Genomic DNA, 115,343 nt, shown 5'->3' with positions numbered 1-115,343 from the left:
GAGCGGTCGAGATGCACACAGCGCGCCGTCTCGCAAAAGACCATCGCGCTCACGCCGGCGGCCTTCATCAGGGCGAGATGCCCTTGCATGGCCTCGATTTCTTCGTTGACGTCACGCTCCAACAGATTCGACGAATACCAGCCCGAGGCCAGCACCAGATCTTCATCGGCGAGCAGCGGGCCGAGGTCGTCGAACGTCGTCGGGAATTTGCGCCCCATCTCCACGCCTTCGTAGCCGGCCCGTTTCGCCTCGGCCAGACACTGGGTGAGCGGCGTCTCGTCGCCGAGCAGCGGCAGGTCGTCGTTAGTCCAGAGCAGCGGGTTCACACCCAGTCGAACGGTCATCATTGCATCTCCTTTGCGCGACGGCTCAGCGCTGACGCTGCTTGTTGTTGTCGTAGCCCGCGCGGCGCTCGGTGACAGCCTCGCGGCTGGATACCTCGGCCACCGGCACGTCCCACCAGGTGCCGCCCTCGGCGGTCGCCTTGTCGGCATCGGTCTTGAGCGCGATCAGATAAGTCTTGTCGGCGGCCTTGGCGCGATCCAGCGCGGCTTCGAGCCCGCCGATGCCGTCGACCCACTCTGCTTCGCAACCAAGCGCTTTTGCATGGGCCGCGAAATCAATCTCCGGCGCGCCGTCGGGCGCGGTATTGCAGCCCTCGAACAGATTGTTGAATTCCACCCCCACGGTCGCGCCCTGCAAGCGATGGATACAGCCGTAGCCGCGATTGTCGAGCAGCACCACGATCAGCTTGTGGCCGAGCATCACCGACGTCGCCAGTTCGGAGTTGAGCATCAGATAACTACCGTCGCCGACCGTGACGTAGACGTCGCGCTCCGGCGCGGCCATCTTCACGCCCATGCCGCCAGCGATTTCATAGCCCATGCAGGAAAAGCCGTATTCGACGTGATAGCTGCCCGGCCCGGTGGTCTGATAGAGCTTGTGCAGCTCGCCCGGCAGGCCACCGGCGGCACAGACGACCGTGCCGTTCTCGCCGGCCGCGCGATTGACCGCGCCCAGCACCTGGCTGTCGGCCGGGCACGCCGCGCCGTCGTCCGCGGTCACGCGTTCGACGATGGCGAGCCAGTCGCGTCGTTCGTCGGCCAGTTTGTCCTGCCACCCGGCATCCGCCTGCCAATCGGCCAGCCCCGCTTCCAGTGCTTCGAGCGCCACGCCCGCGTCGCCCACCAGCGATTGCCCGCCGTGTTTGGCGGCATCGAACCGCGCCACGTTGATGCCGAGCAGTGTCGGCCCATGGTCCATGTAGAGAGCGCGTGAGCCGGTGGTGAAATCCTGTAGCCGCGTGCCCAGCGCGATGACGACGTCGGCTTGTTCGGCCAGCGCGTTGGCGGCCGTGGAACCGGTCACGCCGATCGCGCCGACGTTGTTCGGGTGATCCGCCCGCAGGCTACCCTTGCCCGCCTGGGTTTCGGCCACCGGAATGCCGTGGCGCTCGGCGAACGCCGCGAGCCGGTCACAGGCGTCCGCGGAATAGAGCACGCCGCCGCCGGCGATAAGCAACGGCCGCTCGGCGCGCTTGAGGGTATCCAGCGCGGCGGCCAGCTCGGCTTCATCCAGCCCGGGGCGACGAATGCGATGCACGCGCTCGTCAAAAAACGCGGCCGGAAAATCATAGGCCTCGGCCTGCACATCCTGGGGCAGCGCCAGCGTCGCCGGGCCACAATCGACCGGATCGAGCAGCGTATCGATCGCCGCCGGCAGGCTGCTCAGCAATTGTTCCGGCCGCGTGATGCGGTCGAAGTAACGCGAGACCGGCACGAACGCATCGTTGACCGTGGTCGACGGCGCGCCGTAATGCTCGACTTGTTGCAGTACCGGGTCCGGCTTGCGGGTGGCGAAGGTATCGCCCGGCAGCAGCAGCACCGGCAGGCGATTGGCATGCGCCAGCCCGGCGGCCGTCACCATATTGAGCGCCCCGGGGCCGATGGACGTAGTACAAGCCATCATGCGCCGGCGCCGATGCTGTTTGGCGAAGGCAATGGCGGCATGGGTCATGCCCTGCTCGTTATGAGCCCGATAGGTCGGAAACGCCTCGCGTTCGGCGTAAAGCGCTTCGCCCATGCCCGCGACGTTGCCGTGGCCGAAGATGGCAAAGCAGCCCTCGAACAAGCGCTCGCGGCGGCCGTCGATCTCGATGCGCTGCGCCGCGAGATAGCGGACGAGCGCCTGCGCCATGGTCAGGCGAATGGTATGCGGTCGGCTCATGCCATAGCTCCTGCGGAACGCGGGTTATCCGTTTCGCCGACGGCATCGCGCCAGGTGGTGATCAGCTCGGCGTAGTTGTCCGAGACGGCGGCGACGAACGCGTCGTCGCCCAGCTCGCCGGCCAGCCACTCGCGGGCCGGCCCCGCGAACAGCGTCCGCCCGATCGTGAAGCCGCGACAGATTTCGGAAGCACTCGCATCGCGGAAGCCGGCTTTTACATCGCCCATCGGCGCATCGAGGCCGAGCAGCACGACGCCGCGACAATGATCGTCGTGACGCTCGATCACGCCGCGCACGGCCCGCCAGGCAGCGGCGCTCATCGGCGGCAATTTCCACCAGTCGGGCCGGATGCCGAGGTGATAGAAGCGCTGCAGGCTGCGCGCGACGGTGGCGTCGTCGGCGGCCCTATCCTTGGGCGGAATCACCTCGATAAGCAGTTCGTGGCCGGTGATGCGCCGTGCCTCGTCGAGCTGGCGAAGTTTGTCTTCCTGATCCAGGCGCAGGCCGATCTCGTCGTCCGGGTGATAAAACACCAGACACTTGATGATGTGCTCGGCCGGCCAGCTGATGAGCTGGCTGCCGATATCGTCGCCGTGCTGGAAGCGCAGCGGGCGCGAGCCCGGTTCTTCCACGGGCCGGCCGATCCACCAGCCACGGCCGGTCATCGCGTTGAGCGCGTCCTGGCCGATCACGTCGTCGCAGAGCACGGCCGGCGTGCCGGGAACGCCCGCTTTGTCCAGGCCTTTCTCGGCCGCGGCGACCAGCAGCTCCTTGAGCGGCGAGAGGCGGGCGGCGTCCACGCCCAGCTCGCCGACCATATCGAACAGCTGCAGCCGATGATCGAAAGCCAAGCCATAGATCGGGCCCCATTCGGCCGGATGGCGGGTGGTCTTGGCGTGCAGATCATTGAGGCGGTCGTCGCGGTCGGGGCGCGGGACGTCATCGCGGCGAGCCAGATAATCGAACAGTTCGGCCTCGGTCGGCATCGCCGGCGCGCAGCCATGACGAGACACGACGAGGGCGCCACAGGCGTTGGCATAGGTCGCGCACGTCTCCCACGACTCGCCGCGCAGATAACCGCGCAGGAAACCGGAGATGAAGGCATCACCCGCGCCCAGCACGTTGAGCACCTCGACCTTCACGCCCTCGACCAGCACGCCGTCGTGCACGGTGTCGCCCACCGGACCCTCGAAGATCGTGCAGCCCAGCGCGCCGAGCTTGCAGACGAGTACCGCGTCGGACAGTTCGCGCACTTTCTTGAGCGCGGCGATAGTGTCGGTCGTGCCGCCGGCGATATGGAATTCTTCCTCGGTGCCGACGATGAGATCGAAATCGCCGATCCAGCGCTGCAGATGGGCCGTGGTCTCGGCGTCATCGACATAACGCGTCTCGCCGTCGCCGAGCTCGGCCAGGCCCCAGAGCACCGGGCGATAGTCGATATCGAGGATGCGTTTCAGTCCGTGTTGTTTCGCGGCATCCAGTGCGGCGCGGCAGGCGCCCTGCGTGGTCTCGGTCGACAGATGCGTACCGGTGATCGCCAGCGCTCGCGCGGTGCCGATCCAGTCGGGGTCGACATCTTCGGCGGCGATCGCCATGTCCGCGCAATCCTTGCGATAGAACAGCAGCGGGAAGGTATCGCGATCCTTGATCGCCAGAATCGCCAGTGCGGTGAAGCGCTCCTTGTCGACCGGCATATGCGAGGTATCGACGCCGGCGCGCTGGAATTCCTCGACCACGAAATTGCCGAACTGCTCGTTGCCGACGCGGGTGAGCATCGCCGATTTCAGCCCGAGCCGCGCGCTGCCGTAGGCACAGTTGCCGGAACTGCCGCCCAGGTACTTGGCAAAGCTGGACACATCCTCCAGCCGGCTGCCGATCTGCTGGGCATAGAGATCGACCGCCGCGCGCCCCAGGCAGATCAGGTCGAGTGCGTTGTCAGACATGGGCTTCTCCGCTTCGGTCTTGGAACAGCGGTTCGATTCAGTCCGCCGATAACTTATTTATTCTAAATTTTCCAACAAAGGAATTTCTGTTACAAGCGTTCTGCGACTAAAGTTGCGTCGGCTATCGACCACCGCTCGCCCGCCGCAGAACGCCGCGGCGTCAGCCATAGAACGTCGGCTTTTTGCCCAGCGCTATCGTGACCGTCGTGCCTTCGAGTTGCGCCTCGACGCCGGCCTCGCAGCAGGCGGCCGCGGCATAGCCGTCCCAGGCGCTCGGGCCGTTCGGTGGCAAACCGTCGCGCAGACGGTTCACCCAGCCCTGCAATTCGGTATCGAAGGCGGCCGCGAAACGCTGCTCGAAGCCGGGCGTGACCTCGCCGCCCCAGTGGCCCGCCGAGCGGACATAAGCGCCCTCGTCGTTGCCGATATCGACAATCCCGCGCTCGAATACCGCCTCGGTATGCACCTGGTAGCCGAACAGCGCGTTGACGAAGATCTCGACATCCACCAGCACGCCGGATTCGGTGCGCATCAGCACCTGCTGCGGGTCGGACAGCTTGCCGTGGGCGCCGGCCGTCGCCCGGCCCTTGCGTACCGAGATCTCGGTGATTTCCTCGCCGGTGAAATACCGCACGCCGTCGATCTCGTGGACCACCGAGTCGTAGATCATCAGTGCATCGGTGAAGTTCGGCGGCGGATCGGGATTGCGATGCCGGCAGTGCAGCATCAACGGCGCGCCGAGCGAGCCTTCGGTGAAATAGCGCCGCAGGCGTTGATAACCGGCGTCGTAACGACGCATGAAGCCGACCTGGATCAGGCGCGCGTCGAGCCCGGCTTCGGCGTCCACGATCTCGCGGGCCGTGGCCGCGTCGGCGGTCAACGGCTTTTCGCAGAACACCGGCAGGCCCTTGTCGAGTGCGTCCATGAGCACGTCGTAATGCAGCATGCCGGGCGTGGTCAGTACGAAGGCGTCATACTGACCGCTGGACAGGGCGGCGTGCGGGTCGTCCCAGACTTTCGCGTGGCCGCCGGCCAGCGCCGCGGCGGCCTTGGCGCGCCCGGCATCGATATCGACCACGCCGGTGACGTCGGCGCCGGCGATGCGATGGGTCAGCCGCTTGATGTGGTCGGTGCCCATACGGCCGGTGCCAATGACGGCGATGCGCAGATTATTGGCCATGGCGGCCTCCCTTGAGTCGTTGAAACGAACGGCTTCAGCCGATTTCGTCGAGACGCACGCTGCGATTCTCGGCTAGCGACTGCGTGGCCGCCGCGGCCAGACGCAGCGACTGATAGCCATCTTCGTGGGTCGCCTTCGGGGCGCTGCCGGTACTCCAGGCGTCGTACAGATCGCCCAGCTCGCGGCCGTAGGCGATGCCATAGCGTTCCAGGAAGAAATGCTTGGGCGGCTCGTCGAGCTGGCCGGCCTCGCCGGTATAGCGCAGCCGGGTTTCGGTTTCGTTGACCGCCTGCAACATGCCCGCGCTGCCGAAGGCCTCGATGCGCTGGTCGTAGCCGTAGGCCGTGCGCCGTGAGTTCTGGATATGACACAGCCGGCCGGATTCGGTGGTCAGCACCACCATCGCGGTATCGATATCGCCGGCCTCGCCGATCGCGGGGTCCACCATCACCCCGCCACTGGCGAATACCGAGGCTATCGGCTCGTCGAGCAGCCAGCGCGCGACGTCGAAGTCGTGGATCATCATGTCGAAGAACAGCCCGCCGGAGCCCTTGATGTAATCGATGGGCGGCGGCGCCGGATCGCGGCTGATGATGGTCAACGTTTCCAGCTGCCCGATCCGCCCGGCCTCGATCGCAGCCTTGAGCGCGGCGAACTGCGGATCGTGGCGGCGATTGAAACCGAGCGCGCAGGCGACCGGGTGGGCGTTGACCACATCCACGGCGGCTTTCGTGCGCTCGATGTCCAGCGCGATCGGTTTTTCGCAGAGCACCGCCTTGCCCGTCGTCGCGGCCCGTTCCAGGAACTCGGCATGGGTCGCCGTGGACGAGGCGATCAACACGGCGTCGATGGCATCGTCGGCGAAGATCGTATCGACATCCACGCTGGCCGCGCCGTGCATGCTCGCCAGTGCTTCGGCGGCCTCGGCCCGGATGTCCGAGACATATTTCAGCGCGATGCGCGGATCGCGGGCGGCCGCGGCGGCATGTACATGGGCGATGCGCCCGGCGCCGATGATGGCCAGGTTCATGATGGGCTCGGACATTAGGGTTTCTCCAATGAAACGATGCGCGACGTGGTCAACGATTCGATACAGGCATCCAGTACCCGCATGTTCGCGAGTACGTCGTGCGGCGAGTAATCGGGCGTGCGCCCGGTTAGAACGCAGTCGGCGAAATGCGCGACCCCGTTCGGGTATTGATGGGACGTAACGCGCTCAACGGTCGTGTTGCCGTCGGCGTCCACGATGTCGATGGGACCATCGCCGTCCGGCTGCGGCACGAAGGCCTTGGGCACTCGGAGCGTGCCTGCGGTGCCGTAGACCTCGTAGGCATGCCGGGGCGTGGCATCCATGCCGCAATCGAAGCCGGCCTTGGCGCCGTTGTCGTAGCCGAGCACGACGGCGGCCGACATCTCCGCCGCCTGCGGGCCGGCGAAGCGCGCGACCGTGGCGACCCGGTCGGGCTCGCCCAGCAGGCTGCGGATCACGTGGATGCAGTAGCAGCCCAGGTCGTAAAGGCTGCCGCCGCCGGTTTCGAGGCCGCCGTGGCGGAAATCCGCCAGGCTCTTTTCCAGGTTGAAGGTCAGATTCACGTGGACGCCGCGCACCTCGCCGATCGCGCCGGCGGCAATCAGTTCGCGCACGCGGGCGTGTTGGGCATGGAATTGATACATCATGGCTTCCATAAACAGCACGCCGGCCGATTCACAGGCGGCGATTGCCTCGCGGGTCTGGCCGGCCGTCAACGCCGCCGGTTTTTCGCAAAGCACGTGCTTGCCGGCACGCGCCGCCTTGATCGTCCACTCGGCATGGCGATCGTTGGGCAGCGGCAGATACACGGCATCGACCGCTGGATCGGCCAGCAGCGCCTCGTAATCGTCGTAGCCGGTGGCAAAACCGAAACGCTCGACCAGTTCGGACGGCACGCCGCGGCGGCTGGCCAGCGCATAGGGCTGGCTGTTGTCGGCGGCCAGGATGGCCGGGATCGTGTGTTCGCGTGCGATCTCGGCCGCCCCCAATACCCCCCAGTTGATCGAGGATCGACTCATGACCGACTCCTTTGGAAACGATGAAGCTCGACCGGATCGATCGAGCGCGTCTGAATAGAATTTATTTTCTATTTTTATTTTTTACAAACCTATCATTTTATACTTTAGTCGAGCCACCGGCCCGACCGATGCGCCCGCCCATGTTTCGCGGCGCGCACGCGGGCAACTCGCGGTCATCATGGCCTTGGCACTACATCGATTAGCGCGGGCGAATCCATCCTGCCCGCGTTTTTAGCGGGCCTTGCGCGGCGCTGGCGCGTCGTGACGCCGGATATTGCCGTGGGTTGCGCTCTTGCGATGCTGGAATTTTCATTCTAATTTCGACGCAACAACCACGCCGTTATTCAAAAGCACAGAGGAGATGCGTGATGAAGATAGGGATGGTGACCGACAGCGTCGCCCATATGGATACCGACGCCATGCTCGACTACTGCGCCGAGCTCGGCATCGACGCGATCGAGTTCTGCGTCGGCAACTGGGGCGCCGCGGCCCACATAGGTGATGTGAAGATGCTTCTCGAGGACTCGGCGCGCCAGCGTGAGCTGGCCGCCAAGATCCGCGATCGCGGCCTGGAAATCTCGGCATTCACCGCCAACGGCAATCAGCTGCATCCGACCGATGGCGAGCGTCAGTCCACGGTCGTGCATAACGCCATCCGGCTGGCCGAGATCTTCGAAGTGCCCCGCATCGTGCTCATGTCCGGCCTGCCCGCCGGCGCGCCCGGCGATTCGATGCCGAACTGGGTTACCACCGCGTGGCCGCCGGAGACCCACGACATCCTGCGCTATCAATGGGAGGACGTGGCTATTCCCTACTGGCGCAAACTGGTCGACTACGCCGAAGGCCGAGGCGTCAACCAACTGTGCATCGAAGCGCACGGCGCGCAACTCGTCCACAACATGCCCAGCTTCATGCGACTTCGGGATGCCGTCGGCCCCACCGTGGGCCTGAACTTCGACCCGAGCCATTTCATCTGGATGGGCGGTGATCCGATCGAGATGATCCGGCGCTATGCGGACTGCATCTACCACGTGCACGCCAAGGACACGTACATCGATCAACACAACCTGGCCGAGGCGACGCGGCTCGACACCCGGCCGATGGATCGGGTGCTAGACCGCAGCTGGTCGTACGTCACGTTGGGCTATGGCCAGCCCGAGGACTGGTGGCGTGAGTTCTGCTGGCAGCTCCAGGCCCGCGGCTACTCGGAGGGTGTGCTGTCGATCGAACACGAAGACCAGAACCTGTCGTGCAACGAAGGCGTACGCCGCTCGGTCGACCTGCTGCGGCGCGTCATGCCGCAGGAACAACCGGACTACCAGCTGCCCGACTGATTCGCCGCGGCGCAGCACTCAGACACACGGCTGTCTCTTTCCTCTTGCGCCCTCCACTGCTCGGCGCTGCGCTGCGCTCAAGGGGACCCGAATACAGCCCGGTTCGCGAGGTTTGCGCGTTCGAGCCAGGAAAACTCGCGAGTTTGACGTTACTTGGGGTTTCGCGCTGATGCGCGACTCCCTTTCGTTTGCTTGTCCAAACGAAAGGAAGCAAAGGAAAAGACACCCTACCTTGCGCCGATGCTGCGCATCGGTGCCCTGCGCGGCTCCGGCCGCAAGAGGGACAGCCGCGAAACTCGCGCTGCTGCGCAGCACTCAGACACACGGCTGCCTTTGTCCTCTTGCAGCCTCCACTGCTCGGCGCTGCGCTCAAGGGAACCCGAATACAGACACCGCCCGCGACACTGCGGAACCCTCGTGATGCTTGGGAGAGGGGTTTGTATTACGCCCCGTCTGAGGCGACGGAGACGCGCAGCGGCGACGGGTGTCCGGCGCACTGCGCCGGGGCGGCCAGCCTGTTTGAGCGTCGCCAAAGCGACGCGAGTTCTGGCCGCATCCCGTCGACGCGAGCATCGCAGTGCACCGGCGTAGCCGGCGCCGATGCGGGTGCTCTTTTCTTGGTTCCTTCTTTTGAGCAAGCAAAAGAAGGGACTCGCACTGCAGTGCGAAACCAAAGTTCAAATGACCTGGCGGCTCAAGGTATTGGCCGCCAAAATCAACTATTGGAGCCAGGAAAACTCGCGAGTTTGACGTTACTTGGGGCTTCGCGCTGATGCGCGACTCCCTTTCGTTTGCTTGTCCAAACGAAAGGGAGCAAAGGAAACGACACCCTATCTACGCGTCGATGCTGCGCATCGATCCCCTGCGCTGCTCGCCGAGCCGGGCGCAGCCGGAACTCGCTGACGCTCAAACAGCCGGCTGCTTCATCCCGTCTCGGCTGTGCTGCTCGGCGCTCCGCAAGGGAACCCAATACAGCGCGGGCCCGCGACAGGTCGGTGTACGCGCAATGCCTGGGAGATGGGTTTGTATTACGTCCCGTCTGAGGCGACGGAGACGCGCAGCGGCGACGGGTGTCCGGCGCACGGCGCCGGGGCGGCAAGCTGTTTGAAGGCCGCCAAAGCGGCCTGAGTTTTTGCCGCATCCCGTCGCCGCGAGCATCGCAGTATCGCCCCGAGAAGCGGAGCAGGGCCTTCCCGCAGCGAAGCTGTGGGATGCGACCTTCGGCGGGTCGAACCGGACGAGTCGTGGCGTGGGGCTCGTGCCGAACGCCGGCGGTCGCATCCCGGCTACGCCGGGAAAACCCTGCTCCTCGCCTCGTACGGCACGGCGTAGCCGGCGCCGATGCGGGTGCTCTTTTCTTGGTTCCTTCTTTTGAGCAAGCAAAAGAAGGGACTCGCACTGCAGTGCGAAACCAGAGTCCAACTCGCCCCGCGGTTCAAAACCAGTAGCAGCCCAAACCGGCCACCTACGCCTGCACAAATCACGTCGCGGAGATTCTGTGAGCGTCTAACGCCCCGGACGAACGCTGACTCGTAAAAGGCCGCTCACGCCCTATCAATACCACTCGCAAAAGCCCGGAACCATGGGCATACGAAGCGCGGTTCTTGCCCACCAATCCGCCAAGCACAAAAAAAGCCGGCTGGGCCCAGCCGGCTTGGAACACCGTCGAAGCAACGCGCGTGGACCGGTTTCGGGTCCATCCAGGCGCTGGTTCGCGGCGACAATACGGCCTATCGGCCGTAAGGCACGATTCAATGAATGCGTTGTTCCTCGTCCGTGGTCGGCACGATATAGCCGGCCGCGTGCGTTCCACAGAAGGTTCCGACCCGTTCCATGAACGCGCCGATACGCGCCCAGAACGGGTGCTCACTCGTCCACTGACGGTCGAGTTCGGCATCGCGGTCTTGCGGGAAGACGTTATCGATACTCATGTCACTCATATCCGCTCCTGTGTTCAGCGGGTTCGCCCCGCCACGGTACGACCGGTTATTTCACCAGCCACGCGAAGTCCGGATCGGTGGTGAATTTCCATTCACGCTTCGGCCCGGCCATGACATTAAGGTAATAAAGGTCACAGCCATAAGGCGCACCGACCGGGTGGTACCCGCGTGGCACCAATACACAACTACCGTCGCCGAATGCCATCGCCTCGTCTATTGAACGATCGTCGGTATAGATCCGCTGCAGTCCGAAGCCACGCGACGGATTGAGGCGGTGGTAGTAGCTTTCCTCGAGAAACGATTCCTGCGGCAGGTTGTCTTCGTCGTGCTTGTGCGGCGGATAGCTCGACCAGTTGCCGGCCGGCGTATACACCTCGACCACCAGCAGGCTGTCTGCGGGCTCGGTCTCCGGCAGGATGTCGTGCACGTGGCGCACGTTGGCGCCTTCGCCACGCGTGCTCTGCTTGATGTCGCCGGGCTCGATCAGCCGCGGCGCGTGATGGCCGTGCCCCGGCGCCCCGCAGATGCCGAGCTCGACGTCCGTGATCGCTTCCACACTGTAGTCGGTATCGTTCGGCAGATAGACCGCATAGGGCGGCGTCTGCTCGAACACGCTCATGCGCTGGCCGATCGCCTCGAACGTCTCGTCGCCGCAACGAATGGTGGCCTTGCCGCTGAGCAGCACGAGGCACAACTCCAGATCGCCGCTGTTATCGGTGAACGTTTCGCCTTGCGCGAGGTTGCGCTGACGAAAACGCACGTATTCCAGCGGCTCGGCAGCGCGGGCCGTATCCAGCGTTTCGGCGGCATCGCGGGTCGGGTTAAGGAGAAGATCCATGGCGACTCGGGGTCTGAATGAATGATGTGTCGTTACTGGATATAGAACATATTTTTTATTTTTTACGATGGCAAACAATTTGTTTCATACTTTAGTCGAGATGGCCCGCGGCATTGGCCTCAACGTTCAAGTATCACGATCTCGGACCGCGCCGATCGGCATGTCGGTACAGCCGCAATTGTCGCGAAGGCGCGGCTGAAATTGGCCTGTTGTCGACCGGAGGGTCGTTGATCGTTCTGGATGGACAGACCGGATGGACAGGCCCTTCAGGCGTGTCCTGCCACGATGCGCTTACGACTTGAGCCGATAGCCCGTCTTGAAGATCCAGGCCACCACGCCGATGCATACGCTCAGAAAGAGGCAGACCATCAGCAGGCTCAAACCAACGCTGACATCGGCCGTGTTGTAGAAGCTCCAGCGGAAACCGGACACCAGATAGACGACAGGGTTGATCAGCGTCACTTTCTGCCAGAACGGCGGGAGCATATCGAGCGAATAGAAGGTGCCACCCAGAAACGTCAGCGGCGTGACGATCAGCAGCGGGATCACCGTCAGTTTTTCGAAGTTGTCGGCCCAGATGCCGATGATGAAGCCGAACAGCGCGAAGGTGATGGACGTGAGCACGAGAAACACCACCATCCAGACCGGATGAGCGATATGAATGCTCACGAACAGCGTCGACGTGGCCAGAATGATCAGGCCGAGCATGGCCGATTTGGTCGCGGCCGCGCCGACATAGCTGGTCACGATCTCCACGAACGACACCGGTGCCGACAGCAGCTCGTACACGGTGCCAATGAATTTCGGGAAATAGATCGCGAACGAGGCGTTCGAGATGCCCTGGGTCATGAGCGACAACATGATCAGCCCGGGCACGATGAAGGCGCCGTAGGAGACGCCCTGCACTTCGCTGATGCGAGAGCCGATCGCGGAACCGAAGACCACGAAGTACAGACAGGTCGAGATGACCGGCGAAATTACACTCTGGCCAAGCGTGCGGCCGGTGCGAGCCATCTCCGAAATATAAAGCGTCTGAATTGCACGCCAGTTCATCGATCGGCCCCCACGAGGTTGACGAAGATCTCTTCCAGCGAACTCTGCTCGGTATCGACGTCGACAAACGCCACGCCGGCCGCATCGAGATCGTGGAACAGTTGCTTCACGCCAGTGGTACCGGTCGCGGCGTTATAGGTATAGACGAGCCGCCGCCCCTCTTCGGCCAGCCGCAGATCATAGTCGGCGAGCGCATCCGGCACGCGCTCGAGCGGCTCGGCCAGCACCACCGCCAGGCGTTTCTCACCGAGCTGCGTCATCAGCGCGGCGGTTTCGTCCACCAGCCGGATTTCGCCGTTCTGAATCACGCCGATGCGATCGGCCATCTGCTCGGCCTCTTCCAGGTAATGCGTGGTCAACACGATGGTCACGCCGTGCTCGCGCAGACCACGCACCACGTTCCACATGCTGCGGCGCAACTCGACATCCACCCCGGCGGTCGGCTCATCCAGAAACAGAATCTCGGGTTCGTGCGACAACGCCTTGGCGATCATCACGCGACGCTTCATCCCGCCCGACAGTTCGCGCGTGGCGTTTTTGCGCTTGTCCCAGAGCGACAGATCCTTGAGCACGCGTTCGATATGGGCATTGTTCTTGGGCTTGCCGAACAATCCGCGCGAGAACGCCACCGTCGACCAGACCTTGGTGAATGGCTCGACCGTCAGCTCCTGGGGCACGAGGCCAATCTTCTCGCGCGCGGCCCGAAACTCGCGAATGACGTCGAATCCTCCGGCCCGGGCGCTGCCGCCTGTCGGATTGACGATGCCGCACAGGATATTGATGAGCGTGGTCTTGCCGGCGCCGTTCGGGCCGAGCAAGGCAAAGATCTCGCCGCGCTTGATATCGAGGTCGACGTTCTCCAGCGCCTTGAAGCCCGATTCGTATGTCTTGCTCAGGCCACGGATTTCGATCACGGGCTCGGCCAATGGCTCATCCTTTGCCGCGTTCGCGGCCGCTCGTCGAATCGAACCAGTATGCCACCGTCACGCGGGCGCTGAATCGCGCTATCTTCGAATCGGGCAGTCCCATCGAGAGGTGCAGATGAGCGACCGAATCATTCCCTTCGACCCCGACCGGCGCGCCCGGCGGACGCGCGATCCGGACACGCCGGCCTCGCGTCAGCGCCCGCCCGTGCCACGCGTGCCGGATTTCGCACGCGCCGACGCCACCTGGCTACAGGCGCGGGACATCGCGTTTCTGCTGGAAATCGACGGCCATGATCCGGACGACGCCAGTCTGATCACCGAGGGCATCCCGCCGGCGCTGGAAGCGCTGCTGGAACGGGAAGGCGTCGCCGCTCGAGTGGCCGGCGAAACCGGCGGCTGGCTCAATATCTCGCCGCATCTGTATTTTCACGTCATGCTGCGCCGGTTGCTACCGGCGCCCGGTAATTACCTGCAGCGGCGCGTCATCCGCTATCTGGCGAATCTGCTGAGTCTGTTTGTGCGCACCGATCGCCTGTATCGCGTACAGCCCGGCGAGGACGAATCGTTCGAATATCTGGTGGATCTGCTGGCCGAAGCCGCCGAAAGCGAGCCGGAACGTCAGTTCCTGGTCCATGCCCATCTCGGCAACTATGCCCTGTATCTGGCCGGGATCGGCCGCGGCTGGGTGGAATATCGGCGTCGATACGGGCGCAGTGCGCTCGGGCTCGACTACTACCAGGACATGGGCCGCCGTGCCTATCGCCAGGCGGCCGAGCATCGCCTGGCTCGCGAGCTGGAACTGCAACCGGTGTTTAATTATCTGTCGCAGCAGTTCGACCGCTATGCCGATGCGCTGCTCCGTCTCGGCACCGCACGTGCCCCAAGCGGCAACTAGCTATCGACGATCGAGCACCAGCAACGGATCGATCCGCACGTTATACCAGGTCATGCCCCAGTGCAGATGCGGCCCCGTGGCGCGCCCGGTGGCGCCGACGCGGCCGATGACCTCGCCCTGCTCGACGTGATCGCCAACATGCACGTTGAGCTTCGACAGATGCAGGAAGTTGGAACCGATACCGTAGCCGTGGTCGATCAGGATGGTGCCGCCGGTCAGATAGAGATGCGGATCGGCGAATACCACGCGCCCGGCGGCCGGCGCCTTGACCGGCGTGCCGGTGGCCGCGGCGATATCCATTCCGGAATGCGCTGATCCCGGTGTGCCGTTGTAAATGCGTTGGTTGCCAAAGCGGCCGCTGATGCGACCGCGCACCGGCCAGATAAAATGCTGGGCGAAACCGAGGCCATCGTCGCTGGTTTTCCGCGCCCGGGACACTCGCGCCTGCTCGCGGCGAATACGGGCCGCGATGGCCGGCGGTGGCGACACGGTCTTCGGCGGCACACCATCGACCCGTTGTATCGGCCAGTCGCGCGGCTCGACGGCTACCCGCACGACGCGCGTCTTGCCGCCGGGCGTCGTGACCCGAAGCCGTGCCCCGTTGGTCGCGTCGCGCCCAATGCCGAATACAACGGTGCCGTAATCGGTCACCCGCAGGATACGCCCGGCATAGTGCACGGTGCTGCCGGGCGGTACCCGCCCGATCACCATCGCGCCCTGCTGGACATGGTCCGGAAACGCGAACGCTTCTTCGGCGAGCGCTGGCGGCGCGATCAGCACGATCACAAGCCAAACGACGGCGCCCACGATCGAGGATCGGGCTCGCGATTCGAGCGCGTGCCCGCCAACACGCAAAAAAGCCGCCGATAAGCTGCTGCCACGCCCGACGTAAACACGGCTCATGTCTGTACGCTCCGTGAAAAGTGGCCGGCGGCGCGCTGCATGGCACAGTGCGGAATGCCGTCCTCCAGATAAACGTCGGAGGCCACCGTGAATCCCAGCCCCTCGTAGAAAGCACGCAGATGAGCCTGGGCGCTGATCCGCACCGCGACATCGCCATACAGCCGCTGCGTCTCACGCAGGCCGGCCTGCATCAGATCGGTGCCAAGCCCGCGCCCCCGGAACGCGGGGGCGATCAGCACGCGGCCGATCGCGGGGATGTCGCCGGGCACGATGCGCAGATAGCCCGCCAGCGCGTCATCGATACGCAGACTCACATGGCGCGCGACGAGATCCTGCGCATCGGTTTCCTGATAGACACAGGCCTGCTCGACCACGAACACGGCCTCGCGCAATGACACGATCTCGTGGAACGCGATCGCCGACAGATCGCGCAGCCAGTGGCTACGAAAGCACAGCTCGCTCATGATTTGATCATCGATGCTTCTGAAACGCGCATTATGCCTGCCGGGCGCCGCGCCTCCGCCTAATCACGGATAGTGGCGCCCGTATGGGTTGGTTAGCGTCGGGGCCACATTCATCGAGCTGAGAGACCTCATGCTTCGAATCGCTCCATTCAAATCCGATGCCGAACACGTCGTCCCGCTGGAAGTCGACGGCGAAATCGGCGCCCAGGATTTCTCCAATATCGTGTCGACCATCGAGAAACGCCTCGAACAGCACGACACGCTGCGGCTGTACGTCGAGATCAAGTCGCTGGGCGGCATGTCCGCGTCCACGGTGTTCAGCGAGCTGAAGGACTCGATCAAGCACTGGGACCGGTTCGACAAACTGGCCGTGGTCACCGACGTGGAAGGCGTGCGCACCGCCACCACCGTCATCGACAAGCTGGCGCCCAAGCTGGAATGCAAGACCTATCGTTTCGACGAGCGCGAATCCGCGCGGCAGTGGGTCACGGCCTGATCTAGGAACATTGGCCCAGCCGCGCGGCTGGGCCAATATTTTCGCTATAAAAAAGGCCGCTCGAACGAGCGGCCAAGACCGATAGCCCTTCGGATGCGTCGAAAGTACGCAGTCAGGCCGTGGCGGCGTGGCGCCGAACCTCCGCGATCGGGTTATCGAGCCGGCCCACGAACTGCAGGTTGCCGGTCGGATCAGCCAGATCGAGCATCTGGCGGTTATTGGCCAGTTGCAGCCGATTGAGACAGGAGCGCGAGAAATCCGGGGCGAACAGGTCGTCGCGCGCGAACTTGTCGGCATATTCAGGATGGGCTGCCTGATAGCGCGTAATGCAGTCCGCCACGCGTGCCCAGAAACGGCTCTGAGAGTAATCGCGCTCGACCGCGAGCGTGGCCGCAATGTAGCGGAAGATCAGATCGAACAGATCGGTGAAGATCGACAACGTGCGGATCTCGTCCGGCACCGTCACGGCGATGCGTTGTACGTCGTCCGGCAGATCGGCTGCCGGGTTCATCACGGCGATTTCCTCGGCGATGTCCTTCATGATCACGCGGTCCACCGTATGCTCGCGCAGCACCAGAATCAGGTTCTCGCCGTGCGGCATGAACACCAGATCGTGCGCATAGAAGCAGTGCAGCAGCGGTGCCATATAGGCGTCCAGATAGGCCGTCAGCCAATCGTCGATCGACAGGCCCGAGGCATCGATCAGGGCACCGATCAGCGAATTCCCGTCGTAGTCGCGATGCAGCAAGGCCGCCATTGTCATCAGGCGCTCGCCCTCGCCGAGCCGCTCGACGGGTGATTCGCGCCAGAGCGCCGAGAGCATCTTGTTGGCGCCATCGGTCTTGGGCACCGCGGCTTCGAAATGCGGGTGCCGATAGCCCACCGCGGCCACTTCCCGCAGGATCGAAAAGCCGGTGGAGCGCAGATACGCATCGCCATCGATCAGATCGGCGAGCCAGTCGCAGATGGCCGGCGTGCCCGCCATGTAGTACGGCGACAATCCGCGCGGGAAGCCCATGTTGAGGATCGACAGGCTCGTCTTGACGTAGCAGCGGGTCGGCACGTCGTGATTGAACAGCGTCCGAATCGATTGCTGGGCCTGGTAGGCATTCGGCGCGAACCCGAGATGCACGAGATGTCGCGTGGCGATCTCGTCGGCAAAGGCAAACACCAGCTTGTTCTGCCATTGCCAGGGATGAACCGGCATAAAGTGATAATCGGCCGGGTCGAGCCCGAGTTCGACGAGCTGATCGGCGAATCGCTGCCGCGTGGTCGAGTCCAGCTCGCCAGCGAGATGCGACTCGACGCTGCGATCGCCGGCGGTCGCGAAATGCGCCCGGCTGACATGCGCCGCCACCCAGATCAGCCGGATCGGATGGGCGGCCTCCGGCGCATAGGCGGCGAAGTCATCGCCGGAAAACCCAACGCGGCCGTTGTTGGCCACGAAGGCCGGGTGCCCTTCCGTCATCGCCGCCTCGATGGTCTGAAAGTCGGCGAGTGCCAGTTCAGCCGCGGAATGGCGCGCCGTGGCGCGTTTGTAGGCCGCGCTATAGCGTGTGCTGGCGATCTCTTCGAGATACAGCGCCAGCATGTCGTCATTGAGCCCGAGCGTGGCCCGGCATTCGATGAACAGCGCGCCGGCATCCAGCGGCTGAGCAACGCCGTCGATCTCGCGCGTGATCGAGGCCGGCTCGACATCCCAGTGGTTGAGCCGGAAACGCCGCGCCGCGAAACGATAACGCACGCCGGGATCGTCGCCGGCGATTTCATAGCAGGCGGTGGCGGTTTCATCAGCGGGCGGGCCTTCGAGCGCGACCGGCTCGAACAGCCCTTCGTGGGCGAATTCGCCGATGATCTTCGCCACCAGCGCGGCATTCACCTCGGCCCAGCGGGCCGGCGACAGATGCGCCACGCTGCGCAGCGTGGCCGTCAGACACTGACAACTCATGCCGTGGTCTCCTTTCGGGCGCAGACCGTACGCTGCGCCGCTGTGAGTTGAGTCATGGCCGCGTCGCGATCGCGCGCGGTACAGGTCGCCAACCAGGCGGTCTTGTCGTCCAGCTCGAGCTGGCGGTGATAGACGAAGCCGGCACGCCGGTTGAGTACATGAATGCCGTTGTTGTCGACATCCGGCTCGACCACCAGCCGTTCGATGCCGGGCTGATCGAACAACGCATCCACGGTCAGCGCGAACACGGCCCAGGTGAACAGATGAATCGGCTGGCGTGGCGGAGCGATCAGCAGATGCATGCCGGCATCGCCGGGAGCAACCGGGTAATGCCGGCCCACCGGCTCGGCCGCGGGGTCGTAGACTTCCACCAGGAACGCCGGGTCTCCGGCGTGCAAGCCGATCAGCGCGGCATGGGTCGACGACGCCTCGATGGCCGCGAAATAATCGACTGTATCGGCCGCAGTATGGCCCGTCATGCCCCAGAATCGCGCGTGGTCGCTGGTCAGCCAGCGATGCGCGCAGGCCGCATGACGGCCGATATCGAACGGTGCGAGCGTCAGCATGCCCATGCCGGGTACGCAACGGGAATAGTCGGTGAATACATGCATCACGGCGTTTCCCGATCGCTCTGGAATCGAGGCCTCTCCGCTTCGGCCGAGGAAAGCCGGCGCGCATCGAAGCTCTGGAAGGCGATCCGACGCTCGATTCCGTAGACTTCGCGCCCGAGCAGCTGGCGGAGGATCACGGCATTGCGATAACAGGCCATGCCCAGATCCGACGCCGTGAATCCGTGGGTATGCAGCTCCGCGTTCTGTACGAACACGCGATCGCCCGCAGTATCGATGGCGTAGTCGCGGCTCACCCGGAAACGCCCTTGTCCGTCCCAGCGAATGCGGTGCGCCACCGCGTCGAGATAGCCCGGTACGCGATGCTGGAATCCGGTGGCCAGAATCAGCGCCTGGGTGCGATGCCGGAAGCGCACGCCCTGCTCGGCCTGCAGGAAATCGAGCACGTATTCGTCGCGATCAGCATCCCGCGTGACCGAAAGCAGAGTGGCGTTCGCCTGCATGCCGACGTTGGCGGTGCCGTGCACGTCTTTTTCGTACAGCCGATCGTAGATGGCGTCGGCCAGATCACGATCGATGCCCTTGTACAACGGCTTCTGAGACTGGCCGAGGCGGTGTCGGGTATGCTCGGGCAGCGCATGGAAATAGTCGATGTATTCCGGCGACGTGAGCTCCAGCGTGAGCTTGTCGTAGGCCATCGCAAAGAAGCGCGGCGAGCGGGTGAACCAGTCGAGACGCTGGCCCGGACCGGCCGCATCCAGGCGTTCGCGAAAGATCTCGGCGGCGCTCTGGCCGGAGCCGATGAGGGTCACGCTGGTCTTGTCGGCCAGCGTGTCGCGATGGGCCAGATAATCCGCGGCATGGCAGATTGGCCCGTCGAGTTCGTCGCACGCGGCCGGCCAGTAGCGCGCCGGCCCGGTACCGAGCACCAGGCGGTGGGCACGCCGGAGAGTGCGCTTGCCGGTTGCCGGGCGGATAGTCGTGACCTCATAGCAATCCGCGGCGGCGTCGTACTCGATGTGCTCGACGCGTTGTTCGAATACGAGATTCGACAGCCGATCGGCGACCCAGCGGCAATACTGATTGTATTCCGCGCGCAGCATGAAAAAGCTCTCGCGGATATAGAACGCATAGATGCGGCCGGTGGCTTTCAGGTAGTTGAGAAAGCTGTACGGACTGGTCGGATCGGCCAGCGTGACCAGATCGGCCAGAAACGGCGTCTGCAGCGTGGCGCCGTCGAGCAGCAGGCCGGGATGCCAGTCGAAGCATTCGTTCTCGTCCAGAAACACCGCATCCAACTCAGTGATTGGCGCGGCGAGCGCGGCCAGGCCGAGGTTGAACGGGCCGATGCCGACGCCGATGACGTCATGAATATGAGCGCTCGATTGGGTATCAGCCATGACGCCGCACCTGCCATGGTTCGTCGATGGCCGCCCCGGCACTCGACGCTGCGGGGCATCCGGCGCGATGTGCCTGTGCCAGCCGCTGCCCCGTGGTCACGATCAGCCCGAGCAATTCCGCCATGTCCGCGATCGTGGTCTGGGCGTTCATCAGGGTGAACTTGAGATAACGGCGCCCGCCGACGCGCGTGGCGGCAATCATGGCATCGCCGCTGGCGGCAAGCTCCGCCCGGATTGCATCGTTGAGCCCGTCAAGCTCGTCCGCCGCCATCGCCAGGCTCGGCCGGAACCGGAACACCAGCGCGCCGAGCTCGGGATCGTTGAGCAGTTCAAAACGCGGCTCGGCCAGCATGAGTCGATACGTGGCCCGCGCCAGATCGATGCCGGCATCGAACAGCCGTCCGATCGCATCCGGTCCGACCGTACGCAGGCTCACCCAGAGCTTGAGCGCATCGAAGCGCCGAGTGGTCTGCAGGCTCTTGTTGACCTGATCCGGCGTACCGGACGCCGCGGCCTCTTTTGGATTCAGATAGTCGGCGTGATGGGTCACATGAGCCAGCGTCGCGCCGTCGGCGACGAGCAACGCGCTGCAGGCCACCGGTTGGAAGAACGATTTGTGGTAATCGACCGTGATCGAATCAGCCGCCGCAAGTGCGGCGCAGCGATTCGCGCGCGTCGGCGAGACCATCAGACCACAGCCGTAGGCCGCGTCGACATGCAGCCAGAGGCCGTGCTCGCGGGCGATCCGGCCGGCGGATTCGACATCGTCCACGCTGCCGAAATCGGTGGTGCCGAAAGTGGCGACGATGGCGAGCGGGATCTCGCCACGCGCCCGGGCATCGGCGATTGCCGCGGCCAGCGCGTCCGGATTCATGCGCCAGGCTTCATCGACCGGCACGCCCACGATCGCCTCGTGACCGAGCCCCAGCAAGGCCGCGGCCTTGGCCAGTGAGAAATGACTGATGTCGGAAACGAAGATCCGCCAGCGCGCGGCCTCGGCCGGCAGCCCGTAGCGCTGAACATGGCCGGCACCGTAAACGCGCGCGGCGTATTGCTCGCGTGCCAGCAGCAATGCCATCAGATTGGACTGCGTGCCGCCACTGGTGAAGATACCGTCGGCCGTGCCGGGCAAATGCGCACGCGAAGCCGTCCAGCCAATGAGTTTCTGCTCGATCAGCGTGGCGCCGGCGCTCTGATCCCAGGTATCCAGCGAGGAATTGATCCCGGCCGCGATGATTTCGGCCGCGGCCGCGCTGCTCAATACCGGGCAGTTCAGATGCGCGACGTAGCGCGGGTGATGGAAATACACCGCGTGCCGAAAATACAGCGACTGCAGCTCGGTCAGCGCGGCGGTGAAGCCTGCCGGCGCCTCGCGATCCAGGTCGATCGCATCGATCGCACCGCGAATGTCGGCCGGTCCGACGCCGTCGAATACCCGATGCGCGTCTTCCAGCGCGCCAGCGACCGCGGCGACGGCCTGTTCTGCCTGCTGACGAAACACGGCCAGGCCGGCACGGCCGATGAGCGCGGCTGCCGGATCGGCGCCGGCTGTCGACGCCTTTACCCGGCCGTCCAGTTGCATGGACATAGGTCCTTCCTTGTCGATGATTCGATACCGCGATCGCCGCGGCCACGCCCCTCGTGGCAACACGCCCTAGAACCGGTAATCCACCGTGGCCGTCACGTTGCGCTCTTCGCCGTAGTAGCAGCTCTGGGCGCCAAAGCACGAGGCCACGTATTTCTTGTCGAACAGGTTGTTCGCGTTCACACGCAGGCTCACGCCCTCCAGCGTCGAGCTCCACGCGCCGAGGTCGGCCTTGACCATGGCATCGGCCACGGCGTAGTCCGGCACTTTCAGCCGATTCCGACCATCGGCGTAGCTCTTGCCGACGTAGTGCCCGCCCAGGCCGGCGCTGATGCGTTTCGGGAAGTCGTAAGTCACCCAAAGCGAGGCCAGCTGGTTGGGCGTGCGGGCCGGGGTATCGCCCTTGTGGGCGGTAACCGAACCGGACGCGACATCGTTCTGGTATTCGACGTCCTGATAGCTGTAACCAGCGATGACGTGCAGGTCGTCGGTGATATCGCCCTTGGCCGTGAACTCGACCCCGCGGGACTGGATATCGCCCACGCTGGCAAACGTGATCGGCGTTACCGCCGTGCGCTGCTGTACGTTCTTCTGGGTGAGGTCGTAGAGCGAGATCGTAAGCAGCGCGTTGACGCCCCGCGGCGCGTACTTCACGCCGATTTCGTACTGATTGCTCTTGGTCGGCTCGGCAATCTGGCCGTTGGCCGCGCTGTAGGCGGTCGGGTTGAACGCTTCGCTGTAGGAGAAATACGGCGAGATCCCGTATTGCGACTCGTACAGCACGGCCACGCGGCCGGTGAACGCATCGTCGCTGCGCTTCGCGGTGGCGCCGTCGGCGGTGCTCAGATCCTGGTATTCGCGTCGCAGATAGTCCTCGCGGCCCGACAACAGCACATGCAGGCGCTTGTAGGTCATCTGATCCTGCAGATAGCCGCCGAACTGCTTGAGCTTACGGTTGGCGTTGCCGGTCTCGACGATCGAGCGCACCAGCGGATCGTCGTCATAGTTCGGATCGAACGGGTCCAGCGGCTTGACGCCCGTCGGCACGCTCGACGAGGCGTCGTAGGGGATGCCGTAGTCGTGGACGCGGTTGAAGCGCTGCTGATAATCGACACCGGCCAGCATCTCGTGCTGGATCGCGCCCGTGGCGAATTCGAACTGGATGTTGTTATCGGTGGAGAACGCCTTGAGGTGTTCCCGGGCCCCCGTGTAGTAGCGCGTCAGATCTGCGCCGTTGCCGGTAAAACCGTATTGATAGACCTGCGCCAGATCGGTTTCCAGATCGGAATAGCGCGCGGTCGAGCGCAGCCGGACGTGATCGTTGACGTGATGCGTGAGCGCATAAGTGAACATGCGCTGCTGGCGATCGAACTTCTCGTGACCGGCATCCGTATCGACCCAGGACGGCGACACGGTGCCGCCGTAGGCATCGCCATTGACGCTAAGGTCGTACGGCACCGAGCCGTGAAAACCGGCGGCCGGATCGTGCTGAATATAAGCCTGCAACAGCAGATCGGTGTCGTCGGAGAGATTGAGATCGACCTCGGGCATGATCGCGTAGCGCTCGCTCTTGACCACGTCGTATTGCGTGTCCGACGTCTCAGCGTGACCGACGATGCGATAGTTGCCCCAGGATTTTTTCGGCAAGGCGCCGGTGAAGTCGAAGCCGCCGCCATAGGTATCGAAGCTGCCGCCGTAGAACTGCAGATGACGCTCGGTCTCGGCCTGGGGCCGCTTGGTCACGTAATTGACCAGCCCACCTGGCTGCGCCCGGCCGTAGAGCACGGAACTCGGGCCCTTGACCACATCGATGCGCTCGAGCATGAACGGGTCGATCTGGAAGTTGGAGTAGGCCCCCGGGTCGCTCATCAGGCGCATGCCGTCGAGGAAAGCGTTGTTCACGTCACCGCCGGAAAAACCTCGCAGCTGGATCGCGTCCTGTCGGGTCGAGGCCCCGGCAATGCCGGTAAAGACACCCGGGGTGTATCGCAGCGCATCGTTGACGTTCTTCGAGCCCTGATCGGAGATCTGCTGACGGGTAATCACGTCGACCGTTTGCGGCGTTTCCATCAACGGCGTATCCGTTTTCGTGGCGCCGGTGCTGGTATAGGCGGTATAGCCGTGGGTGGGGGCATCCTCGCCTGGATACTGTCCCGTCACATTGACCGTGCCGAGCTGAGTGGAGCCGCCTTCTACCGCCGTCGCCCCGGCCGCTTGTGACTGCTTCGCTGGCGTGGGTGCCGGTACTGGCGTTTCGGCGTCACGATTCCGGATCTGGTCGCTGGATGCAGCCGCGACCGGCAACCCGCCAAGCGCACCGGTCAGTACCAACACGCAGGTCGCCTGCCCACCGATCGTCTTCATCCCCCACCGTTGTCTGGTCTCCATGTCCCTTGTGCTCTCCCTGAGTCGTCGTGTTGTCGTCATTGGCCACACGGCCGAGTCATGGACCGGCCGACCTGATCAATTGTATTTGCGACTCATTCGCATTTGCAACACCAAATGCATCCAATCCGCTCACGTGGGCAACTCGCGATACAAATGGGAGAGCGAGACCCGGAACGCGCACATGGCATCCAGGCCCGGTTCGCATCAACCGGGCTGACAGCGGATACCTGCGCTGATGGATCGTGGCCGGCGGGCAAACCGAGCCGGCCGTATTACGCGACCGCCAGAGGAACGGCGGCGTCAGGCGTGGATGTCCGGCCGCTGCGGCGCGCGTACTGGCATATCAGTAACGCTCGAGCCCCCGGGACGGAGAAATCGAGCGAGCACAGACGGGCTTGTTTTCACGCCGCATGCTTGCCGGTTGTCGGCATCGACAGGCCAGCGCCTCGCCCACACGCTTTGTCGATCGCGCGGCCCGGCCGTTTAAGTCGGGCCGACCGCGCGTTACGGCATCGAGGTGCGGCCGCTCGAGGCGGCCCCACCGATGCGCGACTCAGGCAAAGACGGCGACCGATTGCCGCCCGACCAGCACCGGCTCGCGCTGACTGTTCCAGATCGTCATGTGCTGGGCCGAGTAACCGTCGGCGATCTGTTCGGCGGATGAGCGACACAGCCACCAACCGTCATCCGTGGCTGGCCGGTCATGCAACAGATCGAACTGCCAGGTAACGCTGCTGACCGGAGCGGGCGCCGTCATGCGCGCCATGGCCGCGGGCGGCAAGGCATCGGCCAGCGCAACCAGGCCGAGCAGCGAATCGCGCATGGCGACGTCCCGATGACGCATCCAGACGCAGAATTCCGGTGTGCCCGCGCCGCTGATCGGTGTAGCGCCGGCCGCCCACGCACTATCGAAGTGCCGAGCGAAGTTCGGCCCGAGATTGCGGCCCTCGCGGTCCTCGAAGAAGCGCCCGCCCTCGGCCGGGTCGGCGACATCCGGCGCGCTCACATGCTCGTATGCGAGCGCGGACTCACGCGCTGCGCCGAAGCCGAAGGTGGCCCGAACGGCGGGCTTGTCGCTGCTGGTCATGTCGGCGGCGACAAACGCCATCGACTTGCCCTGGCGAAGAATGCTGGGGCGAACGCATACCCCGGGGCCGGCGGGGCCGACAAACGCGATCTGCGCCGAACGCAGCGGCGCCAGATCGTCGACCGCCGCCGTCACCGCGGCCAGACAGACCGCGGCGGACAAGCCACCGTAGATGGCCCGCCCCTGCAGCCAGTCTTCGGGAATATCAATTTCCCAGGCATCGCCACTAGGCTGCAGTTGCGACAACAGAACGGATAACGGCGTGCGATCCAGGGTTTCGGTCATGGCGGCAATGGGTTCGAAAAGGCCGCGTTAGGTTATCGCAATACGCCGCCGTATTGTTGCCGCGACATGCCGGCCGCGGCGTTGGCTAAAAGGTAACTTGCAATACCTGCCGGCGAATCGAAGACATGGTCGGGTGCGGCTTCAGCCAGCTCCTGGGACGAGCCATAGCCATAGCTCACGGCGGCGGCCGGTACCCCGTTGTGGCGCGCGCCCTGCACGTCGAAACGGCGATCGCCAATCATGAGCGTTTCGTCGGGTCGCAGACTTTCTTCACGCAGGATATGGGCGATCAATACCGATTTTTCAGTACGCTTGCCGTCCAGCTCGCTGCCATAGACCTTGCCGAAATAGTCGTCGAGACCGAAATGCGCGACGATCTGGCGCGCATAGAACCACGGCTTGGAGGTCGCTACGAACAGTTGGCGGCCGCTCGCGCGCAGCTGCGTCAGCAGTTCGACGATGCCGTCGTAGAGCGTGTTTTCGTACAGGCCGACATCGCCGAAGCGTACGCGATAATCGGCGACCGCCTGTTCGGCCTCGGCGTCCGACATGCCATAGCGCTCGCGGAATGACGCCTTGAGCGGCGGGCCGATGAAGCCGGCCAGATGACGCCGGTCCGCGACTTCGATGCCCTGGCACGACAGCGCATACGCAACGCAACGCGTGATGCCTTCGTACGGGTCGGTCAAGGTGCCGTCGAGATCGAACAGCAGAGTCTTGTAGCGCATGGCTGATCCGTCCCACCGTCCGCGGAGATCGACGTCTCCGACACCGGTATCGCTATCGTGGTCTTTTACCGGGTGCAAGCAAGAATCCAGCCGTTTCGGCGCGCCGGTATAACGCAACCGACCCGCCGACAGTCGACGCCCCGATGTCACATCCGATGAGCGTAGCGGAGACGCGGCCACGAACGACGAACGCGCCCTGCCCGCTCACAATTGGCCCGCCGCGTGCCGGCCGGCACGGCGCCCTGAAAACAGGCAGCCGCCGAGGAATGTGCCTTCAAGCGCGTTGTAACCGTGGTATCCGCCGCCGCCGAATCCGGCTGCCTCGCCTACGCCGTATAAGCCCGGGATGGCCTCACCGCGCCCGTCGAGCACACGGCCGTCGATATCGGTATGCAGGCCGCCCAGGGTCTTGCGCGTGAGAATATGCAGGCGCACGGCAATCAGCGGCCCGTGCACGGGATCGAGCAATCGATGCGGCTTGGCGACGCGAAACAGGCGGTCGCCGCGATAACGGCGGGCACCGTGAATGGCGGTGATCTGAGCATCCTTGGCAAAGCCGTTAACCACCTGACGATCGCGCGCCGTGATCGTCGCCTCGAGCTCCCGAGCGTCGATCAACCTCTCGCCAGTCAGGCGGTTCATGCCGGCGGCCAATTGCGCCACATCGTCGGCCACGACGAAATCCGCGCCCTTGGCCTTGAAGGCCTCGACCGGCGGCGGCGCGCCGCTCGACAGGCGCGACCGCAGCACCGCGCGCCACGATTGCGACGTCATGTCCGGATTCTGCTCGGAGCCCGACAAAGCGAACTCTTTTTCGATGATCGATTGATCGAGCACGAACCAGGAATAATCGTGACCCGTGGCCAGAATCTCGCGCAGCGTGGTGAGCGTATCGAAGCCCGGCAGACACGGCGCGGGTAACCGGCGGCCGGTAGCGTCGAGCCATAGCGATGACGGCCCTGGGATGATACGAATACCGTGCGCCGGCCAGATCGGGCTCCAGTTGGCCACGCCTTCGGTGTAATGCCACATGCGATCCGCGTTGATGATCGCGGCCCGGGCATCATCGGCGGCGATATCGATCATGCGGCCATCTACATGATGCGGCACACCCGACAGCATGCGAGCCGGGGGCGCCCCAAGCCGTTCGACCGGCCAGTGCGCGCGCACTTTGTCGTGGTCGCCACCGATACCGCCAGAGGCCACGACGACCACCTCGGCGCCGTATTCGAACACATCGATCTCGTCGCGCGACGAGCGTTGCCCGCGCTCGACGTTACTCGGTGCCAGCACGGCGCCCGTCGCGCCGGCGACCCGGCCCTGAGTCGTCGTCAACCCGTCGACCCGATGCCGGCAGTTGATTACGACGCGTCCGTGTTTGACGTGTTTTTTGATGCGTCGGAGGAACGGCGCGAGCACGCCCGGGCCGGTGCCCCAGGTGATATGGAAACGCGGTACCGAATTGCCGTGGCCATCGGCCATGGCCCCGCCGCGTTCGGCCCAACCGACCACCGGAAACCAGCGCATGCCGAGGCCATGCAGCCAGTCGCGCATACCACCGGCGGCAAACTCGACGAACGCTTCGGCCGTACGACGCGGCCAGTGATCCTCGACTCGATCGAAACCGGCCGATCCGAGCCAGTCTTGCCACGCGAGTTCCGCGGAGTCGACGATGCCCATGCGGCGCTGCTCGGGCGTATCGACAAGAAACAGCCCGCCCAGCGACCAGTGCGCCTGGCCACCGACCGAATTGTCGCCTTCCTGCTCGAGAATACGGACCGAACGTCCGGCCTCGGCCAGTTCGACCGCCGCCACGAGCCCGGCCAGCCCGGCTCCGATTACCAGAGCATCGGTACGCTGTGCCATTGCCTGCTCCAACGCTTCCGGGCTCTATCACCCGGCGCGTGCGTGGTTATCGCTATGCCCCGAACATAGCGATAAACGCGCGCCACGTCATGGCTCGGCGTCGAGCGCGATCAGCCAGTCGGCCAGACGCGACCAGCTACGGCGAGCCATCAGCGCCCCGCACGCCGGATGCTGCGGGTCACCGTGCGTCCACTCGCGTTCAACGCGTTGGCTGCCCACCACCGCAGCGAGACGATCGCCGCAGACGGGCGAACACGCCGGATGATCGGCATCGGCAATGAAAAGAATGGGCACCTTGACGTCGGCCAGCCGCGCACCGGCGTTGGCCGCGGGCAATCGGCCCGCAGCCAGTGCGTTGTCGGTCCACAGATGATCGATGACATCGGCCACGACGCCGCCGGGATAAGCCCGGGAACGAAGCGCGTCATCATCCGGCGGCTGGGTCGAGCCCAGAACGGCGTGACGCGCAATCGACTGCAGCCAGCTCGGCATGTGCAGCGCGCTCACCGGCAACTGGCTGGCGCGCAGCCCCGCCAGGCGTCGCCAGCGCCCTGCTTGCCGGCGCAGCCGGTCGCGCGGCCGGTCCGGTGCCGGTTCGACGGCATAGTCGATACACGTGTCGAGCAACACCAGCCCGGCCACATCATCGGCCGGGCTGACGGCGGCATAGCACAGGGCGAGCAGCCCACCCAGGCGCCAGCCGTGCAGGCTCAGACGACGCCGCCCGCTATGGAAACGCACGCGATTGAGCATTTCCGGCAGCAGCGCCGCGAAATAATCGCTGAGATGCCGACGATCGTCGGCCCGCGTCGGCCACCCCCAGTCGATCAGATAGAGATCGAAACCGCGGGCCGACAGATAAGCCACCAGGCTATGTTGGTTGCGCCGGTCGTAGATCTGGATGTCGGCCGCCAGCGGCGGCACCAGCACCAGCGGCGTGCGCGGTTGCGGCCGGCTGTCGGGCGCGCCGGCCGGCGCATAATAGCGCACCGACACCCCGGCCCGCCGATGGATGACCTCGAACTCGGCCGCTCCCGGGCTGGGCAAAGCCCGCCCGCCGAACAAGCGTCGTGCCAGATCATTTTTCACGGCGGCGGCACCCGGAATCGCTGCAGATCAGCGCGGACGCCCGGCCACGGGCACGCAGGCATGACGGCAGCTCGATGAGATGAATTCAGGTTGCCCATGATAGCCGACAAGCGCTTTGGCTTGAGCGTCACCGATGAATGTTGAACTTCGACCTCAGGTATGTTCATCCTTTGGGCCTGTAAATCACAAACGGAGCGATAAATGGAATATCGCCAGCTCGGCAACTCCGGTCTCAAGGTGTCCAAACTGACCCTGGGCACCATGACGTTCGGGGGCCAGGGCAACATGGCCAAGGTCGGCAACACGGATGTCTCTGGCGCCCGTACGATGGTCGACAAGGCACTGGATGCCGGCATCAACACCTTCGATACCGCCAATATGTATTCGGGCGGCGCATCGGAGGAGATACTCGGCCAGGCGCTAGGCGACAAGCTCAACGATGTGCTCATCGCCACGAAGGTGCGTTTTCCCATGGGCGACGGCGTCAACGATCGTGGCCTGTCGCGCTTTCATATTCGCGAGCAACTCGAGGCCAGTCTCAAGCGGCTCGGCCGGGACCACATTGATCTGTATCAAATGCACCAGTGGGACGGTATTACACCGCTCGAGGAAACGCTGGAAACCTTCGATACGCTCGTCCGCCACGGCAAGATCCGCTACTACGGCATCTCCAACTTCTCGGCCTGGCACGCCATGAAGGTACAGGCGATCTGCGAACGCGAGGGCTTCATCAAGCCGATCAGCCAGCAGATCCACTACACCGCACAAGCGCGCGAGGCCGAATACGAGCTCATGCCGGCCGCGGTGGATTCGGGCCTGGGCACCATGATCTGGAGCCCGCTGGCCGGTGGGTTGTTGTCCGGCAAGTATCGCCGCGACGCCGACAAGCCCGAAGGCACGCGGTTTTCGGAAGGCTGGCAAGAACCGCCGATTTCTGACGAGACCCGACTGTTCGACATCATCGAAACCCTGGTGGAGGTCGGGGATGCGCACGGCGTCTCGGCGGCACAGGTCGCACTCGCCTGGATCCTGACTCGCCCCGGCGTGACGACCGCCGTGATCGGCGCGCGCAAGGAACACCAGCTCGACGACAATCTGGCAGCCGCCAATCTCGAGCTGACCGACGACGAAATCGCCGCGATCGAACAGGTCAGCCGCCCGGTGCTGCTCTATCCCTATTGGCATCAGCGTCAGACCGCCAGCGACCGCCTCGGCCCGGCCGATCAGGTGCTGCACGCGAACTTCGCCAAAGACTGATCCGCCTCTCCGGGTGAAGTTAAAAGGCCGTCGCATGCGACGGCCTTTTTTTATCCGGCTGTGCTCGCTTCGCTTCCGGGGCCGGGACGCATTGCAAAAGACTTACAGTACCGGGCCCAGCATCGCCAGCGCGTTGCGCCAGGCCTGCCGCGGCGCCGAAACGCGCTTCAGATCAACCAGCGTGACCGGATGCGAATCGTCGATGAAGCGTGCCTGACGAGCCCGTATAGCCGCGGTGACATCACGCGATTGCAGCAAGACATTGTTCTCGTAGTTGAGATCGAAACTGCGCCGATCGAGATTGGTCGACCCAATCAGCGTCAGCTCGTCGTCGACGGTCAAGGTCTTGGCATGCAGCAGCCCCGGCTCGTATTCGAAGATATGCACGCCGGCGGCCAGCAACTCCTGGTAGTAGCTCCGGCTGGCCGCGGCGACAATGCGAGAGTCGTTGCGCGCCGGAAAGACCATGCATACATCGATACCGCGATACGCCGCCGAGCACAGCGCCAGCAACAAGGCATCATCCGGCACGAAATACGGCGTCGTAATCGTGAGCTGGCTGCGCGCCGCGTAGACCAGCGCACAGAGCAGCTCCGGCGCGGCGGAATACCGCCCGGTCGGCCCGGTGCCGATGGCCTGGGCCACGATATCGCCGCGCGCAGCCGGCGCCGGCTCGTCCAGGCAATGCCGACAATCCTCGCCGGCATACGTCATCCAGTCGGCCACGAACAGGTACTGATTCTGGCGTGCGATCGGCCCGGCCAGACGGATGACCGCATCCACCCAGGGCGCGTATTTCTTCTTGATCGCGAATGCCGCATCGGCACAGTTCTGGCTACCGGCGTATGTGATTTCGTTGTCGATCACCACGATCTTGCGATGGTTGCGCAGATCCACACGGCCCACGAAGACATGCAGCGCGGGGTTTCCTACCGGAAGCGCCACGGCGGTCGAGGCACCGGCGTCCTGCATGGCGCGCCAGTATTTCGATTTGATCAACCCGCGCGAACCGACCGCGTCCACCATCACGCGGCAAGTGACGCCTCGCGCCGCGGCACGCTCGATCGCGGCCACCACGCGCAGGCCGTTGCGGTCGGTCAGCCAGATATAGAACAACAGATGGACGTGGCGCCTGGCCGCATCGATATCCGCGACCAAGGCATCGATCGTCGCATCGGCGCCGTCCGGGAACTCGAAGTGGTTGCCGGCACACGGCATGAAGCCGTTGATCGAGGTCACCATCTCGAATAGATGCTGAACCCGAGCATCGGGCGTATGCACTGTCGTAACCGAAGCGGGCGCCGGCAACTGTTCGAGCACCGTGCGCATTCGCTGCGTGTAGCGACGCCCGATGCTGGTTTCGCCCAATAGCAGATAGACGATAATTCCGGCCACCGGCAATGCGATCAGCACGACCAACCAGGCGACGCGCGCCGCCGGATCGCGATAAGGCTTGAGAAGAACACGCGCGATCAATGCCAGCTCGACGGCCAAGTGAATCGCCAATGCCCACAAGGGCAGGATGCCAAGATTGATCATGCAGCGTGCTCCATCGGCCGCTATGCTGTGGGTTCGGCGCACCACGATAGCGCGCCCGAGTACGGCGCGTGTCCATGATCGATCTGCACACCCATTCCACCGCTTCCGATGGCCATCTTTCACCCGCTGCTCTCGTAGCGCGAGCGAAATCACGAGGTGTGCAGCGCCTGGCCCTGACCGATCACGACACGATCGCCGGAATTCCCGAAGCGCGCCGCGCCGCCGCGACGCACGATATCGACTTGATCCCGGGCGCCGAGATATCGGTGACCTGGCAACGCCGGACGCTTCACGTCGTTGGCCTCGGGCTCGACATTGACCACCCGGTCCTGATGGACGGCCTGGCGCGGCATCAGGACGAACGCGAGACTCGCGCCGCCGACATCGGCGAGCGGCTGGCGCGTATTGGATTACACGACGGACTCGCGCGCGCCCGTGCCCATGCCGATGGCGGCCAGATCACCCGCTCGCATTACGCCGATCTGCTGGTCGCCGACGGCCTGGCACGCAATCGTCAGGACGCCTTCAAACGCTACCTGCGACCGGGGCGGCCCGGGTATCGACGCACCGTATGGGCCGAACTCGCCGAGGTGATCGCGTGGATACATGCCGCCAGCGGCACGGCCGTACTCGCGCACCCCTTCGGTTACGGATGTTCGGGCGCGTGGCGCCGTCGGATGGTCGCAGCATTCGCTGAAGCCGGCGGCGACGCACTCGAAATCTGTACCGGTGTGAGTTCGCTCGAACAGGAGAGTCAGTCAGCCCGCGATGCCCGAGAGCATGCTCTGGCCGGCTCGGTCGGATCGGATTTCCATTCGCCCGAGCAGATCTGGCTGGATATCGGGCGTGTGCGCCCGTTACCGTCAAGCGTTATACCCACGAGCTATGTGACCGAAACCCCGGCCCTCTAAGCGCGAGTGGATAAAATCGTCACGCCGTGTATCACTGCCCTGGTGCCGGCCATGGGGGCGCCAAGGGATCTATCGTTCAACGGAAGACAGTCCGTGCTCATGTGCTCCCTCGCCCCGAAATTGATCGGCAACTCGCGCTGGTCGGTTCCTTCTCATCAGGGGCGGCACAAAAAAGAGCCGCCATCCGAAGATGGCGGCCCGTTAGAACAAGCGACTCGCTGCTTAGAACGAATAACTCAATCGCCCGTATACCGTTCGTCCGACACCGCTGGCATAGCGCGCATCGTAGCCCGCGTTACCGGCGTAAGTCTGATCAGAATAGACAGGATCGACATCGAACACGTTATTCGATCCAACCGTCAGCTGTAGCCCGTTATCGAAGGCGTACGAGCCATAGGTATCCCAGGTGACGTAGTCGTGGACCTTATAGTGCCCCGGATATTGGTAAGCATCCTGATAACCACTGGAATAATGGTTGACGACACCGAGGGACATCGGCCCTTTGTGCCAACCCAAGGTGATGTTTTGCTTCCAGCGGAACACCACAGTATTGCTCTGCAGGCTGTACACACCCACGTTGTTGTAATAAGGGCCGTCCTTTACGTTCTGGAAGTCGTACTTGTTGGTGTACGTCCCCTGCAGCGAGAACGTAAACGTTCCATAGTCCGACGGCAGGTGCGCGTCGAGTTGAACATCTTCGCCATTGGTCTCCAGCTTACCGAGGTTTTCGTTGCGATTAACGAAGTAATCCAGCGACCCGTCGTCGTTACGGTGGTAAATGGACGAATCGGTCGGCGTATTTGCAAAGATATAAGCGCCGCTGGGTACACCGATCTGTTGTGACAACTCCACGGCCCAGAAGTCGGCGGTTAGCGTTACATACTTGATCGGCTGCAATACAAAACCAGCACTCCAGCTCTTCGATTTTTCGGGCTTGAGATTCTGGTTTCCGCCCTCGGCCTCCTGAAACTGCGTGTTGCAGTCGCGAACCTGTGAACCGCCGGCTGCGACTTTACCGCCCGGACAGAGAACCGGGTCATTCAAGCCCCCTTCGGAGTAAGTGTTCGACAATGGCTCGTATAAATCGAACAGCGTTGGCGCATGAAAGCCCTCCGCATAGGAGGCTCGCAGCGTCAGCTGTTTGAGAGGCTGGTAGCGAAGCGAGACCTTCGGGTTGATGGTATCGCCCACATCGCTGTAATTGTCGTAACGCGCCTGCGCATCGAGCTCGAGATTGTCCAGGATCGGCACATTCAGTTCACCGAATACGCCTTCAACATCTCGGCTTTCCGAGATCTTGTTGCCCGAAAGACCGGAACTCGGCGAACGGGCCGCAAGATAGGGATCGATGTGCACATCCAGCGTCTCGTGACGATATTGCGCCCCCAAGGCCAAGGCGGATTGCCCCGCACCGAACCAGTTGCCGATCTCGTGATCGATCTTGCCGTCCCAGACATAGGCACGCGTCTTGCCAGCCTCGATCTGGCCGGTTGTCTGAGCGTTCAGCAAAATCTGGCGCTCGGCGTCCGAGAGATTGGTATCGAACGGATTATAGTTGCCGTCGTTGATCTGGGCCTGCAGCGAGTTCGGCCCCTCGGTCTGGTTGATTTCGCCGCGAACCTCGTCGTAGTCGGACGAACTCTGATTGTAAGAAAACGCCGTGTCGTAATGGAATCCGTTCAGGAACCGCCCGGTAAAGTCGAGAACCACGCGGTGGTTCTCATTAACCCCCTTGTTGACGCGCGGGCCAGCGGGCACGGTCCGATAGTAAAGCGACACGGGCTTCGTCGGATCGAAACTACCATCCGGGTCCTGGACCGCCGTCGGCGCGGGTGTGATGCCGTTACCCGGGTAATATTTTGTCCCGGGCTGCACCTCGATCGAACCGGAAGTCGGAGCCGGGGCTGAGATCGAATAAGTGGTTTTCCGCGAATAAAGATAGCTCGCCGATACTTTGTTTTTGTCGTTAATCTTGTATGACGCTTGGCCGAAGAACGATGGCTCTTCGTACTTCTGCTGCACTTCGGCGCCAAGCGCCGTGTAATTCTCGTAACAGGCGCCAGAAGTCGGATCACCAAAATAGGAGTCTGGGATTTCGCCCTTGGCGTTGCAGCCCGGCTGCGCATTGGCGAAGATCGAGCCTTGGTTGTAATTGCTGGAGAAGGTGTTCGACGACACCGCCTGAATATTCGGGTTCAACGGCGTGATGAAGTCCCGACTATTCGTATTGATTTCGCCCGAACGCTGGTAGCTGATGGTACCCATCACGTTCCAGCCGTCCTTATCGAAGTCGCCCTTGCCAAACGTGGCGCTCAATGTCGAAGAATTACCGCCACCACTGCGTGTGGGCATGGTGTATTGCAGATCAACGTTGCCGCCGTTCAGATTCTTCTTGGTGATGAAGTTGATCACACCACCGATAGCATCGGTGCCATAAAGTGCCGATGCACCGTCGCGTAGCACTTCGACATGATCGATCGCTGCAAACGGAATCGTGTTCAGATCGGTTGCCGCACCATTACCTTCCAGCGAATTGGTCGCCAGCCGACGGCCGTTCAAAAGAATGAGCGTCTTGTTGGCGCCCAGGCCTCTCAGATCCGCGAAAGACGCGCCGCCGGTAATTTGCGAGCCAGTATTCAGACCCGGCCCGGAGCTCGTGTCATTACCCGCAATCTGCTGAAGCAGCTGTGGCGTGGACGTGATGCCCTGCTGGCGCAGTTCTTTGGCGCTGTATACCGTCACCGGGAGTGCCGTAGCCGCATCCGGACGAGCAATTGCCGTGCCCGTAACGGCCACGTTATTCAGGTTGGTGGTCGGCGCGGAAGCCGCACTTGCCGATGCTGCAGCGGCGGCCGGCGCAGCGGCGGCAGCAGGCGCGGCGGCTGCCGGAGCAGCGGCGGCAGGTGCCGCGGCATCGGAACTGGTATCGCTGGCCGGCGCCGCGGGCGCCACGTAGCCGTCATCGCTGGCATCGTCGCTGGTTTGAGCAAGTGCGCCGGTCAGCGGCGCAAAAGCGAGCAGGAAAGCGCATATCGAGGCTTTCGAGGCCCGCGTCCAGTCGAACGTGCCATCCACACGCTCTCTTTCGCACTTCCCGCTGGAAGTCGATCCATACATCATGACGATTATCCCCAATTAAATTCGTTGCTTTAGATCGAGCCGGTACTGCCGACATTCGCCCGCAGGTGTTTGGTCCCACCGGTCTCGATCCGCTCCCAAAGAAGCCCGACGCACAGAGCGTCTGCGACTCACCCGGGATGCCTGAGCACAGAACATGCCAAGCTGGACGCACGCGCCGGGTGATGGCACGAGCAAGCGACGAAGAAAAAGTGATAAAGGATGATCGGCACCGTGTTGCCACGCATCGGATCATCTGGCCAGCGGCGCAGGTTTTCGAATACCGGGGGTCCTTAGGGCGTGTTGAGGTTTCGTGCGAGCGCCGCGTTGGCGTCCGCAAATCGTGACCGGCAAGGCGCGAGTCGCCGCGTCGTGGCGTGCCACGGCCCAGACTCGCAACCCCGCCGGGCGCCCCTAGTTAGTTTTTTATGGGCGGCCCAACCCGAAGGGACAAGCGCCCTTAAATTAACGACACGACGGCAATACAGCGTTATAGCTCTCTCGTAGAACCACTACGCCACGTTCGCTACGCCTCGTCTTGCCGCAAACAGCGCTTGGCGCGGACTCGCACGAAACCTCAACACGCCCTAGAACGACGGTCGAAGTCACGCCCTGGGCCGGCGGCGTTGAGTAGCAGCCAAGGCGAACGTTGCTATCGAGTCGTTATTCCGCACGCAAAGGGCGGACGCGCATAGAACCGTGTACAGCCGCCTATTCCCGATCGGCAAACGAACACATCGAGTGGGGGGTTAAGCTTTGCTTCGAATCCGCAGGCTGGATGGCACGGTGTCAACCATGGCGAACTCAACATGCAAGGAGCCGGGAACTCCTTGAGGCAAACATAAAAAAGACGGCCCTTACGGGCCGTCCGTCAACGTGGCACGGCGCAATGGGCGCCCCGGCGCGGATCCGACAGATTTTCAGGGGTTCGACAACACCGCAATTTTTTGAATGCCGGAAGATTGCAAGGCCGCCATTGCCTTGCCCACCGCCCCGTAGGGCACGCTCTTGTCGGCCTGCAACTGGGCCGCCTTGTTGGGCGTCTTTTGATGGATCTGGACCAGGCGCTGCTTGAGTTCATCAAGCGAGACCTTGTCCTTGTCGATGAAGTAATTGCCGTTCTTGTCCACACTGAGCACGATCGGCTGCTTGGCATCCGGCGGGGCCACGCTGTCGGTCTTGGGCAAATTGACATGCACCGCCGTGGTCACCGCGGACGCCGTGACGATGAACATCACCAGCAGCACGAGCATCACGTCGACCAGCGGCGTGACGTTCATTTCGCTGAGGACTTCGTCGTCGTCTCCACCACCTGACATTGCCATGATTGCTACTCCGTCATTCTGAATAGGATGAACAGGACTCGACGCCTAGGCTGTGGCGTGCGTCTTCTGTCCGACCGTCGCGTTGTCCTTGAGATCGCTCTGGCGCATGACCGGCGCGTCGCCCGACTGGAACCCGCTCTGCTGGCACAGCGCATAGAAGTCGTGGGCAAAATCGTTCATCGAGTGGACGCCGGCTTTCAAGCGACGAACGAGGAAGTTGTAGATCAGAACCGCCGGCACGGCCACCGCGATGCCCATCCCGGTGGCGATCAGCGCGTGACCGACCGGGCCAGCCACGGCCTGCAAGCCGGTGGAGCCGGTTTCGCCGATACTCACCAACGCACCCATGATGCCCCAGACCGTACCGAACAACCCGATGAAAGGCGCGGTACTGCCAAAACTGGCGAGAACCGCCAGACCGCCTTCCAGCGAACGGCGCTCGCGCTCGATCTGTTGGCGCAGGGCGCGCTCGAGGCGCTCGCCGCGATCGATCTGGTGCGCGAGATTCTTGTTGCCCGGCGCAATATCGCGCCCGGTAATGACGGCGAAACCGGCTTTGGCGATATCGGCCATCGGACCCGACGAATTATCCGTAATCGATTCGCCCTGCTCGATGCTGTCTGCGGTCCAGAAACTCTTTTGGAACCGTTTATCCAGCGCCCGGGCCCGGCCGAATTGAACGAGCTTGATGACCAGCAGCGCCCAGGTGATGACCGACAGGATAATCAGGCACCACAGAACGGCCGGCACCACGTATGGCGTAAGGTTGCTGCTCAGCATAGTAAGTCTCTCTCCTGGAAAACTTGTGCAACCGCCCGATCAGTCCGGGAGATTGAATGTAAAAGGCTGTATCGCATAGCCGCGGATCGGTGTATCGCCTCGCTTGGCCGGCACGTAATGCCATCGCTTGGCCGCCTGCACGGCAGCATTGTCGAGGTCACTGTAGCCACTCGATTTCACGACCGTCACCTGCCCCGCCGTCCCATCGGGCTCGACAAGAATTTTCACCACCACTCTGCCCTCCTCGTGACGACGCAGCGCCCGCGGCGGGTAGCTCGCCCCGTGGTTGCCGGCGATGCCAACGCCCGATTTCGCCGGCGTGATCTTGTTCGAGTTCGACTTCGGACTCGGCTTGGGACTCGGCTTCGGCGCTGGATTGGGGGCCGGTTTCGGCTCGGGCTTCGGTTCCGGTTTCGGCTTGGGTTTAGGTTTCGGTTTCGGCTTGGGTTTCGGCTTTGGCTTAGGTTTAGGCTTCGGCTTCGGCTTCGGTTTGGGCTTCGGCTTTTTCTTTTTCGGCGGCATCACCGCGTGCGTGTCGATGGTGGGCACCTTTTCGACCGGCTGCGGCTTGGTCAGCGTCACCTCGATGGGTGGCGGACTCTGCTGCATCTTCATCGGCTTGGGGTGCTGAATCGGCGAATGCTGATAAAGCCACCACAGGCCGAAATGCACCAACGCAGACAGCATGACGATGCCGCCGATCTCGAACTTGGTCAGATACCGCCGGCCGGGTTTGATCGGCTTGCTGGCCTGCTTGTCGGAACCATCCGTCATCACGTGGTCGTCGTCTCTTGATCAATTACAACGGCACCGAACCTATGGACGATGCACGAATATGGCTTAGGCCGGTTAGCAACATGTGTGCCAGCCCATTGGATCACAAGGATTTCGGCCTGAACTGAACTCTTCGAAACCCGATGTCGCCACAAAATAGTGCATCGTGCACTTATGTTGCCAGGTTCTGTCGATGTTCCGTCCGATCCCGCGCCGAGCGCTCGTCATACGCTGAAGCATGATTAATGCAACGGTATGACGAACCCGCACGAAAGCACATGCAAGCCCGATCGGTTAGTACGAGATGCCCAAAGTGACAGCTGCCAAGCCAGGTACATGCAGGGCCGCCCGTGTTCGCTCGGGCCTATCGACGCGTCGTACACCGCCCGCGCCAAACGTTGCGCGTCGTCACAAATACGAATCGGGCGTGCCGTGCGCTTGTCCGGCCTCACCGGCCATACTTCATGGAGTGCGATCGTCTGGCGAGTCGTCAAGCGACTGTGCCCATCGGTGGCGCTGCGGATCAAAGAGGTACAGCGCCAGACAGCGCTTGCGGGTCCGGGCCTTTCACGCCTACCAACCCCAGAGCCGGAGCTTCGGAATATAGACCGGCACTCGCACGGCACCCGCAAACCGCGTCAGATAGAGGCTTTCGACGAGGGGGACGATAAATGGTCGGGACAGCAGGATTCGAACCTGCGACCTTCTGCTCCCAAAGCAGACGCGCTACCAGGCTGCGCTATGCCCCGAATTTCCGCCGTAGTGTAACGGCTAATCGACTGCGTGGGGGCACAATCGCGTCTGCTCTGCGAGCAGTCTGTCACTAGGCTCGCTCACGCTCTCCAAGTGACCCCGCCTCGCAACCTCCGTTGCCTCGGCATCGATGCCGTGCATCGATCCCAAAGCAGACGCGCTACCAGGCTGCGCTATGCCCCGAATTTTCCACCGTAGTGTAACGGCTAACCGACCGCGTGGGGGCGCCACGCGTCTGCTCTGCGAGCAGTCTGTCACTAGGTTCGCTCACGCTCTCCAAGTGACCCCGCCTCGCAACCTCCGTTGCTTCGGCATCGATGCCGTGCATCAATCCCAAAGCAGACGCGCTACCAGGCTGCGCTATGCCCCGAATTTCACGCCGTAGTGTAACGGCTAATCGACTGCGTGGGGGCACTATCGCGTCTGCTCTGCGAGCAGTCTGTCACTAGGCTCGCTCACGCTCTCCAAGTGACCCCGCCTCGCAACCTCCGTTGCTTCGGCATCGATGCCTTGCATCGATCCCAAAGCAGTCACGCTACCAGGCTGCGCTATGCCCCGATGGACCGGTGCCGAGTTTAAACCCTTGGCGCCGATTCCGCACATCAATTCGTACGGATCGATCGACGATGGCGCGGTCGTCGCGCCGCGAGCGCTGTGTTGAGGCTTTGGCTATATCCATTGAGGACCATCCCCATTCGGGGTAAGCGGTGACGTGCTGGCGCTCTCGCGGCACGCTGTAGCCGACTGTCCGAATTGTCCGGGGGTGCGGGGCGTGCGAAAATCCGCCGATCATTTGGCCCTGTGATAGTGCCCGTCTATGTCGGCTCGTTTGATCGATGGCAAAAAGATTGCGGCAGCGTACCGCGCCGACGTCGGGCGGGCTGTAGCCGCCCGTCTCGAAGCCGGTCAGCGTGCGCCGGGGCTGGCTGTCATTCTGGTCGGTGACGATGCGGCATCGCAGGTGTACGTCGGCAAGAAGATCAAAGCCTGCGAAAAAGCCGGCCTGGTCTCCCGCGCTGTCTACCCCAGCGCCGACATCAGTGAAGCCGAGCTGCTCGCGCTGATCGACGATTTCAATGCCGACGACACCATTGACGGGATTCTGGTCCAACTGCCACTGCCGGCGCATATCAACGCCAGCTCGGTGATCGAGCGTATCCGGCCGGATAAGGATGTAGACGGGTTCCATCCGTATAACGTCGGTCGTCTGGCCCAGCGCGTACCGCTGCTTCGCGCCTGCACACCTCTGGGCATCATCCGCCTGCTCGAGTCCATCGACGAGCCGTTCCGCGGACGCCAGGCCGTGGTGGTCGGGGCGTCCAACATCGTCGGCCGGCCGATGGCCCTGGAGTTTCTACTCAAGGGGGCAACCACGACGGTCTGCCATCGCTTCACGCGCGATCTGGCCTACGAAGTGAACCAGGCCGAAATTCTCGTGGTCGGTGTCGGCAAGCCCGGGCTGGTTCGAGGCGAATGGATTCGAGAAGGCGCGACCGTGATCGACGTCGGCATGAACCGTCTGGACTCGGGCAAGCTCGTTGGCGACGTGGCGTTCGATACCGCGGCCGAACGCGCGGCCTGGATCACCCCGGTCCCGGGCGGCGTCGGGCCGATGACGGTCGCCATGCTGATCAGCAATACCCTGCGTGCCGCCGAGATGCGCGAGGCCGCCGAGGCGGATCAGGCCTGATGGGCTTCCCGGGGCCTTTCGGCCTCTTATCCAGTCCCGGACACATCCTCCTCGGGCCGCGGGTTAGATAACATCTAACCCCGACGCCACTTCGTCCCCTCGGCCGAGTCTTCCAGCACCACGCCGGCAGCCGTGAGTTCGTCGCGAATCCGATCCGCGGTGGCAAAATCGCGTGCCGCACGGGCCTCACGCCGCTGTGCCAGCATCCCTTCGATCGTTTCGGCAGTCAGACCGTCGTCCGTGACGCCCCCGGCCTGAAGATACGCGTCGGCATCCTGTTGCAATAGCCCGATCATCGCGCCGAATTCACGCAGACCTGCCGCCAGGTCCGCTCGTCGAGTGCTTTCGTCCGCCCCCGCCCGGTTGGCTTCGCGCGCCATATCGAACAACACGGCGATCGCGGCCGGCGTGTTCAGATCGTCGTCCATCGCCTCCAGAAAACGCGAGCGATAGGCCGCGTTCACGTCCGCGTGGGCATCGCCGCCGGCCGGCGCGTCGCGCAGCGTCGTATAGAGGCGCGCCAGGGCCGAGGCCGCGCTGTCCATGGCTTCGGCGTTGTAGGCCAACGGACTGCGATAGTGCGTCGCGAGTACGAAATAGCGCACCGATTCGGCGTCGTACTGCGCCAGTACATCGCGCAGCGTCAGGAAATTGCCGAGCGATTTCGACATTTTCTCGTCGTCGACGGTCACGAACCCGTTGTGCATCCAGAGGCCGACGTAACGTTTACCGGTCGCGGCTTCGCTCTGGGCGATTTCGTTCTCGTGATGCGGGAACTGCAGATCAAGCCCGCCGCCATGAATATCGAACGAGTCGCCCAGGCAATGGGTGGACATGGCCGAGCATTCGATATGCCAGCCCGGCCGGCCGGCGCCCCACGGCGATTCCCACGACGGCTCGCCCGGCTTGGCAGCCTTCCAAAGCACGAAATCCAGCGGGTCGTCCTTGGCTTCGTTGACTGCGATACGCGCGCCCGAGCGCATCTCGTCGAGCCGCCGGCCAGACAGCGCGCCGTAACGCTCGAAGGTGGACACGTCGTAGTAGACGTCGCCGTTATCGCCCACATAGGCCGCGCCGCGTTCGATCAGGCGCTCGATCATGGCGATGATCTGGCCCACATGCGCGGTCGCGCGCGGCTCCATATCCGGCGCGATCAGCCCGAGCGCCGCCTCGTCCTCGGCCAGCGCGTCCGCGAATCGTTCGGCCACCGCTTCCGGGGTACTCCCACTTTCCGCCGCACGCCGGATGATCTTGTCGTCGATATCGGTAATATTGCGGACATAGCGCACCTGCCAGCCCTGGGCCCGCAGATAGCGCACGAACATGTCGAACACGACCAGAAAGCGTGCATGGCCGAGATGGCAATAATCGTAGACCGTGATCCCGCAGACGTAGAGCCGCACCTGGCCGGGCTCGAGAGTCTTCAGCGGCTCGCGCTGGCGCGTCAGGCTGTTGAACAGTTGCAGCATGAGACAGACGGTTGGAGTACGGTCGGCGCACAGTCTACCGCGTCGCCGGCCATGCGTAATCGCTTGCAGCCATGAAATGGACGGTCGCCGTCGTGCTGGCGGTCCTCATCGCCGGTAGCGCCGCCGCGCTTGCCGTCAAACCGGATGTGGATGCGATCTGTCTGCTGCAGACCGCGCACGATCGCCTGCGACATCAGCATTCGGGTTGGAACTGCCTGCACTATGCCGCGAGCCGGGGCGACACAGCCACGATCAATGCCATGCTCCGCGCCGGCGCCGACGTCGATACGCCGACCGGCAACGGCACGACGCCACTGACACTCGCGGCCGCGCACGGCCAGCTCATCGCCGTAAAGGACCTGCTGGCGCACGGCGCGGCGGTCAACGGCATGAACCAGAACGGCGCCGATACGCCACTTTACCGGGCTGCCGCTAATGGTCACCCGGCCGTGGTGCGGGCATTGATCGCGGCCGGCGCCGATATCGACGCGCGCAACCGGCAGGGACGTACTCCGCTATGGATCAACGCCGCGCGTTCGCCGCGTGACGACACCCAGATTGCCCATAGCCTGATCAACGCCGGTGCTGCAGTCGACAGCGCCGATACCGTCGGCGACACGCCATTGATCGCAGCCGCCAGTGCGGGCAACGCCGACCTCGTGGGTTATCTGATTGCCGAGCATGCCGAGACCGATCATCGCGATCATCAAGGCCAAACCGCCCTTTTTGCGGCCGTCGTCAATGGTCACGCTGATGTCGTGCGCCAACTGCTGGCTCGCGGCGCGAATCCGCAAGCGCGCGTCGACGGCGTGAGCCCGCTCGAGGCCGCCCGCCGACGCGGCGAGGACGACATCGCCCGGCTGCTGCGCGCCAACGGAGCATCGGGCTAACATTTGCAGTTTTAAGTCCGCGAATGAATGCCAATAGCGCAAATAGCGGATGGAGCCCGGGATGCTTGGGATTTCGGGGCGCCGCCTGGCCGATCGGCTTTCGTCCTTTAAGGCATTTATCCGCAGATCAACGCAGATTCACGCAGATGGCGGTTCATCGTTGGAGGCACGGGTTCGATCGTGGCGCGAACGCCCCTTGCCACTTCGTTCCAAGAACCGTCTTCGAGTTTGGCGTTCCAGCCGACTCCGTAGCGGGTTCGGGCCCAGCATTCGCTACGTCGCGCAAGCAAAACCGCATCTGCGTCATCTGCGGATCACTTGCTTCCGCGAACGTGGGGCAAAAAATACGACGGCTCCGCCGCGTCAGGCCGGTCGAAACACCGGTTCGCCATTCGCGCCATTCGCGGACTGGATTCACGACCTCCGTGGTTTCGGGGCAGCGCCTGACTGATCGACTTCGTTCCTTAAGGCATGTATCCACAGATCAACGCAGATTTGCACAGATGGCGGTTCATCGTTGGAGGCACGGGTTCGATCGTGGCGCGAACGACCTTTGCCACTTCGTTCCAAAAAGCGTATTAGAGTTTAGCGTTCCGACGATCTCGGCCGCTGGTTCGCGCACCGCATCCGCTACACCACATCTGCGCTGATCCGCGGACCGTCGTCTTCGACGAGCAAAGCTCGAAAATACGACGGCGTCCCGCGTGACCCAGGTCGCAACACCGGTCCGCCATTGGCGTAATTCGCGTTCATTAGCGGACCGGATTCAAGACCTTGCCGGTTTCGGGAGCAGAAACGTTCGTTTATCAATGACCGTCGAAATGATCCCAGCCGGCGCGGGCCAGCCACTGGGGATCGAGCGTATCGCCGTGGGCGTCGGTCAATCGCAGTCCAGGTTGTGATTCGATGCGTCCGATGACCGTGAATGGGCAGTCCAGCGCCGCGCGCGCCGAATCTAACGCATCCTCGGGCAACGTGACGCAAAGCTCATAATCGTCGCCGCCGGTGGCCTGGAGCCGCCGGCGCTCGTCGACAGAGGCCGCGTATCGAGCCAGTGCCGGGGACGCCGGTAGCGCATCGGCATCGATCGTGGCGCCCACCCCACTCAACGACAGCATGTGCCCCACGTCTGCGAGCAAGCCGTCCGATACGTCGATCGCGGCATGGACGCGCCCGCGCAACCGTCTGCCGTGGCGCGCCGTGGGCCGGGTCAGGCGCGATATCAGCGCACGCTCGTCAGCGCTTGCACCGTCACGATGCGGCCAACACGTCAGACCGGCGGCGGCATCGCCGAGGGAACCGGTCACCGCAACGAGATCGCCCACGCGCGCGCCGTCGCGCCGCAAGGCGGCACCCGCGGGCACGAGCCCCAAGGCGGTGACCGAGATGGTGAGCGTGTCGCTTTTCGTGGTATCGCCGCCGACCACGTCGACGCCGGTATCGGATAGCGCCTCGAGGATGCCGTCGATGAAGCGATCGCACCAGCCGGCCGACAACGCCGGCGCCGCCAGCGCGATGGTCAACCAGGCCGGGTCGGCGCCCATGGCCGCCAGATCGCTGAGATTGACCGCGATGCTCTTGAAGCCAATATCTTCGGGCGGCGTATCGTCAGGAAAATGGCGCCCGGCGATGAGGGTATCGGTGGTGATGACCACCTCATGGCCGGGTGGCGGCGCAAGAATCGCCGCGTCGTCGCCGATGCCGAGCCGTGTGTCGGCGCGTGTGGCCGCCAGCCGCCGACGCAGCGAGTCGATCAGCTCGAACTCGCGCATGACTTGCGATCCTCGTGCGTTATCGCCGCCGGCCTTTCGCGACCTCGACCGGACGCAGGTCACGCGCCGTGGCATCGAGCACGCCGTTGACGAAACGATGACCGTCGGTGGCGCCGAAGATCTTGGCCAGGTTCGTTGCTTCGTTGATCACCGCGGCGAACGGGATCTCCGGACACTCGCGCAGCTCGTAAGTCGCCAGCAGCAGAATCGCGTACTCGACAGGATCGAGCTGCACGGCCGGACGGCTGAGATGAGTATCGAAGGCTTGTTCAAGCCCCGAGACGTCATAGACGACGCCGCGCAGCACCATCTCGAAGTATTCGCGGTCCAGATCGGCCAGCCGCCCGGCATGAGCGAATTGCTGGATCAGCGCCGCGATTTCGGTGCCCGACATCCGCCACTGATAGATCGCCTGAACGGCGGCCATGCGCGCACGAATCCGCCCGCCGCCGGGCATTTTCGGCGGCAGCTCCGGCAACTGGTCGTCGTCGGTTTCGGGTTCGTTGTCGGCGCCGGCTGCTTCGCCCAGCGACTGATCGCGAATCGGCATGTTCTGTTACTCGTCCTCGACTTCGATCTGGCGCAATACGTTAACCATTTCGATCACCGCGCTCGCGGCTTCCGCGCCCTTGTTGTTGTCCTCGTCGGGCTGCGCGCGGGCATCCGCCTGTTCGGCGTTATCGGCAGTGATCACGCCGAAGCCGACCGGCAGACCGTACTCGAGCGCGGTGGCAGACAAGCCCTTGGCGCATTCGCCCGCGACGTAATCGAAATGCGGCGTATCACCGCGGATTACAGCGCCAAGCGCGATAATGCCGTCGTATTTTCCGGATTCCGCCAGACGGTCAACGGCCAGCGGCAGCTCGAATGCGCCCGGCACCTTGACCACGATGACGTCGTCGTCGTCCACGCCACAATCGGTGAGCACGTCGATCGCGCCTTCGACCAGGCGGTCGACGATATCGTCGTTCCAGCGGGTCGAGACGATGGCGATCTTGATGTTCTCGCCGTCGAATTCTCCTTGGATGGTCTGCATGCTCGCTACTCTTACGTTGGCCGCGCGGCATTATGGCACGAGCGCCGACTGCGGGCGCGCGCCGGGGGTTATTCGTGACCGGCGATACGCGCCAGATAACGCGCGATGATATCGATCTCGATATTGACCCGATCACCGATGCGCGTCGCGCCCAGCGATGTGTTGTTCATCGTATGCGGAATGATGTTCACGCCGAAACGGCGCCCGACCACTTCGTTGACTGTCAGGCTGATGCCGTCGACCGCGACCGAGCCCTTGGGCGCGACGTAATGCGCCAGCGCCTTGGGCACGGAGAACGTCAGCCGCCAGGAGCGGGCGTCGGCCACCATTTCCTCGAGCACGCCGATGCCGTCCACATGCCCGGCCACCATATGACCGCCCAGCGGATCGCCAGCGCGCAGCGGGGCTTCGAGGTTCACGGTCGAGCCCACCGAGCGCTCGCCGAGCGTGGTCAGCGACAGCGTTTCCTTGGAGACGTCCGCGGCAAAGCGCGAGCCCTTGATTTCGGTGGCCGTCAGGCAGACGCCGGACACGGCAATGCTGTCACCGATGGCGATCGCGCCGAGATCGGTGTCGCCGATATCGATGGTCAGGCGGGTATCGCCGTCCTGGACCTGCTGGTCGACGATCGTGCCCAGCCCTCTGACTATGCCTGTAAACATACGGTTATTCCGATTCGGACAGAGCCGGGCGCGCCGTGATCTTCAGATCGGCGCCGACTGGCTCGATATTGTCGAAGACGAGTGCCTGGGCATCGTCGAGGCCCACGGCACCGGACAACGCCATCAGCGCGCGCCCGTTGTCGCCGATGAGCATAGGCGCGACATAGATCACGAACTCGTCGACCAGCCCGGCGCGAGTGAGCGCCCCGGCCAGCGTCGGCCCGGCCTCGACCAGCACGTCGTTGATCTCGCGTTCGGCGAGTGCGGCCAGCACCTGCGCCAGATCGAGGCCGCCGTCCTGGCGCGCCACGGTGAGGATTTCCGCGCCCGCGGACTCGAGCGCGCGACGGCGCGCGGCGTCATCGCTGGCGGTTGCCACCAGTGTGTCTCCGGTCACCCCCAACATACGCGCCTCGGCCGGCATCGTCAGATCGCTGTCGAGCACCACGCGCAACGGCGGCATCCAGTCGCCGGGCAGACGCACATTGAGCGACGGGTCGTCGGCCGCGAGCGTGCCTCGGCCGATCAGCACCGCGCCCGACTCCGCCCGCAAACGGTGTACGTCGTCGCGCGCCACGTCGCCGGTGATCCACTGGCTACTGCCGTCGGCCGCGGCCGTGCGGCCGTCCAGACTCATCGCGAGTTTCACGCGCACGCGCGGACGCCCATGTGTCATCCGGCGATTGAATCCGGCATTCAGGGCCGCGCAGGTCTCGGCCATGATCCCGGTCACGACCTCGATACCGGCGGCGCGCAACGCCTCGATTCCCTGTCCGTTCACCGACGGATTCGGATCCTGGGCGCCGATGACGACACGGGCGACCCCGGCCTCGATCAACGCCTGGGTGCAAGGCGGCGTGCGTCCGCTGTGGCTACAGGGCTCGAGCGTGACATACACCGTCGCCCCCTTGGGATCGTTGCCGCGAGCGCGTGCGTCGTCCAGCGCGCGAACCTCGGCGTGCCCTTCCCCGGCGCGTTCGTGCCAGCCTTCGCCACGCACGACGTTGCCCTGGGTGATGACACAACCCACGCGCGGGTTGGGCCGGGTCGTGTACCAGCCGCGACGCGCCAGTTCCACGGCGCGCTGCATGAAAAACGCATGCACCGCACGGCGCGGTTCGATTGCACTCATGACGGGCTCTTTCCGATATCGATCAACGACAGCTGGCCGCTGTCACGCCCGGGCGTGGACTCCAGCCGCTCGATTTCCTCGCGGAAAGCCTGCACATCCTCGAAGCGCCGATACACCGATGCGAATCGCACATACGCGACCTGGTCGAGCTCGCGCAACTCGTCCATGACCCACTCGCCCAGCTTGCGCGAGGCGACGTCCCGCTCGGGATCGGCGCGCAGGCGCTGCTGGATATGGCTGACGGCGGTATCGACCGCTTCCGGGCCCACCGGGCGCTTGTACAGCGCCCGGGTGATGCCACGACGCAGCTTGTCGACGTCGAACGGCTCGGGTGTACCGTCGTTCTTGACGATACGCGGCATCAGCAGCTCGGCCGTCTCGAACGTCGTGAAGCGCGTGTGACAGTTCGGACACTCGCGCCGACGCCGCACTTGGCTGCCTTCGGCCGCCAGGCGGGAATCGACCACGCGGGTCGCGCGTTCGTCACAGAACGGGCACTGCACGGATGGGCCCTCGCTCTCGTTTGCGCCGTATCAGGCGGCGCCGCGGGCGGCCGTCCGATAGACCGGATGACGCGAGCACAGCTCGGAGACCGCCGATCGCACGCGCGACACCTGGGCATCCACGTCACCGCCTTCGGCATGCGTATCCAGAATATCGCAAATCCAGGTGGCCACCTGACGCATGTCGTCGGTACCGAAGCCGCGAGTCGTGGCGGCCGGCGTCCCGATACGCAGGCCGGAGGTCACGAACGGCGAGCGCGGATCGCCCGGCACGGCGTTCTTGTTGGCCGTGATATGGGCCTGACCGAGCAGCGCCTCGGCATCCTTGCCGGTAATGTCCTGCTTGATCAGGCTCACCAGCATCAGATGGTTGTCGGTGCCGCCGGATACGACATCGTAGCCACGCTCGACGAACACATCGGCCATGGCTTTCGCATTGTCGACGATGCGCTGGGTATAGCTCTGGAAATCGACGTCCAGCGCTTCCTTGAAGGCCACGGCCTTGGCCGCGATCACGTGCATGAGCGGACCGCCCTGCGTACCCGGGAACACGGCCGAGTTGAGCTTCTTGTAGAGCTTCTCGTCGCCGGCGGCCGACAGGATCAGGCCGCCACGAGGACCGCGCAGCGTCTTGTGCGTCGTGGTAGTCACGACATGCGCATGCGGCAGCGGGCTCGGATAGACGCCGGTAGCGACCAGCCCGGCCACATGGGCCATATCGACCAGCAGATAGGCATCCACCGCGTCGGCGATCTGACGCATGCGCGCCCAGTCGATCGTCCGCGAATAGGCCGAGAAGCCGCCGATGATCATTTTCGGCTTGTGTTCCTGGGCCAGACGCTCGATCTCGTCGTAATCCAGGCGGCCGGTGGCTTCATCGAGGCCATACTGCACGGCGTTGTAGTTCTTGCCCGAGAAGTTCGGCGCGGCACCGTGGGTCAGATGGCCGCCGGCGTCCAGGCTCATGCCGAGCACGGTGTCGCCGGGCTTGACCAGGGCCAGGAACACCGCGGCATTGGCCTGCGCGCCGGAATGCGGCTGCACGTTGGCGAAATCGCAGTGGAACAACTGACAGGCCCGATCGATGGCGAGCTGTTCGGCCAAGTCGACATATTCGCAGCCGCCATAGAAACGCTTGCCCGGATAGCCTTCCGCGTACTTGTTGGTCAACTGCGAGCCCTGGGCTTCCATGACCCGTGGGCTGGTGTAGTTCTCGGAGGCGATCAGCTCGATATGGTCTTCCTGGCGCTGATCCTCGTCGGCGATGGCGGCCGCCAGTTCGGGATCGAAATCGGCGATTCGCTGGTCGTTTTGAAACATGTTGAAGCTCCGCTTGAGCGAAAAACGAAAGAGATCACACGAACGCGCCGCTACCGCGAGCGCGCGACCGGCTCGAAAGCTGTCTGTAACCGTGCCAGTCTAGCTCAGCCGGTCGCTGTTCTTCAGGCGCCGTCATTTGTGCCGCCTGCGCCAGCCGCACCCTCGCCCGACGAGTCGGCGGTCGGTTTGGCCCGCAGACGGATGCCGAGCTCGCGTAGCTGCGCCGCATCGGCTTCGCCCGGCGCGCCGGTGAGCAGGTCCGTCGCCGTCTGTGTCTTGGGAAAGGCAATGACTTCGCGGATGGAATCCGCACCGGCCATGAGCATCACCAGCCGATCCAGCCCGAAGGCGATGCCGGCATGCGGCGGCGCGCCGAATTTGAGCGCCTCCAGCAGGAAGCCGAACTTCTCTTCGGCCTCTTCGCGGGAAATACCCAGCACGTCAAACGCAGCCTGCTGCATTTCCGGCGAGTGAATACGCACCGACCCGCCGCCGATTTCGGAACCGTTGAGCACCATGTCGTAGGCCTTGGCCATGGCTTCGTGCGGCGCGGCCTTGAGCGCTTCCGGATCATCCACCGCGGGCGCGGTGAACGGATGATGCGCGGCATACCAGCGCTTGGTGGCTTCGTCGTATTCGAACATCGGCCAGTCGACCACCCACAGCGGGGCCCAGTCGCCGGAGACGCGGCCGAGATCGTGGCCCAGCTTGACCCGCAGCGCGCCCAGCGCATCGTTGACCACGCTGGTCGAATCGGCGCCGAAGAACAACAGATCGCCGTCGGCCGCGCCGGTACGCTCGACGATGCCGGCGATGGCATCGTCGGACAGGAACTTGAGAATCGGCGAGGCCATGCCGTCGCGCCCCTTGGCCACATCGCTGATCTTGACGTAGGCCAGACCCTTGGCGCCGTAGCGGCCGACGAAATCGGTGTAGTCGTCGATCTGCTTGCGGGTCAAGCTGGAACCGCCCGGCACGCGCAGCACGGCGACGCGGCCGGTGTCGCTGTTGGCCGGGCCGGAGAAGACCTTGAACTCAGCGTCCGCCACCAGATCGGCGATATCGACCAGTTCGAGATCGATGCGCAGGTCCGGCTTGTCGGACCCGAAACGCCGCATGGCCTCGGCATACGGCATGCGCGGGAACGGATCGGGCAGCTTGACGCCAAGCACGTCGTCGAACAGCTGACGGATCATCTGTTCGTTGATGCCCATGATGTCGTCGGCGTCGACGAACGAGGCCTCGATATCGATCTGGGTGAACTCGGGCTGGCGATCGGCGCGCAGATCCTCGTCACGGAAGCAGCGCGCGATCTGATAGTAGCGGTCCATGCCGGCGACCATCAGCAGCTGCTTGAACAGCTGCGGCGACTGCGGCAGGGCAAAGAAATGCCCCGGCTGGGTCCGGCTCGGCACCAGATAGTCGCGCGCGCCTTCGGGCGTGGCACGCGTGAGAATCGGGGTTTCGATGTCGAGGAAACCGAGATCGTCGAGCGCATGGCGCACGGCCCGGGTGACCTGGGCACGCAGCTGCATGTGGCGCTGCATGCGAGGCTTGCGCAGCTCCACGTAGCGATAGCGCAGACGCGCGGCATCGCCGACCGTCTCGGTCTCGTCGAGTTGCAGCGGCGGCGTCTCGGAGGCGTTGAGCACTTCCAGCGCGGTGGTGTAGACCTCGATCTCGCCCGAGGCCAGATTCCGGTTGACCGTGCCTTCCGGGCGCGCCCGCACGCGGCCGGTGACCTTGATCACATATTCGCTGCGCAAACGCTCGGCAGCGGCGAAGGTTTCGGCCTCGTCCGGATCGAACACGACCTGGATCAGACCGCTGCGATCGCGCAGATCCACGAAGATGACGCCACCATGATCACGACGCCGGTGTACCCAGCCGCAAACAGTGATGGTGGTGTCGATGGCGGCGGCAGTGACTTCGCCGCTGTAGTGGGATCGCATCATGGCGCGCGCCTCAAGCCTCGCAAAAGAGCGCGAGTCTACCAAGAGCCCGGGCCCGGCCGGTAGCCCGGCCCGGGGAATTGTGGGCGGACCGTGCCCGGATTCCCGCCGCGGCCCGCGTCAATACGAGGGTTTCGTAATGTCGACGGCGTCAGTCGCTGCTCGCGCTCGACGATTTCTGCGCCGGCTTCGCGCTCTTCGACTCGCCGCTCGGCTTGCTGGCCGTGTCCGACGACTTCGACTCGCTGCCGGACGATCCGCCGCCCGAAGCATCGCCATTCGAAGAGGCGGCTTTGGGCGCGTTGCCATCGCCGGTGAGGTTACGCCGGTTGTCGGACTTGAAGTCCGTCTCATACCAACCACCGCCGGCCAGACGAAAGCCGGCCGCCGAGACCTTGCGCTTGAGTGTCGCCTGGCCGCAGGCCGGGCATTCGGTCAGCGGCGCATCCGAGAGCTTCTGCAACTTCTCGAGCGGCTCGCCGCAGTTCGTGCACACATATTCATAAATGGGCATTCTTTGACTCCCAACGCCAATCCTGGATCGGAATGCGCGATATTTTAGCCCACTGTGCGCTGCGCGCCAGTGGCCGCGGAGCGCCCGATGCCGTAATACGAGAAGCCAGCTGCCGCGACGTAGGACGGTTTGTAGATATTCCGTCCGTCAACAAGCACGGGCTGTTTCATGAGGCGCGCCAGCTCGTGGAAATCCGGCGTCCGGAAAATATGCCATTCGGTAACCAGCACGAGCGCATCCGCATCGGTGGCGGCTTCCTCAGCGTCGTGACAAAGCACCAGATCGTCGCGCTCGCCATAAATGCGGCGGGTTTCATCCATCGCTTCCGGGTCGAACGCACGCACCGTGGCGCCCGCGTCCCAGAGCGCTTCCATGAGCGTGCAAGCCGGCGCCTCGCGCATATCGTCGGTGTTTGGCTTGAACGCCAAGCCCCACAGGGCGACGGTCTTGCCCGCCAGATCGCCGTCAAAATGCGCCTGGAGTTTGTCGAACAGGACCGTCTTCTGGCGATTGTTCACGCGCTCGACGGCGTTAATGATCTCGGTCTCATAGCCGATTTTCGACGCGGTATGCGCCAGCGCGCGCACGTCTTTCGGGAAGCACGAGCCGCCGAAACCGCAGCCGGGATAGATGAAGTGGTAACCGATGCGATGATCGGCGCCGATGGCCTTGCGCACCTGCTCGATATCGGCATCGAGCCGATCGGCCACCTGCGACAGCTCGTTCATCAGGCTGATCTTGGTCGCCAGCATGATGTTCGCGGCGTACTTGGTCAGCTCCGCCGAACGGATGTCCATGACCATGGTGCGGTCGTGCTGGCGGTTGAACGGCGCATACAGCGCGCGCAGGTGATCCGCGGCGCGCTCGTTGTCCACGCCCACGACGACCCGATCCGGCTTCATGAAGTCGTCGATCGCCGCGCCCTCTTTCAGGAATTCCGGATTCGAGGCGACGTCGAACTCCACCGACGCGCCGCGCGCCGAAATCGCCTGGGCCAATTGTTCGCGCACCTTGTCCGACGTGCCAACCGGCACGGTCGACTTGGTGATCACCAGCCGATAATCGGTCATGTGCGCGCCGATGGTCTCGGCCACTTTCAGCACATACTTCAGATCGGCACTGCCATCCTCGTCCGGCGGCGTGCCGACGGCGATGAACTGCAGCATGCCGTGATCGATCGCGGCCGCGGCGTCCGTGGTAAAGCGCAGGCGCCCGGCTTCGACATTGTCGTGCACCAACGTTTCCAGGCCGGGCTCGTAGATCGGGATCTCGCCGCGCGTCAGCCGCGCGATTTTGTCCTCGTCGATATCCACGCACACCACGTGGTTGCCGCTATGCGCAAGGCAGGCGCCGGTAACCAGGCCGACATAACCGGTGCCGAAGATGGTGACGCGCATGAGAACCCCTGTTACTTGGAAGGCCGAGACCGAAAAGACGGGTAGCGAACCCGCGTTTTATCGACAAAAAGACGAATACGCAATGAACGCCATAAAAAAAGGCCGCAAACCTTGCGGCTTGCGGCCTTTAAGCCATCGTGTAATGGCGTCCCCAAGGGGATTCGAACCCCTGTCGCTGCCGTGAAAGGGCAGTGTCCTAGGCCTCTAGACGATGGGGACTGACTTTGGTGGAGCCAGGCGGGATCGAACCGCCGACCTCAACACTGCCAGTGTTGCGCTCTCCCAGCTGAGCTATGGCCCCGATGACCTTGTGAGCGGCGCATTATAGACACGAGATTCGCCATTGCCAACCCTCCGCGTCATTATTTTTTTACAGCTGCGATGAGCGCTTCGATGACACGGTCCTGATCGGCGGGATCGAGGTACGGATGCATGGGAATACTGAGCACACGTTCCGCGGCGGCTTCCGATTCCGGGATCGGTACATCCGAATACAACGGCGGCTGGCGATTCAACGGCACGGGGTAATAAACCGCGCTCGGGATACCGGCCGCATCCAGGGCGCTGCGCACGGCCTCGCGATTGTCGACTTGAATCGTGTATTGCGCATAGACGCTGGTTGCGCGCTCGTCGAGCGCCGGAGTCGTGACATGCTCCGACAAGGCGCTGCTATAACGCGTCGCCACTTGCTCGCGTCGGGCCACCTCATCGTCAAACACATCGAGTTTGGCCAACAGCACCGCCGCCTGCATGGTATCCAATCGCCCGTTGATGCCGAGCATCGAATGCTGATACGGCGCTGTCTGCCCGTGATTACGCAATTGCCGCATACGCTCGGCGAGCGCCCCGTCCGTGGTAAAGGCCGCCCCGCCATCGCCGTAACAACCCAGCGGCTTGGCCGGGAAGAACGACGTCGCCGCCAGCAGCGACGCACCACAGGAACGCTGACCAGCGAAGGTGGCACCAAAACTCTGCGCCGCATCCTCGATGACCGGGATGCCGTGGTGCTCACCGATGGCATTGATGGCCGGCATATCGGCCATCTGGCCGAACAAACTCACCGGCATGATCGCCTTGGTGCGCTCAGTGATGGCTGCCTCGATACGAGCGGCGTCGATGTTGTAGGTTGCCGGGTCGATGTCGACGAACACCGGTGTGGCACCCAGCAGCCCGATCATCTCGCCCGTCGCGATGAACGTGAATGGCGTGGTGATGACTTCGTCGCCGCGACCGATACCCAACGCCATCAGCGTTACCAGCAAGGCATCGGTGCCGCTGGACAACGCCACGCAATGCGACACGCCGGCGTATTCGGCTAGACGCGCCTCCAACGTCTCGATTTCGGGGCCGTTCACATAACGACCGTGCTCGAGCACGGCGTGAATACCGGCATCCACCTCCGACTTGATGCGCCGATACTGTGTCTGGAGATCGATCAACTGCATGGCGGCCACCCCGACTCCCGTAAACGGAACGTAATCGAAGCGGAGTCTAGGGCCTGTTGCCGTTTCGTGCGAGTCCGCGCCAAACGGCAACAGGCCCTGGCATCGCCGAGGCTGAACACTGGCGATACACGTTGACCCCTGCGAAGTGCGCGGATAAACTTCGCATTCCTCGGGCGGTTAGCTCAGTGGTAGAGCACTGTCTTCACACGGCAGGGGTCACTAGTTCGAATCTAGTACCGCCCACCAGATCAACGATTTACGGCGCCTTTTCAGGCGCCGTTTTTCGTTTAGACAAGCCAGCCCGGGCCTCTAACCCGCCGCGGCGTCAGTTTTAGTCGGCTTGCTGTCGCGATAACCGTTCGGATTGTCGCGCTGCCAACGCCATGCATCCCGCATGATTGCGCCCAAGCCACGCTCGGCCCGCCATCCGAGATCCCGCTCAGCGCGAGAAGCGTCTGCCCAGCATTCGGCCACATCCCCTGGACGGCGAGAGGTGATGCGATAAGCCACATCACGGCCTGCTGCCTGCTCGAACGCGCGGATCATTTCCAGCACGGAATAACCACGCCCGGTGCCGAGGTTCCAGGTCCGCAGGCCCGTCTCGCCGGCGATCGCATCCAACGCCGCCCGGTGGCCCTCAGCCAGATCCATGACATGGATGTAATCGCGCACGCCGGTGCCGTCCGGCGTCGGATAGTCGTCGCCGTAGACCGCGAGTTCCGGCAAGCGGCCGACCGCGACCTGGCTGATGAACGGCAGCAGGTTGTTCGGCTTACCTTGCGGGTCTTCGCCGATGCGCCCGCTCTCGTGGGCGCCTACCGGATTGAAGTAGCGCAATAGCGCGATCGACCATCGGGGATCGGCGGCCTGAAGATCGCGCAGCAGCCATTCGATCATCAGCTTCGAACTGCCGTAGGGATTGGTGGGGCGGCCGGTGGGCGCGTCTTCCGACAACGGCATGTCACGTGATTCGCTATACACCGTGGCCGACGAGCTGAACACCAAGGCACGAAGGCCCGCCCGATCCATGGCCTGGCAAAGCGTGAGCGTGCCGGCCACGTTGTTCTCGTAGTACGCCAAGGGCTGTTCCGTGCTTTCGCCCACGGCCTTGAGGCCCGCGAAGTGAATCACGGCGTCGATATTTCGATCCGCGAACACGCGATCGAGATGCGCCGCGTCACGAATATCACCCTCGATGAAATCGATCGGCTTGCCCGTCAGATCCTCGACCCGGCGCAGCGACTCACGCGATGCATTCGACAGATTGTCGTAGACGATCACATCGTGGCCGGCCTCGATGAGCACGAGCGCCGTATGGGAGCCGATAAAACCGGCGCCGCCGGTAAGAAAGACTTTCATAACAATATCTTCGATTGATTCGTGCAGACTTTGGAGCCGCGGCTTACCACAACGCGGCCAGTAGCAGCAGGCCGAGCAGCCATATTCCCAGCAAACCCGTAAACAACCACTTGGCGGGCATGGTAACGCGGCGCCATACATAATCCGCGACCAGCATGCCGAACCCGCTGTAGGCCATGACCGTAAACAGCGGCCAGCCCAGGTGGCCGTTTATGAAAAACCAATCCGGCATTCAGCACGCGACCTCGCTCACTTCCAGCAGGGCCGTTTCCCCGGCACGCACGCGCTCGCCCACCGCTACACGGCAGGCCAGTGATGCGTCCGCCTCGAGCACGACGGTGCTGCCCAGCCGAATACGCCCCATGCGCTGCCCTCGTTCCACCGGTTGGCCGGGCACGACCCACGTCTCGATCCGGCGGGCGGCGACGCTGGTAATCTGGCGCACCGCAACCCTGCCGGCGTTGCATTCGAACAAGGTGCGGGCCTGCACCGGACAATATTTGTCGCGGAGAAAAGCGAAGTCGCGCCCCTCCCCGTCCGTATATGTCGCGCCCAATCGCTCGACGGATACGACCCGCCCGGTCGCCGGACTGCGCTGGACGTGCATGTCCCAGAACGACAATGCGATCACGATATAGCGAATACCGTCACGACAGTCGACACTGGTTACCAAACCATCCGCTGGTGCCAGCAAAGCCGGACCCGATGGCACGATGCGCTCGGGATCGCGATCGAAGAACGCCAGATAACCCGGGTGGAAACGCTTGGTTCGGAGCCAACCGCGGATCTGGGCTTCGGGCCAGCGCCGCTGCGGCGGCAAGAAAGGACGAATCAAAGGCGACGGATACGGCCAGTGCCGCCGGAGCAGCATCAGGGCGACCACCAGCACGCCGAGCACGACGAGCTGAGCGGCCAGGATCATGCGAGATCGGCCGGATCTTCGGCGTGCGCGTCGAGCCAGCCCTGGAGCTCGGCGCAGGCTTCGCGCACCGGCTCGGGCAACATCGAGTCGCTGAAACGCTGGCGCTTGGTCCGGATTCGCGGCGCCTGTTTGTTCCGACGCGCGCCCACGCCGACGATTTCGAATATGCCGTCCAGAGTCGCGCCGGGCGCCGCAATCAAGGCACGCTCTGAAATCAGATGCGCGGCGCCACGCTTGCCGAGGCGCTGGCGCCGGTAAGCATCGTGAATGACGTACCAAGCTAAAGCCCAAATCGTGGGCACATCGGTTTCTTGACTGTTGGCGAACAAGGCAAGCGGAGCCGGCAACGCATCGTCATCGCGATCGCTACGCGCGGCCAGAAGCCGACGTGTCGTTGTCTCATCCAACGCCCGAGGCGCGCGTTCGACAAAGCGCGTCAGCGGCTCGTAGAACCACAAGACGCGCGCCGGAGAAAACCGCTCGATCAGGGTGGCCATCGAATCCGACTCGCCACCGGCCACAAAAATTACGGCCGGCGCCCGCGACTTGCGAATCAGCTGACGCAGATCGTCGTCCGGACGGAGCCGCTGATCCTCGAATACACGCGGGTCGCCGGCCCGATACAGATCGGTATCGAAATTTGCCTCGAGCGCACTGATGATGTGGCCGTTGGCGATATCCGGCGTACCGGCGAGAAAGACGACAACCGGCGTTTCGTTAGCGGCACGGCCGCCCCAGAGCCGCTGGTAGAATCGCTTACGAAGCAGCAACCGTCGTCGACGTTTGCCGGCGGCAGTATCCGGCGTCGGCAAGTCGCTGTCCGTCATCCATGTGCTCCGTAATACCTTTTCGACTGTGGCATTGTAATCGCTAATCGCTTCACTCGCGTGCAAATGTCCGAAACCACATGTCTACCGGGCTCGCGCGCTTTGTATGCTCCACGGGTAGAATGCATTTTTGTACGAATAAAAGGTCTCCAGTGCAGCGCCATCGACTCCACCCACGCGAACTTCGCTATACCTACGCCGCAAATCGCATGGCTGAGCATGTCATGGCGACGCTGAACACAAAGGAACTGCTCGCGATTCGCGATGAAGAGGTGGCCAGAAGCGACCGTCGCTTGGTGGACTTCAAGTATTTCAATATCCGACCATGGATCGTCGAGAACATTAAGCGGGCTCTACGGCTGGGGCTGGATGATTGTCGCGGCCGCCGGATCCTCGATATCGGAACCGGCTTCGGCTATTTCCCTTATATTTGCGAGTTCATGGAACACCACGCAGCGGCACTGGATATACCCGGTCACCGACTCTACGATCGCGTGATCGAGACCCTGAAGGTCGATCGTGCCCACCACTTCATCAATCCGTTCGAGCCGCTGCCGGCGTCTTCCGGCCCCCACGACTACGTCACTGCCTACCAAGTCGCCTTCAACCGGCCGGGAACGGACGAACGCTGGCGCGCGGCCGAATGGGCGTTCTTTCTCGAGGACGTAATCGGCCATCATCTCGCTGCGAGCGGCCGGCTGCACATGGAACTTAACTGGTCCTTCCCGATTGGCGACTGGTATGACAGCGAAACGCGAAAACTGTTCGATAGCTACGGCGCCGTGCGAGTCGGTAACGAAGTGGACATCGTCAAACGGTGATCGCCGGGCCGCCGTCAGCCCTTCCCTTGAGTGACGGTTCGGTCGATGGCGGGCAGATCAATCGAACGCGGCGGACGCTTTGCGGGCAGCGGCGCGTTGTTCCGATAGACCGTGATGGTCTTCTCCGGCGCATTGAAGTTCGCATGCATGCGGTAATGTGCCACCGGCGTGAACTGGGGTGAATGCAACACCCACTGAAGCCGTCGCATTTCGGTAAGATCCGTCCAGAAATCGTCCTGCGCCACTACATAAGCCGCTTTCTGACGTGTCAGCTCCTGCCCAATCTGCGCCCGCGTGAGATGTTTCTCCCTGACCCCAGTCGAGCGCCGAATCGCAATGCTAAGCAGCATTTTGTCTGCCCGAATGGTATCCACATCGGGACGATGGCCGATGGCCCGCATCGCGAAGATGAAGGCGCCATCGCGATAACCCGAGAACACGACGTTCGAATTTTCGGGTGCCAGCCGGGCGACATCCTTCACGATGTGGGCATAACCCGATACGTAGAGCGGCGGTCGATAGACCAGTGTCGTAATCAGAGTCGCGGCGCCGATAGCCGCGAGCAGCAGGCCAGCCCAGCGGGCCCGGGCACCGAATAGCCAGCAAACACCCCATACGCCGATCAGAACGAACGGCGGCAGCAAAGGAATCGTGAACCGCGGATCCTTCAGATCAATGGTGGAGAAAAACAAATAGCCTACGACTACCCACGCCGCGAGCAGCCCCCAGTGCGCCGGCAGATGCCGGGAACGGACGACTCGAACAACGCCTGCTACGGCGCCGAGAGCGACCGCGGCGGTGACGGGCCACCCCAATTGCAGCGGCAGACTGCGCGCGTACCAGAGCCAGTTCGAGAGAGAGGAACGCGGCGTGGCGCCATCTGCAACGCCGGTCACGGATTGCACGTTGGTCTGACCGAAATGAATGGTTAGCCAGAGCAGCGGTAGCATCAGCAGGACAACGCCGCAGCCCATGACCAGATTCCGCGGCCGACGCCATACGGCCCAGCCGTCGATTTGGACGAGCCCGAGAGCCAGCACCGGCAACAGGAAGCACACTGTTATCTTGAGCCAGACCGCGACCACCGCGATCGCCGCGCCAAGCCACAGCACTCGCCGATCGTGCGATACCGCATAGGCCAACAACAGCTCCATGGCCCAGACCGCGGCTGCCGTCGCCGGGACATCGGTCATAATCTGCCGACCCCAGAACGCCATTTCCGGCGCTGCTCCAATAAGAAACGCGACGAAAAACGCCGGAATGCGGTCCACGTATCGACACGCCAGCCGGTAGCTGCCGATCAGGAGGGCCGTGTAGAAAAGCGCATTGACAACGACGGCGCTGGCCTGCGAAACACCCAAAATGGCATAGGCCACGGCCAGAACCGCCGGGTAGAGAGGCGGATAGAACAGGATCGTGAGCGCCGGGTACTGCGCGTAGTAGTTATACGCCCACTGAACCGGATCATGGATCGGAAAGGCCTTCACCAGGTCGAGAATGAAGGCGCCGTTTAGCGCGTGGCGTGGCGCGTCGGAATAATAGAATGCGTAATTCGTTGGCGCCCATACGAACAGGATGAGAACCAGTACGACAAGTGCAGCGCATGCGACCCATGGTCGGTAACGCGGTGCCGAAATATACGGCTTCATATCGGTCTCAGACACCACTCTTGCGGAAACGTCCAAGCCGGGCAGCGAATACGCCGTGCAGTTCGAGCCAGACTGGGTGCTGCACCAGCCAGCCACCCAGCAGCGAGCCAGCCGTCACGACGGCCGAGACAGCCAGCATCGGCCCCCAGAGCGCTTCGGGCGACGCGGGATAGAACCAACGGACGACCCCGCCCGGAACCAGAGCGAACAGCGCTACCGCGAAACTCGGCAGCAGCGCCTTCAGGAAAGCCGAGAAAGTGATTTCGGTCGCGCGAGTAATACCGATCATCACGCATAGCGTTGCCAAAGCGGTAACCGGGATCAGCGCAGCCGATAGTACGATCAGCCCAAACGCCGCGGTGGCCAAGAGGCTGATGATGATCAGGGTCTGCCATACGGTGACCCAGATCGTGGCCAACCCAACCCGGCCCGTGCCGGTAAACAATTCCTGGAAATGTAGGACGATCAAGGCGAACATGCCCTGCACCGCCAGCAGCCTCAGGATCGGCACTGCCGCGTCCCACTGATCCCCGAAGACGATTCGCATTACCGGGAAGGCAGTCAGAGCCGCGCAGCCCAGAAACGGCCAGCCAATTCCCGTGATGTAGGTGATCGAGCGCAGGTAAAGCGCTCCCGCGCCCGACCCGTCGCGGTGTCGCTGCGAAAATTCGGAAAACACGACCGCCCCGACCGCACCGCTGATGTTGCCTTGGAACATCCGGACGAGGCCGTAGCCGCGGCTGAAGATACCCACCTGGGTGAAACCGAGCAGGCGCCCGATGATAAAGTCCGGGGCGCTGTCGCCCAGGCGGATCATGATCGAGCCGGCGGTTTTGTTCATCCCGAAATTTAGTACCGGGCGCCAGTATTCGAGACTGAAGCCGCCCCGTATCCGATAATGGCCGGCCCAGTAGAAGCATCCCGCCACGGATGTCGCCATGCCTGCTACAGCGCCCCAGGCCGGGCTGAAATAACCGAACCCATGCCAGGCAAGTACGATCGTCACCACGTTCTGCACCAGACTCTGCGCGGTATTGATGCGATAACGCAACCCGAACTCCATCTCGCGAATCAGCATCGCGTTGACGGTCGAGCCAATCGGGAGCATGAGATAGGTCAGGCAAAGAATGCGCAGCACGGCGCCCAGTCCTTCCTCGCGAAAGAACAGGCCGATCCACGGGCTGGCCACGAACAGAAGACCTGCTAGCGACCACGCCAGTATCAAGGTAATCGTGAAAGCCGAACGCGCCACGTTCCCAGCCAGCGACGTGGATTGCACGATATATTCGCTGGTGCCGAAATCACGCAGCATGTGGACCACGTTCACGAACGAGATCGCAACCGAATAGACCCCGATCTCAGCAGGCGTAAGCAGCCGGCTCATAATCATCATCGACGGTATGGTGATTAACAGCTCGGTGTACTGCTGGGCCGTCGACATGGCTAGCGACAACCTCAGCGAGCGGCGCTTGTTCGGCTGGTACTGTTCCATGGCCGGGCTAGCCGGATCATTGCTAGGCATTAGATCGGATCGTTTTACGATGAGTCGCGGCGGTATGCGGCCGAACTGAAGACCGAACCATTCCTGAAAGTGGCGCTAATGGGTGGGCACGACAGCAAACTGCGGCGCGTGAGTATAGTCCGGACGTACCGGGCGCTGCACGAACCAAGACCAAGCATCGCGAGCGCCCGGTCGATCCGAGCTGGCCGCCGACGCCATTCCGATCTGATAATTGGCCACGAAACCGGTATCCGAAGCCGGATAACCTACCATCGTGCCTCTCGGATACGGAAAGCCGTCGAAGCTCGGGTCTTTCTGCAAGGCTCGCTGGAAGGCAGCGGAACCGCAACTCAAGCTAGCCAGACCCGGGAAGGTCTTACGGTATACGGTATCGAAATCCTGATAGAGAGGGGCCTGCTCCTGATCGCGAACCTGCAATGTATAGGCGCTGGCCATGAGAGGACAGAACCCCGGGCTGTTCAGGCTACCGATCTGGAAGCGCGAAAAGTAGTCGCGCAAGCGATCCGCCCCCGCAAATCCCTGATCCGCCAGATTGCCCACCGCCCAGTTGAAAAACGACATTTGCCATGTCGCTATCGCGGTATGGCGATTCGAGCCGGACAACGGATAAGTGATCGCATCGCCGCGCGTCAGAATCCCGAGCGGGTTGGCATCACCACCGTTCACGTCGTGGCTGGTGTACCAGCGGATGTTGTTCGCCACCGCTGAATTGAAGAACGCCTTGTGGGGCGAATCGTCCGGCAAAAGGTAAGCCGCATCGCCGATCGTTCGGAGCGACCAGGCCTGCCCCCGGATCTGTTGCCGCTGAACGAGACCGTGCTGGTAATCGCGATATTCCGGGTTCTGGAAGAACTCGACCCAGTCGGCCCAGAACGTCAGCTCCTGCTCGTAGTACCAGTCGCCGGTGACCAGATAGGCAACATAGGCCGGCGCACCGTGATGTGCCGACTCGGCCTCCAGCGGCGTATCGCAGTTCACGCATCGCGGGAATCGGTCATCCCCATGCGGCGCAGCCTGGCACTGAGACTGCTCGGCGGGCCCGATCAGGGTGGCACAGGGGTGGCGGTCCAGCGACAGCGGGTTGCCGGTATCCCGTTCACGAAAGTGAATACTGTAGGCGCCCAGCGCGTCGCTATCGGCGAGCATCCAGCGGTACGTTCGGTAGTCGTGCGGATTCACGACATAGGCGCTGCTCCATTGCGGAAGCGGCCCGATCTGGGCCTGGGCGCCGGTCGCTTCCATATGATCCATGACATCGCAATGATCCATGGGCGCACATGACTGTCTGACCTGCGACAGCATCTGCGAATCCAACTGGACATCCTCGTAGCGTGGTACCGCCGGGGTAGCCTGGAGATAGGGGCCACTCAGGGCGGCAAACCACGGCTCGGCCGAGTGATCGCCGTACCATGCCACCTGATGCCAGCGCGCGTGCGCATAGTGCCCCAAATGGCCGATTTGGACAGGCGAACGCCCCGGTATTTGCAGGGTCGCGCTGTAGTCGATGTTCTGCGGTGCATCGGCATAGGCCCAGTCGTTCTCGACCACCGTATCGACACGAGCCGAGCGAACCGCCCCCTGCCCGTAGGCCCGAATCGCGAAGAACACCATCAACTGCGGCTGTACCTGACCGGATGCGCCCACCGGCGGCGCGCCGACGATCCATTCGTTCGCCACGGGTCCCGCCAGCCAGCGCCGGCAGTAGACCGTGGTCGCATGGCAACCGCCGTCGCGTACCACGCGCTGAAGGAGATCGTGCGCCGACAGCGCCCACTGTCGACCCTGCTGCGATAACTCGATCCGGGCGTCGAATCCGGACGAGGCCAGATCCTCCAGACTCAGCGAACCGGAAGTGGACTGGCTGGAGGCGCTCGCGGTGACGATCGTGAGTCGGTCATTGCGGTCGATATCGCAAGGCACATTCAGCGATATAACAGCATGCCGCACGGAGCCATCGGCGTTACGTGCCTTCACGTCCACCTGCGTCGGAATCGGCTTGCCGTCACCGAACACCTGGACTGTGGTCCCCGCCGGCACATCGCCTGGCCGGAATGGCTGACCGAAAGTGACCGGCGCATCTCGCCGGCAGTCATGGGTTAGATGCGCCAGCCGAAGATCCGTGACCGACCGGCCCTCAGCTCCGCCCTGAGCCAAAGCCGTACCAGCGAATACGACAACGAGCATCAGGCTCAGTAGCATCGTTGTGAACAGATTCAGAACACCGGGAAACAAGACGCTGGATCCGGTATCCGGCAACGGCATGGCCCGGGCGGCACGCGGGCGCCTAGGAATGATAATGGCCATGGATCGGGTGCTCGAAAACAGGCTGCGGTAACCGTAGCGAGATATGACGACGATAACGATAACTGAGCGGGTGAAGAATGCTTCCGAGCAGGAAGGTCCATGGCACGGGATAGGTCGACGGACGGCCGTCGACCAGATCGCCCGGCTTTTCCTTAGGCAGCCGGGCCGGCGACTCCGCCAGCAAGGGTGCCAGTGCATCCATTCGCAAATTGAGTTCACGCCACCAGGCCGACGTGATCGGGGTGCCGGGCTTAAAATAGAAGGCGCTGTTCGCGATAAGCCGGCGATAACGGCGTCGATACCACCGCTTCTCGAGCTCAAGCCTAGTATGGCGAAAACGCGAAATCGGGAGGCGTGCCGGGAAATGCTCGATGTTGGACACCGTGTACGGGCTGACCTCGGCGTATCCACCTGCCCAGAGGCTCGATTGTTCCTCGATCTCGGCCACGGCGGGCAGCCAGGATTGGCCGACCCACTTGATATCGGTATAGCCGCCGCCGATAAAGTGCATGAAGTAACAGCGAAGATAATCGGCCTGATGCGCGAGGTTCAGATAACGAAAGGCCGGATGCAGACTGCCTGGAGCGATGTGCTCGGCCAGGTTAGCGCGCGTGATGAAAACAACCTCTAGGCCGGCGTTGCGTAAGGACTCCCACGCCGATCGCCGAGCCTCCGACATCTCGTTGTCACCGAGCCAGAACGCAAAGAGAGGCCTCAACGAGAGCGCCGAAGCTTGCGTGTTCAACGTGCCTTCGCCTGTGTCGGACAACCGATTCATCTCCCTCGCCGATGGACAAACAATCTAACACGGCCACCCGGCGCAGCAGCCGGCCTCTTCACATTGTGCGCTACACTAAAAAAACGTTTTATTCCAGAGTTCGAGATAGCAGTGACCGGACGTCAACCCCCTGTGGACAGCGGCTCTCAAACACAACCGATCGCCGATCGCTGCGACGCCTCGAATACTCACTCGACCCGTCATCCAACAATCAGCGTTATTGTCGCAGCGTACAACATCGCCGGCTTCATCGACGCCTGTCTAGCGTCGATTCTCGCCAGCCGATCCCTGGCTTTCGAAGTGATCGTCGTCGACGACGGTTCCACCGACGACACGAACGAAAAGGCTAACGCCTTCACCGCGGACCCGCGACTGCGTATCGTCCAGCGACCCAATGGCGGCCTGGGCGCGGCACGCAATTCGGGGATCGAAGCCGCCCATGGCCGCTACATCATGTTCGTCGACGGCGACGACTGGCTGGAACCGGATGCTGTAGACAGCTGTCTCGGTGCAATCGAGAACAGCCCGCAAGCCGATCTGCTGGTGTTTGACTATATCGATGTCCGCCCCCATAGCACACGACGTAGAATCTGCCGGCCCGATTTCTGGGGCACCAAGAACGCCGCCTGGAACAAAGTCTATGCCCGGGCGCTCATCGGTGAGCATCGGTTCGATACCGACATAATCTACGAGGATCTGGCCGCGGTCCGGCCTTGGGTTGCCCGGGCGCGCCACCCGATACATATCGATAAAGCCCTGTACCACTATCGGAACACGCGCTCCGGTTCGATCATGAACTCGCGGGATATCTCACGCTTTTTCGAACTCTTCACCGCGGCCGAACGCTGCGTTGAACGCATCGAGGCGGATGGCTCGAATACTGCCCTGGGTTCGGACTGGAAACGCCGGTTCTATACCAGCGACGTATTCGTACCGGGTGTAATCTATTGGTCGATCGAAATCGACGATCGCGCCACCCGGCACGATTACATCGCTCGTTTCATGGACACCCTGCCGCCGCTGGATCTGCCCAGCACGCGCCTCCTCACGCGCGACTTCGGCCCGAAGATCGCGCTGATTGGCGAATGCTACAAACGCCGCGCCTACCGGCTGGCGGACTTCTTGCTGTCAGACCTCGGCCATTACAAGCGCCGCGTGGCCCATCGGCTGGGCATCGACTCCTCGCCGCGCGGAAAAGCGTGATATGAGCGGTACGCCCCCGCGCCTCCGTTATTCGATCATCGTCGCCGCCTACAACGTCGCCGACGAAATCGATACCTGTCTAGCCTCGCTCACCGCCCCGAGCATCGCCGATTGCGAAATCCTGGTGGTCGACGACGGCTCCACCGACGACACGCGCGCCCGAATCGCGGCTTACGAACCGGATCCGAGAATCCGGGTCATCGACAAAGCCAACGGCGGGCTGAGCGACGCCCGCAATGCTGGCATCAATGCGGCCCGCGGCGAATACCTGATGTTCGTCGACGGCGACGACTGGGTCGAACCGGACTTGACCGTACAGTTCGATGCGGCACTCACATCACACCCCGAGGCGGACCTCCTGATATTCAGCTTCTATGAGGTCCGGGATACTCAACGTACCGTGGCGTGCTGTAGCGCCGACTTCTGGCGCATGACCAATTCGGCGTGCAACAAACTGTTCGCACGGCAGCTTTTCGACGACGTCCGCTTCGATATCGGCATCTGGTACGAGGATCTCGCGATCGTGCCGTTTCTGTTCGCGCGCGCCCGTAATCCACTCACTGTCGACGCCGTTCTCTACAACTACCGTCGCGATCGTGCCGCTTCGATCACCAACAGCGTCAACGTCGACCGGCTCTACGAACTTTCGGATTCAGCCAGCCGCTGTATCGAGCGCATCCTCCGGGACGAATCCAATGGCCGCATCCCTTCTGCGGAAGCACGTCTGGGGCCCGACTGGCGGGCTCGGTTCGAGACCGTGCAGATCTTCATTCCGGGTATTCTGCATAGAAGCCGAATGATCGAAGACCGACAGACGCGCCAGCGCTATATTGCCGGAATGCTCCGCCGCCTGCCGAACCGCCAGCGGGTAAGACTGGGCCACATCCGGCGCCAATACGGCCTGAAAATGGCAGGTGGCAGCCTACTCTATATTCTCGGCCTGGAACGCGCCGGCCATTTCCTGCTTCATGATACTGGCCAGCTGAAAGCCAGGCTGGCGAGTCGGCTAAAGGGCGTCGCCGTTCGCTGATTCGGCATCTTCCGCAAAGGCGCGCCCCAGCAGACTGTGCTGGTCCACGAGGCCCCGCCGAACGAGCAGATCTGCGAGATGGCGATCATAGCCGGTCAGCTTGACCACGCGCGGCGGCTTGCCGTGGAACGTCCGACCCAGCAGATCGCGGACCAGAACATGCGGATCCCAGCTGCCGCTGACCTGAAAGGCAAAGGCCTCGTCCTCGGCTCGTTCGAGCCATAGCTTGTAATTGTCCAGTCTTTTCAGCGCTTTCTGGAGCGCGATGTGCGAGACGAGATACTCATCCAAAAGCATCTCCTGCTTCAATTCATCATAATCCGGCAGCGCCTTGAGCCAGGCAGAGAAATTCTCCTCGCCACCTGCACGCAGGACTTCAAGCTCCTTGCGCCAAGCTTTAATGATCACTGATCCGGGCGGCGCAGCCAGAAACCAATTCTCTATGATCGGCGGATCATAGTGGCTCGAGAACTTGTCGATATAGAAGGCAAACAGATCCGAATCGCTTTTCGGGTCCTCGATTTTCCCGCAAAAGAGCGCGCAAAGAGGCGCGAAACACAACAACGAGGCATCGATCCAGACACCGCCGTAGGCTTCAAGCAGGTCCAGCCGGAGTACGTCGGTGAAATGCTGTATCGAGATAAGTTCCGACGGGTAGTTGAACTCCGGCAGCCATTCAACAATGGTGTGACGGTTCAGCAACCGGACCTCGTAATCCGGATTCAGCGCTTCGATCCGACGCTTTGCAAACTGGACGATCTCGGGCGGGTCCAGCTCGTTCCAGTACATCCAGACGATACGCGGTACCGCACGGCCGCCGGCTCGCTGCGCAGGCCGGCCCTTCACGACCGACAACGGCGCATGACGGCGAAAGGAGATGTTCACCGGGCGATTTCTGAATCGAAGCCGGCCTAGGCTAAACCGACCGAGGATCGCCAGGGCGCTGCCATAATATTTGATCGCCCGCACCGTCTGTCGCTGGCTAATGTTGACCATCGGATTCGAGAGTATCCCGCTAGTCTTGTTCAAGGAAAAATCAGTCGCAGTTTGTGCCGCCCTGCTTCGACGGCTCTCGTTTTCTGCAGCCCCGCCAGGAAGCTCGCGGACTGTGCGGCCGTCCGACGATCCCTCGTGGCCATGGCACGCCGGAACGCCCAGTAGGCGCCGCGCATGAAGGCACGCGTGAGTGAAGCCTGGCCGTGTTTTTCGAGCAGCCGAACCAGCGTCCGCGCCGTGCGCAACGGCGCATCGAAAACCCACGGTTCCGGATCACAGGCACGGGAAAGCACCGTATCGCGCCACACTGGATCCAGACCGGAGAACCCGGGATGCGCGAATGCCTGAGCGAAATCGGCGAACGCCCGCTCCAGCAGTCCCTGGCGCATCATGATGCAACCGCGCTGCAACAACGCCGCCGGCACCTCGCAATCAGCATCGCGATCGCCCACTTGACCAACATGGCGGACGTAGGTGGGCAAGGCCAGCCTCGTATAAACAGCCTCGAATATTCGCCGGCGGTAGGCCATCATCACCGCTACCCGATCCTGCCCCGCGTGCTGCTTTCCCAAGGCGCCACGAATACCGTCATGGTCGCGGTAGACATACGTAGGCTCGGCCAGCGCGCCACCGCGATATGCCGCAGCCAAGCGCAACAGCATGTCAAGATCCTCGCAGCGGTCAAGCGTTGTATCGAACAAGCCGATGTCGACCAAAGCGTTGCGAGGAATGAGCATGCCTTGCATCAGGCTGTACATCGCCATCATGGTTTCGACGAGCAGCGCTTCAGGCGCGACCTGTGGCACCGGATTCACACGCCAGCCGGCACGATCCCAGATCGGACGCCTTCCCGGCGCATGGAAGGCACCGCTATGGGTGAAATCGATATCCGGATGGCTATCGAGGAAATCTATGTGCCGGGCCAATGCATCGGGCAACGCCACGTCGTCGTCGTCGAAAAGCCAGACATAATCGCCTGCAGCCTGAGGGATCACCTCGTTCAGCCCAGCAGGCTTGCCTCGGTTCTCGGCATGGCGGATGACCTGAAGCGAAGCACCGTAGCACGCCAGTACGTCGGGCGTTCGATCAGTCGATGCATCGTCGATGATGATAAGCTCATCCGGCACCCGCGTTTGCGCGAGCAGACTGTCGATCGCCTCGGCGAGGAAACCGGCACGGTTGTATGTGGATATGATCGCCGTAACGCGCACGCGATCCGCTTGATCCGGTGCGCTCACGAATCGACCGTCTTCACGCCGGCCACCGCATCGAACAACGCGGCAAGCTCGGCCGTCTGGCGCCGCCTGGAATACTGCGACAACCGTTCGGCGTCAGGCTGCCAGATCGGCTCACCCCCGGACTGGCGCTCCAGCCCGGATACGAAATCCAGCAGTGCCCGCTCTACTGCGTCCACATCGTCCGGGTCGGCCTGGATTCCGGCGCCGAGCTCGGTCAGCAGCCCCGCCGTGTCGCCTCCGGGCGAAACCAGAGCCAACGTGGGCCGTCCGGCTCGTAGATATTCGAACACCTTGGCTGGCACCTGGGCATTAAATGCCCGGCCTTGAAGCAACAGCAACCCGTCTGCCTGTCGCTGCTCGGCGAGCGCCTCGGCATGCGGCACCCGAGCAGCGAGCTGGACGATATCCCCGACGCCGAGCTGCTCGATCTCTGGCCGCACCTGATCGTCCTGCTGAGTATTCCGGAACACGACCCGCAACCGTCGCCGGTCGATCCGACCGGCCGACTTGAGCCGGGCAATCGCTTCTAGCAACGATCTCGGGTTCCGGCCGACCGGATACAGATGTCCGCTGTGCAGAAGGACTACCGGACGCCCTTTCAGCGGCGGCGGCGCGCCCCGATCGACCTCGAGCGCTTCGTCGTACCCGTTGGCCAGAACATAACTGCGAGATGCTGCCTCCGGGAAACGCTTGAGGGCGTGGCGTCGCGCACCCGGCGTCACGAATACATTGCGCGTGGCCGCGCGCATCGCACGCGCCTCGATCGCTTGCTGGGCCATGCGCTGGATTCGGCCGCCGTTCGCACACACTGGATCACGGAATTCGGCGACCCATGGCCGTTTCGAGGTCGCCGCCAGGACGTCGGCGATCAGATGGCTGGTCGCGATGGGATAGGTGGACCAGATGGCCTCGATGGGAAACTCCCGTAACAGCCGCCGGCCGGTAGCGATCGCCGATGGCGCCCAGCTGATCCAGCGGTCCGGCACGGCCGCCAGCGCCGGGTAGCGTCCCTGCCAACCCAAATGTCGGCGTGCATCGAAAGCCCAGCAACGGCGAATATCACCGATGTCTTCGTCGGTAACCGTTTCGGTCTCGGGATACGCGCTCTGTTTGGGCACCAACACGTGGGCGTGCCAGCCGTGCTCTGCCAGATAGCGCACGAACGCACGAGTGCGCAGCGCCCCCGCCGATGCTGCTATCGGCGGATAGTGGAAAGCCACCATGAGCACATGGCGCATAGCATATCCCCCTTCATCTACCAATGTGGCAGATCCTGTGTATTGCGCACGCCATCACCGCCGTGTCGCTGTTTCGGTGTCCGGGGACGGCGTGGTCGGGGTGGACGCCGACCGGGAGTACTCTCGGGCTGTGCCAACACCTCAGATACGCCGACCTTTTCGGTCAGCAACTGCATAACCGCGATTAGCGCAAACAATTGATACAACAGATCGATATAAGGCATCGGCAATAGCGCGCCTGCTGCTATATAAGCGATCAGACTCACCTGCATCATGCTTGCAAGATCAGCAAGCCACCAAGCCTCGGTCGGGCCGGCGCGCGCGCGGCGCCGAACCCGACCGAGGCCGAGATAGCCGGCAAGCAGTGACGCCAGAAATAGTCCAAGGCCAACGAAACCCTGCTCGCCCAGCACTTCGAAGAAGATACTGTGGATCGCGCGCCCCGGGACGGCGCCCTCCGGCCCATAGCGTCGCCACATATCATGGCTGGACCATACCTCCATACCACCGCCGACTAGCGGATGTGCCAACGCCACATGTGTGGCGAACTTCCAGGATTCGATTCGCCCTTGTGCCGATGCATCCTGGTGATATTTATCGATCGTATGCATACGATGGAAGTACTGCGGCGGCATGAACGACGCCAGCGCGAGCGCGGCCACCGGGGCCACCAGAATCAGCATGGCCCGGCGCCGGCTCTTCCAGATCAGCATGGTGGCGGTCACCGCGAGCGCCAGCAAACCGCCACGCGAGTAGGTGCCGACTATGCTCACCGCAGTCAACCCCATCAGCAGCCACAGCCCGAGCCGCAGCCAGCGATGCTGTACCTGTAACTGGACATAGCGCATGAGCGGCAGCGTCATGCACATGATCAACGCGAAGATGTTGTTGTCGGTAAAAAAGCTGCTCTCCGGCCCCATCACATGGTAGTTGCCGCCTGTCAGTAGCGTGAACAGCCCGCCCTTGAACCCCCAGAAACCGAACGAGGCAACAATGGTCCAGATCACCCAGTCGAGACGCTGGCGGTCTATGACCAGCATCAGAGTGACGTAGGCCATCGTCATCATCTTCAAGAATTGTTCGTAACGCGTGAACGCAGCGTCGGGCACCGTGGCCTGGAATGTGGATAGCGTGATCCAACCCAGAAACAACGTCATGAGAACCACGATGGGCTTCATCGGCGGCGCCTGGCGTTCACCCGGATGGGCCAGGAGAGCCACGAGAGTCGCACCCGCGGTGATGAAAACCCAGGGGAAATCCACGGCGAAGCCCCAGGTCAGCCGATGTGGATTGAGATAACTGAACATCATCCACAGCAGCAGTCCGATGATCGGGCGCACGAACGCCATCGGCAACGTGCCGGCCACGAACAGAAGCAACGCCAGGGAACGCATGCTTAGCGCGCCTCAAGCGACAGCATGAGCGCGTCCATGAAGAACTTAGCCGCCCAATTCGGATAACGATGGGTCATGTAGCCCCCATGGCCAGGATACGAACCGGCAACCCCGCCCCGCCGATTCAGATCCATTGTGGCAAGGTCTTGCGTGGACTGCACGAATTCGATCGAACGCCGGGCGTGGCCGCCCCAGTCCACGCTGTCGTCGAACCGCGCCAGTTGCAGCCAGGCATAGGCGATCTGTACGTCACCGGTGAGGCAGCTCCAGGGCGCGGCCGCCCGCCAGCGATCGTCGAGCCGGCCCGGCAGGCTGCCATCTCGACGCTGACAGTGGACAATACGTCCGAGGCCGAGCCGGGCCGCGTCGACGAATCGCGTATCGCCGAGCCGCATACCCGCTTCCAGCATGCCTTGCAATGCATAGCCAAGCGTGTGGGTCAACGGGCGCCGATTATCTTCGAGGTCGTTGTTGTCCAGCCAGCCGTTGGGGCGCATCTGGGTCAGCGCCCAGTTCAAATTGGCCCGGGCCGCATCGCTGTAGCTCGGCTCGTCGAGCGCCCGGGCGGCATCAAGCAGGCCAAGCGCGGTCCGCGTGTTGTAGGTGTTAAGCGGATGCGTCGCGAACGGGGAACCGTGTCGGCGCCAGGCCCCGTCGTCGTCCTGTACCGACACCAGCCAGTCCGCTGCTCGTCTCAGCGAATCGGCGAAACGCGGCTCGCGCGTGCGCTCGAAAGCGGCCGCCCAGCCGAACAGGACCTGGCCGGTATTGAATACCGTGGGCACCATGCGCGGTGCGGCGAGCGTACCGGCGCAGACGGCACCGTTGTCTAACTGGACGTCGGACTCCCAGTGCGCCATGCGCGTCGCGCGATCGAAATAGCTCGCGTCTCCGGACCGATCGGCGTAAGCATAGAACGTCGGAATGATGTAGCCGGTGGTCTCCGGATAAGACGCCTCCCAGCGTTCGCGCTGCACGTCGTAGAACGCGGGCACGCCGCCATACTTGCCGACGTCATGTGCATGCGCGAGCCACTGCGCGGCGGCGCGAAGATGGATTTCGGGGTCACCGACCGAATGGCGGCCACGCCGCGCCCATCGCCGCCATTCGTGTCCGAGCCAGCGCGGGTGCGCGCGTTGCAGAATCGTCGTCATCATGAGGCGCGTGTCGCAAGACGCCGGAACCGCCTTCGAGCCCGGCAATACAGGCCCAAGAGGCCCGGCGCGGGATCGTCCCATCGCCATAGCGCGTCGATCACCTGGGCATCGTGTGAGGCCGGAACGGCGATCTCGGGATATTCGGCGGCCGCGTTCGCATCGGCCATGGGATCTTTCCAGATCCGCGCCGGCGTCACAGGGGTCGCGCGCGGCGCCTCGACGCCGACGGCCTGGCAATACGCCGCCCAAGGCAGATTGATACCGTTCAGGGTGGCGATTTCTTCCTGATGGTCAGTCCGCCCGATGGTCGGTTCGATCATCACGTATTCCTGTGTCGCGGCGCGCCATTTGTATTCCATGCCGGCCAGCCCGATCACGCCCTCACCTTGAAAAAAACGAGTTGTGATCGGCACCAAGGCATCGGCCGCCTCGGGCGCGGCCACACAGCGTGCCGTGCCGCCGGTCTGGCGCGGCCAGGCGCGTAGTTTGCGGCCGACGAACGACACCGGCTCGCCGCCGTCTTGGGGCAGACACTGGAGACAGAAATAGATCGTCGAATCATCTCCATCGATCCATTCCTGCACGACGATATCATCCGATACGGTCAGCATCTGCTCGAGCTGCTCGCGGGCGGCGTCGACCGATTCGACACGCAGGGCACGCGGGAAGTGCGCTAGAAAAGCCGATTGTCGCCCGGCCGGTTTGATCACCAGCGGCGGCACGAGTGTCGTCAGACCACCCAGATCCTGGGACGAACGAATGCGCCGGCTGCGCGGCACGCAATAACCACCGGCCTCGGCCGCAGCACGGAACCCATCCTTGTGCAACAGCCGTGTGACGGAGGCCTCGGGCGGCAATTGCAGCACGAAATCCTGAGTCAGACGTTCGCGCTGCGTCGAAACTGCGGCCACCTTTTCTTCCTCGGTCAGAATCAAGGGGCGCCGGCTCGTGGCTGGAAATCGAGCCGCCCAGTCGATCAACGCCGGCACGATACGATCGGCTGTCGTGTCGTCGTAACAATGCACACGGGCATAGCGACTACGGGCCGCCGGCATGGCGTGCGACCCGGCCAACAGATGCACGTCGACACGGGCTGCGGCCAGACTGCGCACCACGCCAAGCGCGTTGAGCCCGCCGCCGACCACCACAGCTGCCGGTCGCTGCCCCGCTGCGCCCGAACGGCGCTGCCGATATCTCAGCCGGTCGCCGATCATCCGCCGCCTCGTATCCCACTCGGTCGACCTTCGGCGAGCTGGTCCGCGATTTCGGCGACGTGGCGCGCATTGGCGGCCCAGCTGAGATCACGCGCCACAAGCGTAGCGCGCGCGTTGGACGCCAAGCGCGCCCTATTGTCGTCATCCTCGATCAGACGGCGCATGGTCGCTTTGAACGCATCGCGTGAGCCCGGTTCGAACAACACCGCGTCGTGGTCGTGGGTCAAAATTTCGCGCAGGTTGGCCTGATTCGGCGCCAAGATTGCCTTGCTGCAGGCCATGTACTCGAACAGCTTCAACGGTGACGCATAGGCCACCACGTTCGGTAGCATCGCCACATCGAATGCTTTGACGTAACGCTGCACATCGTCGCGCTCGACGACGCCCGTGACGGTGAGCCGATCGGCGACACCGGCTCGCGCCGCCTGTTGTTTCAATTGCGCCGTGGCCGGCCCGTCGCCGACCAACAGAAAATGCAGCGGACGCGCGTCGCCATATTCCGCCAGCAGCTCGATCACCGCATCGAGCCCATGCCATTCGCGGGCGAAGCCCACGAAACCAATCACCATAGCCTGCGGATCGAGGCCGAGCGACTTCTTGGCCGACTCACTGTCTATGGCCGGCGCGAATCGCTGGTGGTTGATTCCGTTTGGCGTGACCGTGATTCGTGATCGCTCCACGCCGGCATCGACGATCTGACCCGCCAGTACCTCGGTGACCGCAAACACATGATCGGCCGCTCGCCACGCACGCCGTTCGGTCCAACGGGCCAGACCCGCCAGCTTGAGGCCGCCATATGCAGAGCGCTCGGCGAAAAGCGGCGCGTTGACCTCGAGCAATAACGGAATACCCAGCCGGCGGCGCGCCATGACGCCCGACAATAACGACAGGTTGTAGCGCTCGTAGATCACATCGGGGCGGAATTCGCGAATCGCGCGTGCCAAGCGCGCATAGTCCAGCGCGTTGTACCCGACCTCCAGCAATTCGTAGATCGAGCCCGGAATCCCGGCCTTGAGCCGCGATACCAGCCCCGACTCGCCCCCGAACTCACGCTGATCGAACCCCTCGGGCCCCACCACGCGAACCTCGTGCCCGTCGGCTCGGAACGCATCGACCATCTCCTCGATATGGACGTACTGTCCGTCCTTCGACCCGATACGGTGGTGATACAGGATTTTCATGAGCGTTCCGCGCTGGCCGATGCACTCGATGAGTCATCGAGCTCGATCGCTGTGAGTCGAGAGAAGATGGCGAGCTGTCCCCGAGTGGTCGGCTCCCAGCCGAATTGCTCGGCATAACGCCGACGTGCCCGACGGCCGGCCTCGTTCAACAGATCAGACGACTCGAGCTGGCGCCAGCACGCGAGCATGGCGGCGGCCTCCCGCGCAACCATCAGATGCCCGGCCGGCGGCCCATCCATGATCTCCGGAATTCCGCCTACCGGCGTCGCGATCACGGCACAACCACAGGCCAGCGCTTCCAGCACGACGTTGGGCATGCCTTCCGATCCGGCGGCATGCATCAGCACGTCCGCCGCCGAAAAATAATCCGGCAAGTCATCGTGTGCGATCGCGCCTTCGAAACGCACACGATCGCCGATGCCCAGACGGGCGGCCTGAGCCCGCAAGGCCTGTTCTTCGGGCCCGTCGCCGACCAGGACCAACGTGACGTCCGTCGTCTCGGCCAGTGCTTCGAGCGCGATATGCATACCTTTGCGTTCGATCAGATGGCCCACACACAGCCAGATACGTCCGGCCAGGCCCAGCCGAGCACGCGCGCTTTCGCGATCACGCGGCGCGAAGCGACTGAGGTCGACGCCGTTACGTAGCGTATGAATCCGATCGCCGGGCAGTCCGAGCCGATGCATGCCATCCGCCAGCGCCTGCGACACGGCAATCAGGCCGCCGGCGCCGCTCGCTGCCTGCCGGATCTGTCGTTGGGGAATACGCAGATTCGCGATCTGATTGATGTCGGCGCCCCGGGCCGTGATCGTGAGTGGTCGATCGAACCGGGCCGCGAGCCGGGCGGCCGCGACCCCGTCCGGGTAAACGTAATGGGCATCGATGAGGTCGAAATCGAAGCCCGTATCGCGCAACCGTTGCAGATACGGTGCGACCGCGCGCGCCATCAGCGTCGGTACCCAGGTCATGCCGACTTTGGGCACGACGATGTAGCGTGGATGCTCGATTTGAATGCCGTATCGCGTCTCGCGGGCCGGAACCGCGGCCATCTGGGCGTAACGCCCGAAACGCGGATGGGTCGAAAAAAACCAGGGCACCGGCGCGATGACCCGAGCCTCGACGCGGCCGGTATCGACCAACCCGCGCAGGCGTTCCTCGACGAAGATGCCATGCCGCGGCTGAGCCTCGTTCGGATACAGACTCGTGACAACCGCGATACGCAGAGGCCGTCGACTCACAAATCACCTCTGGCACAGCCACCCATCAATACGACGCCATCACGCATAAGAAGCCACCGGCTGCACGCCGGCTTCCCGCTCAAGAAAACGAGACAACATGAGCAGCGACCAGATCACGGTGCCGTAATCGCTCCGGCCGTTCTGGTGATCGGCCCATATACGCTGCAATCGCTCCGGCTCGAAGATGCCGGATTCCGCCAGCGGCCCCGACTGCAGCGCGGCCGCCCCGACATCGCGCAACGGCCCGCGGAACCAATCAGCAAGCGGCACGGAGAAGCCTTTTTTCTGGCGATAGAGAATGTCGTTTGGCAGATGGCCTTCGAAACTTTTCTTGAGCAGATACTTGCCCTCACCGCGGCGTAGCTTGTAATCGCGCGGCAACCCCGCGGCCCAGCCGACGAATTCGTGGTCCAGCAACGGCACGCGCACTTCGAGGCTATGCGCCATGCTCGCGCGATCCACCTTGGTCAGAATGTCGCCCGGCAGCCAGGTTTTGTAATCCAGATACTGAGCAATGGAGACCGGATCCTCGCTGCCTGCCTGCGGCGCCAGCTCGGTGAACAGATCGCGCACCCGATAGCCGTTGAGCTCTTGCTTGAAGGCCAGGCTGTAGAGGCTGTCGCGAATATCCTCGGACACCATCGACACACTGTGGCAATAAGCTTCGGCCGTATCCATGGCAAGGGCCTGGAACGTAGTCTTCGCACGCAGAAACTGCGGTGCACGATCGAGCTTCGGGTACAAACGCCCCAGCGCGCCGAACACCGGCTTGCGGATCGCGCGCGGGATGCGGCTGCGAGCGCGCGACTCGGCCGCGTGCAGTCGGTAGCGGCGATAGCCGGCAAAATCCTCGTCGCCGCCATCGCCGGATAGCGCCACCGTAACCTGTTGACGGGCCAGTTCGCAGACGCGATACGTCGGCAGCGCCGAACTATCGGCAAAGGGCTCGTCATAGACATCGACCAGCGTATCGATCAGGCCAAAATCGTCGCCCGATATCCGATGCTCGCGATGATCGGTGTGGTATTGGTCAGCGATACGACGGGCATAATCGGATTCATCGAACGTCGCCTCCTCAAACCCGATGGCACAGGTCTTGACCGGGTCGTCCGACGCATCGGCCATCAGTGAAACCACCGCGCTCGAATCCACGCCACCCGACAAAAACGCGCCGAGCGGCACATCGGCCACCAGCCGCATGCGCACGGCGTCGTCCAGGCGCGCGTGGAGTTCGTCGGCAGCGGCTGCCTCGTTGGGCGCGGCACGCGTGGCGAAATCGACATCCCAGTACGCCTCGGCCCGTGGCTCGCCGTCGCCCGCCGACCACGACAGGCGGTGCCCGGCCGAAAGCTTGTAGGCGTCGGCAAAGATCGACAGCGGTTCCGGCACGTAGCCCAGCGCGAGATAGCCCTCGATCGCTCGGGGCTCCAGCCGGCGCGAGAGATCGGGGTGCGCCATCAATGTCTTGAGTTCCGAGCCGAACACCAGGTCACCGCGTGCCGTCGTCGCGTAATACAACGGCTTGATGCCCAGACGATCCCGGACCAAATGAATACGACCGTTCTTCGCGTCCCAGACCGCGAAGGCAAACATGCCCCGCAGGCGATGCACGCATTCGGCGCCCCAATGCTGCCACGCACGCAACAGGGTTTCAGTATCGCAATGCCCCTCGAACCGATAGCCCGCGGTCTCAAGTTCGCGGTTGATCTCGCGGTAGTTATAGATTTCGCCGTTATAGACCAACGTAAAACGGCCATCCTCGGTCGCCATCGGCTGCTCGCCGCTGGTGGGATCAAGGATCGTCAACCGGCGATGTGCCAAACCACAACCGGGCAACAGAATCTGGTCGTGCTGGTCCGGCCCGCGGTGCGCCTGGACGGTATTCATGGCATCGAGTACGGCAGCGTCGGGGCGCCGCCCACCGCCGGTGACGATTCCTGTCAGACCACACATGCGGCGTTCTCCTGGTCAGCGCGCGAGCAGCGCATCGTAAAGCGTGCCGTAGCCATCGACCATCGACCCCACACTGAAATGCGCCTGCACCCGGCGACGCCCGGCCTCCCCCATTGTCCGGGCCCGCTCGGGATCTGCCACGACGCGGGCCAGCGCATCCGCGAGCGCCTCCGGTCGCCGCGCCGGCACCAGCAACCCGGTCTCGCCGTCAGCGACCAACTCGGGATTGCCGCCAACCGCGGTCGCCACCACCGGCAGCGCGCTTGCCATGGCTTCCAGCACAGTGAGCGCAATTCCCTCGGCAATCGACGAGCATACGTATACATCGAAATGTTTGAACCAAGCATCGGCATCGTCGCGCTGGCCCGTGAGCGTGACATAGGGGGTCAAGCCCAGTTCGTCCACCCGCCGTGCCAACCGCGAGTATTCCGGTCCGCCGCCGATGATCACCAGATGCAGCGGTGGCAACTGCTTTCGTGCCACCAGACTCGCCATCGCCTCGAGCAGATGATCGAACCCCTTGACCGGGTCCAACCGTCCGACGGTGCCGATCACGCGGGTTCCTTCGGCGCACGTGGGCAGCCCCGGCACGGCTACCGCGGGCCCGGGCGCGAAGCGCTCGGTATCGATGCCGTTGCGGATGAGCGCGATCTTCGCTCGCGGGATGCGAACCTCCTGCTCAAGCCAACGAGCCAGATCGGCCGACACCGGCACGAAGCGACTGATCGCCGGCGCCATCAGCCGGCGTAGCCAACGATACTTGCGGTTCGAACCGTTTGGATCCGCCGCATCGCGGCCGTGTTCGGCATGCACGACACGCCGACAGCCGGCCAGTCGTGCCGGCACCGCCGCATCCAGAGCGCCAATGTTGTAGCTGTGCACGATATCGGGCGCGAGTGCTCGAAGCCGATGGTACAAGCGCATATAAGCGGCCGGATCCTTCCCCGGCTGTTTACCGATCGATTCGACCGGAATACCGAGCGTTTCCGCCCGGGCTGCCAGCTCGCCGCGCTCGCGCAAACCGATAATCACGTGCTCGTATCGATCGCGCGTGGCGGCAATGACGGCCAGTGCCACCGACTCCATGCCGCCGACGTTCAAGCGATCGATAATGTGAACCACGCGAGGGCGCGCATGAGCACGAGTCGAGGCGGTCATCGCTCCGGCCTTTGCAAGGCAGCGGCCGCATCGGCGGCCATTCGAGCAAGCTCATCGGGGCGTGGATCGCCCGCTTCCGACACGACCAGAATGCCGGCCGGCGCCGGTTGGCCGAACAGCCGATCAAGCGATTGCCACATCTTGAAATGCAGCGGCGAAGACAGCCAGCGCTCACCGATACGATAGCTATAAAGCAGAACTCGCGTCCCATCGCCGTGTGCCGCCTTGAGCGTAAGCGTCTGGAAGCCTGGGCCGCCCGTAGACGGCGTCACCACCTTGGGCATGCCAACCACGTGCCATGCCGCCGCGTCGTAGAGCCCTTGCCTGATATCGAGAATATCCGGCCCGTCGCTGCCGGCATCGACGCCGAGATAATCCACCTGTACCGGGCGCGCGATATCGCCATAACGGCGGGCCAGATGAACATCCAGACCGTGTGTCGGCGGTGCCGGGTGACCATTCCCGTCATCGCTCAAGGCCGGCTGATCGGCCAAACGGCTGGGTAGCGTGGACGGCCCTGGCCGATCGTCGCAGGCAGCCAGCAAGCCGGTAACCGCGTACCAGGTGGCGGGTAGCACGATCAGTGCGAGGGCCGCCGGCACCATCCAGCGCATGCGCGCCGATCCGTCCTCGACCACGCCGGGGTCCGGTTCTGGGCCTTTCGGCGGTGCCTGATGCCACGGCCAGCCGCAGAGGAACAACACAAGCAGTACCGTGCCGAAGAATTGCCAGCCGAAAATGAGATGATCGGTGCCGGTGGCGTATTTCAGCCCGAAATACTCACCGATCAGGATGGTGAAATACACGCGTAGCGCATTGGCGATGATCGGCACCACCAGCGCACAGCCGACGAAAACCAGGCGTCGCCGCAGACTGGTATAGAACAGATGCGCATATAGCACGCCAAACGCCGTGGTGGCGACGAAGAACTTGATGCCGCTACAGGCCTCGGCCACATGCCAGGCCGAAGCCGGCGTATCGATGAAGTGGCCATCCATGACGACCGGGACACCCGTTAATTCGAGTGCCAGGACAGACAGATGCGCCGTCACCGTCTGCAGCGGGCCGACCATGAAGTTGCCGAACGGAATCGCGAACAGAAGATAACCGAGCGCGAACGCCAGAACGCCGGCAACACGCGGCCCGTAGAACAAGTACACCATCACGGGCCAGATCAAAACGGCGGTGATATGCAAGGCCAGATTGATGTCCGCAACCGCGCCAAGTAACCACAACAGGCCGAGCGCGGCCAAGCCGATGAAAGCGATCGGTCGCGGCCGCGCCGCAACCCGGGCCAGCCAGTGACGGCGCGCCCAGATCAGTACCGCGGAGATCGGAAAGATGAGAAAAGCATATTGGAAGGTGCCGGTATCGGCCCAGGTTCTGATCAGCGACCGATACGTCTCCGCATACAGCACGACGAATACGAGCATGCAGACCACGAACCCTACGTGCACCGCGACCTGTGCGCTGTTTTCGCCGGCACGGCCCGCCATCGCTCGTTCGATGGTACTGCGTTGGGTTCGACTCTCGGTCATTGTCGGGTCTCCATCCCAGGCCCGGCGCTCTCGTGCGACGCCGTGAGCAGCCGATCCAGTTCGGCAGAGCGCGCGTCCCATGCATAGTGGGCCAGCACATAGGCGCGGGCCGCGCCACGCGTGTCGTCGTCCGGCGCGCTCGTCAAACGCGCAATAACCGCTTCGGCGAATGCACCGGGCGTGTCCGCGACATCGCAGGCGGCGCCGGTCCCATTCTCCAATCCCGCCGCGGCCTGGGGCGTCAATACGACCGGCAGCGACATGGATAACGCTTCGAGCACCTTGTTCTGCAGCCCACGTGCAATACGCATGGGGGCCACCGCGAGCCGCGCATGGGCCAGGTAAGGACGAACATCGGGCACCGCGCCCGTGACCTCGATACCGTCACGCTGCGCCAGCGCTCGGACCTGACGCGTCGGGCGGGTGCCTACAATCGTGAACCGGGCCTCGGGAACCACCGCCCGGACGCGATCAAACACCTCTTCGACGAACCAGCACACCGCATCGACGTTGGCGCCATAGTCCATCGCGCCAGTGAACACGATATGCGCATCACCCCGCGCGGGGTCCGGATAAGAGCCACCGGGATCGAAATAATCCGCGTCCACACCATTGGCTATGGCATGAACGCGGGTGCTGCAATCGGGCGCGATGCGCCGGAAAAAATCGGCCTCCGCGGCTGACACGAAAACGCTGGCATCGAATGCGCGTGCGAGTCGGCGTTCACCGGCCGCGAGAGCCTTGGCCTCACGCGCATAGATCCAGCGCATGGGCGCCCGCGCGTGGACCGCATATTGCGCCCACTTATCGGAATCCACGTCGACGAAATCGAGTATGCGCCGAACATGATCGTAGCGGGCAACATACGGTGCCATGGTTGACGAAAACACCAGCACGGCGTCGATAGCGCGTTCCTGCATGAGCCGATCCACCCAGGCCTGCATGCCCCCATCCCGATAATAGGCGAAACTCAACGCCTCGCCACGAACGACACCGGACAAACTCCGCAGCTTGGCCCAACGCGGCGCGAGTGGGCGCAGACGGACTGATTCGCACCAACGCGCCAGCGCATCCGCATACGACCAATCGTCCGGATCGTCAACAAAACTGCCCAAGTGGACCGTATGCCGACGCGCCAGAGCACGTAACCAATTGAAGGCCCGAATCTTGTCGCCCTTATTCGGCGGATAGGGAATGCGGTGACAGAGGTAAAGCAATTCGGCCATGGGCGCTTGCACTAAGGCGTGTTGAGATGACGCCCGGTCATCGGGGCGAGCCGTGCGTCGCCGTTCAGGCGCCGTCGGTTATTGCAACGCACTAACCCAGATCCTTGGATAGCCACGGACCGACAACCCGTGTGACCGGCAGCGGCAGCCTCTGCCAGGCCTTGATGAACATCGCGTATTTCGGATTGTTCGGGCTGATATCAGGCATGGCGTCCATCCCCGACAGGTAGTATTCATAAGCCAGCGGTTGCGGCTCGAAGCCCCAGTGGCGTTTGAAATGATACGGCCCGGTGTCGGTTTTACTGCGGCCGAAGTCGAACACGCGGGCACCCCGGGCGACGGCATGTTGCATCAGCGCCCAGTAGAGATAATCGTTAGCCTTGAGATCGCGCGCACTGGGGCCCGCGCCGGAGTAGTAAGGCAATACTTCGTCACGAAAATAGAAATTGAGCACCGCTGCCACGGCCTCGCCTTCGTGCGTAACGGTCAATACGTCGCAGTCGCGCCCGAACACCCGCAGCAATTCGCGCATGTATTTCTGAGAGAACACCGGCGTGCCCAGACTGCGCAGGTTGTACGCATACAGCGGATAAAGACGATCGATATCCTTGTCGATCGACCAGGTCAGCCCGTTCTTGATGCCCTTACGCACCACGGCCCGCTGCTTGCGTGGGATGCGCTGGAGGTTGTCGTCGTCGTTATCGGCGAGTTCGCGGCGAAACGTGTAGTACAAATCCTTGCGTGGCCAGGCTTCGTGTCGCGGCGCACGCTCGCGCGATTCGAAATAATCGACGCCGAGCGCATCGGCGCGCGCGCAGGCCTCGGTATACAACGCCGACTCGGCCTCGGCCGTATCGGCAACCACTCCGCCGTACACGCAGAAGGGCGTCGAAATCAGAGCATTCGCGAACAGTCGGCTCTTGACATGAACCAGGGGCAGAATGCCCTCGATCCGGCCGTCACGCTCGGCATAGAGGAAATAGCAGCGATGGCCGAAGGCGCGCTCGATGACCTCCTTCCATCCGGCCCGGTGGAAGAATGTTGCCGCGGGGCTCGCGGCGACGAAAGCCTCCCAGGCCGCGTTGTCGTGGTCCAGCGTACGAATGTGCAAAGCAGCCGCACTCATGCAGGGCTCGCGGTTGGCCAATCGGATTCGGCGTTCACGGGAAAAACTCGGTCCATACGGTCCCAGCGGAAATCGGTCAGGAGGCGTCGCAGCCGGGGTTCGACCCGGTCAATATTGAGGTAGTGGCGAAAACGGCGCTTGGCGTCTAGGCCGGGCACGCGTGGCTGCTCGGGATCGATTTCCCAAGGATGGAAATAGAAAATCGTGGGCTGACCGTCTCGGCGATTGACGCGGCGCAGCGCGGCGCGGGTCGCCCGATAGGGATACAGCCGAAAAAAACCACCGCCGGCACAGGGCAAGCGCCGCCCGCCGACATCCACGGTCGTCACCGGGATTTCGAGCAGCCCGCCGGGTCGCGGCCGAAACGGGAATCGCGGTGCTTCGGGCATGCCGTACGCATCGTGGGTTCCAGGGTAAATGCTGGAACTGTAGTCGTATCCCGCTTCGGCCAATTCATCCAGCGCCCAGAGATTCGTCGCGCCAATCGAGAAGCTGGCCGCGCGATAGCCGCGGACGGCCTGCCCGCCCGTCTCCTCGAGTACGGCCTTGGCCTTGCGGATATCCGCTCCGAACGTCTTGCGATCCTGATTGATCACACGCACGTGATTCTGGCCGTGACTGGCGAGCTCATGGCCGGCATCCACAATGCGGCGGATCAAGCCAGGATGGCGTTCGGCGACCCAGCCCAGGGTAAAAAATGTCGCCCGCACATTCGCGAGTTCGAACATGGCCAGAATGCGATCGGTGCTGGCCTCGACCCGCGAGGGCATGCGCGCCCATTGCTCGAAGCCGATATGCTGCTCGAAGGCCGATACCTGGAAGTATTCTTCCACGTCGACCGTCATGGCATTGGCGTTGATACACGTGGGTTTGGGCATCGATTGCGGATGCCAGTCGAGGGCCGTCACGAGGCTCACTCCCGGTTAAACAAACGCCGAAGTTTATACGCCGCCGAGCCCGGCGCGGCCGGGGGGAGCGTGCGTCGATCGTTTTCGGGCCATTCCGTGTGCGCCGCAGTAGTCTGCGCAACCGGCTCCGGCGCCGTGGCGGTCTCGGGCACCAAATCCTGCATGGTGGCCTCGAGACGTTCGACACGCAGAATCGCGTCGACCAACTCACGATGCGCGGCACTCGTTTCGTGATGGCGCATCAACTCGGCTACGCGTTCTTCGCCGTAAGCTGCCCGCAACGCGCGTTCGACCGCGGCAACACGTTCCAGAAGCGGATCCAGCTGCGGCGACGTCGGCGGCGCGTCCGATTGCAGGGCTTCGCCAGGCGCGCCGTCGTAAACCAGCCCGTCGCTGGCGAATTCGGCCTGGAACTCGTCGATTGCAGTATCCAGATCCGACCGGGTGAGTTCGCGCTTTTCTTCCAGATAGCCCAGCAATAGCAACCGATCCATGATCTGGTTGATACGGCGCGGAATGCCGCCCGACCATTCGTAGACGCGATCGTAGACACCGGGCCCGAACGAAAGCCGATCGGCACGCCAGCCGACCGTATTCAGCCGATGCTCGATATAGCCCGGCACCTCATCGGCGGCCAACGGTTCCAAATGATACGAAGCGACGACGCGTTGCCGCAGATGCGACATCGCCGGACGCATGAGCAGATCGCGAAGTTCGCTCTGCCCGACCAGCACCACTTGCACCAACGCCTGCCCCCGCGCCTGCAGGTTCGATACGATGCGCAGCTCCTCGAGCGCCGCCGTGCTGCAGGTCTGAGCCTCGTCGACGATCAGCAAGGCGCGCCGGTTGCGTGCGGCCGACAGTTTGCCGACGAGGTTGTCGAGCATCTCGTATTTGGCCAACCCTCGTACCGGGACACCGAACGCCGCCGCCACGGTAGCCACGACGTTATCGGCATCCACATTGGCCATGGCCACGCGGGCCACGAGCAGATGACGTGTCTTGATCTGCTCCAAAAGCACTTGCAGAAGCAGGGTCTTGCCCGTGCCCACCGGGCCGGTCACGACCACGAACCCCTCGCCTCGCTCGAGCCCGTAGATCAGATACGACAGTCCCCGCGTATGGCTGGCCGTTTCAAACAGCCGCCGCGGATCCGGCATCAGCTGGAACGGTCGCGCCTGGAGCTTGTAGAAATCCTCGTACACGGCTAGAACGCTTTACGAAATTGCAGCGTGACGCGATTTTCACGATAGCCGTATCCGTTGCCATCGTTACGCCATTGTCGAGAGTAGCCGATGGCCGCCTCGGCGCTACGTGAAATCGCACGCACCACGGAGACACCGGCCGTGTAGTCGTCGGAACTGGAAACGGTATCGAAGCCGCCCTCGTAATGATCCCAGCTCGCGGAGGGCACGATACTCGTTCGCGGACGGACGGCGTAACGCGTATCGATCTCGATGCCGTGCCGGCGACTATCCGGCACACCCGGCGCTTGATAGTTCTCGCGCTGAGAGTAGCCCGTGATTTCGGTCTGGGTCAGCGCCGTATCGAAACCGATACGCCCCTGCCACCGCTTTCGCACATAGACGCCGCGGTCAAGCAGCGAATTGGTGCCGTTATAGCCGCTGCCGTTACCACCCAGTAGATCGCCGATCGAGCCGACCGAGCCAAACGTATAGCCGTTGCCGGTATTGTTGAGCGCATCGAGTCCCGGTGAAGACGGATCCTCCGTGTACGACAGCGAAAGATCGATCACACGGCCATGGTGTGAAGCCGACAGCGAATAGCTCGGCCCGTAGAAACGATGGCCGTAATTGACTTCCAGAGAATTCGTGCCACTGGCCCAACGCGCGCCGACCTGCCAGCGTGGCGCCGACCAACGGTCGTTCTTGCCATTGTTGCGATATTTGTCTTCGACGCCGCCCAGGGTCGTGAGCGTCAGCGTTGGAGACACTCGATAACCAAGCTGCAGCGTGGCGCTGTCGAAGTGCTGATTTTGGTTCGGATTGCTGTAACCCGGTGGCAAGGCATCGTTGCCGAAGATCTGTCGGAACTGGTCGAGGAAACGCTGTTGATCGCCGCCCGAACTTTTGACCGCCTGGGTGATGACCTGTGCCTGCCAGCTGTACGGCTCGACTTTATCCGGGCTGTTCAGACTCGCCGCCACGCTTTGCACGGTCGTGTCCGGCACGCTGCGATCACCGTAAATCGAACGCCCGTAGCGGTAACGCAGCATGCCCTGCCCCAGCAAGCCGAGCGACTGAACGAAGTACGGACTGAGATTGGTCTGCCAGGCGGAGGTTTTGTTGTCGTTCGGACGGATGATGTTGGAGTTCGAATAGCCGACCGCGGGATCGATCACCTGCTGGCCGTATTCGGTATCCGCATCCAGATACAGATGGTTTTCAATCAGGTCGATCGTCGTGCTGCCCTGGAGATCGTTGTAGACATCGTTGTAATGGCCGTGATTGGCATACACCACGCCCTCGAGCTGATAACTCGCCTGGCCCCGGATACGACCGGTCGAGGAACAGGCATCGATACGCGGCGCCACCGTGGTGACGAAATCCGATTGCCGATGACTCGAATCCAGATTGAGGTTATCGGTATAGGTCTCCGAGCCCGAGACCGAAGCCTGGATATAACGACCGGCAGAGCGCTGCGGGGACGACGGCTGATCCATCACCGAAGCCGTCTCGGCGTCGGCCACGTTGCCGAAGCTCAGGCTAGGTGCGCAGCCGGATGGCGCAAAGCCACTGGCGAATCCAAGCGGGTTGCTGGTTCCGGCTCCGCTTAACGAATAGTCGTTACTGTTCGAACCGCCGATAACCACGGGGCGGTTGTCTTCATAAGGATTTTGACCGGACGACGAGGTGCCGGTCCCGCTGCTGCTGCCGGATACGACGGCGCCGCCGCCACTGGCACCACTCACACCACCGCTACTCGCGCCGCTACCGCCGGCGTTGGCATCCGCGGCCAAGGCATGACCACTCAAAGCCAGAGCCAGCGGCATGGCGACTACACAAACACGAACACAGGTCGCGCGACGCACCAGACCACCGACCGGGTCGCACAAGGGAATGAGGCGCGCTGGCGACATGAAATTACTCCGATCGATCCGGCTCCGCCGGATACATCCCGTAGTAGCCGGCATGACGTTCGCCAAACAGCTGATGCCCTTGGCTCAGAATCAGACTGATCTCGGCCGCCGCCGGTTCGATCAGCGACAGCGCGGCCTCGACTGCCCGTTTTTCAGTGTGCTCGGCACGCACGACCATGAGTATCTGACCCACGTTCACCGCCAAAGATTGGGATTCGGCGGTGGCCAGTAACGGCGCGGAGTCGAACAACAGGATTCGGGCCGGATCGGCTGACAGCTCGTCGAGCACGGACCGCATCCGCCGACTGGATAGGCTTTCTGCAGCGCGGCGGCTGCGACGCCCCGCGGGCAGAATCGAAAGCCGAGGCTCGCTCGTGGGCACGACGCACGCCTCCGGATCGGCATCCGCATGCGTCAGCAGGTGCATCAACCCCGGCTCGCGCTCCAGCCCCAGACTACGACTGATGCCCGGCTTCGCCACGTCGCCATCGATGAGCAGCACCGAGTGATCGAGCTCGTTGGCCAGGCTCATGGCCAGATTAAAGGTCGTAAAACTCTTGCCCTCGCCCGGGTTGGCGCTCGTCACCATAATCCGATTGGCCGGTGGGGCGTCTATCGGCGCCTCGGCGTTCAAGGCGTTGAGTATCGGCCGTTTAATACGCTGCAACTCACGACCGATCCATTGCGCCATGGATTCCGGTGGCAACAATCCGACCCGTCGCAACCGCACATCGTCGAGCTCCAACGGCTCCCGCTGGCCCGGCTCGCGCGATTCGAAAGCGTATTGGTCGTTGAAAGTCTCGTCTTCGAACGTAGCAACCGGCCGCCGCCGTTCCTGGCGTTTCAGCCGTTCGGCGGCTTTTTCGACAATACTCATAGCACCTGTCCGGACACGATGTTCGGGACCCAATGCACGCCGACCGGTATCAGCGCTACCGCCGCAGCAAAGCCGATCAGCAGCGATATACAACAGACGAAAAACACGACGATGGAACGTCGCCGGTCGGCCCGCTGCGCGGGACTGAGCGCGAGACTGACCGAGCCGATCACCGGAAACCCGGTGGCCTCGGTCAGATCGCGGCGACTGGAGAACACGGGACGGATCTGCGCCAGAAACCACGCGAAAGCCAGGCCTGCGATCAGCGCTCCGACCAGAGCCATCGCCATGAGTATCAGCCGTTTCGGGCCGGACGGTTCGGCCGGCACTTCCGGCGGGTCGATGACGCGAAACTGGAGCGCATTGCTGTCGTTCTGCACATCGGTCGACAGCCGCGCACTGTATAAACGCGACAAGAGCTTCTCGTACTGGTCGCGCGTGACTTCATAGTTACGGCTCAACTCGGCCAGCTGGGCTTGGGCATCGTTCATCGAATCGGCCCCGGCCTGCAGCTTTTTGAGCTGAGACTGTTTACGCTCGAGTGAAGACTCCAGCGTGCTGATCTTCACTTCGGTATCGTTGAGTTGGCCCGAAAGCTGATTGCCGCCGCCTCCGCCGCCGGACGAGGCGCCCGCCGGGGCCTGGATCTCGCTCGGATGCGCACGCAACTGCGCGAGCGTATCGCTGCGGCGCTGCTTGAGTGCCGCGATCTGACGCTTGGCATCGATGACGTCGGGATGCTTCGGCGTGTATTTCGTCAACAGATCAGAGAGCTTCTGCTGTTCAGCGTCGAGCTGACTGTCGATACGTTGGATCTGTTGACTGCGCGCCGGCGTCACCGTTGCACCGCCCCCGCCTCCGGAACGCATCCGCTGAAGAATATTGGCCTTGCGGTCGCGCGCGGTCGACAACTGGTCCTGGAGCGAGTCGATATTGGCGTTGAGTTTCTGAACCTGGCTCACGTAGTCGTCGGTACCCGGCATCAACTCGGCGTGGTTTTTCTTGAAATCGGCTAGCTTCTGCTCCGTTTCATTGAGCTTTTGCTTGTACTTGTCGACCTCGTTATTCAGAAACGACACCGCCTGCGTCGTATCGCCTCCGTTTTTGTTGGACAGGTTCATGGTGGTCATGATGCTCATGACCTGCTGCACGACCGATTGCGCGAGCTTGGGCTGGGAACTGGTGTAGCTGATCGTATATAGATCGGTGCCCCCCCCCGTATTGGTGAGCGTCAGGCGCTTCTGCAGCCCTTCGATGAGCGCCTGCTCTTGCTCCGGCGTGGTGACCTTGAGGTCAAGGCCGGTCGCGCGTGCGATGTCTCGAAGGTGCGGGCGGCTGAGTACCGTACGAATCAGCAGGCTGACCTCCTGATCCGCGTTCGGCGTGACAGCCATACCACTCAGCAACGGATCGATCGCCGACTTGGTATCGATATGCACCCGGGCGGACGAACTGTACTCGTCGGGCAGGCTGTAGACATACAGCCAGCCGACGATAGCGATCACCCAGGCAATACCCAGCGCGATCCAGCGAAATCGCCAGATATTGCGCAGTTGCCCCAGGACAAGTGAGAGGATTTCCTGCATGGCCCTCGCTCAACTTGACGCACGTTGCGGCAGGCGCCGCGCGACCCGGCCGCAATGCACCGAAATACTAGAAATACGTTCGGGGAATGATGATCACATCCCCCGGATGGACCGGCACGTTATCTTTGATATCGCCGTTGAGCAGGTCCTGTATATCCACGTTGAAGGTCTTGGTTTGACCGTTTTCGTGACGCACCAGCTTGGCGCGATTCCCGGCGGCGAACTGCGTCAAACCGCCGACGTTGATCATCACGTCGAGCAGCGTCATGCCGGTCCGGTAAGGCATGGACTGCGGCCGGGTCGCCTCGCCGACGACACGCACTTGATCGGCGTAGGTGCCGTGGAACTGCGTCACGATCACGGTCACCCGCGGATCTCGCACGTAGGCCGACAACGCGTTCTGCAGGTCGCTGGCAAGCTGCTTGGGCGTCTTATCGGACGCCTGCATGGACTGCACCAGCGGAATCGAGATTTTGCCGTCCGGCCTCACCGGAACCGACATGCTCAGATCCGGGTTGTTACGCACGTAGATCTGGAGCTGATCACCGGGCCCGATGCGGTATGCACTGTCCGGCGCTTGGCCCTGCAGCACTTTGGGTGGCGCCGAGGCGCAACCCGCCACGAAGCAGACCGCGAGAATCGCCAGGACCCAAGTCAGAAAGAAACGATTTTGAACCACAGTGCCATCCCCCAAAAGCCGAGCCCGAGTGTACGACCGGCGCGTGCGCCCTCTATCCGCCACAATCACTTTGCGGCCAACGCCAGTCCGCCGCATCATGCAGCGGTATTCGTCGCATTGTAAACGAAATTATCATGCCGACCGCGCGACAGGTTATTCATTCAGCGGCCCCATTCGCATCAGGGGTTTTACCGAGCTGCTTGATAAGACGTTGTGCGCTGGCTTCCTCATCCTTTGGCAAGCCAGCAGATATCGCTTTGCTCAACAGCGACCGAGCGCGCGTCTGGTCACTCGCGCGACCGCGTTTGGCCAGCGCCGCACCCAAGTGAAAACGAATTTCCGGACTGGAATCGCCTGCAGATTTCTCGGCCGTTTCCAGTAACGGAATGCCCGAGCCCAAATCTCCCTGCCCAACCATGATCCAACCAAGCGTATCGGCAATGGCAGGGTTGGCTGGGGCTTGTTGGTGGGCGCGGCGCGCATAGTCGAGGGCGCGTTGTGGATGATCGCCGGCATTGATCAACGCCAGATTGTTGAGTGCAACGACCGAGTCCGGATGTTCGTCGAGAACTTTTCGATATAAAGCCGCCGCACGATCGGCTTTAGCGTGTTGCTGATCCCAGGCGGCGAGTGTCAGCATGGTCTCGGCGTCGTCCGGTGAGTCGTTGAGCCACTGCTCGAGCGGCTTGGCCGGATCATTTAACTGACCGGCCTGGCGCACGTCGAACATGGCCATGGCCAACTGGCGGCTGGGATGCTGCTTGTAGGCTTTTTCATAAGCCGCGTCGGATTGCTCGAAACGCTTGGCCGCACGCAATACATCGCCGTCGAGCACGTTCGCTTCATAATCGCGACCGGCCTCGCGAAGCGCCGAGACCTGTTTCAACGCCGCATCGATGTCGCCGCCGCCTGCTTGCGCCAAGGCAAGGAAACCGGCCGCCGGCCAGAAGTCTGGCGACTGGCGACGTAGTTTCTGCAATCGGTCGATAGCCTCATCACGGTGGCCAGACGACAAATCGGCCTTCGCCACGTCCAAGGCATAACCGGGCCGATCGGGCGCCTGTTCGGCAGCACGCTCAAGCGTTTTCAGTCCTGCGTCCGTATTGCCCTTGATCAACTGCGCGACCCCCAGAAGATGTAGCCAATCCGCATCCTGCTTGTGCGCAGCGAGCTGGGTATTGATCAGCGTCACCGCTTGGTCAGTTTTGCCGGCGAATAGATAGGCACGCGCCAAAGCCTGATTCAATGCGTCGGACTGCGGCTGGTTGTGAACGGCCGATTGCAACAGGTCGATGCCCCGATCTGCCTGCCCCGCTTTGGTGTACAGGCCAGCCAGCGCAAGGGTCAGACTCGTGTCGTCCGGATGCGCCTCATGGAGCGGCTTCAGATCGGCGATTGCGTCGGCATAAAGCCCTTGGCTGACGGCCACTCTGGCTTGAGCGCGGATAATCGAAGCGTCGTCGGGATTGGCGGCATGCGCTTTGGCCAGCACGTCCGCGGCTTTTGCGATATCCCCGGCCGCCACATAACTCTGGGCCAGCAACTTCTGCGCATTCGCGTCCTGGGGCGCTTGGTCTGCCAATGCCTTAGCCTGCTGCAAGGCTTGTTCGCCATGCCCCGCGGCCAGGGCGATTTGCACCCGAGCGGCCGCGACCTCGCTTTGCTCGGCCGCGGTGCTGGGCTTGATTTTAGACAGCACCGTCTGTGCGGCCGCTTCGCTCCCCATACGCGCCAGTGAGCGCGCCAGATCGAGCTGCACCGACACGGTGTTGAGCCCGGCGCCCGCCTGATCACCGCCCGACTGTTTTTGCTTGAGCTGTTTGAGCACGTCGGACAACGCCTGATGCAAACCCGGCTGGTCAGGATGTCGCTGATAGGCGTTTTCGAGAAGATCTCGCGCCTGATCGTCCTGGTTTTGCGCCATCCACAGCCCGGCCTGAAGCCGTAACGCCGCCATGTCATCCGGTGAGCGGGCCAGAACGCGCGTCAGAAATGGCTGTGCGGCATCGGGGCGTCCCTGGGCGATCCGTATCCATGCCATCAACGTCATACTGCGCACATTATTCGGGTCGACGTTGAGCGCGGCCTGTACATGGTTCGCCGCGTTCTGATAGTCGCCCTGGCGAATATCCATCAGCGCCTGCAGATAATTGCCGAACGGGTTGTTCTGGTTCGCAGCCAGAAGCGAATTGATGTTTTTCCGGGCGGCGTCGGGATCGCCTGTGCGCAACTCGCAATCGGCCAACAGCGCCCATCCGCTCTGTTGTTGCGAAGCAGTCATCGACTGGCCGCCCACTTTCATGGCGTGGTTCAGACGTTTAACGGCATCTTCGCAACGATTGGATCGATAATCGACCTGGCCGAGCAATACCAACGAACCGACATCGTCAGGATGCGCGGAAACCGCCTTCGACAAGGCGGCCTGAGCGCCGGCCAGGTCGCCACGCAGTAGAGCGAGCCGGGCTTTGCCCTGGAGCGCATCGGGCAGGCCGGGCTCGATCGAAAGCGCATCGTCGTAGGCCTTGGCCGCCTTGTCACGGTCTCCGAGGCCGAGTTCGGCGTCGCCGCGAAGGCTTGCAACAAGGGCCCTCACATGGTCGGGCGACTTGCTTTCAGGTTCGTTCAGGGCGTTCAGGGCCTGTTGATACTTGCCACTGGCCACCAGAGCACGACCCAGCGGCAGCGCTAACGCGGCCGCCGGCTGACCGTTGGTTTTGGCTTTGTTGAACTGATGGATCGCGTCATCGTACTGGCGCTCGGCCAACGACGTGTGTCCCAGCAAAGCCCATGCGGCACCGTTATCGGGATGCTTGCGTAGCACCGTTTTCAGCTGAACCTCCGCCGCATGATAATTGTGCTGCTGATAAGCCTGTCTTGCTTTGGCCACGCGTTGCTCAGGCGTCGCGGAACTACACCCGGCCAGAAACACGACGCCGGCCAGGCAGACTGGAATCAGACCGGCGACAACACGGCTGGACCGCACCTGCCCGTTGTTCATCTTGATCATCCCCCGGCTCCTTTTAGTTGTTCGTATCAATGCCGTGCTTGCGCATCAGATCGTAAATGGCGGGGCGCGATACGCCCAGCAGTCTCGCCGCTTTCGAAATATTGCCGTCGGCGCGGCCCAGGCTCTTCTCCAGCGCACCGCGTTCTGCCGCATCGCGCACTTGCCGCAGATTGAGCAGATTGTCGTCGTCTTCTGCAGCCGCGTTCGCCAGCCCGAGGTCCTCGGCATCGATCAACTTGCCATCGGCGAGAATCACCGCCCGGTTTACGCGATGTTCCAGTTCACGCACGTTCCCCGGCCAACCGTGCTGCTCGATTGCAGCCAACGCGTCGGCGGAAAACCCGCGCAGTGATCGTCCGTGTTCCTTGTTAGCTCGCTCGAACAAGGCTTTTGCAATCGCGATCGCATCGCCCTGACGATCGCGGAGCGGCGGAATACGAATAGTGATTTCTGCTACGCGGTAGTAGAGATCCTCGCGAAACTCGCCCTCGGCAATGAGCGCCTGTAAATCGCGATGCGTCGCACAGACGACCCGCGCATCGACCGGGATTTCGTGCCGCCCGCCAACGCGCTCGATGACCCGCTCCTGCAGAAAGCGCAGCAGCTTGGCCTGCAGACCATGGGCCATGTCGCCGATCTCATCCAGGAACAGCGTTCCGCCTTCGGCAAGCTCGACCTTCCCGAGGGTCTGTTTCTGCGCGCCGGTGAACGCGCCTTTTTCGTAACCGAACAGTTCACTTTCAAGCAGATGCTCGGGAATTGCCGCGCAGTTGATAGCCACGAACGGATGCTCCGCACGTGGGCTCAGGCGATGTAAGGCCCGAGCGAGCACTTCCTTGCCCGAGCCGGTATCCCCCTGCAGCAACGTGGTTGCATTCGTAGGGGCAATCTTCTCGATTTGACGCACGATGCGGCGCATCGGCTCGCTAATTGCAATCAGGCCATCCAACGGGCGATCCGCGTCGGCACGCAGCCGTCGGTTCTGACGCTCGAGCTGCCAGATATGAAATGCCCGCTGGATGATCAGCTCGACGACCTGAATCTCCACCGGCTTCTGATAGAAATCGTAAGCGCCCGCCGCGATCGCCTTGATCGCACTTTCTTCGTCGCCGTTACCGGTCACGACAATGACCTTGGTCGCCGGTGCAAGACGCAGGATATCGGACAACGCCCGCATCCCCTCGTCGATTCCGTCGGCCTCCGGCGGCAGCCCCAGATCGAGCAACACGACCTGTGGCTCATGCCGACGAACCTGATCGATGGCGGCACCGCGGTCTTCAGCGAAGACCGGATCGTATTGATCGAAACTCCAGCGCAGCTGTCGCGTCAGCCCGGGATCGTCCTCGACGATCAACAGTCTTTCGGCTACGGCGTTCATGGATCGATGCTCCCCTGGATTAAGTCGGTCCCGGCTGCCGAATCGGCCACCACCGGTAACACTATGGCAAACCGCGTCCCTTGTCCGGGCGTGCTGTCGACGATGACATCGCCGCCCGACGAACGCGCGAAGTCCCGAACCTGATACGCCCCGATGCCCATGCCGCGCGCCGATTTCGTACTCACGAACGGCTGAAAAAGCGAATCACGAATGAATGCCGCAGTCATACCTTCGCCGTTATCACTCACCGCGATTTCGACGCCGCCATCGCGAGCCCGTGTTTCGACTTCGACCCGGCCATCGTCCCCCGTCGCATCCTGCGCATTACGCACTACATGGCGCAGAACCATGATCAACCGATCACGGTCTGCGTCGACCACGGCTCCGGAAGTCGACCCGCGACGCACCGGCGTCGGCCGCGTACTCGCCAAATCGCCGATCAGCTGATCGACGGCGGCATCAACGTCGACACGCTCTGTGCGATGCTCGGAGCGCGAGACTTTCTGCAACTGATTGAGCAACCCTCGCATGCGGGTGACCGAGTGATCGATCGTGGCGATCATGTCGTCGACGAACGCCGGGTTCTTCTTATGCCGCTCGGCGTTTTCCAGCATCAGCGACTGCTGGCCAGCGATATTCTTGAGGTCGTGCATCAAGAACGCCGTCAGACGGTTGAAGGCTTCGAATTGACGGGCCTGCGTCAGCGCGCGGTTGGCCTCTTGATAATCGAGATACACCCCAACCTGTTGTGCAAAGGCTTTGAGCAGATCAATCTCTTCCCAGTTGAGCTCGAACGATGCGCGGGGCTCAGCCAAGACGAGAAAGCCCACCAAGCGACGCTGCCCGGCGAATAACGGAATGATGAACCGGGCGCGCTCCAATCCAAGGAACCAGGGCGGCAGCGCCAGACCGTCGTATTTCGCCGGGTCGCGTTCGAACTCCTCGCGGTCGATCACCCAGCCGGTCCGGGCCAGATAATCAGCCAACGCCCCGTCTTCGCGTTCGAAGACATCAACGGCCGACGTCATGTTCCAATCGGTCACGTAAGTGAAACGCCCATCGCGCGCCAGCCAGAGCGCGCCGGCCGGACTGTCGACCGGCTCCGCGATAGCTCGTATCGCCCGTTCATAGACATCCGAATCACCGTCGTCACGGCTCAGCCGACGTGTCAGCGCCAGCCACTGTTCGCGGTAATCGTAGCGATACGGCAGCAGATGCTTGTGCAGCATGACGCGCGCATAACCACGCACCTGACCGGACAGAAAGAACACCACGAGTAGCAGGGTCGACATGATGGTGAACAGCAACGCGCCCACCTCAGCCCAGCTGCTGTCGAATCGTCGAATATAGGTACTGCCGCCGGCCACGATCATCAGATAGGCCCCGGCGACGATCAGGGCGCCGGTCCCGAAGATCACTTGGTTAGAAACACTCAGGCGAGCAGACCATTGCGCGTTGCGTACGGCGGCCAATCCGATCAAAGGCGCCACGAGGGCGTTGACCGCGCCGCGCGCGTTCCATACCGACAACGCGATGCGATGCGCCACGAGCGCGCCTGAATACATAACGAAATCGTAGGCGAAGATCGTCGCCAGGGCGAGGCAGAGATACTTGACGGCCCAGCGCGCATCCAGGCCGCTGGCTCTATAGGTTTGCTCGACCAGCACCAGCCCATACAGACTCATGACCAGCGCGCCGATCGTGAAGACCATGCTGTGGCCGCCGGTCGTCGCCCCGCCCTCAGCGACTACACGCCAGAGCAGATAGGACAGCACCAGAGCCGGAATGGCCGCCGCCAGACCACGCAGCCAGCAATGGCGTAGCGAATTTGAAACGCGCGGCACGACCCAGGCTGCCGTCACGAGCCAGAAGCCGGTACGCGCGGTCTCGATCACATCCAGCCAGGGTCCGCTGATCGAAACCAGCGGCGCCGCGGCCAGAAACGTAAACCAGCCCGCGGATACCACGCAGGCCGCCAGTAACAGCCGAGACGCGGCGTGGCGGGCATGAACCCCGAAAACCATGAACGCGGCCACAGCCAAAAAAGCCACCGCGCCGATGCCATTGGACAGCAGCCAGATCTGAGTCAAGTTGAGATCGGGAAACATTGTCGACGATTCGCAATCAGCACGACGACAGGCCGCGAACGCGGATTAACGGCTACCCTTCCGAAACAACACAACCTCGATCGTGTTGATCAGAATGAGCAAGTCCAGAAACAGGCTGCGATTCTTTACATAATAGAGATCCAGCTGAAGCTTGCCATTGGCGTCCTCATCCGAGGCGCCGTACGGATAACCGAGTTGCGCCCACCCCGTCACCCCAGGCTTGACGCATTCCCGAACGCGGTAATACGGCAGAATCGTGGTGAGGTGCTCGACAAATTCAGGGCGTTCCGGGCGAGGCCCCACCAGACTCATATCGCCGATAAACACATTCCACAGCTGTGGCAGCTCGTCGATACGAAGCTTACGAATGATATGGCCGACTCGCGTCACGCGCGGATCATTCTGTGACGCCCACTGCGGGCCGGACATGGCCTCGGCATCAATCCGCATACTGCGGAATTTGTAAATGGCAAACTCGCGACCATTCAGGCCGACACGGGTCTGGCGGAACAAAACCGGCGCCGATAAACCGTCCTCCACCTTGATCGCCACGGCCGCGACCACCATGAACGGCCACAGCACGAGCAGCAGCACAAGCGACGCAAGCAGGTCGAGCAGACGTTTAAGCACGTTGTCGACCGCGCTTTGGCGAAAACCATGGGAGAAAATAATCCAGCTGGGCTGCAACAGCTCGGTTTTTACTTTCCCGGTCTGACGCTCATAGAACGTCAACATATCCACGACATTGATACCCGAAACACGGCATTCGATCAGTGCATCCGCCGGGAAATTACGGCGCCGATCGTCCATGGCAACGACTACCTCATCGATATTTCGCTGCCGGGCATATTCGGCGAGCGGAACATCAAGCCTGCACTGAAGGGATTCGTCGACTTTGCAGGGCTCATCGTCAATCACGACGCACCCCATTAAGTTGAACAACGAACGGTCGCTGCGCCGGCGCAGAAAGGCCAGCAACTCGGTCGCATTCTCCCCGGCGCCATAGAGCAGCACACGCCAGGGGGCTGATTTCTGATCGACGGTCGCGTGGAAAAGCAGTTGCGCGCTGGCTATGCCGATCAGAGATAGCAATAACGACAAGCCGAATATGCCGCGTCCGAGATATAGGCCCGGCAATACGTAATATACGACGACCGCGAGCACCGCGCCGAAAACCAACGCCACCACAACGCGCACGAACAACGCCAGATAGCGATTCTCTCGTTGCGCGCGGTATAAGCCCATCGCGCTGAGACAAAGCACAATGATCACGGCGTAGGCGACTGCCTTGAGCGTCATCAACGGATAATCGGCGATGACCGAGCCGTCGGCCGTGATAAAACGAATGTTGACGGCTGCAAAGACGGATCCGACCAGAATCAGAAAATGCAACACGCCCAAAAGTACAAACTTGATATGGACGTGGTGATTGAAAATACGAAGCGTATTCATGAATCCCCAGCATTGAACGCTGCGTCCCATCAGCATAGTACCGGGACCAACGCGCTCCCTTTTCAGTTGCGATACTTAGCGAGCCGCCCACCCTTGCCGACAACGCCAACTCAATGCCGACCCTGGCCGGCGGCTTGTGCTGTATCGACAACTCAGCTGGGCCTGATACTACCGCAATTTCTCTTCCGGCTGGGCTTGAGAGTTAATTATTTCGACGATTTGCGCCGTAGCCTGCTGTGCGCGTGACGACGACAGCGGGCGAAGTTGTTTGAAGGGGGGCTTTGCAAGAGACGGGCGCGCAAAAATAAATTACTTAAATATCAGAAAGTTATTATAAATTACGCTTTGATATATTCCGCCGTCGCGGGCCCGCGAGCGAGCCACAGTTAACGCGCCCTCGATTTTTCAACAGACAATATGAACCAAATCAATCGCTTAAGAAACTGTCAGCGGCTTGAAAGGTTTTTCGACACCTCTGGAATGGGTGTACTGCCGTTTGCCTCGACCGCAATAGCCCATGAACCGAGGCTACGCGCAATAAAAAACCCGGATGCCGATATTCGGCAACCGGGTTTTGAACACAGGCCAAGCCTGCCGGGCGGCGTACTGCCCGGCGCGGCAGTCAGCAGTTATCGATTCGAGCGCAGCCGGCGGCGGCTTGCAACACCAACGCCAATCATGGCCAGCCCAAGCCCGAACATGCCCCAAGTGGCCGGCTCCGGAACATTATGGCTGGAACCATATCCACCAATGCCACCACCTTGAAAACCGCTCGATTTATAGTAATTCGAGCCATACGACAACAAATAGCCAGCGCCATCCGGAGCTGTGGTCCCGGTCGACTGAGCCAATGCCATCGGGGCTACGCCAAGGCACAACGCCACGACCGCAGTTCGGGCGGCCAGACGAGTAAGACGGGGTTTGTTCGCGATCATGTTTTTCATTGGAAAAACTCCAGGCCGCATATTTGCGCTTCAACTGGGAGTCAGTATAACAAGTTTCCCGAAATATCCGGCTAATTTCTGTGACCGCCGGAATAGGCCCAATACCACGACTCATAAGGTGTCAAATCAGTCGACACTCAGCCATTCCGTCAAGCGAAGCGCTTGGACCGACTCAGGCTCGTTGCCTGAGGCTGGCCACGATCCGCTCTGCAGCCCGCCCATCCCAAAAGGGTGGCGGATGATGATGTGCTCGGGGTTTTCGCCCGCCAACTGCTGCACTTCGAGCGGCTTCGACGAGGTCAACGGCACGAACCAGACGGTTGGTGCCATGTGTCAACGTGACGGGACGCTCGGTGTTGTCACGAACAGTCAGACAAGGAATGCCAAGGTAGGACGTTTCTTCCTGCATTCCGCCCGAGTCGGTGATCGCAAGCGCTGCACCGGTAAGCAAATTCATGAAATCGATATATCCCTGAGGCTCAATCAGCTGTATTCCGGGCTCGGCCTGCATTGCTTGCCAAAGCCCGGCTTGCTCAAGACGCAGCCGGGTTCGAGGGTGCACGGGAAAGACCAACGGCAGATCTGCACTGATACGCGAAAGACCTTTAACGAGTATCGCGAGCTTGCTCGGGTCATCGACATTGGACGGGCGATGTAACGTGACCACAGCATAATCGCCGCTAACGAGCGACAACGCTTCTCGAGCATGCGCGGCCTCGATCCGAGTGCGCATGAGCTCGAACGTATCGATCATCACGTTACCCACCAACTCGATACGCCCCTCGGGTATGCCTTCGGACCTAAGGTTGTCACTGGCATCCTGCGAAGGCGTCCATAGCACATCCGCAATCGCATCGGTGAGGATTCGGTTGACTTCCTCCGGCATCGCACGATCGCGACTACGCAACCCGGCCTCGACATGGCCTATCCGAACCCCGATCTTGCTTGCCGCGAGCGAGCAGGCTAGCGTCGCGTTGACGTCGCCGACCACAATCACCCAATCAGGACGATTATCGATGCACGCCCGCTCGTATGCTATGAGCGTACGGCCGGTTTGCTCGGCATGCGTTCCGCTCCCGATTCCAAGATTGATATCCGGCTCGGGCAGGGAAAAGTCGCGAAAGAAAGCCTGCGACATGTTCGCGTCGTAATGCTGCCCGGTGTGTACGAGCCGAACATCGATATCGTCGTCATTTCGCAGAATGCGATGCAACGGCGCGACCTTCATGAAATTCGGTCGTGCCGCCGCGATCAGGTCCACTTTGGCCACTATGGTCGGCCTCGATTAGGTCAACAGCGACGGCATATTATTTCCATAACGGCCGCTCTACAATCTCAACGGACACCGATTCTCGCCTGGAATAACGATCACTGAGTACGCGGCACGACGGCAAAATTTGCGTAATTGGAATAGTCCGGCTTATCTACACGCCCCTCGAACACTTGCCAAGCTTGCTTTCCATTATTCGCGTCGCTGTCGGCCGCCACCGCGAGGGCAATCTGTAAATTGGCAGGAAATCCGGTTGGCGAAATAGCGTATCCGACCATCTGATCCGGACTCAACTGATCATCCGTAGTGCTCAACTCATTCGCCATGGCTTGAGAATTGCAAGCCAAACCGTTTAGGCGGGGATAAGTCTTGGCATAAACCTCATCCAGGCTAGTGTATATCGGTGAATTGTTATCGTCCCGAAGCTGGAATGTATAGCCGGATGCAACTTGCCAGCAAAACCCACTTTGTGCCCCATCTTTCGCCGAGGTCATTAGCCCAATTTGAAAAGGAGCCAACCAATTCAAAAGTTTTTTTGCCCCCGGAACCTGCTGTTCCGCAGCATGTCCTACCGCCCATGTAAAGAAATCCTCTTGCCACGGTGCGATACTTATGTTCGAGGGTTGATTTGCCGGATAGTGCACTGCGCCGTATGCATCCAGGGTGTGTAACGGATGCCCCGACGCGTTAACGTAGCTATTCAGATAGTCTTGAATGATGTAATCGATTTGATTGACAAAATAGGACTTCATCGGATCTTTATCCGGCGTCGCGAATGCGGCATCGCTAATGGACCGGAGGTTCCAAGCCTGACTTCGAACTTGTTGGAAAGCGTTAAGCAAACGCCCTTTATCCGTCTTGCGATAATCCGGGTTAGCCCATAACTCGACGTAGCTGGCTGTGAACTGCATTTCCTCCAGATAGTAGAAATCGCCAGAAACGAGATACGACACATACCCAATAGATGGGTGATGGGCAATATCGAATTGATTCGGGTTACTGCAATCTTTTTCGCAAGACGGCAACAAATCCGCCGCGAAAGCCCCACCCGCTTGGCGCGCCCAGTTCAAATCCGCGATCGTAATATAGGGATGATCCACAATTGTAACCGGACGACCTGTTTTGTCGTCACGATAATGGAAGCTATATCCTCCCGCCGCATCGTCATCAGCAAGCATCCAATTGAAGGCCTGACGTTTACCAGACGTAACAAAGCTCGAAGTCCAACGCGGTAGTGGCCCGATGCCAGCCTGCGCGCCCGTATCTCCCATATGGGGCGTCTGGTCCAGATGATCCATGGGGACACTGGTCTGCGGCACACCGCTGAGAAATTTGTCGGTCGGCTTGACGTCGGCATATTTGGATACCGCTTTCGACGCCTGCAGATAGGATACCGACACACCTGCATAATACGGATGCGTTCCATGTGTCCACAGAACCTTGTGCCAACGACTCTGGGTATACTGCGTCAGGCTCTTGATCGAATAGCTGTTGTCGCCGACCGCGATATTCGCGTCGTACGTGACATTGTTAGGCGCCACGGCATATGTTTGGTCGTTTTCGATCACCGAGTCGACACGCACGTTGGCAATGGCGCCATCGGCGCCGCGATACGCCCGGACGTTGAAAAACACCCGCAAACGCGGCGTCTGTGAATTACCGTTTTTCAGCGGCGCCGCGACAACCCATTCGCTGGCCAAATCGCCGGATAGCCAACGCTTGCAGGCCGGATCTCCCCAGTTCGGGCATTTTCCGGTCTGCACGGCATTTTCGAGCGCATCTCGGGCACTGGCGGTATAGGTCGTCCCGCCTTGCGTGATTTTCACCGTCGCATCGAAATTGGTACCGAGAAGGTCGCTCAGAGATACGGTGCCAAGCCCGAGGTCGACAGGATTGGATACCGCGTAGAGCGATACCGTCTGCGCCGCTCCGTTGTCCGGCGCCGTCAGCTGAACCGTGACCACAGCATGGCGCAGCGCACCGTCAGACCATGTCGCTTTGCGGTCGACTTGAGTGGGAATCGCTTTGCCGTCGATCGCGGCCACGACATGCTGCTGCGCCCCGACATCGCCGTCGGCAAACACCTGCCCGAAGGTCACGTCCACCTTACCGGCCGAAGACGCGCTACTGCCGTAATTCTGAACGCTGACATCGGTAATATGACGCGCGCTGCTATCGAGCACGCTGGAGAGATTACTCCCGCCGGAGCTGGAGCCACTGCTATCCGAGCTGCTGCCGCTCTTGCCGCTTCCCGACGAGCTGGAGCCGCCGCTACTGGAACCGGTCGAACTATTGCTCGTATCGCCCGAACTTGGGGTGGCCGTCTGACTACTGGAGGAGGTGGATCCGCTACTATCGCTACCACCGCCGCCGGATCCGCCGCCACAGGCGCTCAAAGACGCTGTAGCGACGACGCAAAATACAACCATCGCGAGACGATTTAACATGGACCGGTTCCTCTGCCCGAGGATTCCGTCTTCAGTGCAAACCCAGCGGCACTGCGGAATCTTGAATCATCAAAATTCGCCGTCTGGATTCGACCAGCGGCAACCCGGCGGTCATGGCACGCGGTGCGTGCGTTAGACCCGTGGCTTTGCGTCACCGCCTTTCGACGGCTTTGCCTTTGTCTTAAACATCGAGTCGGTAGTATTGCCGCGCGCAACGCGAGCAATAGAGGTGCCTGATCTTGTCCAAGCCGATGCGGCCCCTTTTTTTATTGCATCGGCATGCCGTACGACCCGGAAATCGCCACGCGTGCTGGCAGCCCAACAGCCTTCGGGCCGGGTCCGTAAAAGCACGGACTTTCCTCTATGGGAGCGAAGCCTAGCTCATGTGGGTGCCGGCGTCCAACCTACAGATAGAAGACGAAATAGCGCGCTGGCCTGGAAAACTCACATAGTATTGTTATTTATAGCAATTTGGAGATGGCCGTCCACGCCCAACGCGGCCGCGTGAGCCGATCCCGAGCGCTTTGAACCCTGATTAAAGACCATACGTGCTGGGCGTGATTGGCTTCGGCAGCACATGGCGCGCCCGGCGGCAGAGAGGTCTCGGCGGATGACCAGCAATCCGTGCCCTGGGCTATCGCCAGCATCGAGCCGAGGCCACACATCGGGACAAAAAAAACCGCTGACGCACATTCGCGCCAGCGGTTTTGATGGCATATGGCGAACGAGCGCGGCTTATGAATTGGCCTCGATCGCGCGGTACTCGCCTTGCGTCTCGGTGATCAAGCTCACCACGAAGATCGCGATCCAGCCCATGATGAAGCCGGGAATGATCTCGTAGACGCCAGGCCCGCCGAGGAAGCTGCTGTCCCAACCCATGCTGATCCAGAAGATCACGGTCACAGCACCTGCCACGAGACCAGCCACGGCCCCCGTGCCCGACATCCGTCGCCAGGTCAGCGACAGAATCATCAACGGCCCGAACGCCGCGCCGAAGCCGGCCCAGGCGTGACTGACCAAACCGAGCACCTGGGAATTGGGGTTGCGCGCTATGAAAGCCGCAATAATGCCGACCAATAGCACGCTGAGCCGCCCGATCAGAACGCTTTCACGCTCGCTGGCTTCCTTGTGCAGGAACAGCCGATAGAAATCTTCGGTCAAAGACGAAGACGACACCAGCAGCTGGCTCGAAATCGTACTCATGATCGCGGCCAGCAACGCGGCGTACAGGAAGCCTGTAATTAGCGGATTGAACAACAGATCCGCCAATACGATGAAGATGGTCTCCGGATCGTCCACGTTCAGGCCGTTACGCACCGCGTAGGCCCGACCGAACACCCCCAGACTGATCGCCCCCGCGAGCGAAATGAACATCCAGGTCATACCAATGTTTCGGGCCTTGGGCACCTCGGAGACCGAGCGGACCGCCATGAAACGCACGATGATATGCGGCTGCCCGAAGTAACCGAGCCCCCAGGTTACGGCCGAGAAAAAGCCGATGATGGTCAGGCCATGGGTCCACGAGAGAAAGTTTGGATCGACGCCAGCCAGCGTATGCGATGCCTGAGCGTAACCGCCGCCCCCACTGCCGAACAGGACCACGATCGGCATCAAAATGAGCGCAATCATCATGATGCAGCCCTGAACGAAGTCAGTAAGGCTCACCGCGAGGAAACCGCCCACCACGGTATAGGTCAGCACGATAATCAGCGTTAGCCACACGCCGACCGAGTACTCGCTCATTGAGGGGACATGAATTAGCCCGCCGAACGCGCTGGTAAAGAGCTTGCCGCCAGCCACGAGCCCCGACGCGGTGTAGACGGCGAAGAACACAACAATGATGACCGCCGATACCGTCCGAAGCGCAATAGCCTTGCTCGGAAACCGATTGGCCAGGAATTCCGGGATGGTCAGACTGTTGTCATAGCGCTCCGTCTGCTCGCGGAGGCGTGGCGCCACTACGATCCAGTTGATGAAGGCCCCTACGAACAGACCGATGCCGATCCAGGCCTCGACAAGCCCGGATGCATACAACGCGCCTGGCAGACCAAGCAGCAGCCACCCGCTCATATCGGATGCGCCCGCCGACAAGGCGGCAACGGCCGGGCTCAGATTACGCCCGCCCAGCATGTATTCTTCTGACGACGACGTTGATTTCCGCCAAGCATAAAAGCCGATGGCAAGCATCAGCGCGAAATACAGGATCAGGCTGATCCATACACCGGTAGCCATGATGTCCCCCTTTTTAGATTGGTATTAGCCCGCCTAATTACTTTACCCCTTATTCCGTGAATAACCAGCACTAACGCCGCCGGTTACCGATCGGTCTTCACGGCCGCGGCAGCAAAAAACGCATGCAGCCGCGATTTGGAGGGCGCTTGGCAATTCGCGTCGAGCCGACGCCTAATGTGGCCGAATGAGGGCCATCCAACGTTCGCCGCGCACGAGTCGCTTGATATGCTCGTACTGCCGGTCAGCCCCTCCAAGCTGGAACCGAGCCCGGTATCTTTATCAGAGACTTGAACGAAAAACGGCCCGCTCGAGCGGGCCGTTCATAGACTGTTGAAAACAGCCGACTACACCGGGGTAGTCATAGCGAGAAGTCCTTAGACATCACGCTTTTGCAAGCGACGCGCGGCGAAGCCAATCATCAGCAGGCCAACGCCGAACATGGCGATCGACGAAGGCTCAGGCACCGGGCGAACCGATTCGACGGTAGCCACATAGTCCTGATAATCGTTGTCGGTGCCGTCTTCCCATCCGAACAGATATTCGTTGGACAACGCAGTACCGCTGCCATTGCCCTGGTAACCCACCATACGGTCTTTGTTACCGTCATTCAGCGAACTATCCGAGTAATAAGTCGTCCCACCGATGGTGAGAAAGTAGCCGAATACCGAGCTGCCGAAGTTCGACTCTTGCGTGCCGCCGACCTTGTTGCCGTAGCGATCCGTGGCGTAAGAAACGAACATGCCATTACCGCTGTAGCGGAGCGTCGCCGTAATGTCGTTGGTGCTCGGGCCGATACCGCTGCCGTTGCCAAGCAGGTTCAGCTGATTCGACGGATTGTTAAGACTGTAAACACCAAAGGTGGCGTTATCGTAGTTTGCCGTCCAAGTCGCTTCCAGAACGCTGGTACTGGTGCTGGTCGCACCAATCGTCCAGTAGCCGTTGTTCGTCTGCGCCGAATTGGCATTCAGGCCGGAAAACAAAGCTTCGGTACCGTCCGGGTTGCCATAGCTCGGGCTATTCGCGATGTCGTAAAGCGACGGCTCGTTCCCCGTATTGGTATTGACGTCGATCTGACTGGCAAAGGCGGTGCCGGCGAAGGCCAGGGCTGCCACAGCAGCGGAACCATAGAACCATTTCATCATTATTCAGCTTCCCGTGTGGGGATGAGTAGACCGCCGAAAGGCTCGGCTGGGGCCAACTAATGCAACGCCTGTGCCAATATTTTTTTATTTATATTTCAATGTTTTGCATGTAACGCAAAAGGTCTACATTGGAAAATGATAAGTTTCTCGACGGTACCATCGACAAATCGCGCGCTACTGACCATCGTCTTTTGCATGCACCATCCATTCGAGCTAGCCCATGCATTGCCCGGTCATGCTTCCACAGCAAAATGCTCAATTATCGCAACCGTTAGATCTGTCGACAGACTGACGCGCCCATAGCAGGCTGATGAGGTTCTGAGAGATCCGGGTGGCGCTGATTAAGCTGTCTCGCCCGCCCCGGCCAGATAACGGTGCAGAAACGTCCCTTACCCGAGACGCCGTCGAACGAAGAACGCGCTGTAACTGACGTCTCTTACTTGTGTGATTCAACGCATTGATTTGAGGCTGACGCCTTGTCGAGCGCGAACGAGGAATAGAAAGACGTATAGCGTTGGACCGCTTCACTCGACGCGCTGCCCCTCCCTGACCTCGAGTCCGGCCGCATCGGGGGCGCCGCATAAAAAAAGGCCCGCCGAAGCGGACCTAGCCGTTGTAATCGGAGATTACCGATTACAACGTGGCAGTACGTTCGCGACGTTCAAACGTCACGCTTCTGCAGACGACGGGCGGCGAAACCGATCATCAACAGACCGACACCGAACATGGCGATCGAGGACGGCTCCGGCACCGGCCGAATGCCGTTCACCGTCACGACATAGTCCTGATAATCGTTGTCCGTACCGTCCTCCCAGCCGAAGAGATATTCGCTGTCCAGCGCGGAGGCGTTAGGATCCGCGTTACCGAGACCACGGAAACCGACCATCCGAGTTTTATCACCGCCGTTTTGCGATGGATCGGAGTAATACGTATTGCCGCCGATCGTCAGGAAAAACCCGAACAGGTTGGAACCAAAATTCGCGGAATTTTGGGTTCCATCGCTCGCCTTACCCGTGAACATGCCGGTCAACGGGTTGTAGCTCAACGTGGCGTAATCCGTGAACCGCCCCGGGTTCGGGCCGTTTTGCGTGCCCGGCCCAAGCAAATTCAGAGAAATACTCGGGTCATTGATATCGTAAACGCCGAATAATCCGTTACTGAAGTTGGCGGTATAAGTGGCCTCCAGGGCACTGGAACTCGCCGGCGCCCCGGTAATCTGCCAAGTGCCATTGTTGTACTGCGTGGTCGACGGGCCGATAGAGCCCGGGCTGAACAACGGCTGCGTACCGTTACCATAGATCGGGTCGGTTGCAATCTGGTATATCGTCGGCTCGCCATTACCACTGGGTCCGTCCGCCGCAGTGTTGATATCGATTTGACTCGCAAAGGCCGACCCGGCGAATGCCAAGGCAGCGATCGCGCCAGCAGTACCGTAGAATCTCGTTTTCATGATCATGCCCCTGAGTTGACACGCCTGCCGAAGAATTTCGAGCTCGGCTGCCTGATACTGAAGCATCTCTCATGCCAATATTTTTTGTTTTTATGGTTGAATGGCTTAGCGAAAAGCTCAAGGATTGAAAACCACGTTTTGACAAGTTTTTCGACAGCATGGCGCGGTATGAGCGCCTCGCCCGTCGGTCGTTTTCCCGCCGACTTCGCGCCTCGAATGCAACCTTTTGAATTCAAAAAACGGTAGCGGGTGATTACGCCCGGCTGGGACCGCCGGACTCGTTAACCTTTTCGACGCTGAACCGGCTCCGACTCGACCTGAGCCGTGAGCCGTCCTAATCGATCAGCGTCGCTATAATCGCCTTAAGAAAATGGCGCCATAACGTCTTCGAGTATATCGAGGACACGGCGCAGCGCGCCGCAATGCGCGCCCGCCACCGCCACCAGCTTTTGACCGGACGCACGCCGGCCGACATCGTCTCGCAACCAGGCCTCGGTTTTATCCGCCACGCCCCAAACATCTGCGGCTATTGCAGCTCCATTCGTTTCGATCATCGGCGCCATCGCCTCATGCCAATCATCGACATACGGCCCCGTCGTAAACACGCAGCCGGCTGCTGCCGGCTCGATGACATTGTGCCCTCCCGTTCCCGGCGCGAGGCTGCCGCCAACGAATGCGACATCGGCCAGGGCATAAAACATGTCAAGTTCACCGAGCGTGTCGGCGAGCACAATATCGGTTCGATCGTCGACGCCGTCGCCCTGACTGCGTCGTACATACCGCCAAGTCGTCCGCTCCAGCAGCGCGGCGACCTCGTCGAAGCGCTGAGGGTGGCGCGGCGCGATCACCCAGAGCAGGTTCGGGTGGCGCGCCTTGAGTACCTCGAACGCTTCAATCAATTGCGATTCTTCGGTGGCATGCGTGCTCGCCGTCAGCCAGACCGGGCGCCCGCGCGCCCGCCACTGTTGGCGTAGCGCTTCGGCTGCTTGCCGACTCTTCGAATCCGTTTTTCGATCGTATTTGAGGTTGCCGGTGACCTCGAGCGTTTCTTCAGATGCGCCCGCGGCCACGAAACGTTCGGCATGAAGAGGGCCGGCCGCCGCGATGCGGGCAAATCGAGTCAGCATGAATCGCGCCGCCCGGGACGCCGGCCAACGCCGATAACGCGCCGCCGATCGTTCGGACAGGCTCGCGTTGATCAGCACCATGGGCACGCCGGCCCGATCGGCCGACGCCAGCAGGTTCGGCCATAGCTCGGTTTCGGCCACGATGCCCACGGCTGGCGCCGCACGACGCAAGAACCGTCGTGTCGCGCCGGGCGTATCCAGCGGCAGATAGCGCAGCTGAACCCGGTCGCCGAGCCGCCGCCGTGCTTCAGCCCGACCAGTCGGTGTGAACGTGGTCAGCAAAATATTGGCCTCGGGATAGCGCCCCATGAGCGCCTCCAACACCGGCGTCACCAGGATCACCTCGCCCACCGAGGCCGCATGAATCCATAGCGTACGGCCGGCCGCCACGTCGATGTAGCCGAGCCGCTCGCTCCAATGTCGGCGATAGTCGGGTTCGATACGTCCGCGCCAGGCGAAATAGCCGAATACCGGGAGCAGCAAAAGATAGGTGAGACCGGCGTAGAGCCCACGCCAAATCATGGCCGACTCTGATATCGCGATTCGTTTTCGCCCGACACCTCAGCGGCCCTGTCGATATACCGCGGTCGAATAATCCGGCCTATCTTCACCGGTCGTCATCGCGGCGTAGCCGGTCAACGATCGCAGTGGTCGAGAATCCGGGCACGAAATCGAGCGTCCGCACTTCGCCGCCGGCGTTGATCACGCACTCGCCCCCAGAGATTTCGGAGACCTCGTAATCCCCGCCTTTGACCAACACATCGGGCAGCAACCGGCAAATCAGGCGCTCCGGCGTGTCCTCGGAGAATGGCACCACCCAATCGACCGACGCCAGCCCACGCAGCACCTGCATTCGATGCGCCAGATCGTTGAGCGGCCGCTCGGGCCCCTTGAGCCGCGCCACCGATGAATCGTCGTTAACCGCGACCACGAGCCAGTCGCCCAGCGCGCGGGCCGCTTCCAGATAAGCGATATGACCGGGGTGGAGCAGATCGAAACAGCCGTTGGTCATCACAATCCGCTCGCCGCGCGCCCGCGCTTGGACGAACCATTCGGCCAGCACGTCCTCGTCGACCACGCCTTGGTCCCCGGCACGCTGCGCACGCGCGGCCTGTCGCAGCTCGGCCGGGCTGACCGTCGCCGTGCCGAGCTTACCGACCACGATACCGGCGGCCAGATTCGCCACGGCCGCTGCATCCGGCAGGCTCAGTCCAGCGCCCAGCCCCGCGCCCACCATGGCGATCACAGTGTCACCGGCGCCGGTCACGTCGAAAACCTCACGCGCCTGAGTCGGCAGATGGAGGTCACCGCCCGCAGCAAAAAGGTTCATCCCTTTTTCGCTGCGTGTAATCAGTAAGGCATCGAGATCGAGCTGCCGACGCGTATGCGTGGCCTGCTCGGCCAGCCAACTGTCCGCTTCGATCCCGTCGTCAACCGCACTGTGGCCTACAAAAGCCTCGAACTCGGCCGCGTTGGGGGTAATGAGACTAGCCCCGGCGTAACGCTGCCAATCGCGCCCTTTCGGATCGACCAGCACCGGTACACCGGCCGCGCGTGCCAACTGGATGACATCGGCAATATCCGCGAGCGTCCCTTTGCCGTAATCGGAACAGATCACGACGTCGGTCGATGCCAGGGCCGCCCGCACCCGTGCGACAAGCGCGGTTCGGTCGAAGGCGCCGTCCATGGCAAACGAGCGCTCGAAATCCAGCCGGATCAGTTGCTGGTTGCGACTGACGATCCGCAGTTTGGCGATCGTGGGATGATCCGAGCTTTCCACTAGATCGTCGTCGATACCGGCATCGGCGAGCAGGCCCCGTGTCGCCGCGCCGGGCTCGTCTTTACCGATCACCCCGATCAAGCGCGTCCGCGCCCCGATGCGAGCCAGGTTGAGCGCCACGTTCGCCGCCCCGCCAAGCCGGCGCTCTTCGTCGCCAATGCGCACCACCGGCACTGGCGCCTCGGGCGAAATCCGTCCCGTGTCGCCGTACCAGTAACGGTCGAGCATGATATCGCCGACAACCAGCACACGGCTGTCGGTAAACGACGGGATCGAATCCATCCAGGGTTTCTTCGCAGGCCTGTTTCGAGCATGATACAAAGCCGGTTAAAGGCTGTGTAGCATGCCGGACCGACGCGACCCTACAACGGCGGCAGGCGGCAAACGGCGGCTTGCCCAGGCTCAATGGCAGCTTCCGACTCCGAAAACCGAGACAATCCAAGTCTGATCGCGCCGCGCTATTGGCCAAGCTGGGCCTTGATGGGACTCGGCTGGGTGCTCAGCCAGCTCCCCTATCGGCTTCAGATGTGGCTTGGCGCCCGCCTCGGCCAGCTCGCGGCCTACATCGTCCCTGCCCGTCGGCGTATTGCGGACATCAATCTCGCACTTTGCTATCCCGACCTGTCGGACGCCGAGCGACGCCATCTGCTGGACGCACATTTCCGTTCGGTCGGCCAGGGGGCGCTTGAAACCGGTATTTGTTGGTGGGGCAGCCAAGCGAAAGTCGACGGCCTGGCTCACGTTGAAGGGCTGCATCATCTGGAAGACGCCGCGACACGCGGACGCGGCATTATTCTGTTGTCCGCCCATACCACCTCGCTCGAACTCGGCGTGCGCATGGCGCAAAAGTACATGGCCGAACTGGGCTTCCAAACCACCGCCATGTACAAGCCACCCAAGGATCCCGTGGTCGAACGCGTGATGCGCACCCGACGCGAAGCCCATATCGGTGGCGCCAGCATCGCCGACAGCGATGTCGTCGCCCTGCTCAACGCGCTACGGCGCGGCGATGCCGTGTGGTATGCGGCCGATCAGAAAGCCGGCAAACGCCTGAGCGTGGTCGTCGATTTCTTCGGCCAGCGGGCCCGCACCCACGTGGCCGTGAGCCGTATGGCCAAGATGACCAAAGCCGCGGTCATTCCGTTTTTTACCCTGCGCCGCGACGACGGCCGCGGATATCGCCTGATTATCAAACCGCCGCTCGCCGATTTTCCGAGCGACGACGAAGCGGCCGATGCACGCCGGATTAACGCGATCATCGAATCCGTGGTCAACGAGGATCCGGCCCAGTATTTCTGGCTGCATCAGCGCTTCAAGCGCAAGGGCTATAACCCCTACAAACGCCCGAACGCCTCACGATAGCCCTCCAGCAGGGCCTGCCAGTCCGCTTCCGCGAAATTGAACGTGGCCCAGCGACCGGCGAACTTGTCGAGCGAGCGGCGAAAACGCTTGAGGTTAGCCTGGCGCCACGAACCGTCGGCCCGAAACCGCGCCCGGTCGAAATCAATCAGATAGAAGCGATCGTCGGCATCGATCAATACGTTGCGGGCATTCAAATCGGCGTGCCAGACACCACAGGTATGCAATCGGGCTAATGTCCGACCCAAATGGCGCCAGTGGATTTGAGCGAGTCTGATTCGGGTCAAGTGGTCGGCTAAAGGGCTCGAATCAATAATACGCTCAGTCACCAAGTCGGCTCGATAAGCCAAGCCCGCACTACGAACGGCCTGAGCCGCTATCGGGCGCGGCACATCCAGTCCGATGGCCCGAAGCCGAGTCAACAAGTCGAACTCGCGCATTGGACGGCATCGATCGTTGAGGGGGCCGAAGTAACGGTCGGCATTCAAATGAGCGATTACACCGCCCCGACGATAATGCCGAAGCACCCAGCGCGCCCCGCCCTCTCCGACGATGAAAAGCGCCTGTCCGCGTCCTATACCTTGGCCTTCGACACGCCCGCTTGCCTGCCAGCCGCCGAAATCGAAAAAGGCTCGGGACGGACAAGCAGGCCCCAGCTCGGTCTGGTTCCACACCACTCGCCGGGAGCCGTCATCGTGTTGGCCCACCGGATCGGGGGGATCGAGTTCGGATGCAGCTGTCATTGCCGACATGGTCGCACAATCGCTCCCGGCCGCGGTGCCCCGCCGCATATACTGCGGCGATCCGACGGGTTGTTCGCTGCCTATTTCTCGATAAGCTCTACTGACCAGCACCACCTGAACGCCACCCGCCGCTGGCCCAGCCACGAGAGACTCATGAGTTACGGCACCGTTTTCTGCGCCGACTTCGCCGACTACCCGTTCATGCACGAAGCGGCCATGAGCTTAGCTGATCAAACCCGACTGATCGTAGGCGGCCAGGGCCGAACCACGCGTCAGCCCACCGACGCCTCGCTGGATCGCTATGAATATTTCGACTGGCGACACTACTTCCGCCTGGCCGATTTCGAGCACAAGCTCGATCCCACAGCCGTTGTCAAACCCGAGCGTGTCAATGCCTACGAGCCCGCCAAGCATCATTTCATGCGCTCTCTGGACCGCGTGTTTCTGGTTCCGGAGGCCCAGGCTGTTCAGGAGCGGCTGTTCTACGGCCTGATCAACGCTTTCGAGGCATGGCTAGCCCGGGCACCGCGCCCGCTTACCGTATTTTTCGCTCATACCCCGCACTTTCCCTGGCATCTAGTGTTCCACCAAGTCTGTCGCGTCAACCGGGTTCCGGTCTACATTTTTCGCACGACCCAGATCGCCGATGCGGTCCTGCTTGATGCCGATCTATCGGTGTCCAACCAGGACTGGGTGCGCCCCGGCACACCCATCGATGCAAGCTGGGTGATGGATCAGGCCTGGGCGCGTTCGCCGCGCATGGCCAACTCGGTATCGATCAACGAACGCGCCAGCCGCCACGCGCGCAAGCGGCTCGGTTTTTTTCGCTGGAGCGCGATCGTCTGGCGCTATTTCCGCGATCGACACTATCTTGCGCATCGCCACTACCACCGACTGGGCTGGCGCGCGATCGTGGCCGCAGCGCGGCGACGTCATCGTCAACGCCGGGCAGATCTGGCCTATCTCGATCGTCACGCCGCCCAACAGGCTCCGACCGGGGCGTACGCCTATTTCGGCCTGCACTATCAGCCCGAGCGAACGACAGTGCCGGAGGCCGGGTATTTTCATGACCAGATCCGCGCGATTCGTATCCTGGCGGCCTCTTTGCCCACCGGCATGACCCTGGTGGTGAAAGAGCACCCGCGCCAACTCGGCGATCGACGACCGTCGCTGCGTCGCCTGCATGCGGTATGAAGTGGACCCCGTGAGCTGGACAGCCCACAGCGATTTTTAAGTGGCAAGCTGCCTGGTT

The 115,343-nt window shown here is 62.4% G+C and carries 90 protein-coding genes, 4 tRNA genes and 1 riboswitch (1 of these 95 running past the window's edge); of the genes, 13 read left to right on the top strand and 81 right to left on the bottom strand.

Features of this window, described 5'->3' with window-relative positions; all coding sequences use genetic code 11:
• From iolE to C41B8_RS07785, 6 genes are all read right to left on the bottom strand, one after another.
• Positions 1 to 347, bottom strand: the beginning of a protein-coding gene (iolE, locus tag C41B8_RS07810; RefSeq protein WP_198025116.1) for a myo-inosose-2 dehydratase. 562 nt of this gene lie to the left of the window's left edge; only the first 347 of its 909 coding nucleotides appear in the window; the start codon lies at positions 345 to 347; the stop codon falls past the left edge of the window.
• Positions 348 to 369: 22 nt separating this feature from the next.
• The gene (gene iolD / locus C41B8_RS07805) at positions 370 to 2,226 is read right to left on the bottom strand and encodes a 3D-(3,5/4)-trihydroxycyclohexane-1,2-dione acylhydrolase (decyclizing) (RefSeq protein ID WP_037336339.1); all 1,857 of its coding nucleotides are present in this window, start codon (positions 2,224 to 2,226) and stop codon (positions 370 to 372) included.
• Positions 2,223 to 4,169: a bifunctional 5-dehydro-2-deoxygluconokinase/5-dehydro-2-deoxyphosphogluconate aldolase gene (locus tag C41B8_RS07800; protein WP_051883262.1), complete on the bottom strand. Its 1,947-nt coding sequence runs from the start codon at positions 4,167 to 4,169 to the stop codon at positions 2,223 to 2,225. Before C41B8_RS07800 ends, iolD begins: the two co-directional genes overlap by 4 nt.
• Positions 4,170 to 4,329: 160 nt before the next feature.
• Positions 4,330 to 5,349 (bottom strand): Gfo/Idh/MocA family oxidoreductase, encoded by a 1,020-nt coding sequence (locus C41B8_RS07795; protein WP_037336337.1) that lies wholly within the window; start codon positions 5,347 to 5,349, stop codon positions 4,330 to 4,332.
• A gap of 34 nt (positions 5,350 to 5,383) precedes the next feature.
• Complete coding sequence (gene iolG / locus C41B8_RS07790; RefSeq protein ID WP_037336403.1) at positions 5,384 to 6,379, bottom strand: inositol 2-dehydrogenase; 996 nt, start codon at positions 6,377 to 6,379, stop codon at positions 5,384 to 5,386.
• Between the two features lie 14 nt (positions 6,380 to 6,393).
• Positions 6,394 to 7,398: a Gfo/Idh/MocA family protein gene (locus tag C41B8_RS07785; RefSeq protein ID WP_037336334.1), complete on the bottom strand. Its 1,005-nt coding sequence runs from the start codon at positions 7,396 to 7,398 to the stop codon at positions 6,394 to 6,396.
• Positions 7,399 to 7,766: 368 nt separating this feature from the next.
• Here C41B8_RS07785 and C41B8_RS07780 point away from each other — a divergent pair, with 368 nt between their 5' ends.
• Positions 7,767 to 8,732 carry a sugar phosphate isomerase/epimerase family protein gene (locus tag C41B8_RS07780; RefSeq protein WP_037336331.1) on the top strand — a complete coding sequence of 322 codons (966 nt, stop codon included), beginning with the start codon at positions 7,767 to 7,769 and terminating at the stop codon, positions 8,730 to 8,732.
• Between the two features lie 1,751 nt (positions 8,733 to 10,483).
• On the opposite strand, the gene C41B8_RS07775 is transcribed toward C41B8_RS07780, so the two are convergent.
• The 4 genes from C41B8_RS07775 to C41B8_RS07760 form a co-directional block, all read right to left on the bottom strand.
• The gene (locus C41B8_RS07775) at positions 10,484 to 10,672 is read right to left on the bottom strand and encodes a hypothetical protein (protein WP_156962470.1); all 189 of its coding nucleotides are present in this window, start codon (positions 10,670 to 10,672) and stop codon (positions 10,484 to 10,486) included.
• Between the two features lie 46 nt (positions 10,673 to 10,718).
• Positions 10,719 to 11,510, bottom strand: a complete 792-nt coding sequence (gene iolB, locus C41B8_RS07770; RefSeq protein ID WP_037336327.1) for a 5-deoxy-glucuronate isomerase — start codon at positions 11,508 to 11,510, stop codon at positions 10,719 to 10,721.
• A gap of 291 nt (positions 11,511 to 11,801) precedes the next feature.
• Positions 11,802 to 12,563, bottom strand: a complete 762-nt coding sequence (locus tag C41B8_RS07765; RefSeq protein WP_037336325.1) for an ABC transporter permease — start codon at positions 12,561 to 12,563, stop codon at positions 11,802 to 11,804.
• Complete coding sequence (locus C41B8_RS07760) at positions 12,560 to 13,489, bottom strand: ABC transporter ATP-binding protein (protein WP_037336322.1); 930 nt, start codon at positions 13,487 to 13,489, stop codon at positions 12,560 to 12,562. Before C41B8_RS07760 ends, C41B8_RS07765 begins: the two co-directional genes overlap by 4 nt.
• Positions 13,490 to 13,604: 115 nt before the next feature.
• Between C41B8_RS07760 and C41B8_RS07755 the strand changes: the two genes are divergently transcribed.
• A complete protein-coding gene (locus C41B8_RS07755; RefSeq protein ID WP_051883261.1) occupies positions 13,605 to 14,384 on the top strand; it encodes a hypothetical protein in 780 nt (259 codons plus the stop codon).
• Here the strand turns inward: C41B8_RS07755 and C41B8_RS07750 are convergent, their stop codons facing one another.
• A complete protein-coding gene (locus C41B8_RS07750) occupies positions 14,385 to 15,287 on the bottom strand; it encodes a M23 family metallopeptidase (RefSeq protein ID WP_084188677.1) in 903 nt (300 codons plus the stop codon).
• A complete protein-coding gene (locus C41B8_RS07745) occupies positions 15,284 to 15,751 on the bottom strand; it encodes a GNAT family N-acetyltransferase (RefSeq protein ID WP_037336319.1) in 468 nt (155 codons plus the stop codon). Before C41B8_RS07745 ends, C41B8_RS07750 begins: the two co-directional genes overlap by 4 nt.
• A 130-nt stretch (positions 15,752 to 15,881) precedes the next feature.
• Here C41B8_RS07745 and C41B8_RS07740 point away from each other — a divergent pair, with 130 nt between their 5' ends.
• Positions 15,882 to 16,247: a SpoIIAA family protein gene (locus tag C41B8_RS07740; protein WP_037336316.1), complete on the top strand. Its 366-nt coding sequence runs from the start codon at positions 15,882 to 15,884 to the stop codon at positions 16,245 to 16,247.
• A gap of 112 nt (positions 16,248 to 16,359) precedes the next feature.
• Here the strand turns inward: C41B8_RS07740 and C41B8_RS07735 are convergent, their stop codons facing one another.
• The 9 genes from C41B8_RS07735 to C41B8_RS19540 all read right to left on the bottom strand — a co-directional run bounded on the left by C41B8_RS07735 (position 16,360) and on the right by C41B8_RS19540 (position 29,192).
• Positions 16,360 to 18,195 carry an IucA/IucC family protein gene (locus tag C41B8_RS07735; protein ID WP_037336313.1) on the bottom strand — a complete coding sequence of 612 codons (1,836 nt, stop codon included), beginning with the start codon at positions 18,193 to 18,195 and terminating at the stop codon, positions 16,360 to 16,362.
• Positions 18,192 to 18,806: a GNAT family N-acetyltransferase gene (locus C41B8_RS07730; protein WP_051883260.1), complete on the bottom strand. Its 615-nt coding sequence runs from the start codon at positions 18,804 to 18,806 to the stop codon at positions 18,192 to 18,194. The genes C41B8_RS07735 and C41B8_RS07730 overlap by 4 nt, the downstream gene beginning before the upstream one ends.
• A complete protein-coding gene (locus tag C41B8_RS07725) occupies positions 18,806 to 20,164 on the bottom strand; it encodes a lysine N(6)-hydroxylase/L-ornithine N(5)-oxygenase family protein (RefSeq protein ID WP_051883259.1) in 1,359 nt (452 codons plus the stop codon). Before C41B8_RS07725 ends, C41B8_RS07730 begins: the two co-directional genes overlap by 1 nt.
• Positions 20,157 to 21,752 carry a pyridoxal phosphate-dependent decarboxylase family protein gene (locus C41B8_RS07720; RefSeq protein ID WP_051883258.1) on the bottom strand — a complete coding sequence of 532 codons (1,596 nt, stop codon included), beginning with the start codon at positions 21,750 to 21,752 and terminating at the stop codon, positions 20,157 to 20,159. The genes C41B8_RS07725 and C41B8_RS07720 overlap by 8 nt, the downstream gene beginning before the upstream one ends.
• 66 nt (positions 21,753 to 21,818) lie before the next feature.
• A complete protein-coding gene (locus C41B8_RS07715; RefSeq protein ID WP_051883257.1) occupies positions 21,819 to 24,113 on the bottom strand; it encodes a TonB-dependent siderophore receptor in 2,295 nt (764 codons plus the stop codon).
• A 577-nt stretch (positions 24,114 to 24,690) separates the two neighbouring features.
• Positions 24,691 to 25,509: a thioesterase family protein gene (locus C41B8_RS07710; protein WP_037336311.1), complete on the bottom strand. Its 819-nt coding sequence runs from the start codon at positions 25,507 to 25,509 to the stop codon at positions 24,691 to 24,693.
• 32 nt (positions 25,510 to 25,541) lie between these two features.
• Positions 25,542 to 26,237, bottom strand: a complete 696-nt coding sequence (locus tag C41B8_RS07705; protein WP_051883256.1) for an HAD family hydrolase — start codon at positions 26,235 to 26,237, stop codon at positions 25,542 to 25,544.
• Between the two features lie 204 nt (positions 26,238 to 26,441).
• The gene (locus tag C41B8_RS07700) at positions 26,442 to 28,103 is read right to left on the bottom strand and encodes an FAD-binding dehydrogenase (RefSeq protein WP_037336309.1); all 1,662 of its coding nucleotides are present in this window, start codon (positions 28,101 to 28,103) and stop codon (positions 26,442 to 26,444) included.
• A gap of 87 nt (positions 28,104 to 28,190) precedes the next feature.
• The gene (locus tag C41B8_RS19540; RefSeq protein ID WP_198025114.1) at positions 28,191 to 29,192 is read right to left on the bottom strand and encodes an alpha/beta fold hydrolase; all 1,002 of its coding nucleotides are present in this window, start codon (positions 29,190 to 29,192) and stop codon (positions 28,191 to 28,193) included.
• Positions 29,193 to 29,393: 201 nt separating this feature from the next.
• Here C41B8_RS19540 and C41B8_RS07690 point away from each other — a divergent pair, with 201 nt between their 5' ends.
• Complete coding sequence (locus C41B8_RS07690) at positions 29,394 to 30,449, top strand: aldo/keto reductase (protein WP_037336306.1); 1,056 nt, start codon at positions 29,394 to 29,396, stop codon at positions 30,447 to 30,449.
• Positions 30,450 to 30,551: 102 nt separating this feature from the next.
• Here C41B8_RS07690 and cls read toward each other — a convergent pair whose 3' ends face one another.
• Positions 30,552 to 31,988 (bottom strand): cardiolipin synthase, encoded by a 1,437-nt coding sequence (cls, locus tag C41B8_RS07685; protein ID WP_037336304.1) that lies wholly within the window; start codon positions 31,986 to 31,988, stop codon positions 30,552 to 30,554.
• Positions 31,989 to 32,062: 74 nt separating this feature from the next.
• On the opposite strand from cls, the gene C41B8_RS07680 reads away from it, so the two are divergent.
• Positions 32,063 to 32,899: a PHP domain-containing protein gene (locus C41B8_RS07680; RefSeq protein WP_037336302.1), complete on the top strand. Its 837-nt coding sequence runs from the start codon at positions 32,063 to 32,065 to the stop codon at positions 32,897 to 32,899.
• 222 nt (positions 32,900 to 33,121) lie between these two features.
• Here C41B8_RS07680 and C41B8_RS07675 read toward each other — a convergent pair whose 3' ends face one another.
• From C41B8_RS07675 to C41B8_RS07655, 5 genes are all read right to left on the bottom strand, one after another.
• A complete protein-coding gene (locus tag C41B8_RS07675; RefSeq protein WP_084188671.1) occupies positions 33,122 to 36,019 on the bottom strand; it encodes a TonB-dependent receptor in 2,898 nt (965 codons plus the stop codon).
• Positions 36,020 to 36,936: 917 nt separating this feature from the next.
• Positions 36,937 to 37,335: an ExbD/TolR family protein gene (locus C41B8_RS07670; RefSeq protein ID WP_156962473.1), complete on the bottom strand. Its 399-nt coding sequence runs from the start codon at positions 37,333 to 37,335 to the stop codon at positions 36,937 to 36,939.
• Positions 37,336 to 37,386: 51 nt separating this feature from the next.
• Positions 37,387 to 38,121 (bottom strand): MotA/TolQ/ExbB proton channel family protein, encoded by a 735-nt coding sequence (locus C41B8_RS07665; protein ID WP_051883253.1) that lies wholly within the window; start codon positions 38,119 to 38,121, stop codon positions 37,387 to 37,389.
• A gap of 39 nt (positions 38,122 to 38,160) precedes the next feature.
• Positions 38,161 to 38,895: an energy transducer TonB gene (locus C41B8_RS07660; RefSeq protein WP_051883252.1), complete on the bottom strand. Its 735-nt coding sequence runs from the start codon at positions 38,893 to 38,895 to the stop codon at positions 38,161 to 38,163.
• Between the two features lie 672 nt (positions 38,896 to 39,567).
• Positions 39,568 to 39,644, bottom strand: a tRNA-Pro gene (locus C41B8_RS07655).
• Positions 39,645 to 40,465: 821 nt separating this feature from the next.
• Between C41B8_RS07655 and folD the strand changes: the two genes are divergently transcribed.
• Positions 40,466 to 41,338: a bifunctional methylenetetrahydrofolate dehydrogenase/methenyltetrahydrofolate cyclohydrolase FolD gene (folD, locus tag C41B8_RS07650; protein WP_037336296.1), complete on the top strand. Its 873-nt coding sequence runs from the start codon at positions 40,466 to 40,468 to the stop codon at positions 41,336 to 41,338.
• A 74-nt stretch (positions 41,339 to 41,412) separates the two neighbouring features.
• Here the strand turns inward: folD and cysS are convergent, their stop codons facing one another.
• Positions 41,413 to 42,807: a cysteine--tRNA ligase gene (cysS, locus tag C41B8_RS07645; RefSeq protein WP_037336294.1), complete on the bottom strand. Its 1,395-nt coding sequence runs from the start codon at positions 42,805 to 42,807 to the stop codon at positions 41,413 to 41,415.
• A 71-nt stretch (positions 42,808 to 42,878) separates the two neighbouring features.
• Here cysS and C41B8_RS07640 point away from each other — a divergent pair, with 71 nt between their 5' ends.
• Positions 42,879 to 43,697: an ankyrin repeat domain-containing protein gene (locus C41B8_RS07640; protein WP_051883251.1), complete on the top strand. Its 819-nt coding sequence runs from the start codon at positions 42,879 to 42,881 to the stop codon at positions 43,695 to 43,697.
• Between the two features lie 806 nt (positions 43,698 to 44,503).
• On the opposite strand, the gene thiL is transcribed toward C41B8_RS07640, so the two are convergent.
• The 13 genes from thiL to C41B8_RS07575 form a co-directional block, all read right to left on the bottom strand.
• On the bottom strand, positions 44,504 to 45,469 hold the full coding sequence (gene thiL / locus C41B8_RS07635; RefSeq protein ID WP_037336291.1) for a thiamine-phosphate kinase: 966 nt from the start codon (positions 45,467 to 45,469) through the stop codon (positions 44,504 to 44,506).
• Between the two features lie 19 nt (positions 45,470 to 45,488).
• Positions 45,489 to 46,019, bottom strand: coding sequence for a transcription antitermination factor NusB (gene nusB / locus C41B8_RS07630; protein ID WP_051883250.1), 531 nt, complete (start codon positions 46,017 to 46,019; stop codon positions 45,489 to 45,491).
• 6 nt (positions 46,020 to 46,025) lie between these two features.
• Entirely contained in the window at positions 46,026 to 46,505 is a 480-nt protein-coding gene (gene ribH, locus C41B8_RS07625; protein ID WP_037336290.1) for a 6,7-dimethyl-8-ribityllumazine synthase, read from the bottom strand.
• A gap of 68 nt (positions 46,506 to 46,573) precedes the next feature.
• Positions 46,574 to 47,167: a riboflavin synthase gene (locus C41B8_RS07620; RefSeq protein ID WP_037336287.1), complete on the bottom strand. Its 594-nt coding sequence runs from the start codon at positions 47,165 to 47,167 to the stop codon at positions 46,574 to 46,576.
• A gap of 4 nt (positions 47,168 to 47,171) precedes the next feature.
• Positions 47,172 to 48,299, bottom strand: coding sequence for a bifunctional diaminohydroxyphosphoribosylaminopyrimidine deaminase/5-amino-6-(5-phosphoribosylamino)uracil reductase RibD (ribD, locus tag C41B8_RS07615; RefSeq protein ID WP_051883249.1), 1,128 nt, complete (start codon positions 48,297 to 48,299; stop codon positions 47,172 to 47,174).
• Entirely contained in the window at positions 48,296 to 48,802 is a 507-nt protein-coding gene (gene nrdR / locus C41B8_RS07610) for a transcriptional regulator NrdR (protein WP_037336286.1), read from the bottom strand. The genes ribD and nrdR overlap by 4 nt, the downstream gene beginning before the upstream one ends.
• 30 nt (positions 48,803 to 48,832) lie before the next feature.
• Complete coding sequence (glyA, locus tag C41B8_RS07605) at positions 48,833 to 50,122, bottom strand: serine hydroxymethyltransferase (protein WP_037336284.1); 1,290 nt, start codon at positions 50,120 to 50,122, stop codon at positions 48,833 to 48,835.
• 122 nt (positions 50,123 to 50,244) lie between these two features.
• Positions 50,245 to 52,074 carry an aspartate--tRNA ligase gene (gene aspS, locus C41B8_RS07600; protein ID WP_037336384.1) on the bottom strand — a complete coding sequence of 610 codons (1,830 nt, stop codon included), beginning with the start codon at positions 52,072 to 52,074 and terminating at the stop codon, positions 50,245 to 50,247.
• Positions 52,075 to 52,225: 151 nt separating this feature from the next.
• Positions 52,226 to 52,588 (bottom strand): FmdB family zinc ribbon protein, encoded by a 363-nt coding sequence (locus C41B8_RS07595; protein WP_037336280.1) that lies wholly within the window; start codon positions 52,586 to 52,588, stop codon positions 52,226 to 52,228.
• A 44-nt stretch (positions 52,589 to 52,632) separates the two neighbouring features.
• Positions 52,633 to 53,985: a UDP-glucose dehydrogenase family protein gene (locus tag C41B8_RS07590; RefSeq protein WP_037336278.1), complete on the bottom strand. Its 1,353-nt coding sequence runs from the start codon at positions 53,983 to 53,985 to the stop codon at positions 52,633 to 52,635.
• Between the two features lie 143 nt (positions 53,986 to 54,128).
• A tRNA-Glu gene (locus C41B8_RS07585) sits at positions 54,129 to 54,204 on the bottom strand.
• A gap of 6 nt (positions 54,205 to 54,210) precedes the next feature.
• Positions 54,211 to 54,286 (bottom strand) — tRNA-Ala (locus C41B8_RS07580).
• Between the two features lie 61 nt (positions 54,287 to 54,347).
• Entirely contained in the window at positions 54,348 to 55,430 is a 1,083-nt protein-coding gene (locus tag C41B8_RS07575; protein WP_037336275.1) for a DegT/DnrJ/EryC1/StrS family aminotransferase, read from the bottom strand.
• A 171-nt stretch (positions 55,431 to 55,601) separates the two neighbouring features.
• Between C41B8_RS07575 and C41B8_RS07570 the strand changes: the two genes are divergently transcribed.
• Positions 55,602 to 55,676 (top strand) — tRNA-Val (locus C41B8_RS07570).
• 63 nt (positions 55,677 to 55,739) lie between these two features.
• Here C41B8_RS07570 and galE read toward each other — a convergent pair.
• Genes galE through C41B8_RS07550 form a run of 4 tightly spaced genes read right to left on the bottom strand, consistent with a single transcriptional unit; the run spans position 55,740 to position 58,538 of the window.
• Positions 55,740 to 56,789, bottom strand: coding sequence for a UDP-glucose 4-epimerase GalE (galE, locus tag C41B8_RS07565; RefSeq protein WP_037336272.1), 1,050 nt, complete (start codon positions 56,787 to 56,789; stop codon positions 55,740 to 55,742).
• Between the two features lie 43 nt (positions 56,790 to 56,832).
• Positions 56,833 to 57,021 (bottom strand): hypothetical protein, encoded by a 189-nt coding sequence (locus C41B8_RS07560; protein ID WP_037336270.1) that lies wholly within the window; start codon positions 57,019 to 57,021, stop codon positions 56,833 to 56,835.
• Positions 57,022 to 57,711 (bottom strand): phosphatidylserine decarboxylase, encoded by a 690-nt coding sequence (locus C41B8_RS07555; protein ID WP_037336267.1) that lies wholly within the window; start codon positions 57,709 to 57,711, stop codon positions 57,022 to 57,024.
• Positions 57,708 to 58,538 (bottom strand): hypothetical protein, encoded by an 831-nt coding sequence (locus C41B8_RS07550; RefSeq protein WP_037336265.1) that lies wholly within the window; start codon positions 58,536 to 58,538, stop codon positions 57,708 to 57,710. The genes C41B8_RS07555 and C41B8_RS07550 overlap by 4 nt, the downstream gene beginning before the upstream one ends.
• A 224-nt stretch (positions 58,539 to 58,762) precedes the next feature.
• On the opposite strand from C41B8_RS07550, the gene C41B8_RS07545 reads away from it, so the two are divergent.
• The gene (locus C41B8_RS07545) at positions 58,763 to 59,359 is read left to right on the top strand and encodes a hypothetical protein (protein ID WP_037336263.1); all 597 of its coding nucleotides are present in this window, start codon (positions 58,763 to 58,765) and stop codon (positions 59,357 to 59,359) included.
• A gap of 14 nt (positions 59,360 to 59,373) precedes the next feature.
• Here the strand turns inward: C41B8_RS07545 and C41B8_RS07540 are convergent, their stop codons facing one another.
• The 4 genes from C41B8_RS07540 to C41B8_RS07525 all read right to left on the bottom strand — a co-directional run bounded on the left by C41B8_RS07540 (position 59,374) and on the right by C41B8_RS07525 (position 65,603).
• The gene (locus C41B8_RS07540) at positions 59,374 to 61,008 is read right to left on the bottom strand and encodes an ArnT family glycosyltransferase (RefSeq protein ID WP_156962469.1); all 1,635 of its coding nucleotides are present in this window, start codon (positions 61,006 to 61,008) and stop codon (positions 59,374 to 59,376) included.
• A gap of 7 nt (positions 61,009 to 61,015) precedes the next feature.
• Complete coding sequence (locus C41B8_RS07535) at positions 61,016 to 62,530, bottom strand: lipopolysaccharide biosynthesis protein (RefSeq protein ID WP_084188669.1); 1,515 nt, start codon at positions 62,528 to 62,530, stop codon at positions 61,016 to 61,018.
• A gap of 75 nt (positions 62,531 to 62,605) precedes the next feature.
• Positions 62,606 to 64,834, bottom strand: coding sequence for a hypothetical protein (locus C41B8_RS07530; protein ID WP_156962468.1), 2,229 nt, complete (start codon positions 64,832 to 64,834; stop codon positions 62,606 to 62,608).
• Positions 64,815 to 65,603 carry a glycosyltransferase family 32 protein gene (locus tag C41B8_RS07525; RefSeq protein WP_198025112.1) on the bottom strand — a complete coding sequence of 263 codons (789 nt, stop codon included), beginning with the start codon at positions 65,601 to 65,603 and terminating at the stop codon, positions 64,815 to 64,817. Before C41B8_RS07525 ends, C41B8_RS07530 begins: the two co-directional genes overlap by 20 nt.
• A 120-nt stretch (positions 65,604 to 65,723) precedes the next feature.
• On the opposite strand from C41B8_RS07525, the gene C41B8_RS19535 reads away from it, so the two are divergent.
• Together C41B8_RS19535 and C41B8_RS07515 are read left to right on the top strand one after the other, a co-directional pair.
• On the top strand, positions 65,724 to 66,815 hold the full coding sequence (locus C41B8_RS19535) for a glycosyltransferase family 2 protein (RefSeq protein WP_198025111.1): 1,092 nt from the start codon (positions 65,724 to 65,726) through the stop codon (positions 66,813 to 66,815).
• Between the two features lies 1 nt (position 66,816).
• A complete protein-coding gene (locus C41B8_RS07515; RefSeq protein WP_037336258.1) occupies positions 66,817 to 67,845 on the top strand; it encodes a glycosyltransferase family 2 protein in 1,029 nt (342 codons plus the stop codon).
• On the opposite strand, the gene C41B8_RS07510 is transcribed toward C41B8_RS07515, so the two are convergent.
• The 31 genes from C41B8_RS07510 to hldE all read right to left on the bottom strand — a co-directional run bounded on the left by C41B8_RS07510 (position 67,822) and on the right by hldE (position 112,271).
• Positions 67,822 to 68,874, bottom strand: coding sequence for a glycosyltransferase family 32 protein (locus C41B8_RS07510; protein WP_156962466.1), 1,053 nt, complete (start codon positions 68,872 to 68,874; stop codon positions 67,822 to 67,824). The two genes, C41B8_RS07515 and C41B8_RS07510, sit on opposite strands and share 24 nt — an antisense overlap.
• The gene (locus C41B8_RS19530; RefSeq protein ID WP_198025110.1) at positions 68,871 to 70,052 is read right to left on the bottom strand and encodes a glycosyltransferase family 2 protein; all 1,182 of its coding nucleotides are present in this window, start codon (positions 70,050 to 70,052) and stop codon (positions 68,871 to 68,873) included. Before C41B8_RS19530 ends, C41B8_RS07510 begins: the two co-directional genes overlap by 4 nt.
• Before the next feature lie 23 nt (positions 70,053 to 70,075).
• Entirely contained in the window at positions 70,076 to 71,317 is a 1,242-nt protein-coding gene (locus C41B8_RS07500; protein ID WP_037336253.1) for a glycosyltransferase, read from the bottom strand.
• A gap of 17 nt (positions 71,318 to 71,334) precedes the next feature.
• On the bottom strand, positions 71,335 to 72,711 hold the full coding sequence (locus C41B8_RS07495) for a putative O-glycosylation ligase, exosortase A system-associated (protein ID WP_051883244.1): 1,377 nt from the start codon (positions 72,709 to 72,711) through the stop codon (positions 71,335 to 71,337).
• 2 nt (positions 72,712 to 72,713) lie between these two features.
• Positions 72,714 to 73,868: a prenyltransferase/squalene oxidase repeat-containing protein gene (locus C41B8_RS07490; RefSeq protein ID WP_198025109.1), complete on the bottom strand. Its 1,155-nt coding sequence runs from the start codon at positions 73,866 to 73,868 to the stop codon at positions 72,714 to 72,716.
• A complete protein-coding gene (locus tag C41B8_RS07485) occupies positions 73,865 to 75,082 on the bottom strand; it encodes a carboxylate--amine ligase (RefSeq protein ID WP_051883243.1) in 1,218 nt (405 codons plus the stop codon). Before C41B8_RS07485 ends, C41B8_RS07490 begins: the two co-directional genes overlap by 4 nt.
• Positions 75,079 to 76,263 (bottom strand): glycosyltransferase family 4 protein, encoded by a 1,185-nt coding sequence (locus C41B8_RS07480; protein WP_037336248.1) that lies wholly within the window; start codon positions 76,261 to 76,263, stop codon positions 75,079 to 75,081. Before C41B8_RS07480 ends, C41B8_RS07485 begins: the two co-directional genes overlap by 4 nt.
• Positions 76,260 to 77,501: a glycosyltransferase gene (locus C41B8_RS07475; RefSeq protein ID WP_198025108.1), complete on the bottom strand. Its 1,242-nt coding sequence runs from the start codon at positions 77,499 to 77,501 to the stop codon at positions 76,260 to 76,262. Before C41B8_RS07475 ends, C41B8_RS07480 begins: the two co-directional genes overlap by 4 nt.
• Positions 77,502 to 77,540: 39 nt before the next feature.
• A complete protein-coding gene (locus C41B8_RS07470) occupies positions 77,541 to 79,454 on the bottom strand; it encodes an XrtA/PEP-CTERM system amidotransferase (RefSeq protein WP_037336245.1) in 1,914 nt (637 codons plus the stop codon).
• A gap of 15 nt (positions 79,455 to 79,469) precedes the next feature.
• Positions 79,470 to 80,612, bottom strand: a complete 1,143-nt coding sequence (locus C41B8_RS07465; protein WP_037336242.1) for a glycosyltransferase — start codon at positions 80,610 to 80,612, stop codon at positions 79,470 to 79,472.
• Positions 80,609 to 82,150, bottom strand: a complete 1,542-nt coding sequence (xrtA, locus tag C41B8_RS19525; protein ID WP_198025107.1) for an exosortase A — start codon at positions 82,148 to 82,150, stop codon at positions 80,609 to 80,611. The genes C41B8_RS07465 and xrtA overlap by 4 nt, the downstream gene beginning before the upstream one ends.
• The gene (locus tag C41B8_RS07455; protein WP_037336239.1) at positions 82,147 to 83,376 is read right to left on the bottom strand and encodes a TIGR03087 family PEP-CTERM/XrtA system glycosyltransferase; all 1,230 of its coding nucleotides are present in this window, start codon (positions 83,374 to 83,376) and stop codon (positions 82,147 to 82,149) included. The genes xrtA and C41B8_RS07455 overlap by 4 nt, the downstream gene beginning before the upstream one ends.
• Positions 83,377 to 83,467: 91 nt before the next feature.
• The gene (locus C41B8_RS07450; RefSeq protein ID WP_037336236.1) at positions 83,468 to 84,502 is read right to left on the bottom strand and encodes a FemAB family XrtA/PEP-CTERM system-associated protein; all 1,035 of its coding nucleotides are present in this window, start codon (positions 84,500 to 84,502) and stop codon (positions 83,468 to 83,470) included.
• The gene (locus C41B8_RS07445) at positions 84,499 to 85,380 is read right to left on the bottom strand and encodes an XrtA system polysaccharide deacetylase (protein ID WP_051883267.1); all 882 of its coding nucleotides are present in this window, start codon (positions 85,378 to 85,380) and stop codon (positions 84,499 to 84,501) included. Before C41B8_RS07445 ends, C41B8_RS07450 begins: the two co-directional genes overlap by 4 nt.
• A gap of 35 nt (positions 85,381 to 85,415) precedes the next feature.
• Entirely contained in the window at positions 85,416 to 86,615 is a 1,200-nt protein-coding gene (locus C41B8_RS07440; RefSeq protein WP_051883241.1) for an ExeA family protein, read from the bottom strand.
• Between the two features lie 2 nt (positions 86,616 to 86,617).
• Positions 86,618 to 88,510 (bottom strand): TIGR03016 family PEP-CTERM system-associated outer membrane protein, encoded by a 1,893-nt coding sequence (locus C41B8_RS07435; protein ID WP_156962465.1) that lies wholly within the window; start codon positions 88,508 to 88,510, stop codon positions 86,618 to 86,620.
• Between the two features lie 4 nt (positions 88,511 to 88,514).
• Complete coding sequence (locus C41B8_RS07430; RefSeq protein ID WP_037336229.1) at positions 88,515 to 89,387, bottom strand: P-loop NTPase; 873 nt, start codon at positions 89,385 to 89,387, stop codon at positions 88,515 to 88,517.
• On the bottom strand, positions 89,384 to 90,973 hold the full coding sequence (locus C41B8_RS07425) for an XrtA system polysaccharide chain length determinant (protein ID WP_037336226.1): 1,590 nt from the start codon (positions 90,971 to 90,973) through the stop codon (positions 89,384 to 89,386). Before C41B8_RS07425 ends, C41B8_RS07430 begins: the two co-directional genes overlap by 4 nt.
• A gap of 67 nt (positions 90,974 to 91,040) precedes the next feature.
• The gene (locus tag C41B8_RS07420) at positions 91,041 to 91,652 is read right to left on the bottom strand and encodes an XrtA/PEP-CTERM system exopolysaccharide export protein (protein ID WP_037336223.1); all 612 of its coding nucleotides are present in this window, start codon (positions 91,650 to 91,652) and stop codon (positions 91,041 to 91,043) included.
• 157 nt (positions 91,653 to 91,809) lie between these two features.
• Positions 91,810 to 94,659: an XrtA/PEP-CTERM system TPR-repeat protein PrsT gene (prsT, locus tag C41B8_RS07415; RefSeq protein WP_037336221.1), complete on the bottom strand. Its 2,850-nt coding sequence runs from the start codon at positions 94,657 to 94,659 to the stop codon at positions 91,810 to 91,812.
• A gap of 13 nt (positions 94,660 to 94,672) precedes the next feature.
• Positions 94,673 to 96,037 carry a PEP-CTERM-box response regulator transcription factor gene (gene prsR / locus C41B8_RS07410; RefSeq protein WP_037336219.1) on the bottom strand — a complete coding sequence of 455 codons (1,365 nt, stop codon included), beginning with the start codon at positions 96,035 to 96,037 and terminating at the stop codon, positions 94,673 to 94,675.
• Positions 96,034 to 98,127, bottom strand: coding sequence for an XrtA/PEP-CTERM system histidine kinase PrsK (gene prsK / locus C41B8_RS07405; RefSeq protein ID WP_198025106.1), 2,094 nt, complete (start codon positions 98,125 to 98,127; stop codon positions 96,034 to 96,036). Before prsK ends, prsR begins: the two co-directional genes overlap by 4 nt.
• Before the next feature lie 63 nt (positions 98,128 to 98,190).
• On the bottom strand, positions 98,191 to 99,597 hold the full coding sequence (locus C41B8_RS07400) for a TIGR03013 family XrtA/PEP-CTERM system glycosyltransferase (protein ID WP_037336215.1): 1,407 nt from the start codon (positions 99,595 to 99,597) through the stop codon (positions 98,191 to 98,193).
• Between the two features lie 629 nt (positions 99,598 to 100,226).
• On the bottom strand, positions 100,227 to 100,541 hold the full coding sequence (locus C41B8_RS20075) for a PEP-CTERM sorting domain-containing protein (protein ID WP_198025105.1): 315 nt from the start codon (positions 100,539 to 100,541) through the stop codon (positions 100,227 to 100,229).
• 172 nt (positions 100,542 to 100,713) lie between these two features.
• Positions 100,714 to 101,814 carry a non-hydrolyzing UDP-N-acetylglucosamine 2-epimerase gene (wecB, locus tag C41B8_RS07395; RefSeq protein WP_037336212.1) on the bottom strand — a complete coding sequence of 367 codons (1,101 nt, stop codon included), beginning with the start codon at positions 101,812 to 101,814 and terminating at the stop codon, positions 100,714 to 100,716.
• A gap of 95 nt (positions 101,815 to 101,909) precedes the next feature.
• Entirely contained in the window at positions 101,910 to 104,258 is a 2,349-nt protein-coding gene (locus tag C41B8_RS07390; protein ID WP_156962464.1) for a hypothetical protein, read from the bottom strand.
• A gap of 95 nt (positions 104,259 to 104,353) precedes the next feature.
• A riboswitch (cyclic di-GMP riboswitch) is annotated at positions 104,354 to 104,443 on the bottom strand.
• 550 nt (positions 104,444 to 104,993) lie between these two features.
• The gene (gene putP, locus C41B8_RS07385; protein ID WP_037336206.1) at positions 104,994 to 106,490 is read right to left on the bottom strand and encodes a sodium/proline symporter PutP; all 1,497 of its coding nucleotides are present in this window, start codon (positions 106,488 to 106,490) and stop codon (positions 104,994 to 104,996) included.
• Between the two features lie 374 nt (positions 106,491 to 106,864).
• The gene (locus C41B8_RS07380; protein WP_037336204.1) at positions 106,865 to 107,632 is read right to left on the bottom strand and encodes a PEP-CTERM sorting domain-containing protein; all 768 of its coding nucleotides are present in this window, start codon (positions 107,630 to 107,632) and stop codon (positions 106,865 to 106,867) included.
• 661 nt (positions 107,633 to 108,293) lie between these two features.
• A complete protein-coding gene (locus C41B8_RS19520) occupies positions 108,294 to 109,148 on the bottom strand; it encodes a PEP-CTERM sorting domain-containing protein (protein WP_051883238.1) in 855 nt (284 codons plus the stop codon).
• Positions 109,149 to 109,444: 296 nt separating this feature from the next.
• Complete coding sequence (locus C41B8_RS07370) at positions 109,445 to 110,731, bottom strand: 3-deoxy-D-manno-octulosonic acid transferase (RefSeq protein ID WP_051883237.1); 1,287 nt, start codon at positions 110,729 to 110,731, stop codon at positions 109,445 to 109,447.
• Positions 110,732 to 110,816: 85 nt separating this feature from the next.
• On the bottom strand, positions 110,817 to 112,271 hold the full coding sequence (gene hldE / locus C41B8_RS07365; RefSeq protein ID WP_037336202.1) for a bifunctional D-glycero-beta-D-manno-heptose-7-phosphate kinase/D-glycero-beta-D-manno-heptose 1-phosphate adenylyltransferase HldE: 1,455 nt from the start codon (positions 112,269 to 112,271) through the stop codon (positions 110,817 to 110,819).
• 123 nt (positions 112,272 to 112,394) lie between these two features.
• On the opposite strand from hldE, the gene C41B8_RS07360 reads away from it, so the two are divergent.
• Complete coding sequence (locus C41B8_RS07360) at positions 112,395 to 113,351, top strand: LpxL/LpxP family acyltransferase (protein ID WP_084188655.1); 957 nt, start codon at positions 112,395 to 112,397, stop codon at positions 113,349 to 113,351.
• On the opposite strand, the gene C41B8_RS20070 is transcribed toward C41B8_RS07360, so the two are convergent.
• Positions 113,324 to 114,100 carry a 3-deoxy-D-manno-octulosonic acid kinase gene (locus C41B8_RS20070; RefSeq protein WP_198025103.1) on the bottom strand — a complete coding sequence of 259 codons (777 nt, stop codon included), beginning with the start codon at positions 114,098 to 114,100 and terminating at the stop codon, positions 113,324 to 113,326. The two genes, C41B8_RS07360 and C41B8_RS20070, sit on opposite strands and share 28 nt — an antisense overlap.
• A gap of 144 nt (positions 114,101 to 114,244) precedes the next feature.
• Between C41B8_RS20070 and C41B8_RS07350 the strand changes: the two genes are divergently transcribed.
• Positions 114,245 to 115,285 (top strand): hypothetical protein, encoded by a 1,041-nt coding sequence (locus C41B8_RS07350; protein ID WP_037336200.1) that lies wholly within the window; start codon positions 114,245 to 114,247, stop codon positions 115,283 to 115,285.
• Positions 115,286 to 115,343: the final 58 nt, after the last annotated feature.

This window comes from Salinisphaera hydrothermalis C41B8 (genome assembly GCF_000732535.1).
GTDB lineage: Bacteria > Pseudomonadota > Gammaproteobacteria > Nevskiales > Salinisphaeraceae > Salinisphaera > Salinisphaera hydrothermalis.
The sequence above is the reverse complement of the archived record's forward strand: the minus strand, read 5'-3'. Positions and strand labels throughout refer to the sequence as shown.

Coding starts and splice junctions, on each gene's coding strand:
- C41B8_RS07785 (WP_037336334.1), bottom strand. CDS start 7,398: ATGAGTCGATCCTCGATCAACTGGGGGGTATTGGGGGCGGCCGAGATC.
- C41B8_RS07400 (WP_037336215.1), bottom strand. CDS start 99,597: ATGAATACGCTTCGTATTTTCAATCACCACGTCCATATCAAGTTTGTA.
- C41B8_RS07765 (WP_037336325.1), bottom strand. CDS start 12,563: ATGAACTGGCGTGCAATTCAGACGCTTTATATTTCGGAGATGGCTCGC.
- prsT (WP_037336221.1), bottom strand. CDS start 94,659: ATGATCAAGATGAACAACGGGCAGGTGCGGTCCAGCCGTGTTGTCGCC.
- C41B8_RS07705 (WP_051883256.1), bottom strand. CDS start 26,237: ATGCGCTACAAGACTCTGCTGTTCGATCTCGACGGCACCTTGACCGAC.
- C41B8_RS07445 (WP_051883267.1), bottom strand. CDS start 85,380: ATGCCCAAACCCACGTGTATCAACGCCAATGCCATGACGGTCGACGTG.
- C41B8_RS07725 (WP_051883259.1), bottom strand. CDS start 20,164: ATGGCTGATACCCAATCGAGCGCTCATATTCATGACGTCATCGGCGTC.
- C41B8_RS07690 (WP_037336306.1), top strand. CDS start 29,394: ATGGAATATCGCCAGCTCGGCAACTCCGGTCTCAAGGTGTCCAAACTG.
- galE (WP_037336272.1), bottom strand. CDS start 56,789: ATGAAAGTCTTTCTTACCGGCGGCGCCGGTTTTATCGGCTCCCATACG.
- cls (WP_037336304.1), bottom strand. CDS start 31,988: ATGATCAATCTTGGCATCCTGCCCTTGTGGGCATTGGCGATTCACTTG.
- C41B8_RS07620 (WP_037336287.1), bottom strand. CDS start 47,167: ATGTTTACAGGCATAGTCAGAGGGCTGGGCACGATCGTCGACCAGCAG.
- C41B8_RS07515 (WP_037336258.1), top strand. CDS start 66,817: ATGAGCGGTACGCCCCCGCGCCTCCGTTATTCGATCATCGTCGCCGCC.
- C41B8_RS07700 (WP_037336309.1), bottom strand. CDS start 28,103: ATGGCACAGCGTACCGATGCTCTGGTAATCGGAGCCGGGCTGGCCGGG.
- ribD (WP_051883249.1), bottom strand. CDS start 48,299: ATGAGTGCAATCGAACCGCGCCGTGCGGTGCATGCGTTTTTCATGCAG.
- C41B8_RS07675 (WP_084188671.1), bottom strand. CDS start 36,019: ATGATGTATGGATCGACTTCCAGCGGGAAGTGCGAAAGAGAGCGTGTG.
- C41B8_RS07780 (WP_037336331.1), top strand. CDS start 7,767: ATGAAGATAGGGATGGTGACCGACAGCGTCGCCCATATGGATACCGAC.
- C41B8_RS07350 (WP_037336200.1), top strand. CDS start 114,245: ATGAGTTACGGCACCGTTTTCTGCGCCGACTTCGCCGACTACCCGTTC.
- C41B8_RS07740 (WP_037336316.1), top strand. CDS start 15,882: ATGCTTCGAATCGCTCCATTCAAATCCGATGCCGAACACGTCGTCCCG.
- C41B8_RS07390 (WP_156962464.1), bottom strand. CDS start 104,258: ATGTTAAATCGTCTCGCGATGGTTGTATTTTGCGTCGTCGCTACAGCG.
- C41B8_RS07370 (WP_051883237.1), bottom strand. CDS start 110,731: ATGATTTGGCGTGGGCTCTACGCCGGTCTCACCTATCTTTTGCTGCTC.
- C41B8_RS07360 (WP_084188655.1), top strand. CDS start 112,395: ATGGCAGCTTCCGACTCCGAAAACCGAGACAATCCAAGTCTGATCGCG.
- C41B8_RS07595 (WP_037336280.1), bottom strand. CDS start 52,588: ATGCCCATTTATGAATATGTGTGCACGAACTGCGGCGAGCCGCTCGAG.
- C41B8_RS07775 (WP_156962470.1), bottom strand. CDS start 10,672: ATGAGTGACATGAGTATCGATAACGTCTTCCCGCAAGACCGCGATGCC.
- C41B8_RS07430 (WP_037336229.1), bottom strand. CDS start 89,387: ATGAGTATTGTCGAAAAAGCCGCCGAACGGCTGAAACGCCAGGAACGG.
- C41B8_RS07555 (WP_037336267.1), bottom strand. CDS start 57,711: ATGATCCTGGCCGCTCAGCTCGTCGTGCTCGGCGTGCTGGTGGTCGCC.
- C41B8_RS07490 (WP_198025109.1), bottom strand. CDS start 73,868: ATGATGACGACGATTCTGCAACGCGCGCACCCGCGCTGGCTCGGACAC.
- iolG (WP_037336403.1), bottom strand. CDS start 6,379: ATGAACCTGGCCATCATCGGCGCCGGGCGCATCGCCCATGTACATGCC.
- C41B8_RS07535 (WP_084188669.1), bottom strand. CDS start 62,530: ATGCCTAGCAATGATCCGGCTAGCCCGGCCATGGAACAGTACCAGCCG.
- C41B8_RS07680 (WP_037336302.1), top strand. CDS start 32,063: ATGATCGATCTGCACACCCATTCCACCGCTTCCGATGGCCATCTTTCA.
- C41B8_RS07455 (WP_037336239.1), bottom strand. CDS start 83,376: ATGGCCGAATTGCTTTACCTCTGTCACCGCATTCCCTATCCGCCGAAT.
- C41B8_RS07500 (WP_037336253.1), bottom strand. CDS start 71,317: ATGCGCCATGTGCTCATGGTGGCTTTCCACTATCCGCCGATAGCAGCA.
- C41B8_RS07495 (WP_051883244.1), bottom strand. CDS start 72,711: ATGCGTTCCCTGGCGTTGCTTCTGTTCGTGGCCGGCACGTTGCCGATG.
- C41B8_RS07715 (WP_051883257.1), bottom strand. CDS start 24,113: ATGAAGACGATCGGTGGGCAGGCGACCTGCGTGTTGGTACTGACCGGT.
- thiL (WP_037336291.1), bottom strand. CDS start 45,469: ATGCGCGAGTTCGAGCTGATCGACTCGCTGCGTCGGCGGCTGGCGGCC.
- glyA (WP_037336284.1), bottom strand. CDS start 50,122: ATGTTTCAAAACGACCAGCGAATCGCCGATTTCGATCCCGAACTGGCG.
- iolB (WP_037336327.1), bottom strand. CDS start 11,510: ATGGATCTTCTCCTTAACCCGACCCGCGATGCCGCCGAAACGCTGGAT.
- putP (WP_037336206.1), bottom strand. CDS start 106,490: ATGGCTACCGGTGTATGGATCAGCCTGATCCTGTATTTCGCGCTGATG.
- C41B8_RS07530 (WP_156962468.1), bottom strand. CDS start 64,834: ATGGCCATTATCATTCCTAGGCGCCCGCGTGCCGCCCGGGCCATGCCG.
- C41B8_RS07745 (WP_037336319.1), bottom strand. CDS start 15,751: ATGAGCGAGCTGTGCTTTCGTAGCCACTGGCTGCGCGATCTGTCGGCG.
- C41B8_RS07550 (WP_037336265.1), bottom strand. CDS start 58,538: ATGACGGACAGCGACTTGCCGACGCCGGATACTGCCGCCGGCAAACGT.
- C41B8_RS20075 (WP_198025105.1), bottom strand. CDS start 100,541: ATGAAAAACATGATCGCGAACAAACCCCGTCTTACTCGTCTGGCCGCC.
- cysS (WP_037336294.1), bottom strand. CDS start 42,807: ATGCTGCAACTGTTCAACAGCCTGACGCGCCAGCGCGAGCCGCTGAAG.
- C41B8_RS07640 (WP_051883251.1), top strand. CDS start 42,879: ATGAAATGGACGGTCGCCGTCGTGCTGGCGGTCCTCATCGCCGGTAGC.
- xrtA (WP_198025107.1), bottom strand. CDS start 82,150: ATGACCGAGAGTCGAACCCAACGCAGTACCATCGAACGAGCGATGGCG.
- C41B8_RS07485 (WP_051883243.1), bottom strand. CDS start 75,082: ATGATCGGCGACCGGCTGAGATATCGGCAGCGCCGTTCGGGCGCAGCG.
- C41B8_RS07730 (WP_051883260.1), bottom strand. CDS start 18,806: ATGCATGTATTCACCGACTATTCCCGTTGCGTACCCGGCATGGGCATG.
- C41B8_RS07750 (WP_084188677.1), bottom strand. CDS start 15,287: ATGAGCCGTGTTTACGTCGGGCGTGGCAGCAGCTTATCGGCGGCTTTT.
- C41B8_RS20070 (WP_198025103.1), bottom strand. CDS start 114,100: ATGTCGGCAATGACAGCTGCATCCGAACTCGATCCCCCCGATCCGGTG.
- C41B8_RS07435 (WP_156962465.1), bottom strand. CDS start 88,510: ATGTCGCCAGCGCGCCTCATTCCCTTGTGCGACCCGGTCGGTGGTCTG.
- C41B8_RS07450 (WP_037336236.1), bottom strand. CDS start 84,502: ATGAGTGCGGCTGCTTTGCACATTCGTACGCTGGACCACGACAACGCG.
- C41B8_RS07540 (WP_156962469.1), bottom strand. CDS start 61,008: ATGAAGCCGTATATTTCGGCACCGCGTTACCGACCATGGGTCGCATGC.
- prsR (WP_037336219.1), bottom strand. CDS start 96,037: ATGAACGCCGTAGCCGAAAGACTGTTGATCGTCGAGGACGATCCCGGG.
- C41B8_RS07755 (WP_051883261.1), top strand. CDS start 13,605: ATGAGCGACCGAATCATTCCCTTCGACCCCGACCGGCGCGCCCGGCGG.
- folD (WP_037336296.1), top strand. CDS start 40,466: ATGTCGGCTCGTTTGATCGATGGCAAAAAGATTGCGGCAGCGTACCGC.
- C41B8_RS07465 (WP_037336242.1), bottom strand. CDS start 80,612: ATGACCGCCTCGACTCGTGCTCATGCGCGCCCTCGCGTGGTTCACATT.
- C41B8_RS07670 (WP_156962473.1), bottom strand. CDS start 37,335: ATGTCAGGTGGTGGAGACGACGACGAAGTCCTCAGCGAAATGAACGTC.
- nusB (WP_051883250.1), bottom strand. CDS start 46,019: ATGCCGATTCGCGATCAGTCGCTGGGCGAAGCAGCCGGCGCCGACAAC.
- C41B8_RS07470 (WP_037336245.1), bottom strand. CDS start 79,454: ATGTGTGGTCTGACAGGAATCGTCACCGGCGGTGGGCGGCGCCCCGAC.
- C41B8_RS07710 (WP_037336311.1), bottom strand. CDS start 25,509: ATGACCGAAACCCTGGATCGCACGCCGTTATCCGTTCTGTTGTCGCAA.
- C41B8_RS07660 (WP_051883252.1), bottom strand. CDS start 38,895: ATGACGGATGGTTCCGACAAGCAGGCCAGCAAGCCGATCAAACCCGGC.
- iolD (WP_037336339.1), bottom strand. CDS start 2,226: ATGAGCCGACCGCATACCATTCGCCTGACCATGGCGCAGGCGCTCGTC.
- C41B8_RS07735 (WP_037336313.1), bottom strand. CDS start 18,195: ATGAGTTGTCAGTGTCTGACGGCCACGCTGCGCAGCGTGGCGCATCTG.
- C41B8_RS07560 (WP_037336270.1), bottom strand. CDS start 57,021: ATGCCGGATTGGTTTTTCATAAACGGCCACCTGGGCTGGCCGCTGTTT.
- hldE (WP_037336202.1), bottom strand. CDS start 112,271: ATGGATTCGATCCCGTCGTTTACCGACAGCCGTGTGCTGGTTGTCGGC.
- C41B8_RS07425 (WP_037336226.1), bottom strand. CDS start 90,973: ATGCAGGAAATCCTCTCACTTGTCCTGGGGCAACTGCGCAATATCTGG.
- C41B8_RS07720 (WP_051883258.1), bottom strand. CDS start 21,752: ATGTCCATGCAACTGGACGGCCGGGTAAAGGCGTCGACAGCCGGCGCC.
- C41B8_RS07545 (WP_037336263.1), top strand. CDS start 58,763: ATGGCGACGCTGAACACAAAGGAACTGCTCGCGATTCGCGATGAAGAG.
- C41B8_RS07380 (WP_037336204.1), bottom strand. CDS start 107,632: ATGATGAAATGGTTCTATGGTTCCGCTGCTGTGGCAGCCCTGGCCTTC.
- ribH (WP_037336290.1), bottom strand. CDS start 46,505: ATGCAGACCATCCAAGGAGAATTCGACGGCGAGAACATCAAGATCGCC.
- C41B8_RS19520 (WP_051883238.1), bottom strand. CDS start 109,148: ATGCTTCAGTATCAGGCAGCCGAGCTCGAAATTCTTCGGCAGGCGTGT.
- aspS (WP_037336384.1), bottom strand. CDS start 52,074: ATGCGATCCCACTACAGCGGCGAAGTCACTGCCGCCGCCATCGACACC.
- C41B8_RS07480 (WP_037336248.1), bottom strand. CDS start 76,263: ATGAAAATCCTGTATCACCACCGTATCGGGTCGAAGGACGGACAGTAC.
- C41B8_RS07795 (WP_037336337.1), bottom strand. CDS start 5,349: ATGGCCAATAATCTGCGCATCGCCGTCATTGGCACCGGCCGTATGGGC.
- C41B8_RS07665 (WP_051883253.1), bottom strand. CDS start 38,121: ATGCTGAGCAGCAACCTTACGCCATACGTGGTGCCGGCCGTTCTGTGG.
- C41B8_RS07575 (WP_037336275.1), bottom strand. CDS start 55,430: ATGCAGTTGATCGATCTCCAGACACAGTATCGGCGCATCAAGTCGGAG.
- C41B8_RS07590 (WP_037336278.1), bottom strand. CDS start 53,985: ATGCGCGTCACCATCTTCGGCACCGGTTATGTCGGCCTGGTTACCGGC.
- C41B8_RS07800 (WP_051883262.1), bottom strand. CDS start 4,169: ATGTCTGACAACGCACTCGACCTGATCTGCCTGGGGCGCGCGGCGGTC.